This is a genomic window from Sphingomonas sp. GM_Shp_2 (assembly GCF_026540875.1).
GTDB classification, from domain to species: domain Bacteria; phylum Pseudomonadota; class Alphaproteobacteria; order Sphingomonadales; family Sphingomonadaceae; genus Sphingomonas; species Sphingomonas carotinifaciens.
Window position 1 is genome coordinate 1 of record NZ_JALNUQ010000011.1, and the last position, 94,777, is coordinate 94,777.

Genomic DNA, 94,777 nt, shown 5'->3' on the forward strand with positions numbered 1-94,777 from the left:
GCGGAGGAGGCGAAGATGTCGCCGGACTGGTCGGTGCGGTGGGCCCAGCCGGTGGCGTCGGCAGGGGCGTTGGGACCGGGTCCGGGGGCGGCGTCGGCGAGGGTGCGGTCGAGCGCGATCGTGACGCGGACGATGTTGGGGGCGTAGGGCTCGATCGCGACCTGTGCGCCGTTGCGGTCGACGGTGGAGAGGGGCGCGGCGAGGGCGGGAGTGGCGGCCAGCGCGGCGAGCGCGGTGCCGGTGGCGAGAAGGTGTCGGAGAAGAGACATCGGTGGGATTTCCTGATGGATGATGGGGTTCAGACGAGTCCGCGGCCGTCGATACGGATGGCGGGTACGAAGGCGGGGGCCTGAGCGCGGGGCCAGTCGAGATGAAGGCCGGCGGCGTCGCGGCGGTGACGCACGGGGCCGCCGCCGAGCAGGGTCACGCGCTCGATCGCGCCCTCGCGTGCGGTACCCAGCGACTTGATCGTGATCGGACCGGTCGGGGGCGCAAGGAACAGGGCGTAGAGAGCGCCCTTGTTGGTGGTGAAGCGGATGTCCTGCGGCGTAAACGGCTTGGCCGCGCCCTCATTCTGCATGCCGGTGGCGAGTTGCGTCGGGCCCTCGCCATAGATGCGCCAGGGACGCGAGCCGAAGATCGCTTGCCCATGCACCGCGATCCAGCCCGCCATGCCGTCGAGGATCTTTTCCTCCTCCGCATCGATCGAGCCGTCGCCGGGCTGCGGAATGGAGAGCAGCAGGTTGCCGTTCTTGGACACCACGTCCGCCAGCCGCTGCATCACCTGTTCGGCGGTCTTGTACGACCGGTCGTTGAGGCGCGCGACATTGTAGAACCAGTCGCCGATGCAGGTATCGGTCTGCCACGGCTCGTCCCACAGCCGGTCGGCAAAGCCGCGCTCGACATCCTGGACCAGACCGAAACGCTGGTGCGGCTGAAGCTGCTTGGCGGTCAGCACGACATCGATCTTGCCGTGCCATTCGATCGAGCGGTTGTAATAGTCCGCCGCGGACTCCAGCCCGACGGGACCGAAGGGCAGGCCGTAATCGTCGAAATAGCAGAGATCGGGCTTGTACTTCTCGATCAGGTCGGTCTGGCGGAGCAGCCAGCGGGTGACATAGGCGGGATCGTCTTTCGGCCCGGTTTCGATCCACTGGCCGTTATTCGCATCGTGCCACTTGTTCATCGCCTCGATGCTGTCGATGCCGTCGGGCAGCACGGCGTGGCCGCCGGTATAGAGTTCCTGCGGGTCGAGGCCCTCCCACCACTGGCCACGGCCATCGCCCTTGCGGAGGCGGAACGCGTCATAACGCTCGCCCTTTCTGGGGCCGACGGGATCATAGCCATAGGCGGTCTGGTACCAGTGCCAGGCATGCGCGGCGTGATTGGACACGCCGAAGCGCAGGCCCGCCTTGCGCGCCGCCTTCTCCCAGATGCCGACCACGTCCCGCTTGGGGCCGACGCGCGTCGAGTTCCAGGCGTGATAGCGGCTGTCGTAACAGTCGAGATTGTCGTGATGGCAGGCAAGCGCGACGAAATATTTGGCGCCGGCGCGCACATAGCGCTGGATCAGCGCATCCGGGTCCCAGCGCTCCCCCTTCCAGCGATGCTGCAGATCCTTCATGCCCGTGACCGAGGGGTGGCCATAGGTCTTCAGGTGATGCTCGTACATTGGGTGGCCCTGCATATACATGAAGCGGCCATACCAGTCGCCCTGCTCCGGCACCGACTGCGGCCCCCAATGCGACCAGAGGCCGAGCTTGGCGTCGCGGAACCAGTCCGGATAGCGATAATTCTGGACGAGCGAGGGCCAGGTCGCCTGTACCGGCCCCCTGGCGGTGCCCATCGGGCTGGCGGCGCGGGCGGCGGTCGCGAGCCCCAGGGCGGCGGAGCCGGCGAGAAAGCCGCGGCGGTGGAGATCGATCACTTGGAGGCTCCCAGGGTCTTGGTGATGGCAGCCAGCGCCAGCGGGCGCATGACCGCATAGCCCGCCGGCGTCGGGTGGACGCCATCGGTCGCGAGGCCGGGCTTCATCGCGCCGTCGGGCGTGGCGAGCGCGGTGTGGTAATCGACATAGGTGTGGCCGTTGGCACGGGCATAATCCCGCAGCCAGCGGTTCATCGCCGCGATCTGCGACACCGGCCGCTTGTCCTTTGCCCACGGAAAGGCGGCGGCGGGCGGGATCGAGGCCAGGATGACCTTGATGCCGTTGGCACGGGCGAGCTGCGCCATGCTGGCGATGTTGCCCTGCACCGTCTCCATCGTCGCGGCCCCCGTGTTGCCGGCGATGTCGTTGGTGCCGGCCATGATATGGACGGCGGCGGGGCGCAGGGCGAGGACGTCCTGGCGGAAGCGGACCAGCATCTGCGGCGTGGTCTGCCCGCTGATCCCGCGATCGACGCGGCCATCCTCGAACATCGAGGGATCGGCGTTGATCCAGTTGTCGGTAATGGAATCGCCCATGAAGACGACGCGCGGCCGGGTCTTCAGCGCGGCATTGGCGGCGGCGTAGCGACAGAGCTGGCCGAAATCGCGGGTGAGCATGTGGAGGTTCCACATCTGCCATCCATCCCCTTCGGGGTGCGGATGAACGGGGCAGGGATCGGCGACGATGCCAACGGGATCGCCGGCATGCGGATCGCCGGGCACGTTGGTCTGCGCCGACAGGGCGGCGCTGGACAGCAGGGCCAGGCCGGCCCCGATTAAGCGAGTGCGTCGCATCCTATCGTCTCCTGTGATGGGCAAGGCCCAGCGCCTGTTCGATCGCGGCCTCGGCGATCGGTGCCATGCGCGCATAGGCATTGTCGAGCGGGTGAACGCCGTCCCGGGTATAGGGGCGCGCCATCAGGCCGGCGCGGTCGACGAGCGCGGTGTGGTAGTCGGCATAGGCATAGCCGCGACGGGCGCAAAAGGCGCGCAGCCAGCGGTTCAGCGCGACGATGGTCGCGGGCTTGCGCTCCTTCACCACGTCGCGGGCGGCGGGCGTATAATCGTTGACCGGCAGCAGCGAGGCGAAGACGACGGCGATCCCGTGCGCGTCGGCGAGATCGGCCATCGCCTCCCAGTTCGCCTCGATCTGTTCGGGCGTTTCCTGTTGCAGAAATCCCTGAATGTCGTTGATGCCGGCGAGGATCACGACGGCCGCAGGCTTCAGCCCGACCACGTCCTGATGGAAACGCAGCAGCATCTGCGCGGTGACCTGGCTGCCGATGCCGCGATTGACATAGGACCGGCCCGGAAAGCTGGCGGCGAGGTTCCACTTGTCGGTGATCGAGTCGCCGAGGAAGACGACGCGGCGCTCCCCGCGTTTCGGGGCTGCCAGTGCCGCATTGGCGGGCGCGTAGAGATAGCGTTCGCCGAAATCCTGCATCAGGCTGGGGACCAGCCTGGCGCGAAACGGGCCGAGCCACTGGCCCCAGTCGCGTTCCGCCACGATGCGGCGTTCGGGCGAGCTTTGATAGCCTTGCGCGGCGGCAGGGGCCGCCGACAGGGCGGCCAGCAGGGCAATCGCGGCGCGTATCATGCCGGAAAAGTGCCCTGACCCGCGGCAAAGGTGGCAAAGAGCGACGGCCATGCGCTGGCCGAGCGCGTCGCGGGCAGGCGCACCCCGAAGCCGTGTCCGCCATCCTCGAAGATGTGCAGCGCAGCCGGACGGCCGGCGGCGCGCACCGCCTGATACAGGGCGATGCTGTTGTCGGGCGGCACCAGCCCGTCATCGCTGGCATGGACCAGCAGGATCGGCGGGGTGGCCGCATCGACGCGCGTTTCGATCGACCAGTCGCGGCGCTGGGCGGGCGTCTGTTCAGGGCCGAGCAGCATGTCGCGCGAGCCGGCATGGGTGAAGGGGGCGGAGAAGCTGACGACCGGATAGACGAGGCCGGCGAGATCGGGCCGCGCGCTGAGCCGGTCGGCGGCGTCGACCGGCGCATAGGTGGCAAGTGCGTGGCGGGTGGCGAGAGAGCCGGCCAGATGCCCGCCGGCGGAGAAGCCCAGCACCGCGACGCGGTTCGCCGCAATGCCGAAGCCCGCAGCGCGCGCGCGAATGACACGCATCGCCCGCTGCGCATCCTGAAGCGGGACAAGCGCGCGGCTTGCCCAGCCTTCGTTCGGCAGGCGGTAAAGCAGGATAAAGGCGGTCACCCCCCGCGCGTTCAGCCACGCCGCCTGCGACGTGCCTTCATTGTCGTAGGACAGGAAGCCATAGCCGCCGCCGGGACACAGCAGCACCGCCGCGCCATTGGGGCGCGCCGGGCGGCGGACGACGAGGACGGGGCGGGCGATACCCGTCACCCAGCGATCGGGCGTGGCGGCCCCGCGCGATTGATCCGCGACCTTGCGCACGATGCGCGCACCGGTGTCGCCGGGCGGCGGCCCGGGCCAGAGCTCGACGATCTCGTCTCCGGGGCCGGTCTGCGCCGCGGCGGGCATCGCGGACAGGGCGGCGGCGCCGCCGATCAGGGTGCGACGGGACAGGATGGGCAGGGTCATGCCGGTAACTCGCATGTCGGAAGGGCGTGGGCATCGGCGGAGTTCTGATTCGCCAGCCGCCGGAAAACTGCTTTGACCGACCGCTGCGCGACCGGCCGGATAATGTCGGACATAGGGGCCAATGGAAGGGTGACATTCGATGCACGCAGAGCCGGCTTCATCCTGCCCGGCGTCGGCACCTGATACCCTAGCGGCTGTGTCATCGCTCTCCCCGAACCGCGTGGTATCGTTCCCTTTGCGGTGACCGACAAAGTGACGCCGATCACCGACGAAATCAAATTTTATCTTCATAGTGGCTATTCCTCAACACCTTATCTGCCGCTATGCAGGCCTCGCGTTAGCGCTCTCACAGAGAAGTGCTGCAAGGTTTTAGGAGGGATACTCGATGGACGCCTGCGAACCCGCGCGCCGGAATGATCGGATGCGCTTGTACTCGACCGCTTCGATGGCCGCATTGTTGATGGCATGGACCGTACCGGCGGCGGCGCAATCATCCGACAATAGCCAGACCCCTGCCGAGCAGAGCGGTACCGTACCCCCCAGCGGCGATGCCGGAACGGCGAGCCCGCAGGGCAGCGGTGCGGCCACCGATACCGAGGCAGCGGACATCGTGGTGACCGGCGTGCGCGCCAGCCTGTCGACCGCGCAGGGCATCAAGCGCAACGCGTCGCAGATCGTCGATTCGATCGTGGCGGAGGACATCGGCAAGCTGCCCGACCGCAACGTGGCGGAGGCGCTGCAGCGCATCACCGGCGTGCAGATCCAGCGCAGCTTCGGCGAAGGCAGCTCGGTGGCGATCCGCGGCCTGAGCCAGGTGCGGACCGAGGTGAACGGGCGCGACGTGTTCACCGCCAGCGGCGGGCGCACGCTGAGCCTGGAGGATGTGCCCTCCGAACTGCTCGCCGGGATCGACGTCTACAAGAACCCTTCGGCCGACCTGATCGAGGGCGGCATCGGCGGCCTGATCAACCTCAGGACGCGCAAGCCCTTCGACTTCAACGGGCTGAAGATGTCGGCGAGCGCGACCGCCAACTATTACGACCTGCGCGACACCACGACGCCGCAGGCCAACCTGCTCATCTCCAACCGCTGGAACACGGGCATCGGCGAGATCGGCCTGCTGGTCGACCTGGCCTATCAGAAGACGGCGTTCCGGCAGGACCAGATTTCGAGCCAGCCCTTCTTCCGCCTGGACCCGGCGACCGACGTGGGTGCAGCGACGCTGGCCGGACTGGGGCGGACGGGGCAGGAGACGTTCCTGCCGCACGGCGTGGGCATCGGCCAGTATCTGGGCGACCGGCGGCGCATCGGCGTGGACGTGGCCCTGCAATGGAAGCCGACCGACACGCTGTTGCTGACCGGCGAATATGTGCGGTCGGACTACAAGTTCCAGTATGGCGACTACAGCTTCTTCGCCTTTACCGGCGATACGCCGATCACGCCGGATTTCACCGCGCCCTTCACCTATGATGCGGACGGCAATTTCCGCAGCGGCACCTTCGTCAACGTGCCGATCAATTCGAACACCAGCCTGGAGCGGCGCAAGTCGGTGACCAGCGACTATTCGCTGAACGCCCGCTGGACGCCGACCGACCGCCTGACGATCAACGGCGACTTCCAGTATATCCGGGGCACGACCGACGGACAGCGCTCGATCGTCATCCTCAATTCCAATGCGGAGCGGCTGTTCCAGCAGGTCGGCAGCGGCGTGCCGACGATGATCATCACCCCCGACAACGACCCCACCAATGGCGACGGCCTGTTGCTGAACCCGGCGAACTATGCGGTGCCGGGCGGCTATCTGGACAATGTCAGCCGGTCGGTCGGCAAGCAGTATACCGGGCGGCTCGACGTCAATTACGAGTTCGACACCGGCTTCCTCAAGTCGATCGCGGCGGGCGTGCGCTACACCGACCGGTCGGCGGTGAGCGACAACAGCATCTATGCCTATTACGGGCTGACCGAGACGCCCTATGCGCTGCTGGAGCCGCGCATCTTCGGCGGCGACCTGTATCGCGGCTATCGCGGCATTCCCGAGGGCGTGATCGCCTTCAACCGCAACATCGTTCTGGACTATGACGCGACCCGCAACGCGCTGGCGCCCTTCGTCGGGGCGGAGCAGCGGCAGGCTTTGCTCAACGGCGTCACCTATGCGCCCAACGACCGCAACACGCAGGGCGAGAACACCTACACTGCCTACGGCCTCGTCAAATTCGGTGCGGACGACCTGTCCATTCCGATCGACGGCAATGTCGGTGTGCGCGTCGTCAAGACCAAGGTGAGCACCGCAGGCTTCTCCGCACAAACGCCGCAGGCGCAGACCGGGGTCGATCCCGCGACCGGGCTGCCCATCTTCGGCAACGGCCCGATCAGCTTCGTGCCGCTCGGGGCGGATTCCGATTATACAAAGGCGCTGCCCAGCCTGAACCTGCGCTTCCGCTTCACGCCGCAGCTGCAACTGCGTCTGGCGGCGTCCAAGGCGCTGACGCGGCCGGACTTCACCGCGCTCAACCCGAACATCAACATCGTCGAGAACAATCCGGGCGGTGGCCTGCGTACGGCGACGACCGGCAATGCGAACCTGCGGCCGCTGACCGCGGACCAGCTCGACGCGTCGCTGGAATATTATTTCGCGCGTACGGGTTCGGTATATGGTGCGGTGTTCTACAAGAAGGTGGACGGCTTCATCGCCAACATTACCTCGACCGAGACCTTCAACTTCGGCAACGGTCCGTTCACCGTCGACGTCACGCGGCCGCTGAACGGCGACAACGGCAAGATCAAGGGCTTCGAAGTGGGCGGCAACACCTTCTTCGACTTCCTGCCGGGGGTGCTGTCGGGCTTCGGCGTGCAGGCCAACTTCACCTATGTCGACAGCAAGGCCCCGAGCCCGGATGCGCAGGACACGACCGGCGCGCAGTTGACGGTGCCGTTGGAGCAGTTGTCCAAGTACAGCTACAATCTGGTCGGCATCTACGACAAGGGACCGTTGTCGGCGCGCGTCGCCTATAACTGGCGCTCGAAATATGTGGTCACCACGCGCGGGAACGGCAGCGGCAACCTGCCGATCTTCAACGATGCGCGCGGCCAGGTGGACGCATCGATCACCTACACGGTCACGCCCAATTTCGGCTTGACGGTGGACGGGATCAACCTGACCAATACCGAGAACCGCACCTATTACGGCATCGCCAGCCGTCCGCAATCCGCGGTATTGAACGACCGGCGCGTCAGCATCACGGCGCGCTTCACCTATTGACGAACGCGCAGGGCCGGCGGTGCCGGCCCTGCCACCTATCATCCGGGGCCATCATGACCAGCCAGCCACTTTCCATGATCGGCCGAACCCTGGCCACCCTGTTGGCCACGATGACGATCGCGAGCGGAGCGGGCGACGCAGCCGAGGCACAGGCGCCGGTTCGCACCATCGACATCGATCTGGCACGGGCGGGCGAACCGCTGGACCGCTCGTTCGATCTGTCGGTCGGGTCCGATTATCCGGGCACGCTGATCCGGCCGGACAGCCTCGCGCAACTCGACACGGCGGTGAAGGAACTGGGGTTCCGCTACGTCCGGTTCCACGACATCTTCACCGATGCGCTGGGCACGGTGCAGAACCGCGACGGGAAAATCGTCTATGACTGGACGAAGATCGACCAGTTGTACGATGCGCTGCTGGCGCGGGGGATCAAGCCGTTCGTGGAACTGGGCTTCACCCCCGGCCTGTTGAAGACATCGCCGCAGACGATCTTCTACTGGAAGGGCAACACGTCGCATCCGCGGATCGACGAATGGGGCAGGCTGGTCGATGCCTTTGTGCGGCACCTGCGCGACCGCTACGGTGCGGAGGCGGTGCGCGGCTGGTTCTTCGAGGTGTGGAACGAGCCCAATCTCGCGGGCTTCTGGGAGAAGGCCGACAAGGCGGCCTATCTGGAGCTGTATGAAACCAGCGCGCGGACGATCAAGGCGATCGACCCTGCGCTCAGGGTCGGTGGACCGGCGACGGCGGGCGCCGCCTGGGTGCCGGACCTGCTGGACCATGCCGCGGCCAGGAACATCCCGATCGATTTCGTCACCACCCATACCTACGGCGTGGACGGCGGTTTTCTCGACGAGAAGGGCGAGGACGACAACAAGCTGTCGACCAACCCGGATGCGGTGGTGGGCGACGTACGGCGGGTACGCGAACAGATCGCGGCGTCCAGATTTCCGAAGCTCCCGCTCTATTTCACCGAGTGGAGCGCAAGCTACAATCCGCGCGACCCGGTGCACGACAGCTATATCAGCGCGCCCTATATCCTGACCAAGCTGCGCGCGACGCGCTCCTATGCGCAGGGCATGAGCTATTGGACCTATAGCGACCTGTTCGAGGAAGCGGGGCCGCCGCCGACCCCCTTCCACGGCGGCTTCGGCCTGATGAACCGCGAGGGCATCCGCAAGCCGGCATGGTTCGCGTACAAATATCTCCACATGCTGCACGGCCGCGAGGTGCCGAGCGCGGACGATCAGGTATTGGCGACGACCGACAAGGGACGGACGGGCGTGCTGCTGTGGAACTGGCAGCAACCGGCGCAGACGATCAGCAACCGACCGTTCTTCACCAAGCTGCTGCCCGCCACGCCCTCGGCCGATGCGGAGATCCGGTTGTCGCACCTGACGCCGGGACGCTACCGGCTGGCGGTACGGCGGACCGGCTATCAGGCGAATGACGCGCATTCCCGCTATCTGCAGATGGGGTCGCCCCGGTCGCTGACCGCCGCGCAGATCGCCGAGTTGCAGGCGCTGACCAGCGATACGCCGGAGTTGCAGCGGACGGTGCAGGTCGGGCGCGACGGTCGCCATGTGCTGCGGGTAAAGATGCGCAGCAACGATGTCGTGCTGGCGACGCTGGAGCCGGAAAACACGCCTCAGAGGTAAACGGGGATCACCATGCAGCTTCGATCACGCCTGTCGTGCCTGCTCGCGCTGGCGCTTGTCGGTACGGCGCCCGGCGTGCTGGCCGAACCGCCGGCGGCGACGCCATATCGGTGGAGCAACGTCACCGTGGGGGCGGGAGGCTACGCACCCAACATCGTCTTCAGCCCCGCCGAGCGCGGCCTGGCCTATCTGCGCACCGACATGGGCGGTGCGTATCGCTGGGACGCGAAGGACCGGCATTGGGTGCCGTTGCAGGACGACAATGCGGTGTCGAGCCATATGGGGATCGAGAGCATCGCCCCCGACCCGCGCGATCCGAACGTCGTCTATATGGCCGCTGGCATGAACGCGCGTGAGCCGGCCGCCATTCTGCGCTCCGCGGACCGCGGTGCGACCTGGCGGGTGGTGCCGGTGCCGTTCGCGATGGGCGGGAACGAGCCCGGCCGCGGCCTGGGCGAGCGGCTGGCGGTGGACCCGGGCGATCCGCGCACCTTGTTCTTCGGGTCGCGGCATGACGGCTTGTGGCGCAGCGACGATGCGGGCGCGCGCTGGCGCCGGGTGCCGGGCTTCCCGGTCAAGGGTCTTGGTCTGCCCAAAGGCCGCGAGGGGCATGGCGGCGTCTCCTTCGTGGCGATTGATCCGACGGGCGCGCAGCCCGGCGAGCGATCGCAGCGGATTTGGGCCGGCGTGGCACAGACGGGCGCCGGCGCCTTGTGGCGGTCCGACGACGGTGGGGAAAGCTGGACGGCGGCCGACGCACCGCCCTTGTTCGCGGCCAAGGGTGTGGTGGACAGCCGCGGCGTGCTGTGGGTCGGATATTCCGATGGCATCGGGCCGAGCGACGCCAAGACAGGCGCGGTATGGCGCTATGGCCGTGACGGTCGCGGACGTGACGTCACGCCGCCGGACTGGCGCGCTAGCGGCGCCGAGGGCGGCTTCCTGGGCGTCGCGGTGGCCCGGTCGGCGCCCGGCACTGCCGCGGTGTCGACGATCGACCGGCGCGGGGCGGGAGACTCGCTGTGGGTGACGCGCGACGATGGGGCGCATTGGGAGGATATGGGCGCGCGCAGCCGGCGTGACGTGTCTGCCTCGCCCTTCCTGTTGCATGAAGGGAAGGGGGCCGATTTCGGGCACTGGATCTCTGGCCTGGCGATCGATCCGTTCGATGCGGGGCATGTCGCCTATACGACCGGGGCGACGGTCTATGCGACGGCGGGGATGAGCGGGAAGGGGGCGATCGACTGGGCACCGTGGGTGCGCGGGATCGAGCAGACCGCGATCATCACGCTGATCTCGCCCAATGGCGGCGCACCGCTGGTGTCGGGGTTCGGCGACCTGGCCGGGTTCGTCCACCGCGACCTGGCCCGCTCGCCCGAACCCAGCTTCATCAACCCCTATCTGTCGAACACCAACACGCTGGATTATGCCGGGCGGGCGCCGAATGTGATCGTGCGGAGTGGCAGCCTGTATGTCGACCGGGCCCGCGATGCGTCGTTGGGGCGGTCGGAGGATGGCGGGGCGACCTGGGTGCCGGTCCGGGTGCCGCCGCAAGGGTCGCCGCCGGCGCGCGACGACCTGATGGGGGAGGCAGCGATCAGCGTGTCGGCGGACGGCGCCACCATGCTGGTTTCGACCCGGATCCCGCAGATGACGCGCGACGGCGGCCGGTCATGGCAGGCAGTGCGCGGCCTGCCCGGCCGGACGCGGACGGTGGCGGACAAGGTCGATCCGCGCGCCTTCTGGGCCGTGGATACGCACGGCGGGCGTTTGCTGGCATCGCGCGACGGCGGCGCCAGCTTCGCGCCGGTCGCGGGGCGGGGATTGCCCAAGGACCTGATGCCGGCAGGACGACAGGGGCGCGAGGCGCAGAGCGCGCTGCTCGCGACGCCGGGGCGTAGCGGCGACCTGTGGTTGCAGGCGGGAACGCGGCTGTTCCACAGCAGCGACGGCGGGGCCGGTTTCGTGCCCGCCAGCGGCGCGCTGTCGGTCGAACTGTTCGGGCTGGGGCGCGAGCATCTGTTCGCGATCGGCACGCTGGGCGGCGTGCGCGGCATCTGGCGCTCGGCCGATCGCGGCACGTCGTGGACACGCATCGATGACGATGCGCATCGCTGGGGCGGGCGATACAGGGTCATCTCGGGCGATCCGCGGCGCGCCGGCCGGGTCTATGTCGGCACCGACGGCCGGGGGCTGTTCTATGGCGATCCGGAGGCCGGGCGCTGAGGCGTCACGCCCCGTCCAGCGTGAAGATGCGGGTCATCGGGGCCCATTTGTCCGGCGATCCGGCTATGCGTTGCTGGAAGCGGTCCATCGCCGCCTGCCAGCGGTCGTCGGTGGCGCGCAGATGGTCGGGGATCGCGCGCGGCCAATCCGCCGACACCTCTGCGACCATGAACAGGCGGGGACCGAGGCGCCAGATCTCCATCGTCTCGTAGCCGGCGGCGCGGATGCCCTCCACCACCTCCGGCCAGACGGCGCCGGGGGCGTGCGCGGCCTCATAGGCGGCGATAAGCTCGGCATCGTCGACCAGATCGAGCGCGAAGCAGATGCGTTGGGCCATGTGCGATCCTCATCCCGTTGACCGGGCGGCACTATGGACATGGCCCGGCGCCGTCAAACCAGCGTCGTTGCGGGGCATCGGCGGAACGCCTACCCGAGGAAAGACACGGCAGGAGGATGCGCAACGATGGCGGAGCGAAAGGAACGCAAGGGCAGCTATGCCGCGCCGGCGCTGGACAAGGCGTTCCTCGTCATCGAATTGCTGGCGGACCATCCACAAGGATTGCTGGCCAGCGAGATGGCCAGCGCGCTCGGGCGCTCGCTGGGCGAATTGTTCCGCATCGTGGTGGTGATGGAGGAGGCCGGCTATCTCCAGAAGTCGCCGGTGACCGACCGCTATACCATCACCTACAAATTCCTCGACATCGCGTACCGTGCGACGCCGACCCGGCAACTGACCGCGGCGGCGGTGCCCGAGATGCAAGCGCTGGCACGCGCGACGGAGCAGTCCTGCCACCTGGTGGTCGCCAAGCATGCCGAGGGGCTGGTGATCGCGCGCGAGGAAAATCCCGGCGTGCGCGGCTTCGCATTGCGGCTGGGCGCATCGATCGACCTGCTGCGCAGTTGTTCGGGACAGGTGATCCTGGCATTTTCGGCACCGGCCGCAGCGGAGCGGTTGCTCGACCGGATCGAGGCGGCGCGGGGCACGGACATAGACCGGACGGCGCTGTCGAAGCGGCTGGAAGAGGTGCGGGCCAAGGGCGGCGACATGCGGGAAAGCCCGGTCGCGCGCGGGGTGACGGACGTCAGCTATCCGGTCTTCGGCTTTGGCGGCGAGGTGATGGCGGCGCTGACCATCCCCTTCCTGGAACTGATCGACGGATCGCAGGCGGTCGGCGTGGATATGGCCCGCGAAATGCTGGTGGCGGCGACGCTGCGCATCTCGCGACTGCTGGGACATGTGGCGGAAGAATGAATGCCGGCGGGTTGCGCCGGTGCGCACATCCCGCTAACTTTCACGCATAAAAGTGAAATATCATGGAGAGGCGCGATCATGGTTGGAGATAGTCGGCATCATCTATCCCGTGGCTCCTTCATGACATCTGCATCGTACCTGACGGGAGTGCGTAGCTGATGGCGATGCCGGTCATGGCGGCGTCCGATGCGCCGCAGGCGGGCGCCACGCCGTATCGCGGGCAGCGCTATCTGCCGGCGCTGATCATCACGGTCAGCCTGTTCTTCCTGTGGGGTGTCGCCAACAACCTGAACGACATCCTGATCGCGCAGTTTCGCAAGGCATTCACACTGTCCGACTTCGGCACCAGCTTCGTGCAGCAGGTGTTCTATTTTGGCTATTTCCTGCTGGCGGTGCCCGCATCGATGGTGATGCGCCGGTTCGGCTACAAGGCGGCGATCGTCACCGGCCTGATGCTCTATGCGGCGGGCGCGCTGCTCTTCTACCCGGCGGCGCAGGCCAGCCTGTACCAGTTGTTCCTGCTCGCGCTGTTCGTGATCGCCGCGGGCCTCGCCTTTCTGGAAACCTCGGCCAATCCGCTGATGACGGAACTCGGCGATCCGGCGACCGCGGCGCGGCGGCTGAACTGGGCACAGGCGGCCAATCCCCTGGGTGCGATCACCGGCATCCTGATCGGGCGCTTCTTCATCCTGTCGGGCATCGAGCATGACGAACAGGCGCTGGTAACGATGGACGCCGCGGCGCGCGAAGCCTTTTACCGCAGCGAGGTGCAGGCGGTGGTCGGCCCCTATATGTGGATTGCCGCCATCGTGCTGGCGTTCGCAGTCGCCGCGCTGTTCGTCGCCTTTCCGAAGAACCCGCCGCGCGAGGCCGGTGATACGACGCAGGGCGGGCGCTTTGCCGATGTGCTGCGCCATCCGCGGCTGATCGGCGCGGTGGTCGCGCAGTTCTTCTATGTCGGCGCGCAGGTCGGGCTGTGGAGCTACACGATCCGCTATGCCCAGGCGAATGCCGGGTTTGGCGAGCGGGCGGGCGCGGACGCGCTGTTCGTGTCGCTGGTGCTGTTCGCGGCCGGGCGATTTGCCGGTGCGGCGTTGATGGCGCGGATGGCGCCGGTTCGGCTGCTGGCGCTGTTCGCGGGCATTTCGCTGGCGCTGGCGGCGGTGGCCGGGCTGATCGGCGGCACGATCGGGCTGTATGCGCTGGTCGCCTCCAGCTTCTTCATGTCGATCCAGTTTCCGACGATCTTTGCGATCGGCATCGACGGCCTGGGGCCGCTGCGCCGGATCGGGGCCTCGCTGATCGTGATGGCGATCATCGGCGGCGCCGGGCTGACCGCGCTGATGGGGCTGGTATCCGATCTGGCGGGGATCACCCATGCGGTGCTGGTGTCGGCGGCGAGCTTCGCGGTGGTGCTGGCCTTCGCGATCATCGTCGGACGCGGGTCGGTCAAGGCCGGCTGAGAGACAAAGCAGGAGTAGCAGAGTGGACAGGTTGAAGGGCAAGCGTGCGATCGTCACCGGCGCCGGGCAGGGTATCGGCCGGGCGGCGGCGGAACGCTTCGCACAGGAAGGCGCCAGCGTCGTCGCGGTCGATCGCAATGCGGACGCGCTGGCGACCCTGACGGGATGCGAGACGCGGCTGCTGGACCTGACCGATGCGGCGGCCATCGCCGCGTTCGGTGCCGAGGCGGGCGAGGTCGATGTGCTGTTCAATTGCGCGGGCTATGTCGATGCCGGCACGCTGCTGAACAGCCAGGATGCCGGTTATCGCCTGTCGTTCGACCTGAACGTCCATGCGATCACCCATATGCTGACGGCGCTGCTGCCCGGCATGATCGCGAGGGGCGGGGGGTCGATCATCAACATGGCCTCGGTCGCGGGCCCGGTGATCGGCGTGGCGAACCGGTTCGCCTATTGCGCGTCCAAGGCGGCGGTGGCTGGGATCACCCGGTCCGTGGCGGTCGATTATGTAGGCGACAAGATCCGCTGCAACGCGATCTGCCCGGGCACCGTGCAGTCGCCGTCGCTGGACGAGCGATTGGCCGCGACCGGCGACGAGGCGGCGGCACGCGCGGCGTTCATCGCCCGCCAGCCGCTCGGCCGGCTGGGCACCGCGGACGAGGTGGCGGCGCTGGCGCTGTACCTGGCGTCCGACGAAAGCGCGTACACCACCGGCCAGCTGCACGTCATCGACGGCGGCTGGTGCATGGCCTGATCTTTTCTGCAGTTTTGCGAAGGTATTCGATATGAAGCTTTGTCGGTTCGGTGCTCCCGGTGCGGAGCGTCCCGGTGTGATCGATGCGGAGGGCCGCATCCGCGACCTGTCCGCGCATGTCGGCGACATCGGCCCCGACGCGCTGGGCGCGGACTCGCTCAAGCGGCTGGCCGCGATCGATCCGGCGAGCCTGCCGCTCGTCGAGGGCGAGCAGCGCTACGGCGCCTGCGTGACGGGGACCCGCCATTTCGTCGCGATCGGCCTGAACTATGCCGACCATGCCGCGGAATCGAACCTGCCGATCCCGGAGGAGCCGGTGGTGTTCCAGAAATGGGTAAGCTGCATCCAGGGGCCGAACGATCCGATCGTGATCCCGAAGGATTCCAAGAAGACCGACTGGGAGGTCGAGCTGGGCGTGGTGATCGGCAAGCGCGCCAACCATGTCGCGGAGGCCGATGCCCTTGATCACGTCGCGGGATATTGCGTCATCAACGACGTGTCGGAGCGCCACTGGCAGATCGAGCGCGGCGCGACCTGGGACAAGGGCAAGGGCTTTCCAACCTTTGGCCCGATCGGTCCCTGGCTCGTGACCGCGGACGAGGTGGGCGACCCGCAGAACCTGTCGATGTGGCTGTCGGTGAACGGCACGCGCGTACAGGACGGCCACAGCCGCACCATGATCTTCGGCGTGGCGCAGATCATCGCCTATCTATCGCAGTTCATGACGCTGGAGCCCGGTGACGTCATCACCACCGGCACGCCGCCCGGCGTCGGCCTGGGGCAGAAGCCGGAACCCTGGTATCTGAAGGCCGGCGACGTGGTGGAACTGGGTATCGAGAAGCTGGGCGAGCAGCGACAGGACGTGATCGCCTGGACGGCGGCGGCCTGACGCGCATGACGGCGCGGCCGCCCTTCGTGGATGCACACCTGCACATGTGGGATCGGGGGCGGTTGCGCTATCCGTGGCTGGACGAGGCGGACAAGGCGCCGATCGCGGACAGCTACCTGCCGGCCGACTATGTGCGCGAGGCGGCTGCGTGGAACGTCGTCGGGGCCGTGCATGTCGAGGCCGGGGCGCATCCGGGCGATGCGGCGGGCGAGACGCGGTGGCTGGACGAGCTTGCCGCCGACACCGGGCTGCCCACCGCCATGGTCGCCTATGTTGCGCTGGACGATCCGGAGGTGGAGGCGAAACTGGCCTTTCACGCCGGTCATGCGCGGGTCCGCGGCATCCGCCACATGGTGAACTGGCACCCGACCGATCCTCGGCGGGCGGCGCACCCTCGCGACCTGACGCGCGACGATGCGTGGCGGCGGGGTTACGCGCTGCTGGCGCGCCATGGCCTCAGCTTCGACTATCATGGCTTTCCGCCGCAGCTCGCCGGCATGGCGGAGGTGGCGGCGCTCCACCCCGCCACGCCGGTGATCGTCGACCACCTGGCCTTGCCGATCGTGGCGGACGGGCTGGAGGCGTGGCGCGACGGCATCACGCGGCTGGCGGCGATGCCGCATGTGTCGATCAAGCTGTCCGGTGCGGGGTTCGTCGGCGCGCCCTTTGCCGACATCGTGCGCGAGGTGATCGACCGTTTCGGCACGCGCCGGGTGATGGTGGCGAGCAATTTTCCCACCGATCGCCTGTTCGCGACGATAGACGAGACGCTGGGCGCCTATGAGGCGCTGCTCGCCGATTTTTCCGAGGATGAGCGGCGCGACCTGTGGGGTCGCAACGCCAACACCCTTTACCGATTGGGATTGACGCTGTGAACGATATCGCTCGCCGGACGGTGGGACGCACCGGACTGACCGTGACCGAACTGGGGTTCGGCGCGGCGTCGCTCGGCAATCTGTATCAGCCGGTCGCCGACGTCGATGCGCGGGCCGCGATTGACGCGGCGCTGGATGCCGGCATGACCTATGTCGATACCGCGCCGCATTACGGGCGGGGCCTGTCCGAACGACGGGTGGGCGACGCGGTGCGCACCCGCGCGGACGTGGTGGTATCGACCAAGGTCGGGCGGCTGATGGACCCGGATGCCAGCATCACCGACGACCGGGAGCGTGACGGCTTCCGCTCGGCGATGCCTTTCCGCATGCGCTACGATTACAGTCATGACGGCATCCTGCGCAGCCATGAGCACAGCCTGCAACGTCTCGGGCTGGGGCGGGTGGACCTGCTGTATGTCCACGATATCGGCGGCTACACGCATGGCGATGCCGCCGGGGAATATTGGGAGCAACTGACCCATGGCGGCGGCCTCAAGGCGCTGGCGCGGTTGCGGGACGAGGGGGCGATCGCGGGCTTCGGCATCGGCGTCAACGAGATTGCGGTGTGCCTGGACGTGATGCGCGAAATGCCGCTGGACGCGATCCTGCTGGCCGGGCGCTACACGCTGTTGGAACAGGATGCGCTGGACATGCTGCTACCCGCCTGTGCCACGGCCGGCACGTCGATCGTGATCGGCGGACCCTATAACAGCGGCATCCTGGCGACGGGGACCAAGGGGGGCGGGGTGCTGCACCATGATTATGGCCCGGCGTCGGACGCGGTGATCGCCCGGGTGCGCGGGATCGAGGCGGTGGCCGACCGCCACGGCGTGCGCCTGCCTGCCGCTGCGTTGCAGTTCGTGCTGGCGCATCCGAGCGTCGCCAGCGTCATTCCGGGGCTCGGCAGCGCGGCGCGCGTCGACCAGACGATGGACCTGTACCGCGCGGCGATCCCGGCCGATTTCTGGGCCGAATTGCGCCATGAGGGATTGTTGCGCGCCGACGCGCCGATCCCCGCCACCACCAAGGAGACCACCGCATGATCCCGCCGGCCGCCATCCGCCTGTCGCCCAGCGACAATGTCGTCGTCTGCTGCCGGTCGATCGAGGCGGGAGAGAGCTTCGTCGTGGAGGGCCAGACGCTGAGCGTGACGCAAGCCGTGCCGATCGGCCACAAGCTGGCGCTGTTTGCGCTCAATCCGGGTGACAAGGTCTTGAAATACGGGATGCCGATCGGATCTATGACGGCAGCGGCCGATCCCGGCGGGTGGGTCCATATGCACAACATGAAAAGCGATTACATGCCGGCACATCTGCGTGACGCGGCGGGAGACCAAGCATGATCGAGGCATGGCTGCGTGCCGACGGGCGCAAGGGCATTCGCGACGCCATCGTCGTCGTCTATCTGGTGGAATGCGCGCACCATGTCGCGCGCCGCATCGTGGACAAGGTGGATAATCCGCGGGTGCAGTTGATCGGCTTTCCCGGCTGCTACCCCAACGACTATGCGCTGGCGATGATGAAGGCGCTGATCGTCCATCCCAATGTCGGTGGCGTGGTGCTGATGTCGCTGGGTTGCGAGAGCTTCAACCGCGAGGCGCTGGCGCGCCACGCACAGGAGAATGGCCGCCCGGTCGAGACGGTGGTGATCCAGCAATCGGGCGGCACGCGCGGCGCGATCGATGCCGGGCTGGCGGCGGTGGCACGTGTCGGCGCGATCGCCGACGCGCAGGCGGTGCGGGTGCCGATGGCGATGTCCGAACTGGTCGTCGGCACGATCTGTGGCGGCTCCGACGGAACGAGCGGGATCACCGGCAATCCGGCAGTGGGACGGGCCTTCGACACGCTGGTCGATGCCGGTGCGACCTGCATCTTCGAGGAAACCGGCGAGATGATCGGTTGCGAAGGCCACATGGCCGAGCGCGCAGCCAGCCCGGCGGTGGCCGACGCGCTGATCGCGTCCGTCCAGCAGGCCGAGCGTTATTACCGCGCAATGGGCTATGGCAGCTTTGCGCCCGGCAATGCCGAGGGTGGCCTGTCCAGCCAGGAGGAGAAGTCCGCCGGCGCCTATGCCAAGTCGGGCAGCCGCGCCATCGACGGGGTGATCCTGCCCGCCGAACAGGCGCCGGGGCCGGGGCTGTACCTGCTCGACGTGGTGCCGCCGGGCGATCCCAAGTTCGGCTTCCCCAACATCGTCGACAATGCCGAGATCGGCGAGCTGATCGCATGCGGGGCGCATATCAACCTGTTCGTCACCGGACGCGGATCGGTGGTCGGGTCCGCGATCTCGCCGGTGATCAAGGTGTGCGCGAACCCGGAAACCTATCGCCGGATGGAAGGGGACATGGACGTCGATGCCGGCCGTATCCTGGAAGGCCGGGCGACGCTGGACGAGGTCGGGGCCGAGATCGTGTCGCTGATCGCGGCGGTGTCCGCCGGCGCACAGACCAAGTCCGAAGCGCTCGGGCATCAGGAGTTCGTGCTGACCTACAAGGCATCGGCGCCGGCCGGACCGGCCTGCATGCCGGTCGCGGCCTGAACGCCGCGCTCAGGAGGCGGGCACACCCTGTGCGGCGGGCAGGTCGACGATGTCGGACGACCCCGCCCACAGGTTGATGCCGCCATCCGCTGCGGCGTCGTCGATCGCCGACAGTTCCTCGGGTGTAAAATCGAGGCGGTCGACGGCTTTGAGTGAATCGTCGAGCTGATCGACGGTCCGCGCGCCGATCAGCGCGGAGGTGACCCGGGGATCGCGCAGCACCCAGGCGATCGCCATCTGCGCCAGCGTCTGGCCGCGGGCATGCGCGATGTCGTTCAGCTGGCGGATCGATGCCAGGTTCTGCTCGCTCAGCAACTGGGTGGACAGCGACCCACCACGGCTGGCGCGGGCGTCCTTGGGAACGCCACCGAGATATTTCGACGTGAGCATCCCCTGCGCCAGCGGCGAGAAGGCAATGCAGCCGGTGCCCAGATCGTCCAGCGTCGCCAGCAGGTCGCGCTCGATCCATCGATTGAGGATCGAATAGCTCGGCTGATGGATGAACAGCGGCACGCGCTCTTCCGCCAGGATCGCCGCGGCGCGCCGGGTCAGGCCGGGGTCGTAGGAGGATATCCCGACATACAGCGCCTTGCCCTGCCGGTGGAGCTGCGCCAGCGCGCCCATGGTTTCCTCCAGCGGCGTGTCCGGGTCGACCCGGTGCGAGTAGAAGATGTCGACGTAATCGAGGCCCATCCGCTTCAGGCTCTGGTCGCAGCTTGCGATCAGATATTTCCTGGACGAGCCGATATCGCCGTACGGGCCGGGCCACATGTCCCATCCCGCCTTGGACGAGATGACCAGTTCGTCGCGGTGGGTGCGGAAGTCGGAGGCGAATATGCGCCCGAAATTCTCTTCCGCCGAGCCATAGGGCGGACCGTAATTGTTCGCGAGATCGAAGTGGGTGACGCCGCGATCGAATGCACGCCGCAGGATGGCGCGGCCGACTTCGTACACGTCGTCACCGCCGAAATTCTGCCATAGGCCGAGACTGATCGCGGGCAGTTTCAGGCCGCTGCGCCCGGTCCGGCGATAGGGCATGCCCTGATCGTAGCGGGCGGCGTCGGCGGTGTAGGGAACGGAATAGGGCATCGGCACCTCCAGGGATAAGGCTGGACCATCGAACCCCATCTCGGGTTCCGACGGCAATGGTTGAAACGTCTCTACAAAGCCCGGAGCGATGCGGCAGGCCGGGCCCGCAGCACCGGCAGCGTTCCGGCAATGCCGATGCCGATCGTCACCACCGCGCCACCCGCCAGTGTCGCCAGGATCACGATCCAGTCAGGCATCCAGTCGAACCCGAACACCTGCGTCACCACGAACCAGCCGCCGCCGACGCCCAGCACGAGCGCCACCGCACCGACGATGCCGGCCAGCACCGCATATTCGATCGCCTGCGCCAGCAATATCTGGCGGCGCGTGGCCCCCAGCACCTTCAGCATGACCGCGTCATAGGTGCGTGCCGCGCGGGCGGCGGCGATTGCACCGAGCAGCACCGCGATGCCTGCCAGCACGGCGATGCCGGCCGCGACGGTGATCGCGGTCGCCATCTGGCCGACCACGTCCTGCACCTGTTGCAAGACGCCGCCCACCTCGACCACGGAGGTGGAGGGGAAACGGGGGAGCAGCGCCCTGGTCACCGCCGGCGCCTTGGCCGCAGGCATGTCGATCGTCGCGGCCAGGTTGTGCGGCACATCGGCCAGCGCGCCGGGCGAGAACACCATCACGAAGTTGAAGCCCAGCGTGTCCCATGCGATCCGCCGGAACGACGCGATCCGCGCCGTGCGCTCCAGTCCCAGAACCGAAATGGTCAGCGGATCGCCGATCTTCAGCTTCAATGCCTCCGCAAGACGCGTGTCGATCGAGACGAGGCTTTGTCGTGCCTCCGCCGCGTTCCACCATCGTCCCGCCGTCAGCGTGCTGCCTGCGGGCAGGGCGGTCGCAAAGGTCAAGCCGCGCTCGCCACGGAGCGCCCAAGCCCCCTCCGGAATCGTCGCCAGATCGGCGACGCGGGTCGTGCCATAGCCGGTGATCGTGCCGCGCATCAGCGGAACGGTGGCAATGACGGCTTTGGGGGCTACCGCGATGACGGTGCGTCGGAATTCGCCTTCGCGATTGGGTGGCACGTCGAGCGCGAACAGGGCAGGGGCGCGCTCCGGCACCGAGCGACGGATATTGCCGTCGATGCTGGTGCGGATGCTGGCGAGCAGCACGAACAAGGTCAGGCCAAGGCCGAGCGCGACGACCAGCGACACGGTTCGCGATCCCGGCCGGTGGAGCGCGGTAAGCGCAAGCCGGGCGAGCGGCCTGTGGGGGCGGGGCAGGCGGGCCGCCGCCATCCGGATCGCGGCGCCGATGCCGACCAGTGCAGCCAGTGTCGCCGCCGTAGCGCCGAGGAAGGCCGCGGCAAAGGCAGGGCGGTCGGTGGTCAGCAGGGCCAGCACCGCGACCGGGATGCCCGCCGCCACCGCCCAGAGGCGGCCACGCCATTCACCGCCGACCCTTGCATCCAGCGCGCCGCGCAGCAATGCCGCGGCCGGCACGCGACCGGCGGCGACCAGCGGCGCTGCGCAAAAGGCGAGTGCGATCAACAGGCCATAGGCCGCAGCCAGCGCGAGCGCGGCGGGGGCAAAGGTCAGCCCCGGCGCGACCGGCAGCACCGCGCCCACCGCCATGCCGACCAGGGGCACCGCGACCATGCCGGCGGTCAGGCCCAGAAAGATGCCGACCCCGGCAACGGCAAGAACCTGCAGCAGATATATGCGCGCCACCATCCCTGATGTCGCGCCCAGCACCTTCAGCATCGCGATATTCTGGCGCCGCGCATCGAGATAGGAGGTGACGCCGTTGCCGACGCCGATCCCGGCGATCACCAGCGCCGCCAGCCCGACAAGTGTCAGGAACTCGCCCATGCGCGCGATGAAGCGGCTGGCGCCGGGTGAGGCACGGTCGCGGGTGCGGGTTTCCCAGCCCGCGGTGGGGAAACGCCGCTCGAACCGGCGGACGGCGCTGGCCGGATCGCCGGCGGTGGCGATGCGGTATCGGGTGTCGTACAGGCTGCCCGGCTGGATCAGGCCGGTGCGATCCAGCCCTGCACGTGCGATGATCGCGACGGGGCCGAGCGTGAAGCCCTCGCCAAGCCGATCCGGCTCGTCGGCGATGATCCCCCCGACCCGAAAGCCCGCAGTGCCGAAACGCAGCGTATCGCCCGGCCGCACCAGCAGTCGCTCGGCCAGCGCCCGGCCGATCCAGACCTCGTCACCCGCCGGTGCCCGTGCCGTGCGCCCATCGCCCAGGGTGAGTTGGCCATAAAGCGGGTAGGTGGCATCGACGGCCTTCAACTGAACGGGGGCGGTGGCACCAGCAGCGGTGACCGCCATCGACTGCATCCGGATGGTCTCCGACACCCGTCCGATCGCCCGCATCGCCGCCTGCTCCGACGGCTCGGCCAGACGCTGCGACACCGACAATTCCAGATCGCCGCCGAGCAGCACTCGCCCACGCGCGGCAAGCTCGCCGCCGATCGCCTCGCCCAGACTGCCGATCGCGGCCAGCGCGCCCGCGCCCAGAAACAGGCACAGCAACAGCAGCCGCAGTCCCCGGAACCGCGCCGACACCTCACGCCGGGCGAGCCGCCAGGCCAGCGCCCAGCTGCTCACGCCGCGATCCGCCCATCAATCAGTTCGATCACCCGGTCGCAACGCCGGGCAAGGGCGGGGTCATGGGTGATGATGACCAGGGTCGCTGACGTGGCGGCCCGACGGTCGAACAGCAGGTCCATCACGCGGGCGCCGGTGGCGGCGTCGAGATTGCCGGTCGGCTCGTCGGCGAAGACGATGCGGGGGCGGGGGCCGAGTGCGCGGGCGATGGCGACGCGCTGTTGCTCGCCACCCGAAAGCTGTGCGGGATAATGGTCCAGCCGGTGGGACAATCCGACCGCGGCGAGTTCCGCCTCGGCACGGGCGAAGGCGTCGCGCTCGCCGGCCAGTTCCATCGGCACCGCGACATTCTCCAGCGCCGTCATCGTCGGCAAAAGATGGAAAGCCTGAAGCACGATGCCGATCCGGCCGCGCCGTGCGATCGCCAGACCATTCTCGTCCAGCGTGCCGAAGTCGGTGCCCGCCACCTCGACGCGGCCGGAGGTCGCGCGCTCCAGCCCTGCCAGAACCGCCATCAACGACGATTTGCCCGAACCCGATGCCCCGAGCAGCGCCAGGCTCTCGCCGTCCGCGACCGCAAGGTCGATACCCTTCAGGATCTCGACCGGCGCCGCGCCGCCGAGCGTCAGCCTTACATCCGCGGCCCGGATGACCATATCGCGTGCGACCATGTTTTCGGGGAATCCAGAATAAAGATGACGAAGACGCCATATGTGGCAGGCGCCGCGCTTATCCAAGCCGCGCTGCTGTCGGCCTGCGATGCGCAGCGCGACGAGGCGCTGCCGGTTACCAATGTCGCGACCCCGGCGCCGACGGCTGCGGCGGCCCTGCCGGTGTCCGGGCCGAAGCGGACGGTGCTGGCCTTTGGGGACAGCCTGTATGCAGGGTATGGCCTGAAGCGCGGCGAGAGCCTGCCTGATGCGGTCCAAGCGCGGCTGCGCGGGCAGGGGATCGATGCGACGGTGGTCAATGCCGGGGTGTCGGGCGACACCACTGCCGGCGGACGGCGTCGGCTGGCCTATACCCTCGATCGGCTGAAAACGCCGCCCGATCTGGTGCTGCTCGGTCTGGGCGGCAACGACGTGCTGCGTCAGGTCGACCCGGCCGAAACGCGCGCGAACATGGCGGCCATGCTGGAGGAACTGTCGCGGCGAGGCATTCCGGTCATCCTGACCGGCATGATGGCACCGCCCAACCTCGGACCGGATTTCGCCGGTCGCTTCAACCGCATCTGGCCCGACCTCGCGCGCGAACATGACGCCGTGCTGGACCCGTTCATCCTGCAAGGCGTGATCGGCAATCGCCAGCTGATGCTGCCCGACGGGGTGCATCCCAATGCGGTGGGCATCGGTCGCATGGCGGATCGCGTGGCGCCGCTGGTGACCAGGCAATTGGCGACCTTGCCGGCTGCGTGAGCCGCGGTGCTACGCGATTGCAATGCCGTCCGGAATGGTGCGGCGTTGGGGAATTAGGGGGGTACGTTCGCCCCCCCCACACCTTCAATCCAAGCGATCGATAATAGATATTATGTAAAACTAGGACGCTTTTTCTGGGGTCAGTATCAGCTCACCCTTTTCCACCGACCATGATCCCAGCCGCGACAGGAAGTTCATGCCAAGCACATCCTGATCGCCGAATGCCGGCGATACGACGACGCTCAGATCGTGCGTGGTGATGCTGCCCACCGTCATCGTTTTTACTGTCGCCGTTCGCGCCGCCACCGGGCCGTTCGCGGTCTGCAGCATGCGCGGAAACGGGCTTTCCTCCAGATCGAGCCCCGCGGCGCGCGCCGTAGCTTCTGACAAGGCGGTGATCGTAGCCCCGCTGTCGATCAGCATCGAGCGGGTCACGCCGTTGACCGACACATCGGCATGAAAATGACCATCGTCGCCCATGCGGATGCGGGTTTGCATGCCCTCGACACGCTGGTCGGTGAACAGGCCCGTCACATGGTGGCGCTGGCTGACCAGGATCAGGCTCAGCGCAAAGATACCGACCCACGCCGCCGCCATCTTCAGGGTCGGCCCCAGTTTCGGACGCCGCACGATCAGCGCGGACAGCGGCAGGATCAGCATGATCCCGTACAGGAGGATATTGGCGACCCGGTCGTCGCTCACGCGACCAGTTCCAGCCCGTCATAACCCGGCTGCACCCCCAGCGGCAGTTCGGCGCACAGCGTCGCATAATCCATCGTCTGGTCCATATGGATCAGCGCGGCCTCGCGCGGCCGCAATGTCTCGACCCAGCCCAGGACCGCGGACAGTTCGGGATGCGAGGGATGCGGCCAGCGGCGCAGCGCATCGACCACCCACACGTCCAGTCCGGTATACAGCGCCGCCATCGCCTCCGTCAGTTCATGGAAATCGGTGGCATAGCCGATGCTTCTTCCATCCGCTTCGAAGCGAAGCCCGGCCGAGCGCGTTCCGCCATGCGGTTGATCGACGATGCGCACGCTGATGTCGCCGATCGTGATCGCGTCCGGCAGTTCCTCGATCGTCGCGGTCGGCGGATAGCCGCGCTTGCCATGGAAGACATAGGCGAAGCGCGCCTCCAGCGTCTGCCGCGTATCGGCGCGCGCCAGCCCGCGCACGGGATGACCCAGCTGGTGGAATATCTGGCGCAGATCGTCGATGCCGTGGCAGTGATCGGCATGGTCGTGCGTCCAGATGACCGCATCGACCCGGCCGACATTCGCGGCCAGCAATTGGGCCCGCATGTCGGGGCTGGTGTCGATCAGGATCCGGGTGTCGCCATGTTCGACCAATGCGGAGGCCCGGGTCCGCCGATTGCGTGGTTCGGCCGGGTCGCAGTTGCCCCATTCGTTTCCGATCCGCGGCACGCCCGACGACGTGCCGGAGCCGAGGATGCGGATCTTCACGCGCGCGTCTTTGCGAACAGGCGGTGGAAATTCTCCGCCGTGGTCCGGGTCAGCGCCGCGACATCCTCGCCGCGCAGATCGGCCAGGAACGCCGCGGTATCGGCAACGAAGGCCGGCTCCCCCTGCTTGCCCCTATGCGGCACGGGCGCGAGGAACGGCGCATCCGTCTCGATCAGCAAGCGGTCCTGCGGCAGACGCTTCGCGGTGTCCTGCAGATCCCTTGCGTTCTTGAACGTCACGATGCCGGAGATCGAGATGTAGAAACCGAGCGCCATCGCCTTGTCGGCAAAGTCGCCGCTGGCGGTGAAGCAGTGGATGACGCACGGATAGGCCCCCTTCCCCATCTCCTCGCCCAGGATCGCGATCGTATCCTCCTCGGCATCGCGGGTGTGGACGATCAGCGGCAACTGCGTCTCGCGACAGGCCGCGATGTGCGCCCGGAAACTTGCCTGCTGGCGGGCCCGGTCGCTATGATCGTAGTAATAATCGAGCCCGCTTTCGCCGATCCCCACCACGCGGGGGTGCGCGGCGCGCGCGACCAGCCGGGCCGTATCGACATGGCCGTGCTGATCCGCCTCATGCGGGTGGATGCCCACCGACGCCCAGACATCCGGCTCGCGCTCGGCGGTCGCGATCACCGCATCCCACTCGCTTTCGCGGGTCGAGATGTTGAGCATCGCGGTGACGCCGCGCGCCCGGGCGCGGGCCAGCACCTCGCCCTGCTGCTCGGCGACGCCCTTGTAGTTCAGGTGGCAGTGGCTGTCGGCCAGCATCAGGCAGCCGCCTCCGCCGGCATCTCCAGCCGCGGAAAGGCCGGGGTCGGCGGCGCCAAGCGGAAGCCGCTGGCGGCATGCGCGTCGTACCAGCCGTCATCGTCGATCGCGGCGTGGTCGCGCGCCTCGGCACCCAACTGGTCCAGCACCTTGCCCGCCGCCACCGGCACCACCGGCAGGATCGCGATCGCCAGCATGCGGATTGCGCGGACCAGCGTGCGCAGCACCGCGTGCATCCGCTCCGGATCCGTCTTGCGCAGCGCCCATGGCGCGGCGGTGTCGATATACTGGTTGCAAGCATAAACGCCGCGCATCCACGCCTCGATCCCCTGGCTCAGCATCAGGTCGTCGAACGCGGTGCGCAGGCCCGCACAGGCGACCACCACCTCCTCGATCAACGCGCCGTCCATGTCTTCCGCGCGCCCGGCATCCGGCAGGGCACCGTCCAGGTTCTTGGCGATGAACGACAAGGTACGCTGCGCCAGATTGCCGAAGCTGTTGGCCAGTTCGGCGTTCACCCGCGTCACGATCGCCTCGGCCGAATAGGAGCCGTCCTGCCCGAAACTCACTTCGCGCAGGAAGAAGTAGCGCAGTGCATCGACCCCGAACGCGTCGGCCAGCTCGCCCGGATCGACGACGTTGCCGACCGACTTCGACATCTTCTCCCCGCGATGAAGCAGGAAGCCATGCCCGAACACCGACCGGGGCAGCGGAATGTCCGCCGACATCAGGAAGGCCGGCCAGTAGACGGTATGGAACCGCACGATATCCTTGCCGATCAGGTGCAGGTCCGCCGGCCAGAAACGCGAACGCTCGCCGTTCCTGTCCGGATAGCCGGTGCCGGTCAGATAGTTGGTGAGCGCATCGACCCACACATACATGATGTGGCCGGGGCTGCCGGGCACCGGCACGCCCCAGTCGAAGCTGGTCCGCGACACCGACAGGTCGGACAAGCCGCCTTCCACGAAGCGCATCACCTCGTTGCGCCGGCTTTCCGGCCGGATGAAGTCGGGATTGGCGGCATAGAGGTCGAGCAGCGGCTGCTGGTATTTGGACAGGCGGAAGAACCAGGTTTCCTCCGCGGTCCACTCCACCGGCGTGCCCTGCGGCGACAGCTTGGTGCCATCCTCGCCCACGCTCAGTTCCGTCTCGTCATAGAACGCCTCGTCGCGGACCGAATACCAGCCCTCGTAACGATCCAGATACAGGTCGCCCTTGTCCGCCATCGCCTGCCAGATCGCCTGGCTGGCGGCATAATGATCGGTGTCGACCGTGCGGATGAACCGGTCGTAGGAGATGTTCAAGCGGTCGGCCATGACATGGAAATGGCTCGACATTTCGTCAGCGAAGTCGCGCGTCGCCAGCCCGCGTGCGCGCGCGGCCTGCGCCATCTTCAGGCCATGCTCGTCGGTGCCGGTCTGGAACAGCACGTCGCGGCCCGCCTGCCGCTGGAAGCGCGCGATGGCGTCGGCGGCGATCATCTCATAGGCATGGCCGATATGCGGCTTCCCGTTGGGATAATGGATCGCGGTGGTGATATAGAATGGGTCGGCCATGGCACGGGTCCCTAGACCATCGCCGTGGGCCTCTCAACTACCGCGATCAGCCGCGCACGCTCCACGCCAGCCACAGCCATCCGACGATCAACGCCGCCCCGCCAATCGGAGTGACCGCACCCAGCCAGTGCGCGCCCCCGATCGCCATCAGGTAGAGCGTGCCGGCAAAGATCGCGCCGCCCACCACGAAGGTCACTGCCGGTCCCCGAGCATCCAGCCGGAGTGCGATCAGCGCCGCCACGGCATGGACGAGTTGATAATGCGATCCGGTTTTCAGCCACTCGACCGCCTTGCCCTCGGCACCATGCGCACCGAATGCTCCGGCGGCCACCGCAACGGCACCGGACAATGCCGCCAGTATCGCAATCCAGCCCATCACGCCCCTTCCCGTTCGCCTTGCACGATGATCCGGTCGCTCGCCGCGCGCAGGTCGCCGCTGGCATATTGCGCGGCCAGCCGCTCCTTGTCGCGGGCGCGGTACATCGCCTCGGTCCGGTCGATCTCGCCGATATCGACCTTCAGGCTGGTCAGCGCCAGCCGCGCCATCTTGACGGCCGATTCCAGCACTTCGCGAACGACATAGGCCGCCGGACTACCCTTCAGCTTCAGCAAGGCCCGGCGGTCATAGGCGCGAACAAGGATGGTCGCGTTCGGAAAGGCGGCATGGACGTTTTCCAATAGGTCGGCGGTGATCTGGTCGTCGTCCAGGCAGAACAGGATCAATTCCGCCTCCGCCGCACCCGCCTGTCGCAACAGGTCCAATCGCGTGCCGTCACCATAATAGACCTTGGCGCCGAAATCGGCGGCGATGTCGATCATCTGGGTATCGCGGTCGATCAGCGTGACGGGAATGTCCTGCGCGATCAGCATCTGCGCCACCGTCTGGCCGAAACGGCCATAGCCCACGACCAGCGCATTGGCGCCGTCGGTCACGGGGCCGTCGCGCTCGCCGCCGGCGATCACCGGCTCCTCGCGAATGCGCCGGGTGGCGGCCATCAGGAACGGCGTGGTCGCCATCGACAGCGTGATGATCGCGCCGAACAGACTGGCCGCCTCGGGTGCGATCAGGAACCCGTTCTGCGCCTGCGCGAACAGCACGAAGCCGAATTCGCCGCCCTGGCTCATCAATAGGCCCAGCGCGAACGCCTGCCGCCACTTCATACGGAACGCCAGCCCGATCAGGAAGATGACGCCCGCCTTGGTCACGATCAGCGCCGCCGCCATCGCCGCCACGAACAGGGGACGTTCGGCGATTGCGGGCAGGTCCAGCATCATCCCCACCGCCAAGAAGAACAGGCCGAGCAGGATCGAGCGGAACGGCTCGACATCGGCCTCCAGCTCGTGCCGATACGGGCTGTCGGCGAGCATCACCCCGGCGATAAAGGCGCCGAGCGCGGTGGAAAGGCCGAGCAGTTCCATCACCGCGGCACTGGCGATCACGGTGAACAGCCCGGCGAACACGAACATCTCGCGTTCGTTCCAGTTGCCGATCAGGCGGAACAGCGGCCGCAGCAGGAAGCGCCCGGCCAGGATCAGCCCGACGATCGCCGCCACCGTCTGCAGCGCCAATATCCATCCCGGCGGCCCGGCATGATCCGCCGGGTTGCGCGACATCGCCGCCACGATGGTGATGAGCGGCACGATCGACAGGTCCTGGAACAACAGGATCGAGAAGGCCCGTTCGCCAAAGGGGGTGCGCAGTCGCCCCGACGATTGCAGCATCGGCAGCACCTGCGCGGTGGAGGACAGAGCCAGCGGCAGGCCGAGGGCCAGCGCCGCCTCCGGCGAGAATTTGGCGAGCAGCACGATGCCGGTGATCGCCAGTCCGCAGGCGACGACCTGGATCAGCCCCAGGCCGAAAATCTCCTCCTTCATCCGCCACAAGCGGCTCGGCTTCAACTCCAGCCCGACGATGAACAGCAGCAGGACGATGCCGATCTCAGCAATGCCCATCTTGGTCTCGGCATCGCCGACCAGCCCCAGCAGGTGCGGCCCGACCACGGCACCCGCCACCAGATAGCCCAGCGTCGCACCCAGCCCCAGTCGCCGGAACAGCAGCACGAAGCCCAGGCCGAACCCGAGCAGGATCGCGCCGTCGCGCAGCAGCGAAACCTCTGCGTGCATCAGCGCACGGGCAGCCGGGCGGCGGCATCGGCCGCGGCATCCGCCGCCGCCTCGAAGGCCAGCCGGATCGAGGCATGCCGCGCGGTATAGCCGAGCGCCGGCTCGAACACCGCGAGCCCCGGCCATTCCGGCGGCGTACCCTCTCCCGCTGCCAGCCATGCGCCCAGCGCATCGCGCGCCGTCGCCAGTTCGGCAGGCGTCCGGCCCAGTATCTGCGCAGCGAGCAGCGACGAGGACGCCTGGCCCAGCGCGCAGGCGCGGACCAGCATCCCCAGTTCGGTCACCCGGCCATCGTCGTCGACATTCACGTCCACCGTCACCCGGCTGCCACAGATGGGCGAGCGCTTCTCGGCCGTGCCCATCGGGTCGGTCAGGCGCTCGTGATGGGGAATGCTGGTCGCCAGCCGCAGGATCTCGGCATTGTAGAGGGGCGCGTTCATGGGGCAGGATCGCCTATGTTGGACGGGGCCGGCGCGGTCGCCGCCCCAAAGACCGGCAGCCCGCGGCGGCGCCGGTCGACGAAATCCGCGATCCCCGCACTGGTGGCGTTGAGCAGCGGATAGGTGCGGCTCGTCACCATCCATTCGGGCCGGCGCGCCGGGCCGCCGCCGACGGTATCGACCAGCAGGGCGACGACCAGGAACAGCAGGCTCGCCAGGATCAGGCCCTTGAGCGCGCCGAAACCGAAGCCCAACGCCCGGTCCACCGGCCCCAGTACCGAGGTTCGCGTCCGCTCGCCGATCATCCGCGCGACGAGCTTGCCCCCGAAATAGGTGGTGCCCGCCAGGATCGCAAAGGCCAGCACCGCCGCGCCCGATACGGTGCCGACCATGCCGGTTAGCGCCTGGGCCAGCGGGATATGGAACAGCTTGAGCGCGGCCACGATCGCCACCCAGGCGAACAGCGACAGCACCTCGGTCACGAACCCGCGGGAAAAGCCCAGCACCGCCGATCCGATCACGGCGAGCAGGACGATGATATCGAGCGCGGTCAAGGTCGTGGCCGTCCGTTCCTGTGGTCAGGCCCTCTCGCTACCCGCGCCCCAGCATATGGTCAACGAAGCCGGCCAGCGTCTTGAAACCGGACAGCGTCAGTCCGCCCTTCTCCCCGGTCATCGCCGCGGGCACCAGCGCCCGTTCGAACCCCAGCTTGCCCGCCTCCTTCAACCGCAACGGACCGTGCGCGACCGAGCGGATCTCGCCCGACAGCGCGATCTCGCCAAAGGCCACCGCATCGGCCGCCACGGGGCGCTCGGACAGTGCCGAAACCAGTGCCGCGGCCACGGCCAGGTCCGCCGCCGGGTCCTGCACCCGGTACCCGCCGGCGATGTTCAGATACACCTCCGCCGACGAGAAGCTGAGCCCGCACCGCGCCTCCAGCACCGCCAGGATCATCGCCAGTCGCCCGGAATCCCAGCCGACCACCGCGCGCCGCGGGGTCGCGCCCGATGCCAGCCGCACGGTCAGCGCCTGGATCTCGACCAGCACCGGCCGTGTACCCTCAAGTGCCGGAAACACCGTCGCCCCCGTCACCCCCTCGTCCCGATTGGTCAGGAACAGCGACGAGGGGTTGGCGACTTCGCTCAGGCCCTCGGTCTGCATCGAGAAGACGCCAATCTCGTCGGTGCCGCCGAACCGGTTCTTGATCGCGCGAAGGATGCGATACTGATGGCTGCGCTCGCCCTCGAACGCCAGCACGGTGTCGACCATATGCTCCAGCACGCGCGGGCCGGCGATCGATCCGTCCTTGGTGACGTGGCCGACCAGCACGAGCGCGGTGCCGCGGTCCTTGGCGAAACGGATCAACTCCTGCGACGAGGCGCGCACCTGGCTGACCGTGCCCGGCGCCCCTTCGATCAGGTCGGAATGCATCGTCTGGATCGAATCGATCACCAGCAGCGCGGGCGGCGGTCCGCTCGACAGCGTGGTCAGGATGTCGCGGACCGAGGTTGCGGCCGCCAACTGCACCGGCGCCTGCCCCAAGCCCAGCCGCCTTGCCCGCAGCCGCACCTGGTCCGCCGCCTCCTCCCCCGACACATAGGCGACACTGCGCCCCGCCATCGCCAGCTTCGCCGCCGCCTGCAACAGCAGCGTCGACTTCCCGATCCCCGGATCGCCCCCGATCAGCGTCGCCGACGCCTCGACGAACCCGCCCCCCAGCGCCCGGTCCAACTCGGCGATTCCCGTCGTCATCCGCTCGGGCAGCGCGATATCGGTATCCAGCCCGACCAGCTGGAAGGCCCGCCCCCCGCCTTGCAGATTGTGCTTGGCCGCGAACGGGGTCACGACCTTGGGTGCTTCCTCGACCAGCGTGTTCCATTCGGAACAGTCGACGCATTGCCCCTGCCACCGGGACGCGACCGATCCGCAAGCCTGACAGACGTAGCGCTTCTGAACCTTTGCCATGCCGCCGATATAGCAGGGCAAGAACGATTGGGGAACATCTACACGGCGGTGGTCTTGTCCGCCGTGTCAAGCTATGGCGCGCGCTCCATGGCCCCGAATGCACTCCGCGTCGCCTTGTTCAGCGGCAACTACAACTATACCCGCGACGGCGCGAACCAGTCGCTGAACCTGCTCGTCGGCTATCTGCTTGCCCGCGGCGTCAACGTCCGCGTCTATTCGCCCACCCTGCCCCGCCCGGCCTTCGCGCCCACCGGCGATCTGGTCGATGTGCCTGCTTTGCCAGTGCCTTTCGGCCGCGCGGAATATCGCATCGCCCGCGGCCTGCCCGCCGCCGTCCGCCGCGATCTGGAGGCGTTCGCCCCCAACATCGTCCATGTCTCCGCCCCCGAGCTGCTCGGCCACGCCGCACTGCGCTGGGCGCGGCGCGCCGGTGTGCGAACCGTTGCCTCGTTCCACACGCGATTCGAGACCTATCCGCGCTATTACGGCCTCGGCATGCTGGAGCCGGTCTTTATACGCATCATGAAGCGCTTCTACGACCGCTTCGACCGGGTACTGGTGCCCAGTCCCAGCATGGTCACCCTGCTGCGCGAATGGGGGGTGTCCGCGCCGATCTCCATCTGGTCGCGCGGCATCGACCATGACCGCTTCACGCCGGCACGGCGCGACCTCCAGTGGCGCCGCAGCCTCGGCATCGCCGATGACGACGTGGCGATCGGCTTTCTCGGCCGGCTGGTGAAGGAAAAAGGTCTGGACGTCTTTGCCGCCGTGCTGAAGCAGCTTCGCGCTCGCGGCGTGCCGCACAAGGTGCTGGTCGTCGGCAAGGGGCCTGCGCAGGGCTGGTTCGCCGAACAGGCGCCGGGCGCGATCTTTGCCGGCTATCAGACGGGCGACGACCTTGGCCGCGCCGTCGCCTCGATGGACATATTCTTCAACCCCAGCGTCACCGAGACCTTTGGCAACGTCACGACCGAGGCGATGGCGGCCGGCGTGCCCGTCGTCGCCGCGCGTGCCACGGGGGCGGTCGATCTGGTGGCGGACGGGGCGACCGGCTATCTGGTCGACCCTTGCGACATCGCCGGCTATGCGGACGCCATCGCCCGCATCGTCGCCGACCCTGATCTGCGCCGCCGTTTCAGCGAGGCGAGCCGCGCGCGCGTCGACGACTATCGATGGGACACCGCCAATCAGGCGGTGCTGGACGCTTATCAGGAATTGATGGCCTGACAGTGGCTACCCGCTTGGCAGCGCCATGATGTCGTCATGCAGCGCGCGCGGGATGACCACGCCGTCGCGCAGGCTCTCCGCCCGCGCGGCATAGCGCCTCGCGGAGGGCAGACGCGCCCCCTGCCCCTCGATCGCCGCGAACATGGCCTCGGCGCGCGCCAGATGGTCCGCCACCGCATCGCCCAGGAAACCCGCCGGGTCGATCGCGATCACCAGCTCGCCGCCGATCGGCGAGCCGCCGCGGCCGCCATCGGCCCTGATCGACTCCGCGCTGGTCATGTCGCCGATCAGCGGTCCGGCGATCAACTCCACCATCGCCGCCAGCGCCGATCCCTTGTGCCCGCCAAAGGTGCGCATCGCGCCGTTCAACACCGCCGCCGCATCGGTGGTCGACCGGCCCTGCGCGTCATATCCCCAGTCCTCCGGCACCGGGCGGTCCGCACGCCGGTGGAGTTCGATCTCGCCGCGTGCGACCGCACTTGTCGCAAAATCGAACACGAACGGATCGCGCCCCGGCCGCGGCCAGCCAAAGGCGATCGGGTTCGTGCCGAACACCGGCTTGGTGCCGCCGGCGGGGGCGACCCAGGCATGGCTGGGGGTAAAGGCCAGCGCAACCAGCCCCTCCTGCGCCAGCGCCTCCACCTCCGGCCACAGCGCGGCGAAGTGCACGACATGGTTGATCGCCATCGCGGCGATGCCGCAGGCGCGCGCCCGCTCGATCAACAGCGGCTTGCCCCGCTCGAAGGCCAGTTGCGCAAACCCGCCGCCGCCATCCACCTTGACCAGCGCCGACGCAGGCGATCGAACGACCGGCACCGCATCCGGCACTACGACCCCGCGCGCAACCGAATTGGCCGCGATCAGCAGGCGGTAGATGCCGTGACTGGCGCACCCGTCGCGCTCGCCCGCCACCATCGTCTCGGCCACCGCATCGGCGTGGTCGGGCGCCAACCCCGCGCCACGCAGCTTTTCGCGTGCCAGATCGCGCAGCGCGTCCAGCGTCATCGCCACGCCGTCCGCCACTGGCGTCATGCCACCGCGCCAGGCTTTGCCGTGTACATGCGCACGCCGAACACCGGGCCCGCCGAATTGCGGTCATGCGGCACGAAGCGGACGCGGACCGACTTCTTCCCTTTGGTCAGCGCCTCCGGCAGCGGATAGTCCACATCGAAGAATTTGCCCGGCCGGTCATTGTCCAGCCGCTGCGTCGCGACCTTCACATTGTCGATCAGGATGTCGAAATCGCGCGAACGCTCGCTGCCCCAATAGGTCGCCTGCAGGACCAGCGGACCCGGTCGCACCGCCATCGAAAACTCGATAAACCCGCCCGAGCGCGCATCGCGGCCCTGCCGCCCGCGATAGGTGACCGGATAGGATATCTCGGAGACGAGATTGTGGTCGCGCTCCGGCTGCATCTCACCCAGGTGCATGACGTCGACCGAGCGCGCGGTGATGTCGCGCAGCCGCGCCTGCTCGGCGGTGAAGGCGGCTTCCTCCGCCGTCCAGGCGGCATCGCTGAACGTCTTGAAATATACCGCACTGCGCCGCTGATATTGGCGGTAGAAGGGCACAAAGCTCATGTCCGCCGGCCGGACGATGCCGCGCGTGGCATAATGCGCCGCCGCCGCATCGGTCGGGGTGAAGGCGGCCAGCAGGTCGCTGCCGACCAGCGCCGGGTCCGCCTGAACCCACTTCTGATCAACCGGCCCGAGATCGGCCGCCAGCACCAGCGGACCGCGTACCACCGCCACCGTCTGCGCGTCGCCGGGCGTCGCCTCGATCCGCAGGTCGAGCGGCAAGGTAATCGCCACCGCATCACCGCTCTTCCACCGCCGGTCGACGATCGCATAGCCACGCTCGATCCGCGGCGTCGTCGCCTCGCCATTGACCGTAACGGTCGCCTTGCCGTTCGCCCATCCGGGGATGCGCAGCGCCACCGGGAAGCGGCCACCCTTCACCCGGTTGAAGGTCAGGGTCGATACCGGCTCGAACGGATAGCGGGTGTCCAGAGTCACCGCCGCCTTGCGGGCATCCCACCGCGCATCGGCGGGGATATACAGATTGACGAAGAAGGTGCCGTCATCCCCCTCCCAGAAAATCGACTCGCCGTGCTTGGCATGGCTTTCCATCCCCGACCCGACGCAGCACCAGAAGGCATCGTCATCGACCGTGGAAAACCCGCGCTCCACCCCGGTCATCAGCGGCGTCATATAGGTGAAGCCACCCGTTGCCGGGTCCTGCGCCGACATCACATGGTTCAGGTGCGCGCGCTCGTAAAAGTCGAACAGCGCGCCCTCGGGCTGCCAGGACCAAAGCTGCCGTGTCAGCTTGAGCATATTGTAGGTGTTGCAATGCTCGCACGTCTGTTCGGTGATGTGCTGTGCGATCGTGTCGGGTTCGGAGAAATATTCCCGGTCCGCGTTTCCGCCGATCACATAGCTGTGATGCTGCGTCACCCGGTCCCAGAAGAAGCGCGCCGCCTGCGCCCGCGGCTGATCGCCGCCCGTCACCTCGTGGATGCGCGCCAGGCCGATCAGCTTGGGCACCTGCGTGTTGGCGTGGAAATTGGCCAGCCGGTCCTCGCCCTTCATCAGCGGATCGAGCACGCGATTGTCGTAGATCAGCCGCGCCATCTTCAGCCAGCGCGGATTGCCCGTCCGCGCGTACATTTCGGCATAGCTTTCGTTCAGTCCGCCATATTCGCAGTTCAGCACATCCTGCACCTGCTCGGGCGTCAGCGCGGCGAACATGCGCTCGAAATAGCCGCCCAGCCCCTCGACCACGGCCAGCGCCCTGGCATTGCCCCAGCCATCATGCACGTCCAGCAGCCCGGCGAACAGCTTGTGGACGGTATAGAGCGGCGACCATGATCCGTTCAGATCGAACCCGCCCGACTTGATCTCCCCCTTCATCACCTCACGGAAGATTTCCTCGCCATCGACGACGGTGCCATCCTTCCGCTTGCGTTGCAGCGCCCCGACATAACCGGTGCCGCGCTTGGCCTGCGCTTCCGCCAGTTCGTCGACGATGTAATCGGCGCGGCGCTTCATTTCCGGATCGCCGGTCTGCTGCCAGGTCAGCACCAGTGCGGTCAGGTAATGGCCCAGCGTATGGCCCGCGATCGTGTCGCTTTCCCACCCGCCGTAAATCTCCGCCTTGGGCTCCAGCCCGGCATATTTGCGGAAGTTGTGCAACAGCCGGTCGGGTTGCAGGCGATGAAGATAGGCCCGGTTCCGCTCCACGGCGGTCGCATAATCCGACGGACGCAGTCGGGTCGCCACCAGCGGAAGCGGCCTGGCACGCTTCGTCTTCATTTCCGGCGTGGCGGCAAGGGCGCGGGCTGCCGGCAGGAGGGCGCACGACGCCGCCCCGATCATCAGCATACGGCGGTTCGGGGCCAGAGTCGTCATCTGCGGCATCTCCTAAATACCGTATACGGTTATGCCGCGTCGTTGGTCACGTCAATGGTGTGCGAGGTTGCATAAGGATCCCCCGTTAACTGAAATTCGTCCCGACCCGGCCACGTTTCATCGACTGGCCTTTGACCCGCCGCCGCGTTTCCAGAATGAAAGCCTCGGTCCAGCCGAAGCGACCATCCTCCGCCGCAGGGACGCAGGATGCCGCGAATGGCGAGACGTAGGGGGACCTCGACCGCTATTTGTTCCGGATTGCCTCGGCGGGCGACGAACACCCTTGCGCATGTGCAGTGAGCGGGAATGACCAAGCGGCGTTCGATCGTGATGCGCGTCCTTATCGTCGCATCCGGTGTCTTCGGAGCCCAGGCCGCGACCGCCGCCGTACCGGCAGCCGACACGCCGCCCATCACCGCCGCCGCCGCGACCGATCCGCAGGAAGTGGAATGCATGGCCAAGGCCATCGTGCGCGAGGCGGGCAACCAGCCCGAACGCGGTCAGGTCGCCATCGCCCAAGTCATCCGCACCCGCATGAAGAGTGGCCGCTTCGCCCCCAGCGCCTGCGGCGTCGTCAAGCAGCGCGGCCAATTCTTCGATCCGGATGCGTATAACCCTTCCCGCACCACCAGCCGCTGGACCAATGCGATCCGCATCGCCACCGAAACGCTGAACGGCCTCGGCGAAGAGGTGGCGCCCGGCGCCCTCTTCTTCCGTTCGGCCCGCGCCACGTTGAAGCAGCGCATCCGCATCGTGCAGATCGCCGATCACATCTTCTACCGTTAGGGCCGGCTCAGCCCTCGCGCCAGTCGAAGGTCAGCGGCGCCTCGCGAAAGGCGAACCGGTCCAGATGGCTGGACACCACCTCTCGCATCCGGTCACGATCCTCACCCTCCGGCACGCTCAGCACCACGTCCAGCGTCTCGCTGTCGGCGCGCATCTCCAGCCGCGATCCGTTGGGGAAGTCGATCGTTCCTTCCTCCGCGGTGAACGCCACCGTCATCTTGTGCGCCCAGTGCTTGGCCAGTTGCTGCAGATAGCGGCTGGCGGAGTGAGTGGGTACGCGGGCAACGGATATGCTCATCACTTCATCCTCTCGATCTTGCGGGCCGCCTCGTCGATCAGCGCCGCCACCTCGTGCAACGTGTCCTCGCTGACGTCGTCGCGCATCAGGCGATGCTGCAACACCTGACGCAGATTGCCCATCGCGCGGCGGATCGGCGCACCATCGGTCCTCTCGCGGTGATCCGCCAGTTTGCGCAGCCGGGCGAACAGTTCATCGACCTGTGCCGCCCCCTCGGCCAGGTGGCCACGCCCCGCCTCGGTCGCCGCAAAGCGCTTCTTCGTTCCCTCGGATCGATGTTCCTCGATCAGGCCCATCTCGTCGAGCAGGGTCAGCGTCGGATAGACCACGCCGGGGCTGGGGGCATAGCCGCCGCCCGACAATCCTTCGATCTCCCGGATCAGGTCGTAGCCGTGCCGCGGTGCATCCGCGATCAGCTTCAACAGCACCAGCTTCAGTTCGCCGCCGTCGAACACGCGCCGCCGCCCGCGTCCGCCCTCATGCTCGCCGCGCCCCGGCCTGCCATGCCGGCCGCCGCCGCCGAACGGGCCGTCCGTCCATGCACCATATCCCATTCCAAATCGCATCTCGACCTACTCCGATATATCTTGATGCGTCAGATATATCTTGAGCCAATCTGAATTCAAGAGGCATGACGTGCCCCGCGGTCACGCCTATCTTTGCCGCATGGCCGATCTGTTCGCGGGGCTGGACCCCGCTCCCCCTCCCGCACCCGATGCGCCGCTCGCCGATCGTCTTCGTCCCCGGGACCTCGGCGCGGTCGTCGGTCAGGAACATCTGACCGGCCCGGACGGCGCGATCGGGCGGATGGTCGCGGCCGGCCGCCTGTCCTCGATGATCCTGTGGGGCCCGCCCGGCACCGGCAAGACCACGATCGCCCGCCTGCTCGCCGACGCGGTCGACCTGCGCTTCCTGGCCATCTCCGCCGTCTTTTCCGGAGTGGCCGATCTGAAAAAGGCATTCGCGGAAGCACGCGACCATGCCCGCACCGGCCGCCGAACCCTGTTGTTCGTGGACGAGATCCATCGCTTCAACCGCGCGCAGCAGGATGGCTTCCTGCCCTATGTCGAAAACGGCACGGTCACGCTGGTCGGTGCCACCACCGAGAACCCGTCCTTCGAACTGAACGCCGCACTGCTCAGCCGTGCGCAGGTGCTGATCCTTCACCGTCTGGACCGGGAGGCGCTCGGTCGACTGCTCGACCGTGCCGAGGTGGAGATGGGCCGCCCCCTGCCCCTGCAATCCCAGGCGCGCGAGGCACTGGTGGCAAGCGCGGATGGCGACGGCCGCTTCCTGCTCAATCAGGCGGAGACTTTGTTTTCGGTCGGCCTTGCCGAACCGCTGGACGCCGCCGGCCTGTCCGCTTTTCTGCAGCGTCGCGTCGCGGTGTACGACAAGGATCGCGAGGGACATTACAACCTCATCTCCGCGCTCCACAAATCGATCCGTGGCTCCGATCCGCAGGCCGCGCTTTATTATCTCGCCCGCATGCTCACCGCCGGCGAGGAACCGCTGTTCCTGCTCCGCCGCCTGACCCGTGCCGCGGTCGAGGATATCGGTCTCGCCGACCCGCAGGCGCTGCAACAATGCCTTGCCGCCAAGGAAGCCTATGATTTTCTCGGCAGCCCCGAGGGCGAACTGGCGATCGTGCAGGCATGCCTTTATCTGGCCACCGCACCCAAATCGAACGCTGCATATATGGCGCAAAAGGCCGCCTGGCGCTCGGCCAAGGAAACCGGATCGCTGATGCCGCCGGATAATATCCTGAACGCCCCCACCAAGCTGATGAAGCAGATCGGCTACGGCGCCGGCTACCAATATGACCATGATGCGGAGGACGGCTTTTCGGGCGCGAACTACTGGCCGGACGCGATGACGCCGCAACGCTTCTACGAGCCGACGGGGCGCGGGCTGGAAAAGCGCATCGCCGAGCGCATGGCGTGGTGGGACGCACGGCGCCATGAACGCGAGGGCTGACCCGCCCGTCCATTTGCGCCGCTTTGCCGCGATCGACTGGTCCGGCGCTCGCGGTCACCGCCACCGCGGCATCGCGGTCGCCGTGGCGGAGGCGGGCGTGGCCGCGCCGACCCTCGTGCCGCCGCCCGGTGGCTGCTGGTCGCGTCAGGCGGTTCTCGACTGGGTTGCCGCCCATGCCAATACGGCGACGCTGATCGGCTTCGACTTCAGCTTCTCCGCGCCATTCCTCGACCGCGGCGCCCATCTGCCCGGCGAGCCGGCAACCGAAGACGCGCCCGCGCTATGGCAACGGGTCGATGCGAGCAGCACCGACGCCGATCTCGGGGCCACCACCTTTGTCGATGCCCGACGCGGCATCCATGTCTATGGCGGCGCCGCCGACGGTGCGAAGGCCGGGTATCTCCGCTACCGCCGCTGCGAAACCGCCATCGCCGCCATCGGCGGGCGCCCATCGAGCATCTTCGACGCCGTGGGGGCCGCACAGGTGTCGAAGGCCAGCTTCGCCGGCATGCGCCTCCTCCACCGGTTGCACGGCACAGTGCCCGTCTGGCCGATTGATGCCCTTCCCGCCACTGGCGCACTGGTCGTTGAAATCTACCCGGCCCTGGCCGCCCGCGCCGCCGGACGGGGTCGCGGCAAGCTGCGGAGCGCCGCCATGCTTGATCAGGCCCTTGCGGCCATGGGAAGCGCGCCCCACGCCGCCCTTGCCCGCTATGACGACCACAGCACCGATGCCCTGCTGACCGCGGCATGGCTGCGCGCCAACGCGGCCAAGCCATCGCTCTGGAACCCGGCCGGGCTCACCCGCGAGATTGCCCGAACCGAAGGCTGGATTTTCGGCGTGGAGTAAGGCAAGAGCCCGCGCGACCAGGACGTGCCGGTTTAGCTCAGATGGTAGAGCAGCGGTTTTGTAAACCGAAGGTCGCGGGTTCGATCCCTGCAACCGGCACCACAATTTCCACGGTTTTCTCGGTGTTATCGCCAACGTGGAACGCGCGGAACGCGCAGAGCGCTGCGGTTCGCGGCGACACAGCAAGCGGCACAATCTGATCGCGGTCCGTCCCGGGCACGGGCGCCGCCTCACCTCTCGTTGACCTAACATCCGCGGCCCCCGCCGCTTCCACTTCCGCGATCCCGACTTCGCTCAGCCTGCTGAGCGAGGCATTCGCGTGCCCATCGACTTCCCAATGCCGGGAGCCGAGACGATGCCGTCTACCCAAAATCCTGACGCCCCAATTGGCGCCCGTCAGGCCCGCAAGATCACCAAGGAATTCGCCGCGCGCCTCGCCCGCAAGGAGCGCGGCCCTGATCCGCATGTGCGGCGGGAGAGCTTCGACGTCGAAGATCGGCGCGCGCGGGTGTTCCGGCCGATCGGCGACGGGACCAAGGCGGGTGCCATGTCGTGGATCGACTGCATCCTGAAGGTCGCGCGGGACTATGACGATCTGGAGCGCATGAAGGGCGGCGCGCGGCCGCTCGGCCACACCGCGATCGCTGTACTGGAAGTGCTGCGGGGACGGCGGGGGCGAAAGCGCATCCCGATCGATTTCAGGACCGGCCGGCTCGACCCGATGATCGACACGATCGCCGAGGCTGTCGCGCTCGCCCGCATCACGGTGGTGCGCGCGCTGGCGAAACTGAAGGCAAAGGGCTTCCTGTCATGGGTTCGCCGGACCATGAAGACGGGTCAGGACGGCCAGTTCGCGCCCCAACGCCGGCAGACGAGCAACGCCTATTTCTTCGATCTCGCAGCGATGCCGACGCACGTCCGGCAGCGACTGCGCGACCTGGTGGAGGCGGGGCGCCGATCGCGGGTCGCACGTGCCGCCGCCGTGCCGGCCGAGCCACCGCCCCCCGCCCCGCCGCAGAATGCCGGTCTGCGCGCGGCCCTGAAGGCCCTCGGTGACAGGCTGCCAGGCGCGAATACCACAAGTTCACCCGCTATCCCCCATCAGGGGTAAGATGCAGAGGAATTGAGGCGCTTCGCGCGCCTCAATGCTCCAGTACGCTGGTCCCCCCGGTCGAAACGGCCCACCCCCTCCATCCGATCGCCAAGACCCGGCGGTGGGGCGTGGCGGCTTGCGCCGCCCCGATGCTGCCGAGGGGGGACGGGGGCGATCTCGCGTCCGGCTTCCGACGTAGCGCGTGCGGCGGCGTTCAGTCCTCGGTCAGCAGCACTGCCCAGGCGTGGAACAGCGCGCGGCGGCGGTCTAGGTGATCGTCGCGGTCGTATGCCGCCCTGATCCTGTCCTTCGGTGCGTGCGCGAGCGCACGCTCGATCAGCTCGGCGTCGAAATTGCCGGTACGGTTCATCGCCGTCGAAAAGGTCGCGCGCCAGCCATGCGGAACGTGCCGCCCGGCATAGCCTGCACGGTCGTACAACTCGCCCAGCGCCCCCTCGCCAAGTGGCCGGGTCGCGCCGCGGCCGGGGAAGATCAGGCCCGCGCCGGTGGACAGCGGCCACGCGGCGCGCAGCACCGCCACCGCCGCCGGCGCAAGCGGCACGATGTGGTCATTGGCACGGTCAGCCTTGCGGGCGCGCCGCATCTTCATGCGCGTCGCCGGCACGCGCCACCGCGGCGCGGCGCCGTCAAGATCCTCAATCTCGTCCCAGCGGGCGCCGCGCACCGCCGCCAGACGGACGGCGGTCAGCGCCAGGAAGCGCGACGCCAGCTTGGCGGCGGGCGCGGCCCCCACCTGCTCGACGGCGGCGAGCAATGCGCGCGCGTCCGCAATGTCGAGGAGCGCGGGATGGTGCCGCTGCGCCGGCGTCGGTGCCAGCGCACGCGCGACGATCGCGGCGGGGTCGGCATCGACGATGCCCTCGGCGCGGGCATGCGCGAAGACGGCCGAGATCCGCTGCCGTACTCGGCGCGCGGTTTCCAGCCGCCCCCGCGCCTCCACCTCGTGGAGCGCTGCCAGCACGACGGGGGTAGTGATCGCACCAATCGGCATGGCGCCAATCGCCGGGAAGACGTCGCGCGTCAGGCTGGCGAGGACGTCTCCCGCATGCACGGGCGTCCAGCGCGGCAGTGTGCGAGCATGCCAGCGCCGAGCGATCTGCTCGAACGTCTCGGCCGCCGGTGGCGCGCTGTGCGGCTGTGCGCGGGGGTCTTCGCCGGCGCGCAGCGCGTCCCGCGCCGCCTCGCATCGCTCGCGTGCCTCGGCCAGCGATACGTCCGGCCATGTGCCGAAGGTCAGGAGCTGCTCGCGCCCTGCCAATCGGTAGCGCATGCGGAAGCTGCGACGCCCGTTGGGCGCGACGTAAAGGTGCAGACCGCCTTCGTCGTATATCTTGAACGCGGCCGCACGCGGCCGCGCGGCTTTCACCGCGGCGTTGGTCAGCATATGAACCCTCGGTAGGATTAGGGAGCGAGACAAATGGCGAGCGTCACGATTTACGCCGGCGAGGATGATCAACTCATCGGCGAGTTCGAATTCCAGCATCTGCCGCGGCAGGGTGAGGAAATCTCGATTGCGGGGACCGATGCCACCTATAACCTGCGCATATTCGCCGTGGGCGAGGTGGTGCATATCGCGGCGGGCGCGAAGCACGCGTTTGGGCAGGGACCGCTTACAGTACTTCGATACTGCCAGGAGATTGACTGAGGTCCAGCCTTACCTGCGGGGTGTGTCTTAAACCGCGCGGCGCAATTGTCGGCAGGAGCGCGTCTAATACGCCCCAAATGCCTAACCGACCCCCTCGACGCGTTCTGATTCGTGCGCAGGACGGACCTGACTCAAGCGCCACTGTATGTAATTCATGTGTCTACAGGTGTGGCAGTGGAACGAACCTACCTCATCCCGTTTCATCTCACGGACAAGGCGCCAAGGCAGGAGATTATCCGCCTTGCACTGCTCGCAAAATATCGAGACGGTAACCGACTCGAACGAGAATTCGTCACCCTCCTTCGTTGCCTTCCATAGGATCTTGCACTGAGGGTTGATGCAGGAAAACTGCTGTCCATCGCGCAGCAGCCCCGCGCGCCGCTTGTTTTTCTCCCCGCAGGAGCAAACGAAGGACACTTCGTTACCCAGGCCCGAAAAGGCCATCGTTCCCGTCGCAAGCCGCTCCAGCTCGGCGACGACCTCCTCCACCTTCGCGCGGACCTGAGCCTTGTCGCCATAGTCGGCGATATGATCGTCTTTATGTTCTGGCAGGCGGACGTGGAGGGCCAGCTTCGCCAGCGCGTTCCACATTTTCACGATGCGCTTTGTGTCGAACCCCACCTGGGTACCAAGTGGAACGTATTCCTCGTCTTGCGGGTCAACACCTGCTTCAACCGGGTTCTTTGCGATGCTGATGGTCAGCGTCTGTCCGACATGCTCGTCGACGTCCGCCATCAGCGTGTTGATGATGGCGCCGGGTTGCCACCTGCCCAACTGATCGTGCGAGATGTACGCATGCCGCTGCCGGAGCCGGTCATAACAGACCTTCTCGAGCGCGAGGCGAGCTTCCAGCGCGGCATACGTGATGCTTGCTTCGCTATCCTCCTGCAACAGGGCGCGAATGCGTTCGATTATCGGAGATAGCTGGATCACGGACTGGTTGTAACTTCAGCCGCCGGGACTGTCACCGCTCCGGGGCGCGTCCCGAACCGCTAACAAATGGAGCTATCGAGAAGTTGTTCGAGTTTTCCGGGTCAAAGCACGAACCGTCGGAGCAGGTCCGAAGGTACAGGCTCGAACCATCGAAGAAGTCCAATGGTAACGGCTTCTTCACGCACCCACGTCACCCTGCCTTGCGAGCACCGGCAACGACCACGGCGGACAATCCCTCCGCCGCGATCGGCGTATTTGCCGTCTGGTTCAACGCATTGCCGGCAACCGGCTCGACCGTCATACCCCAGCCGATACCCCACCAATCCGGCACCGGCGGCGGCCTTGCGGGTTGTAGCCCGACCTGGAACCGACGTGAGACTATCCTGATGTGCAATCGCGCCCGCATGGCCGGCGAGCCGGAGACGCTGGTCGAGCACTTTTCGGCCGACTGGCTGGTCGAAAAGCCGCGCGACAACCGCTTCAATCCTCGGGAGCTGTTTCCGAAATCCCGGGCCTATGTGGTGCGGGCCGCTGGCGGGCAGCGGGGTCTGGACGTGATGGAATGGGACGTCACCGCCGGCCAGGCCCCTTGGCCGATGACCAACGTCCGCAACCTCAAACTGCCGCAATGGAAAGCGCTGGCCGAACAGCCCGAGCATCGCTGCCTCATTCCCCTCACGGAATTCTGCGAGTGGACGCCCGAAAAGCATGCGGTCGATAGCGAAAAGCCCATCAAGGGCGAGATGTGGTTCAAGGTCACCGATCAGCCGGTAACGGCCATTGCGGGCTTCTGGCGCGAGATCGCCGGTACCCGCTATTTCGCGATGGTCACCTGCGATCCCAACCCGCTCGTCGCCCCCATCCACCCGAAAGCGATGATCACGATCCTCGCGCCCGAGGACCACGATCGCTGGATGACGGGGAGCTACCAGGACGTGCTGGATCTGCAGCGCCCTTACCCAGCCGATCAGATGGAAGTGCGCGGCCCGGTCTTCCCGACCCGCAAGCCACAGGTGTCCACGCCGATCGGCCAGGATTGAGCGCCCGGTCAGCGCGGCCGGTTGCGGATGATCAGCTCCGTCACCTTCTGACTCCGGCCGGTCGCGCTGGCACAGACGGTCCAGCTCGTCTGCACCTCCTCGATCACAAAACCGGCGAAGGTCTGCCGGATGAAGGGCGTGTCGTTGATCGACATCACGAACTGCCCGCGGATGGCGGCGAGCTGCTCAGCCATCGCGACATAATCCGCGCGCCCGAACGGCACGCCATACCCTTCGGTCTCATCGTACGGCGGGTCGAGGTAGAAGAGCGCGCCGGGGCCGTCATAGCGGCGGATGCAGTCGCTCCACGGCAGGCGCTCGATCGTCACCGGTTCCAGACGGCGGCCGAGCGCACGCAGCTCGGCGCGCAAACGGGCGAGCTGGATCCGCGACGACTGGTCGCGCCGGACGCCGAAGCTCCAACTGGCAACCCGCCCCCCAAACGCAAGCCGCTGGATGTACAGAAATCGCACCGCGCGCTCGATGTCGGTCAATGCATCCGGATCCAGTCGGCGCTGGCGTTCGAATTCGGCCCGACCGGCTGGAAGCCAGCGGAATTCCTCGATGAGCGGTTCATAGTGGCGTCTGACGACCCGGAACAGATTGGCGACGTCGGCCGATAGGTCATTGATTACCTCGACCGGTGCCGGGGTCGCACGGCGCAGGAAAACGCCGCCCATGCCGACGAACGGCTCGATGTATGCCCGGTGCGGAATCGTCTCGATCAGCGCGCAGAGGCGTTTCGCCAGGTTGCGCTTGCCGCCGAGATACGCGGCGGGGGGATTTGCGGCGGGGATCGCCATTACTGCTCATTCTCCGTGGAAGAAGAGCACGTCGGCTAAGCCGCGCTCGGGTGGGCGCCGCCGGGTTGCGACGACGAAGGCCAGCGCCGATCGGCGCGGGATCTCGGATGCTGTCTAGTGGCTTCGGGGAACACGCTGGCGGTGCGGCTCAGCCCACCTGGTACCGGGTGGTTAGCCGCGCAGATCAGGCGACTGCGCCCCGCGTATTCCCCGAAGGTCTTCTATTTCGCAGGCCACCCGGAAAACCGGTCAGCCTGATGCCGCGCGCGCGGACCGTCCTCTGCGGCTAAGCTCGGGAAGGCGTCGGGGACATGCCACACCCGACTATCGCGGCCAAGCCTCGATCAGCAGCCGCCGGCGATCGTCGCAGGCGGCCAGATCGAAGCGGCCGTCGCGGATCGTCGCGTCGTCGTCGGCCGCGGTGGCGGAACCGTCAGCCTGCCGGTGCTGTTGCGTCGGACTGCACGCCACCAGCGCCGCCGCCGGCGGTCCGGGCAGCCGCGGCGATATCGGCGTCGAGCGCATCGATGGCGCGCACCCGGTCAGCAGCGCGGCACTGCACGCGGCCAGCATCACTCTTTGCATATTCGCGCACCGTGTTCGTGGAATGGATGATGAGTGGTTCGCGGGCAATGATCCGCACGGCATGAGCATCGCCTGCCGCGATCTGGCGCTCCGCATTGCGTGCCTCGATTCGGGCGACGTCGCGCTCGCTGTGCGCCCGGTCCACCTTGCGGCCGGCCTCCGCGGTGATGGCGCGCACGAGATAGGCTCCGCGCAGGTGATCCAGCCGCGCGACCCAGACCCCGAACGCCGAGACGATCAGCGCCGGCCAGCCGCGGTGCAGCAGCGTCGCCCAGGTCACAGGCCGGCATATTCCGCGCGGGCATCGAAGCAAGGGCAAGCCTTCAGCCATTCATGCGGCTCAACGACGCCGTCGCCGTCCAGGTCGGGCGAATATTCGCGATGCCCCTGCACGATCGTGCGCGGGTGTGCCGTCTTCAGCGCGCGAAGCAGATCGCGCAGCGCAGCGCGTTGTGCCGGCGTCCGCGTGTCCCTCGGGCGGCCTGCGTTGTCCAGGCCACCGACATAGACCACGCCGATCGAGCGGGCATTGTGCCCCTGGACGTGCGCGCCAGCCGTCGCCTTGTCGCGACCGACCTCGATCGCGCCGTCCAGATGGACGACGAAGTGATAACCAATGCCGGCGAAGCCGCGCGCACGGTGCCAGGCCGTCAGCTCGGCAAGCGTCACCGGGCGTCCTTGCCGCGTGGCGGTGCAGTGGATCGCGACCGAGGACACGGCGCGCGCGATCGGCGCCAGCGCGGCGGCGCGCCACGCAAGGGATGTGGTCATGGCAGGATCTCCGTGGTCAGGAAGGCGTGTCGGTTCGCCCGGCGGCGGCGGCCAGGTTCGCTCCCACCCGGTCGACGAAGCGATCGCGGGCAAGGCGGACCAGCCGGTCGGACGACACCGCAGCCAACGAGCCGATCAACACGCGAAAGTCAGTGCCGATCGGCGTTCGGGTGACCTGTGCCACCAGCTCGCTGATCGCGATGGCGAGCAGTCCCAGGATGCCGAGCAGCAGCAGGTCGGCCAGCACCCCGCGCCAGGTCAGCGGGCGCCCTTCGTTAAGCGCGAGGCCGTACTTCGCCGCGGTGCCGATCGCGAGGCCGGCGATCGTCGGCCCGTATTTGGCACTGACGACGCCGGCCCAGCTAAATGGATCAGGCATGACGTTGCTCCTGCAGCAGGTGAGAACAGGCGTGCACGGTCTGGCTTCGGTACGCCCCTTGCCCACCTCTCCGCGATCTACTCGCAATCCGGTGCGTGCGTGTGGCAAGCTATTCCCTCCACAGGACACTTCGCGGTAGCACCGAGCGGCAACGCAGGGAGATTTGACCGTGGCACTATCCGACGTGACCAAAGAAGCCGTGCTGGAAACGTTGGAAGAATATCGGGCACTTGGCCCGGACGGCTTTCATGCAAAATGGGGCGGGTCCGACAAAAACGTTGATTACCACGTCATCTGGGAGGGTGAATTCTACCCATCCAAGGCGATCGTGAATGCGGCCCACTACAAGGTGATGGGCGACCCAGAAATGCTGGAAATCCGAGGTTACAGCGGCGGTCTCAAAACGATGATCCCAGTGCTTCAACGTCTTGGGTTCGACTATACAGAAGGTAAGGTCAACTGGGATCGAGAGGAAATGATGCTCGCGCTCGATCTATACCTTCGTGATCCGCAGCCGGGGAAAACGAGCAAAGCCATTTCTGAGGTATCAAGCCTACTCCGACGACGAGCCGAGCAGCTTGGTCGAGTCCTCCCACCGCGCTTCCGCAACGTGGAGGGCGTCTACCTCAAAATGATGAACTTCCGTCGGTACGATCCGTCGCAGAAAGCATCGGGCAACGTAGGGATGCAGCGAGGCGCAAAGCTCGAAGGTTTCGTGTGGTCGGAATGGGCTCACCAACGAAAGAAGCTGCGTGATGCTGCATCGGCGATACGTTTAGGTATCGAGACGGGCACGCAGGTTGGAGAAGCCTTCTCAGATGATCTCGACTCGGATCTCGCCGCCGAGGGTGGCTTCGAATATCGGCTCCACCGTCGTTATGAGCGCAACCCGCTCAATGTTCGCAGGAAAAAGGCTGCCGTACTGAATGCCAATCTCCCGCTCGCGTGCGAAGCTTGTGGGTTTGACTTCGAGAAGGTGTACGGTGCCCGAGGCGCAGAATACATTGAGGTGCACCACAAAAAGCCCATCCACACAGTGAAGCCCGGCAGCGTTCCGAAACTGTCAGACCTGGCATTGCTGTGTTCGAACTGCCATCGAATGGCACACCGGTGGGGCAAGCTGTTGTCGGTCGAGGAAATCTCACGGCTCGTGCACAGCTAAGTAACAAGCCGAACTATCCCCCCGCCAGAAATCCGATCCCCCCCAGTGACGTGAATGCGGTATTGCCGCCCCGCATAATCACCGCGCCGTCGGCCAACACGTCGATCCGGGTTGGCCCCCCGCCGCTCCAAGTGACGAAGATCAGCGTTGCCCCCGGCCGATAGCCGGGCAGCAGCGTGAACAGCGTGACGTCCGCGGTGGCCGCGCCGGCGGGCGCCTGGACCAGCCCATCGATCATCACTTGTCCGGCGGCGTCGCGGTGGTACCGGGCACCCCCGAAGCCGCCGCCGTAATTGATCCACGGCTCGACGAGCGATGGGATCTGCACCTCGGGCCGGGTGGCCTGCGCACGCGGCCGCCAGTTCTGCGTACGCGCGTCCCAGGCCAGAACCTGCCCTTCCGTCGCCGGCTGTCGGGCCAGTGCCACGTCGCGGACATCCGACATCGCCACCCCCGGCGGTGCCGAGATCCGCGGCACATACCCGTCGCGCATCACCTGCGTGTACGCCCAGATGTAGAGCGGCCAGACGCCGCATTCCCGCGCTGCCGCCAGCGCGCTGGTCGAGGCGCGCCAGATGGGCCCCGCATCCGGCGCCAGCGCGAAGCCGGCGAAATATTCCTGCCGCGACCGGGGATAGCCGAGCTTCGTTTCCGCCCTGGCTCGCGCGGAGGCCGACAGGTCCGGCCGATCGTCGATCACGAAGTCGTAGTCCTCGAGCTGGAGGACATCGAGCCGCGGATAGGCCAGCCCCGCCGGCATGTTCACCCGGTGCGCCTCGGGCGTGCGGGCGTCGAGCAGCTGCGGCAGGTAGAGCAGCGCGTAGCCAATGGTCGCGGGATGCTTCGCCCGCACCGCCGCGATCAGGTCCAGCACGGAAGCGGCCAGCCGCTCGCCCAGCCAGTCGCAATAGCCCTTCTGCGCCGCGGTCATCGGCGCGGTCATGTTGGTGATGACGGGCGGCTCGCTGCCCTTCTCTGCCCGCCACGCCGCAACCGTCGAGGGATCGTAGAAATAGGGCACGTGCGAGCGGAAATCGATCCACCACCATGGCTCGCCCACCTGAAAGCGCACGCGCAGATCCGCCGCCGCGGCGATGTCGCAAAAGGCCAGCGCCACCGACGTCAGATAGGCGAAGGCCGGCGCGTGGCACGGCGAGAACAGCGCGCTCGGCGGCTCCCACCCGGTCAGCGCCGGCAGGCCCGCATGGTCGAGCTGGCGCCAGTCTCGCGGGGCGAAGGAATTCAGCATCTCGTAGGACAGCGACACGATCAGCTCGCGTCCGGACGCTTTCAGCCGCGCCGCCAGATCCTCATGCCAGACACGGCACGGAACATTCAGCGGATCGGCCGCCGTCGTGTCCGCGACATACCGCCCCTCGCCCGGTGACCAGCGCCACCGGAAATAGTGGCTCATCCCGACATAATGGTTGAACTCGCCCCGGTAGCCGAGAAGGTCCAATTTGCGGATGATCCGTTCGGGCGTGACGTTGTACGTGTCGTCATAGCCATTGGTCATCCGCACATCGTGGACGCCGCCGGGACCGATCCCACAGGTGAGCGTGCTGGCCCGCCCGGTCGCGGTCATGCCCGTCAGCTCCAGCGCCGCCTCGATCGGCGCGTCCAGCCGCTCTGCCGAACCCTTATCGTACCCGGTCGGCACGAAGCTGATCAGCATCCGGTCGATATCGCCCGCGAAGATGTCGTCGCCACCATAATATCCGCCGGGCAATCGGTCGAAGTCGAGCCGGATCAAGGCGTCACGCGCGGTCGATCCGGCCTGGTTGGCGTTACCCAGATGGACGTAGCGGACCATTTTGGCGCCCTTCGCATCCCGCCCCTCGATGGTCAGCGTCGGGCCGTCCGGATCGGTCAGATCGCGAATGTCGCCGTGCAGCCGCAGCCGGAATTGCAGCACACAGCCGCGATAATCGCGCGCGGTGTCGTAGGCGGTGGTTGGATGATCCAGCGTGTCCTCACTCGACCAGATCAGCCCGGCCAGATGCCCCCGCTCATGGAAGGTCGCATCGATGCGCAGCGCATCGGCGGCGGTCGCGCGCACCGCGGCGATCATCGTCATGGGAAAGTTGGTCGACCAGAAGATGGGATCGAAGCGCGGCCGCGTCTCAATGCCGATCCGGGGCGGGCGCAGCGCGAAGCGGCTCGCCTCGATCCATTTCTTGGTCGAGTCCGCATTGTCCTCGGGCTTGCCCGGCCCGGTGATCGTCGGCCAGTCCGCGGTGGCCGCGGCATCGTTGATCGCGCGGATCAGCGGGTTGTTGCCGCGGTCGTAGACGATCGGGGCGGCCGGCTGCACCGGCGCCGCATCGTCGCGATCCCAGGCATAGATCGCCGGGGTCTCCTCCTCCAGCACCATCTGGCACGGATTGGCACCAGGATCGGTCTCGACCACCCGGAACAGCCGCCGGCGGAAGCCGAGCGGCGCAAAGGTCAGCGGCACGACATCGCCGACATTGTACCGCCAGGCGACGATATCGAACGGCGCCGCGAACCGCCGCTGGTACTGCTTGCGCTGGAGTGTCTGTTTGGCGACCCGCTGCACCTGGCTGGCGCTTTCCACGACGGCGAAGTCGATCGGCAGCACGCGGTCGATTCCGTCCAGGCTGGCCAGCGTCACGTCGGGATAGGGCACGAGCTGGTACAGCGCGGCGCTGGAGGCATCGACATACTGGCCGCGCACCACATTGGGCGTCGCCTCCAGCGAGGGGTCCGGGTCCCAGGTGAAGCCGCCGATCACGTCGTCGTCGCCCAGCCCCGGATCGGTCGCCGCCGCGGCCAGATCGTTGTGCATGATGACCAGCGACAGCTTGCCGCCGGCATCCCGGAAACGACCGCAGCAGGCGGCACAGAACTGGTTGAGCGCGACACGGGGATCGTCGCCTTCCGATACGACGCCGGCGGCGCGATATCGCGGCTCGGTCCCGCCGGCACTGCGGTTGACGCGCTCGTCGCACAGGTTCGCCGCCAGCGCGAAGCTCGCCAGATCCAGCCGCCGCGGCGGCACCCCCGACCCGGCCGCCAGCTTGCCGCCGATCCGCCAGCCGAGCAGGACGCGCAGGATTTGGAGCGCCACATTCCCGCCGATCTCGGCACCGTCCGGGGTAGTGTACGCCCAGGTCGACTGATCGTCCGCCCGCATCGGGCCGGAGCCACCCGGGACCGTGCTGTCGCGGCGCGGATCGTACAACGGCGTGCCGCGGCCGATCACGGTGACGCGGCTGGGGATGCCGCCGGCGAACGGCGACTCGGTCTTCTTGCCGTTGCCCGTGACCTTGAAGTCGAACAGCGAATAGGCGCAGCCGGTCAGCCGTGCGTTGCCGTTCCACTTGCCCGCGCCGAAGCTGAACGCGTTGGCCGCGCTGCCCTCGTTGACGGTGCGGACCCAGAAGTAATTGCGGAACCGCCCCTGCGTGCCGCCCGCCGCCGTCCAGGCCAGCTCGTCGTCGAGCCAGATCTCGTCGACGCCGGCAATGGCGTGACTGGCATGTGCGACGATCCAGCCGCACCGCTCCTGCGACGGCCCGAACCATTCGACATACCGGATGTCGGTGGCGAGCGCCGTCCGGCCCAGCGCGGTCTTGCGATACGCCCGCGGATCGACCGATGCGGTCAGCCGGTCCACCTGCGCGCGCGGTATTTCCGGCGCCTTCTGGAGCAGGCTGGAGCCGAGCGCCAGGCCACTGGCGGTCAGCAGCAGCGTGCTGGTCGAGATGCCGGCAACGCTGAGCGTGCCCGCCAGCCCGCCAAGCGCGACGGCGCCGACGCCGGTCGCCAGCAGCGCGACGCCGCCGACAATAGCCGCACCGATTTTGAGAGCCTTCGCCACCGCTCAGTACGGCACGCGCCAGGCGCGCGGCGCTTCCCAGCGGGCGCGGTCGATGCGGATCAGCCCCTCGCGGCCGGCCTCGCTCCCCACCGCGATCAGGTAGCCGCCCCAGCAGATGCCGAGCAGCCCGGCCGACATGATCACGTCGCCCCGCTGCGCCAGCGCCGGCGCAACCGCGTCGAACTTCCGGGCAAGCGTGTCCTCCAGCGTGCCGGCGCCGAACCGCTTCAGCGCGCGCGCCGCGCCGATCGCCGTAGTGTAGCGCCCGCGAAATTCGGGCATCGGGTCGACCCCGGTCATCGCCGCGACCGCGCCGGCCGAAAAGATGCAGCAGTCGTGACTGCCCCAGGCAAACGGGCGCGCGTGCAGGGGTTCGAGATACGCGGCGAGCCGCGCCTCCCAATCGGGATGGCGATGCATGGCAGCTCCGATCAGGCCGGCTTGCCGGCGGAATTGGCGATGGCGATGGCAAGCTCGGCCGACAGGTCCCCGGGGTCGAAGCGCTGCTGGTCGAGATAGGTCCGGCCGGACGCCTGCGTGAAGAAGCCCAGATACGTCTCGACATCGAGCGTCACCGTCTGCTCGCGGCTGTCGCCGGTGACCTTCGGTACCGACATGTAGCCGGTGTGGTAGCTCCAGATCGCCCCGATCCGCTGCAGGCTGGCCGGATCGAGCATCGCCTTCCACAACCGCGCGTCGCGTCCGGCCCAGCGCGCCTTGTCACCGATCTGGGTCATCAGGTCATCGTCCAGCCCCGCCAGGCCCGACAGGGTCAGGGTCAGCGTGTCCGACCCGCCTTCCTTTGCGCGCACGTCGCCGATCGCCACGACACTCGGGTCGACCGCGCTGAAGGTGAAGCCGTCGAGATCGGCGTCGCCCGTTCCCGCAAAAGTGAAGCTGTACGGTGCGTCGGTGACCCGGATCGGATCGCCGGCGATGTCGAGAAAGCAGAAGTTGACCGGCTTGCGGACGCGCGCCGCCAGTGCTGCGGCGGCCTCCGCATCGGGGCGCGCCGCGATCATGCGGACTCCTCGCAATCGAAGCCGACCGCGTAGGTCTTGCCGATCCCGACCGCCCACCCGTTCTTCGGATCGCTCATCGACATCACCGCATAGGGGAGCCGCACCTCGACCGCGGCACCATCCGCGGGCGCGGCGCGCAGATAGGGCTTGATGGAAATCGTGGCCTGCCCGTCAGCGTCGACGATGGCCGGTGCGGTGAGCATCAGGAGCTGCTCGCCCACGGTCACGAATTGCCCGCGCTTCAGGCGCAGCCCCGCCGCGCCCCAGCCGCTGGTGCGCAGCCGGAAGCCCTGCTGACCCGCGCCCGCAACCCGCACCTCGGGATCGCCGGCAAGCTGCGGCCCCTCGCACGCGACCAGTCGGAAACTGTTCGCCACCCCGTCGCAATCCACGACGAACGCCCGCCAGTCCAGCACCGCCGCCTCGCCGCGGATCTCGGGCAGTGTCACCTTGGCCTGCCAGCGCGGCGCCGCCGCCAGCAGCACGACCCGGCGGGCGCGCGTCACCTCGCTGCGATTGACCTGCGCGGGCTGGTCGATCGCCCATTCGATCTTTGCCGGCACCGGCGCTGGCGGGAACGGGATCAGCATCAACCCGTCACTCCGCCGGGCAGGCCGGGCCGCTGCATCCGCCGCATCGTCCGCGCCTGCGCGCCCGCCATGATCGGTTCGGCGGCGGCGCCCACCGTGCGGACGGCCGTCTTCTGCATTTCCACCTGCAGCATCGGGCCGGCCTCCACGCGGGCATTCACATCCACCTCGACCCGGTCGCGTCGCCCGCCGGCGCCCGCATAATCTGGCAGCCGAGGCGTGCGCAGCACCGGCAGGCGCGGCGCCCCCAGCGACCCGCCATCGGCGAATTTCGGCAGGCGCCGGGCGTTCAGCGCGGCAAAGGTGTCGGCCCCGTAGAAGTCGACCGCACGCTCGCTGATGATGAATTCCCGGTTCGACAGCCGCACCGCGCCGCCGCCGGGTCCGCGGAGCAGCGCCAGCACGCTGTCCGATCGCCCGGTGCCGGGTCCGCGGATCTGGCCGCCGGGGGAGCCAGCATCGGCAAAGCCGGGAACACGGCCCAATGATCCGCCATCGGCAAAGCCGGGGATGATCCCGCCCACCGCCGCGACGATCGCCTTCTGGACCGCGAGACGCGCCAGGTCGCGGATGATGCTGCCGACCACCTCACCCGCGACGCCCTTGATCCGCAGGAGGTTGGTCACCGCGCTGGCCGCCGCGCGCGATCCGGCGTCCTCCATCTGGCCGAAGCCGCGGACCGCCACCTCCTCCAGCGAGGCACGCATATCCGTCGTGGCCGCTTTCAGCCGCTCGCGATACGCCTCCAGCGGCCCGGCCGACCGGCGATCCTGCTGCTGCTGTTCGAGCCGCTCGACCGCCGGCAGGTCGCCGAGTTGGTCCCGTGCGCGCTGCACCGCGTGGGGATCGTCGCTGGTATCGCGTACCCGCTCCAGCGCCTGACGCCGCAACGTCTGCTCGATCTCCAGCATCTGCTGCGCGATGCGCCGGCGATCGGCGTCGGTGGTTGCCAGATCTTCCTGCAGGCGCAACCGCGCCAGCTCGGCCGACAACGACTGTTCCTGTGCGTCGAAGCGACGCTCGACGATCACCCGCGCGCGATCCGCGTCGATATTTTCCAGCCGCTGCTGCCGCGTCGCCTCGTTGATCGCGCCGAGGCGCAGCGCCTGCGCCACGGTGATCTCGCCAGCCGCCAGCCGATTGCCCAGGCGGGTGCGCTCGGTGTCCGCCTCGGCATTGACCTCGTCGCGGATCAGGCTCGCCCGCTCCTCCTCGCCGATGGCCGACCGGGCGGACGCATCGAGCAGCTTGCGGCGCGCGCGCAGCACATCCTCGTTGTAGGCGGAGTCGTCGCGCAGCGCCTGGCGGCGGGCGGTTTCCTCCTGCCGCGCCTGCGCCGCCGGCGACGGACCCGCCTTCCCAAATTCGACGTGGTAGATGCGCTGTGCCGGCTCGTTGAGCAGCTTGCGCAACGAGACACCCGCCTCGGCAAAGGCTTTGCGAATGGTGCCGGCGCTGATCCCCGGGCCGTAGGCGACATCGATCGCCTGGCCGCGTTCGTGCGCGGAATGACCTGGCCGGGCGACCGGGCCGGCATGACGTCCGGCCTGCGCGTCGGCATAAAGCTGCGCCTGGCGCTCAGCGCTGCGCAGCCCGCTCGTCACACGGCCGCCGATCCCCTCGACGATCGCCGTGGCGCCAGCGATATCGACCTCGCGGCCGGTCTGGCGGTTCGCGGTGGATGACCGGGTCGAGGCGTTCTCTCGCGCCTGGGCCGCAGCGACGGCCGCCTTCTTCTGTTGCTCCAGCTCGACGAGCCGGCGTTTGGACTCGGCCCCGATCTGGCGGCCGAGCCTGGCCTCCTCGCGCTGCTGGTCCTTCAGCGCCTTGATCCGGTCGTCGTACAGCTTGGTGACCCGCCGGACGGGATCGATCGCGATTCCCGCCTGCTCGGCCGCGAGATCGACCCTCGTGCGGTTCAGGTTGGCCTGCGCCTTCTCGACCGCCGCATCCGCCTGGCCAAGCTGCTTCTGCAAGTCGACGACGCGCGCCGCCTCCGCCGCCTGCTGCACCGACACGGTCGAGGTGCCGCCCGCGGTCAGGCTGAAGCCGTCGCGCGCGGCGATGGCGTCGGCCAGGCGCGCGGCAGTCTTGCGCCGGATATCGAGCGCTTCCTGCGCGTGCTGCTTCGCGGCGACATTGGCGCGCTCGGCCGAGCTGCGCTCCGCTGCCGCCGCCTCGTCCAACGCCGCGGCCTGTTCACGGATCGCGGCCGTCACGCCGGCCAGCGTGTGAGTGAATCGCTCCTTCGCCGCGGCAGTGATCTCGGTCTGGCGGGCTTCCTTAGCCAGCTTCCTGACCGCTTCCTCGGTCTCGTCGCCAAAGAAGTGCATACCTTTTGTGAGCGAACCGACGACGAGCAGCGCGGCGGTGATCGCCAGCCCCCAGGGGCCCAGCATGAAATTGGCGAAGGAGCGCACCCGCGCCTGCAGCGATCCGGCCGCGCCCTGCAGATAGGCGAGCTGTCCGGCGGCCTGCGCGCCCTGGATCGCGATCACCTGGAAAACGTTCGCGCCCATCGACATCTGGGTGAAGACGTCCTGCGCCTGGTAGGACAGGCCCTGCATCGCCATCCGGTTGCCGACCATCGCGGCCATCGCGCGCCGCTGTTCCTCGGTCATGCGCTGGGTGGCGGCGGCGGCGGTCGGGAGGCCGCGCGCGTGTTCGTAGAGGTTGTTGCGGGCGAGCTGGATCGCGCCGGCATATTCGCGTGCGGTGACCGCACCGGCGCGCAGCAGACGCTCCGCCCGGTCCAGCTCCTGGTCGAAGCGCTGCTGCGCCGCGTACATCGGGTCGAGGGCGCCGCGGAGCTGGTGCACCTCGGCGGTCAGCGTCTGCTCGGCCGCCAGCATCCGCGCGGCCGCCGCCGCCGATCCGGAAAGCTGCACCGCCTGCGCATTCAGCGCACCCCGCGCCATCTCGGTCGCGGTCGCATATTCCCGCTGGCTGATCGCGCCGGCGCGGAGCAGCGTCTCCGCCCGCGTCATCTCCTGATCGAACCGCTGCTGGGCCAGGTACATCGGGTCGATCGAGGCACGCAGGAGATCCGCCTGCGCGGCCAGCTCGCGCTCGGCACGCGCCGCCGCCGCTGCGGAGGCGGCCAGCCGCTGCTGCTCGGCCGCGGCTTCCGCGACCCGCTGGTGGCGGGTGACGAAATGCTCGGTCGCCTCCGCGCTCTGCATCAGCTCGATCTGCACGCGCTCCAGCGCGCCCGCTTCGGCCGCCAGCGCCGCCGCCTTCTGCTCCGCCTCGATGCGCGAGGCGCGCGTCGCCTGGATGAATAGGCGCGTGGCCTCGCTTTCGTCGCGGGTGGCGTGCGCGGCGCGCTCGGCTGCCTGCTCGATCAGCAGGAAGCCGCGCGCCTGCTCCTGAGCTGCGGCGGCACCGGCGCGGATGTCCTCGGCGCCGAGATTGGCGCGGCCGTCGATCGTCGGCCCCTTGATCGCCTGCGAGGCGATGCGCTGCACCTGGCTGAAGCTGGCCTCGAAAGACCGCTGCGCCCGCTTGGCCGCATCGTTTGCGAGATCGGCGAATGCGCCGAAGCGGCTGCCCATGCCGCCGATCTTGCGATCGACATTGTCCGCCATCGACGCCGCGCGCCGCTCGAAGCGGTCGAGCGGCTGCTCGCCCTCGGCCAGATGCCGGCGCAGCAGCTCGGTCGCCGCGTCGACCTGCAGCAGCAGGCGTTCCGTCGTTTCCGCCATGCCCGCCTCCCTCAGAAACAGGAAGGGCGACCCGATCGGGCCGCCCTATTGATTGCCATCAGGCCTGGGCTGCATCCGCTCCCAGGCACGGACCGCATCCCAGAATTCGACCGGAGTCGATCGCCAGAAGTGATGCGACCGCCAGCCCAGCACCGCGGTCGCGAAGCCGCTCAGCCGGCGACGGGGGCTTCGGTCGTCGTCTTCGTCGTCGTCGCCGGCTTCGGATTTCCCTGGCTGTCGAAGCCCCCGGTCACTGCCAGCGACAGCAGGCCCGACACCACCTGGAGCGCACCATGAAAGCCGCCGGGACTGTCGAGGATCAGGCACGCGATACGCGCCGCGGTGGCCCCGGCGGAGTCGCGGTCCTGCTCGGAGCGGCCAAAGGCCCGGATGCACTCGCAAGCCACATGGGCGGTATCGGCGAGCGTCAGCTTGCCGGCGATCGCGTCGCGCGCCAGGTCGATCAGGCCACGCCCCGCCGCCGCCTCGATCGCACCGATCGCCTCGTAGCTGGGCCGCATCACGTAATCGCGGCCGACGAGCGTCAGCGCATATTCGCCGCGGTCCTCCACCGCGGGTCGGGCCGTATTGTCGTCCATATCAGGCTTCCTTGGTGAGGGCCGGCACCGCCGGCGCAGTGGCATAGAGAGCGCGAACCTGCGTGACCGCGTCGGGGTCGGCCGCGATGGCGTTCGCCAGATCGAGCAGCGAGGGCACATCCCCGGTGATGAAGGGCAGCACCGCCGCCGCGATCCGGTCTGCGCCGGACACCAGCAGATGCTCGATCTCGGCCGAGGCGCAGCCGGTGGCGGCGACCAGCCGCGCGTCCAGATCGCCCGGCCGCCTCGTCGCGTACCGGACACCTGCGATCTCGATCGGCATCAGGACAGCGTATCGACGGTCGGGTTTTCCGCCGGCTGGAGCTGCACGCCGGCGGTGACCGTCGATCCCTGTTCGAAGCCGGTGTTATCCAGCGCGGTATACATCAGGCAGGCGAACACCACGTCCCCGTTGGCGAACGGCTTCTTGCGGATCTGATACACCTCCGCGGCATTCGATTTATCGAGCGTCTCCATCCGGGTGTAGCCGTCCGGATCGGGCAGCGAGGGCACGATCGCCTGATTGATCGACAGCGTCCGCAGGCCGGGGGTCTGCGTGTCGACGCCCTCGGTATCCTTGGTGGCGCTGGTGCTGAAATTCTTGGACCGGTTGATGGTCAGGTTGCCCTGCCCAGCCGGCTGCACGAAAGTGCCGGCGACTGCGGACTGTACGAACAGCCGGTAATCGCTGCCGAGCTTCTTACCCATGGGTCATTCTCCACGACGAAAGGCCGCGCGGAATGCCGCGCGGCGGGTTGGTTGATGGTGGCGGGGGCGCTCAGTCGGGGGCGAGCGCGAGGATGGTGAAGGTGGTGATGCCGGCGTAGGTCACGCCGTCTTCCTGGAGGGTGGCGTCGTCGTCCTCGAATGCGAAGGCGAGCGTCCAGCCCTCGAAGGTCAGCGTCTGGTCGTCCAGCGCGTCGATCTCGTCCATCACCGCCAGCAGCGGCGCGCGCTCCTCCGCCTCGTACAGCGTGACGATCGTCAGCGTCACGATGCGGTCGCGGCTCCGCGGCTTCTCGGGAATGCGCCGGCTGGCGACGTCGCCGATGATGACCAGGCCGTTCAGCGCCGAAGCGTTGTCCGGCACGTCCTGGTACACCGCGGCCCGGGCGATATGCCCGGACAGGAATTGATAGGAGGCGGCCTCCACCGCCGATTTCGCGCTAGTCAAAGCTGCCCCCCGCGGTCTTCGCCAGGGCGCGGGTAAAGATCCCGCGCAGATTGGTGTTGAGGGTGCGCCGCAGGTCGGTGAGCCGGCCGGTGACGAAGCGCTTCCCCTTCATCGCCGGCACCTTCATCCGATAGGTCGCGACGATATCCTCCTTCTTCTTCCGCCCGCGCTCCGTGCGCAGCATCGATGCCGACCGCCCGCCGATCGCCGCCTTCACCCGGCGCCGGCGCTGGACCAGCACCACCTGCGCCTTCCGGCCCAATTCCTGGATGCGGCCATAGAACAGCTTGGCGCGCCCCTTCGGCGTGCCGAGCAGGCCGACTTGCAGGCGCAGCGACTTCGGCAGGACCTTGTGCGACTCACCGCCCTGAAGCGCGCCGGTCTTGCGCGGCGTGCGAGCCTTCACCGCCGCGAGGATGTCGCGACCGGTGACATTCAACTCCACGACGATTTCGCTCGCCAGCGCGTCTGGCAAGCGCCGGAACAGCCGCTTTATGCGGCTCATGCCGCGGATCGAACGCCGGCGTGCCATCAGGCGGGCCGCGCCTCGCTCTCCACGGTCATCACGACACCGTCCCGGGTGTCATTCAAAGCCGCGGCGCGGATATTGCCGATCACCTCTCCAAGCACGGCATCGGTCCACACCAGCCGCATGCCGGTGTTGATGCCCGGACGCACGCGGATCGTGACCCGCCAGAGCTGCGTAGCGCGCGTGACGGCCGAGGTGGTGGCCTCAGTGCCACGTAGCGCGATGATTTCCGCGAAGACGCCTAGATCGACATCCCGCCAGCCGTCGCTGCCCTCAGGCTTCCGGCGCCCGCCGCGGCCGTTGCTGACGAGGCTCTGCTCCTGGATCACGACACGGTGGATCAGGCGGGCCGACGATAAGCGCGTCACGGATTGATACGCAGGCCGGGGACGAGCGTGCCCATATCGATCGGGCGATCGTCGAAACGGCCGCGGATCATCGACAAAAGGGCGATCCGCAACGCGGCCGGCACCTTGCTCGCATCCGGGCCGTATCCTACCGCGATATCGGCGACGATCGTGCTGCGGTGAAACTCCGCCGGCCAGCGGCTGACCGGCGCGATACCGCGCTGAAGCTCGCGGCCAGTCAGGCGAAAGCCGGCCGGATCGACCGGCACAACGGTGCCGTCCGCCGCCATGGTGCCGATCGACACCAATCGGCGGGCGGGCCCGACCGTCAGATGATCGAGGAAGATTGGCGCATCCGCGTGGACCCGCACCACCTGATCCATGAATCGCAAGCCGGTGAACAGCTCCAGATCCTCGCGCGCCGCGACCATCAGCAGGAACAGCTCCTTGTCGAAGAGCGAGCCGTCGACGCGAAGGTACGTCTTGACCTGGTCGAGCGAGATCGGCTCTGCGGCCGGTGCCACGATGGTCTCAGCGGCGCTCAGCACGTCAGGCGGGCTCGGCGAAGAGCGCGTCGATCAGGCGCAGCGCCTCATCGGCGCCGATTTCGGTACCTACCTCCAACTCCTGACCGGCAACGCGCGACAAGGTCGGACCTTCCTGCCCGACAAGCATACGGATTGCTGCCGGCACAGCGCCGGGCGCTCCTGCCTCGCTGGTCGAACTGGTGGGTTTGGTGGTGCGCCGGGGGGCGCTCGGGGCCTTCGCCATACGGGATCTCCTCTGCGAGAGGCAGGCTCACCTGCCCCTGGCGGAAGAGGCGGGCTCAGTCAGCCCGCCCCCACGTTGTCAGGCCGCGGCCATCCGCAGATGCTTGACCGCGTTCTGATCGGCCAGCTCGCCGTCGTAGCGGAGCAGACCGGCCAGACCGATTTTCGGCCAGAAGCGCTCGCGGACGGTGCCGATCAGCGGCGAACCGACCTTGCGCACCCAGTACCGGCCGAGATCGCCGAAGATGACCGGACGCGCGCCGGCGGCAATCGCGGGCACGTCGTCGTTGATCGAATACGGCTTCTCCAGCAGCGTATTCGGCGCGCCGGCGCGGATGTCGCCGAGCTGCCAGAGGTAATTGCCCTGGCCGTCCTTCAGCTTGCGGAGCGCCAGCAGCGTGGTGTCCGCGAACATCCAGCGGCACTTCGGGCTGCGGCGATACGGCGCGCGCACCGAATGCAGCAGCTCCAGCATCTCGTCGGACGCCAGAACGAGCGCGCTGGCGGTCGTCTTGCCCAGGCCGCTGGCGGTGACGATGCCGTTCGGCTCGTTGTTGCCGGTACCCACGGTCAGACGGCGGTTCGCCTTCCGGCCCATCCGCTCGCCGATCGCTTCACCGACGAAGCCTTCGATGTCGAACACCGAGTCCTGCATCAGCTCATAGCTGATCTTGATCCAGGGCGTGGCGTCGACGAACGCGTCGAGGCGCTTCTGGCCGAACTCCAAGTCACCGGAGTTATCGTCCTTCAGATCGTCATTCTCGGCCTTGGCCGCGGTCGAATCATCGTCGGTGTCGTCGTTCGTCGGGATATCGAACTCGTTGCCCGATCCGGTGGAAATTTCGCGCACGACGTCGCCGTCGTACATCGGGCCCCAATCCTTCATGACCTTGACGATCTCGCGCGCCAGCTCGACCGGCACGGTGTAACCGCCGGCCTGCGCGGTACCGGCGACCTGCGTGCGAGCCTCGGCATAGCCACGGCGCAGTAGCTCGCGCTCCTCACGGCTGCACGCGCTGATATCGCAGCCGCTACGCATGTAGCTGTCGAATGCCGAGCGATATTCGGCCTGGCGCTGGGCACGCTCGCCCTCGCCCCGGGCGCCGCCTTCGCCGCCGTCCTGGCCGCGGGTCTCGATGTCGTCGCCGCGGTTGCGGTTGCGCTCGCGGCGCTCTTCGTCCTGACGCTCGATCTGCGACTGACGCTCCTCGCGCGTGATGTCGGCCTCGATCTTGTCGAAGTCCTTCATGATCGCATCGTGGCGCTGCTCCAGCTCGGCGGAGCGCGCGTCGTCGGTGTTGGTGGTAATGGCGTTCAACGCCTCGCGGGCCTGCGTGACCAGGCGGCCGCGCTTCTCCTGAAGCTCGGTCAGAGTGGGCATAATTGCTCCTGGCAAAATGGGGGGCGTCGGAAGGAAGCGCCGACGCGCGCCTCGGGCTGGCGCCCGGTGATCAGCCGATGCCGCGCTCGATCTGTGCCTGACGCGCACGACGGGCGGCGATCCGGGTGCTGCCGCCCTGGCGGTCATGCTGGCGGCGCTCGTCCCGGAAATGCTCGAGCGACCGCAAGCCGATCTCGGTTTCGGGATATTGCGGGAACGCGGTAATGGTCACCTCGTACAACTCGACCTCTTCGATCGTGCGCTTCGGCGGTGTCACCGTCTCGTCCCAGGTCTGCTTGCGGGTGCAGAAGCCGAAAGACATGCCCTTCACGTCGCCGCGCTCGATCAGCACCGCTAGATCCCGGCCGTCGGTGGTGTCCGGTAGGTCGATCTCGACCGCCAGGCCCTTCTCGTCCTCGGACAGCCGCAGCGTGCCCGAGCTGGTGCGACCCAGCACGCGGTCGGTGCGGTGAGCATAGAGCGCGAGGACGTCGGCCGACCGCAGCGTGGCGGTGAATGCGCCGGGTGCGATCTTCTCCAGCCAATACCCGCAGATGTCCGTCTCGGTATCGAACACCGCCGCATAGCCGCGCACGGTATGACCGCCATTCTCGGCGGTGATCTCGCGGACCTCGAGCTTTCGATCGAGGACGCGGATCTCGCGACCGTCAGGCTGCTTGCTTGTCGGCATCGACTTCCTCGTCGTCGTTGAGGGCGGGGCCACCATTGTGGCCGATCGGCGCCGGCTGCTCGCCGAGCGGGACCGTGGCGCCCTGGATGTAAAGCACGTCGCCGTTCGGCAGCGGCGGACGGTTTTCCAGCGCCCGCGCTTCGTTCGGCGTGATCTGGCCGGTCTGGATTGCACGGGCGAGACCCTCGGTACGGCTCTTGAAGTCGCCCCGCTGGATGCCGTCCAGGTTGTGCTTCACCTTGCGCGACCGCCGGCGCTGGCCGAACAGCTTCAGGTTCAGCTCGTCCTCGAGCGCCTTGGCCCACTGGCCCACCAGGTGCTTTACGAGCTGGAGATCCTGCTGCTCGGTATTGGAGAAGGTGCCCTTCGACAGATCCTGAAGGAAGACGGGAGGCAGACCAAAAAGCCGCGCGATCTCCTGGATCTGGAACAGCCTCGCCTCGGTCATCTGACCCTTGGCGGGATCGGCGCCGACCGGCGTCAGCTTATGCCCGGGCGGGAGACCGAAGAAGGACTCACCGGCGCGCTTCGCCAGGTCGATCGCGCGCCGGATATCGGCGAGCGCCCGCTTGAACGCATCGACGCCTGACGGCAGCGGCCCCTCCAGCGCCAGCGGTGGGATGCCGCCACCGACGAAGAAGCCCGCCGCAAAATCGTTCATCGCGATAGCGAGGCCGATTGCCTTCCGGCCCATGTGGATCGGGCCGTAGGCGTCGAGCTGATTGGCCTTCAGCGCAAACGGCACGTCAATCACGTCCGTCGCCGGGTATTCTACATTACCGCAGCGATAGATCTTCCGGCCGCCCTGCCGCCGTACCGAGGTGCGCGTCGGATCGAGCGGCCAGATCGCCACCGGCTTGACCCCGCGCCGCTCGATCCATGCCAACCCTCGGCCGCCGGTGAACACTTGCTGCCAGAAATACTGGCGTAGCGCGAAGCTGCTCCACTCCTCGTTCGGGGCCTCGTTGAGCAGCATCTGCAGATCGCCGTCGACCTTCTCGGTCGTATCCTCGGTATCCCGAAACGCGTGCAGCGGAAGCGCTGCCAGCGTCCGGGACAGGAACGTCACGGCGTCAAGTACCGCCGGCACCTCCAGCGCGTTGGCGATCGTGACGTGTGGAAGCTGCGCGCGATCGGCGCCCTGCCCGAAGAACGATGACCATTCCTCCCAGGAGGCGTCCGTCGAGATGGTGTTCGGACGCTCCATCGAGCGCTTCTCGGCGTGGCCGCCGAAAGGCCATAGCCTCACGCCGCGTTCGCCATGCTGAAGTTGGGATCGTCCCAGGGGGAAGTCGGCACCTGTTCTTCCTCCCGTGTCAGAGCAACAGCCAGCGCGGCGATCAACGCCACCGGATTATCGATCTTGGCTTCGATCCGCGGCTTGCGCGGGTAGACATTGTCCTTGGCGTCCGCTTGCGCGACGACATTGGCGATCTGCCATTCCATCACCGGGCAGCCGGCATGCCGGATCAACTCCGCCTTCATGAAGGCATCGAGCTGCTTCATCGGGTCGGAGAAGTTGAGGACGTTGGGCACGACCTCCAGCACCGGTGCCCCCGCCTTGACCAAGCGGTTCACCAGCATGGTCGCCTGGGCGGGATCGTACGCGATCGTCTCGACCTCGAAGAGCTTGCGCGCCTCATCGATCGCGATCTCGATCTCCTCGAAATCGGTGATGTTACCTTCGTTGACGTCCAGCAACGCCTGCGCGTCCCACGCCTGATAGGCGCTGGTATCCTCGACCGCCTTGCTAGGCAGGAAGTAGCGGCCAAGCCGGATGAACGGGTCCGCCTTCGTCGGTCGATCGCCGATCGGCAGGAAAAGATACTCGATCGCGGCGATATCGACTTTCGACGCCAGATCGAGGCTCAGGATACAGCGCCGGCCGGCGAGCCGATCCAGCGCCGCCGCATCGGCGAACAGCACCGGGATGTCCGGATCGGTGCAGCGCCGCCACGCCTCGATGTCGAAATATGCCGCCTTGGCCGCCACCCACAGATTGAGGTGTTTGGTCTTGAAGATGCCCCGTTTCCGGGGGGTGGCGATGGCGTCCCGCAGTCGGGCGAGTAGATATTCCAGGCCGACCGATACGCCGATGTTCGGATTGGCTTTGCGGAGCGCCGCCTCCGACTTCCAATCGTCATCCTCGTCGATCGAATATTCGGCGAAGAAGGTATCGTCGTCGATCGGCGGGCCGCCATTGTGCCCGATGCCTGCCAGACGCTCGCGCTGCTCCAGGATCATGGCGTAGCAGGGGCCCGCCAAATTCTCCCCGGCGGTGGTGATCAGCAACTGGAGCGGCTGATCGCGCGCGCCCATGCCGGTGATCATCGTATCGACCTGCGCGTCGTCCGCGTGTTCGTGATATTCGTCGTGGATCGAGCAGCTCGGCGATTGCCCGTCGCCGGGATCGCCGATGATGGTCTCCATCCGCGATCCGTCTTCCTGGCGCAGCAGCTGCTTCGCTAGGATGTCGATCCCGAATTTGTCCTTCAGCGCCTTCAGCTTCTGGACCATCAGGCGTGCGGGCCGGAACACCTCCCACGCCTGCTTTTCGTTCGTCGCTCCCGAATACACCTCGGCGCCGTACTCACCGTCCGCGCATAGCATGAACAACGCCACACCCGAGGCGATGGCCGACTTGCCGTTCTTGCGGGGCACGACGAGCAGCCAGCGCCGGAACCGGCGGGTGCCCGCCTGCGTGCCCGACTTGTGCAGCCAGCCAAATACGCAGCAGAGATTCCAGATCTGCCACGGCTCAAGTGTCAGCCGCTTCTTCTGTTTGGCCCAGGGGCCCTTCGTGTGCGGTAGCCGCTCCATGAAGCGACACGGCCGGGCCGCCTTGTCGTCGTCGAAGCGGTAGGGGAAATCGTCCGACGCGCTGCGGACCAGGTCGCTGATGAAGCGCTCGCACTGGAGGCGGATCTGCTTGCCGGCAGGGATCTTCCCCGACACGACGTCCGCCGCATATTGCCGCGCGATGCCGGGATAATCCCGCACTGGCAGTCCTGGTGCCGTCGCCACCGTCTTAGAAGTCGTCGAAGTCGCCCGGCGCGTCCTTCTTGCCGCTGCCGATCTTCATCGCGGCCGAGGGGCTGAGCATCAGCTCGCCTAGAAGCGACTGCGCCTGCCGCATCGCATCCGACAGCATGCCCACCTCGGGCCGCGCGCGGATCATCTCGGTCATGACCTGCTGGCCGTCGACCTTGCGGATCGTCGTGCTGGTGCAGGTGTCTCCCGCCATCTCCAGCACCGACTGCCACCGCTGGATCTGCTCCAGCCGCTGCGCCAGCAAGGCGACGACCTGAGCGAATTGCGGCTCCGCCCGGCCCTGGGCCTCCAGCATGCCAGCGATGTCTGCAAACAGAAGCTGCGCCAGGCTGGACAGGTGGATCGGCGCGATCATCGCAGGCGTGGCGCCGGGTACCGGGACCGACCGGGCACGCTCAGCCGCAGTCATCGCCAGCGCCGGCGCCTTCCTCTTACGTCCCGCGCCCGGGCGCGCACCACCGCTCGCCATCGGGCACCTCCCAGGGGATCATTTTAGGTTTGAATTCGCCCGCGCGAAAATCTTGCTAGCCGTCGGTGTCCGCCGGGGGATGCCCGGAGATCTTGACCCTCCCCCGCCCGTCACAGCAAATCGGGGCGCGATCGGCGTGCTGCTGCACGCTCGGCCGCGGACTTCGCATCGTGGCAGGGCTTGCAAAGACCCTGCTTGTTGTCGCGGGTGTCGGTGCCGCCTTCTGAGAGCGGCACGATGTGGTCCACTTCATCAGTGGCAACCTCGAGCCCTCGCTCGAGGCATTTCCGACAGAGCGGCTCTTCGGCGAGAACCTGAGCACGCTCGCGTTGGCCAGCCCGACCGCGCTTGCGCCGATCAGGCTGACGAGGCGGCCGCTCCCACGGCTTCCGCGGCTTGGCCTGTCGGCCGAACCGCGGAGGCTGCATCGGCACGTCTTACGCGACCAGATCGCTCAGCTTCGACCGCACGCGCGCAGCCCTCGTCCCCTCGTCATCGGCCGCCACAGCCGCAGCCTCGAGCAAAGCCGCCCGCGACCGGAGATCCGCCGCCCGCGCATTCTGCGCCGCCTCGGTCGCGGCCAGGCGCTCGGCCACCTTCGACAGAAACGACACGATACCATCCACCGTGTGGGTCGGCAGCAGACAGGCGAGCAGCGCAAGGATGAGATTCATGGGACCTCCTCAGGCGTGAGAGACGTCACCGCCGGCCGCCAGCGCGATCGGCTGCGGAGCAATGACATCGATAAAGAACTCCTCGACCTGCCGCGCCGCAAACCCCAGCGAAGCAATCGAGACATCCGGAACGGCATCACCCTCCAGCAGGGCCTGCTCGTCCAGCAGCTTCAGCACGCCGGGCTTGTCCAGCGCATAGCTGACCCGCACCGCACGATCCGCATAACCGGTCCCCAGCAGCACCAGCGCCGCATCCCCGTCCCTGCCATGCTCATGCACCACTTTGGGCGGACTGATCCGGTACCCGATGGTGCACCCACCCAGCTCGATCGACTTGCGCCGGCCCGCAGTCAGTTCCTCGATCGAGGCCGCCCACCACGGCTTGAGCTGCTTGGCGATGTCCTTCAGCTCGGCCGCCAGCGGCACGATGCACGCATCCGCCGCCCCGTTGATCTCCGCCAGCGAGGCGGCCCGCTGCGCCTCCAGCGCATCGATCTGCGCCGAGGCATCGGCAAAGCGCGCCAGCAGCGCGGTCGCCTGTTCCACCGTTTGCGGCGCCCGCTGCGCCGCCGATCGCACCCGCGCCATCAGCCGCCGATCCCCTCGTCCACCATCATCCGGCGCACGCCATGCGCCCGGCAATAGCGATCGTGATCCAGCGCCGGCGCTTGCCCGCGACCCGCCATCAACTCCTCGCAAGCCTGCCCCAGCCAGCGCCGGGTCACCACCACCGCATCCTGCGGCTTGCCCGCCTCGGCCACCTGCCGAAGCCGATCGAGATCGAGCAGGCTCATGCGGCGAGCCCCGCCGGGCACCGAGGACGCACAAGGGTCATAAGGCTCACCATGCGGCTGAAAGGCCGTTCGCGCTGACATACAGCGGAGCGGCGGAGGGACGGGCGCCAGGCCCGCGAAAGGTGACCGAGACGGCGCGGCCGATCCGCTGCGCCTCCTCGTCGAAATCGTGAATGTCCGCCTGGATGCGGGCCCCTGCCCGCACGCGCCGGATCAGCGCCTCCAGATCATCGCGCGCACGCTCCAGATCGTCCGCCGGCAAGCGCCGCTGCGCTTCCCGGGGGCGGGTGGCAGCGGCGCGGCCGTGCGCGCCGGCGGTTGTGCTTCGGCGCGGCTCGGCCATAGGGCGGTCTCCAGATACGACAAAGCCCGCCGGGGGACGGGCTTCGCACGCAGCTATCGCAGGGCCGATTTGCCCGTCCGCCTGGATGAAATTCAGTCCCTATTCTGTCAACGGCCCGCAGCGATCACCCGCGCAGCTTGCGATGCAGCCGCTTCCATCCCTCCTCCGCCTCGCCCCAGCGCGGAAAGGTCGGGCCCTTCGGCGTCGGCGAGATCATCGACGGCCGCCCCCCGCACCGCGAGCAGCGGAGCCACCGCGGCAAGACTTCCAGCGCCGTCGGCTTGCGATGGAGGAAACACCAGCGCGCAAAGCGATCGCGATGGACCACACCAACGCGCCCGCAGCCGCGGCAGTGACAGGCGAGATTGGCGTCATGCCGACAGAAGTCGGCCAGTTTGGTAAAGGTCGCCCGTCCCACATCAGAGCGGGAGAGGAAGCTGATTGCGATCGAGCGGCTCAGCGGCATTCAGCCGCTCGCAGATCGTCAGCGCCAGCTCCTTGGCCGCCTGCTCCCGCAGCCGCGCACTCGGCGCCGTCAGCCCCACACGCGCCCACCCCGCAGAGGTGAGCAGCGCGTCCTGAATGTGAGTCGGATCAAGGTGTTCCATGAGCGTCAGTGGAACATAACAGGAACGATTCGGCAAGATACCTTCGGCTCAGCCGAGGCGGATCGTCAGTCGAAAATAAGGGCATGCCCAAAGCCCCGACGCTGGTTTCACTGGGATCAAAGACAGGCAACTTGGACCTGGACCATTCGCAACCGAAAAATCCTACAGTCATTGATTTGAATTAAGACAGCTTTCCGTGTCGTCGTCGATCACCTGGGAGTGTTTGTTCCTTCGTGATCGAATTGGCTAGACAGCCATCATCATCGAGCTAGGCTGTCTGGTATGCTCAGATGGTGATATAATATGAAAATATCAAAAATTAGAGTTCAAAACTACAAGTCGTTTCGAGACACCGGTTGGATTATTCTTAGTAAGAAGCGGACAGTGGTTGTTGGGCAAAACAATAGTGGAAAGACTGCACTTTTACAATCGTTTCGCTTTGGCTCGAATCCAAATATGCCTTATCGCGGCCCTCTAAATAAGGACTGGTTAGCGAACTTTCCATCAACTTTTCATGCTGAATTCACGTTGGCAGGAAGCCAATTAGAGTCATTTGTTAAAAATCATAATGAAGGTGTCTATATTACCGTCCCGACGGAAGATAGTGACACCTTCATCTTGTCGTTGTTCAGCAGCAACGAGATAAGTATAAATGTTAAAACAAACTCGGGATCAGGGTTCTCTCCATCGCAAAGTCCATCGCATGGAATGTTTGGCGCTCACGAAAGCAGCGCGACAAGGTTGGTTCAGTATAGTCCTGCTAACGACGCTTTTTCCGTATATGGAAACACGGGCCACGACACGCTGCCTGCGCTGATCGACACCCTTCGAACGACAGAAATATACGTTTTCGATCCTGAACGCCTAAAGGTTGGAGCATGCGCTGTTTCTGAAACAACCCAACTAGATCCCGCTGCACGCAACCTACCCGCGGTACTTTCTACCATGAGCCGCAATCCAGCCACCTGGAGCAAATTCAAGGAGCACGTTCGCGAGGTGTTTCCTTCGATTCGAGAGATTGCAGTGAGCCCTCTCTCAGTTGAAATTGCTGTTTATGTGTGGCAGAATGACCCAGAAGAAGCGGAATCTGATTATGCAATCTTATTGCAAGAATCGGGTACCGGCCTTGCCCAAGTGCTAAGCATTTTATACGTCGCTATGACAAAGCGTCACAGCATAATTGTTATTGATGAACCAAACAGCTTCTTACATCCTGGCGCAGCTAAGAAGCTTATGAACATTCTAAAGATATACGATCACAACCAATACATAATTTCAACACACTCGCCGGAGCTAATTGAAGTTATTGATCCAGATGTTCTCTTGTCGGTGTCTTGGAGTGAGGGTGAATCTCACATCGAGAGGCTTGATCGGCGTTCCTTAGCTGACCTTCAAAGAATTCTAGTTGATCTTGGATGCGAATTATCTGATGTTTTCGCAGCAGACCGCGTAGTCTGGTGTGAAGGTCCAACTGAAGTACGTGCATTTCCGATGATTGCCCGATGGGCAGGTTTAAACGTTGCAACGACCGCCTTCCTCCCATTGCGCGCAACTGGCGATCTTGAACGAAACAATGTTGATGTGAAGTCTGTCTTGGACATATATGCTATTTTGGGCAAAGGCTCTTCACTTTTACCTCGTGATTCGACCTTCAATCTTGATCGGGAGGGACGATCAACTAGGGACATTGAGGATATTAGCCGGCGCTCTGAAGGACGTATCAAATTTCTACCCGCTCGGAGCATTGAGAATTATGTGATCAATCCGAACGCCATAGCTGACATATTGGCAGAGGATTTTCGCCGATGTAACGACGCCGGGCTTCCGCCGAATGTCAGCGATATCGAAGGTTGGCTGAACGAACATTCTTGCAAATATATCGTATCTGGCATCACGGGTAGCGAAGTCGATGCCCCAAAGCTTCTAAATGACATGTTCGCAGGGCTGACGGATCAACGTCACATTTATCGGAAGACGCATCATACTGTTGAGTTGATCCGATGGTTGCTGGAAAATGACTCGAGATCTATCGATGATTTGATTACCTATGTCAGATCGCTAGTCTCGCCTAACATTTGACACCGAATTTTAGGTTTTTCTATCCCGATGAAATGATCGTACCGCCGTTTCGTTTTTCCTGGGCGCTTACGCATTCTGGGATCGTGGCACACTTATTCGTAAGAAACGCGCCTCCCAGCGTAAGCGCCGCCATCGAAATATTATGGCTTTCCACTGCTGTTTACGCTGGAGTGGCGATCTATATGTGGCCAGCTCGCGCCGCTTCGATCGCTGGAGCATCAAGTTCCCGCCCCGCCGAGCAGCAGACCGCCCACCACGCATTTAACGCATCGAGCAGGCACTGCTTCGCCCGCTTCGCACTCATCCGGTACCGCGGCGCCGCCGCGCTATACCCTACCCCGTCGACGATCATCTCCAGCAGCATCGCGATCGGTCCGGTCACTGTGCGGCGCCACCGCGAATAGGCCATCTCCCACCGCACCGCCCGGTAGGCGATGAGCCCCCCCTCGCCGCCGCCGCAGCGGCCGCCGTCGACCCGCGCTTCCCAGGAGGTGGTAGGATAGCCGACCTCGGCCCGCAGCGCTTCGACACACTCGCGGATCTGCTCGGCCGCGGCGAGCTGATTGGCGGTGATCGTCCCCTTCCGGCACAGCCGCGCCAGCATGCCCTCGCTTGACCGCGCCTCGCGCTCCAGCGTCTCGGGCGTGCCCTGGACACCCCGCCACTGTTCGCGCAGCGCCACCGCCTCCTCGATGCCGGGGGCAAGCCGCGCGCCGGCTTCGCGCAAGCGGGCCTTCTCGATCTTCCAGGAGCGACGATCCATACCCTCCGGCCGTTTCAGCTCGGGCACAGGCCGGGGCATGCCCAGCACCAGATGCTCGACCCGCTGCCGTTCGCGCATGCTCAGAAATGCCGGCCTGTCAGCCGCGCCCGCTTGGATCGTCATGAAAGCCCCCCGGTTCAACGGCGGGAATGTGATCCAGCTCAGCAATCAAAGGCAGTCCGCTTTCCGTCAACGGCCAGACGTCGCACGCCGGTATGCCGACATTCGCACCATCGACCGTCACCTTCCACCCGCCCGCCTGGAGGAGCAGCAGCGCGTCCGATCGTGACATCATCAGCGCCGGATCGGGGAGCAGGATGCCCCGGTTGCCCGGTCGCCGCACGATCAGCCGATCGGCCGCCAGCTTACACACCAGCGCATGCGCCCGCTGCCGCGAAACGCCCAGCCCAGCGCCGATCTCCTCAAGGCTCGGGCTGCTACCCCACTCAGCGTAAAATTGTTTAATAAAGCGAAGTGCTTGAAGCTTCCGGCTGACGATAGTAGGTTTGGGACGAAATCGACGGCTCACACCTGCCTGGCCTTCCCCGGTCAAGGATAGTTCTCGCCTCCAACGCGGCGCCTGAAGCCTTGATCATCGGGCACGCCGAACCCCTGTTGTCGATGAGGCCTCATCAGAAGCCGAGATATACCATTGATCATTGACGAGCATCTCATCTGCTAGATCCGCCGTCTCCGCAATAACCGCGGGGTAGTATGGCGCGCGAGATTCCTTGAGCCACGTTCGTGCAGCGTGACGCAACGCCGGCGTCACCGGCGAGCCATACTCAGTGACCAACAAGCGGAACACGTCCGGCCAACTTTTTAGATCCTTCCGCGCGCGAGCGAGCCAAAGGTGAGCGAAACCTAACCAAGTGGCTTGATCCATGCTGCTCCGCATAAATTCCCAGAGCTTGATCCACTGATTGCTTCCTGACCCCATCTGTTCCAGCCATTGTAATCCGGCTTCGTACTGTTCTGATATGCCCGCGGGGTCAGCAAATTCAATGAAGCAATGAACCCAAGCGCTTTGCACATTTGGAAAACACAGCCAATGCTGCATCCGCTCGTAGGCCCAGCCTTGACTCGCCTCTCTTATCAAGGGGGCGCAAACAAGTGGCAGAAAATCGTTGTCAGGCACTCCACGTTGAACGCTTACGGCCAACTCGATAAGAGTTTGGCGTTCGAAACCTCTCTCCCAAAGCCCCGACCAAATCTCGCACCATGCAATGATGGACCTGTGATCGTGTTCTTCTTTAGACGAATATTCAAGATAATTCAGTCCAAGCGGATAATCATCCGCTGATAAGCGATGGAAAAACAATCTATATATCTGACCCCATTGCTCGGTATCGAAGTCATGTCGATGTAGCCAACCCGCTGCCACTTCGGTTAATTTGTTTACAGCCCAACGTGAACTGATGTGGTTGAATACGAGATAAGCATAGTCACGCAAGCCATCTGTGGAAAGTTTCCACATCGCGACGTCATACAAGCGCGTGCTATTATGCAACCGAATTGCTTGACGCCATACGTTCATCCAATCCCCGGCAGAAACATCCGATTGCAGTGCAGACAGATAGTCCTCAACCGAAGATTTTTGCGCTTCTGCCACCTCCTCACGCGCGCGTTCTCGAAGATGCTGCATCAACGCCCGCCGTCCCGCGGCCCGCGACACGAACGTAGCTCTACCAGACGTCGATCGGATGCGTTTCGCCACCCGCTCTGCAGCCGAAACGAGAAGTTGCTCATCCTCGAGCAAAGTCGCCGCCTCAAGCGCAACGAAATCCGGCAAGAGCGAAGGACTTATAGGCGCTATCAAGGCCCGCAACTCGATTGATGTGCCAACCAGAACCTCAAACGGGCTGGACCAGAAGGCCAGGACGCCCGCTTCCCCCTCATCTTTCTGCAATGCTGGCGCCATTACGGGAACCGAGTGAAAATGTTCAGGATCGAAGGCGAGAAATTGACGTATCTCTCCTAACGCATCCAAATCCTGAACACATACCTGATTGGTGCCTGGAACAGAGAAGACAGGTATCACGAACGCAGGAGATGAGGGGACAATGGAAACGAACTCTAATATATTTCTCGCCATTAGATAAATCCTCGGCGAGTGTAAAAATCAAAGACTTCTTTGTATATCAGACCATAGTAATTGTCTAAGCTGAGCGAGTGCATTGGATACCCCAAAGCTTCAGCCTGCCAATCAACCTGGATCTTGTCCATCACCCCATCGACACCGAGGTATATCTCAGGGATAACTACAGCAATTGGTTTTGTGCTCGCAAGGTGAACCTCCTGCTCGCTCTGTATCTCGATGGAGAAGCGCCGATCATCGAATGTTCTGATGGTCCCCTCCCCGGCTAATCGGCTTGCCGCGCTCAATTCAGCGTCAAGTGGGGAAATGGAATATTCGGCCTCAAACTCCTCACGACCCTTTGGTTGCATATCAAGATAGCGACGTGCGGAGCCGAAAAATGCCCCAATGAGTTTGCCGGGAGCATCCGCTCCACTGACTTCAAAATTTTCAATGGGCATACCAGCGATATAGCTTGGATAGCGCTTGCCAGCAAAAGCACCCGAGTCAAATGGGAAGATACGCTTTATGCCGCCAATTTCCTGAGACTCAAATATGAAAACACAAGGCAACTCCCAATGATCTGCTTGTCCCGAGTCACTATTGTACTTGTAAGCAGGACGGCCAACAAAAAAATAGTTTAACTTGTCCTGCAAGAATACGTCACATTGCTGTGGCTTTATGACGCCTTCTTCCATCAGCATCCGGACATTATATGATCGCGTAGTGTGAACTAAGGGAAGTCCGTTAGCCGCAGCAACAGAGTTTCGCGCAAGAAACGCCCCTAAAGGAGATGCCATATTGTAACCTCGTCGTCGGCCATGCGCTCCGAAGCGCCGCGAAAGAAATAACGCCCATTGAAATTACGGGCTGGGTTGCATCTTCAGCCGTCGAACACTGCATCGATGACATTGCGGACGATGAAACATGCAGCAGCGATCACCGCTGAGCCAAGGATCATGATTTCGATCTCAGCCAGCCAGCGCCGCCAACCGATCAGTTGAGTTCGCCGCTTCATCTCAGGGTTAGCCAGACGGCAGGTAGAGCGGGGAACGCTATTTCGATCGCGTCCGAAGCGGTGGCATCTGCATTCATGTTCACTATCGGCCTACAATCCATCGATGATTGCTATCCATCTCGCCTGCACCCTGATCGCCGTCGATGGCGACACCCTCCGCTGTGGACGCGAGCGCATCCGCCTCGTCGCGATCGACGCGCCCGAGCTGCCCGGCCATTGCCGCCGGGGGCGCCGCTGCGCGCCGGGCGATCCGGTCGCCGCGCAACGCCACCTGGCTGCCGGCCTGGCCGGCCGCGCGACGATCGAGCGGGTGGGCCGCGACCGGTACGGTCGGACGCTGGCGCTGGTGCGCGTGGCCGGCGTCGATCTGAGCTGCCGCCAGCTCACTGCGCGCCAGGCGATCTACAAGGTCCGCTGGGACAATGGCGGTCGCGTGGCGGCGATCTGCCCGGCCGCTCACCGCGACAGACGCCAGCGCGCCCAGCGCGCCGCCGGGGCGACCACCAGCACATAGCTGATCCGCCGCAGCACGACATGGCGCGCGATCACCGCCGCCACCGCAGGCCCTACCCGGTAATAGCCGTGGACGAGCCGCGTGCCCTTCGGCCCGCGCAGCATCCGTTCGTCGCGATACCGACGCATCAGCCGAACGACGGGATGCTCGAAATCACCCATCGTCGCGGTCACGACGAAACAGGCGGCTTCCTCAAGCTTCTGCTTCTTCAGCTCCGGTGCGCTGTAGTTCGGGATGATCGCGGCGATCCGGCCGATCACCTCCTGCCGCTTTGCGGTTAGGTCGGCCTCGTAGCCGGGCGTGACGCCGTGCAGCTTGGCCGTGTTGTTGTCGAACGGATCCTTGTAGCTGCGTCCCTCCAGCGTATCGCGACACAGCGCCTCGATCGTGGAATTCGTCAGCAGCCCTTCGTCCCCGCTCCAGTCCCGCACCGACTCCAGCGCGGCGATCATCCCGGCGTTACGTCCGATATGCTGCGCCCAGACATCCGACACGTTCACGAATTCCGCGAGATGCGACTGCGCCAGACCGTGCAGCGCAGTCACCACGGTGTTCATCGTGCGCGCGGCCTGCCCGGCGATGTCCTTGGCCTCCGCCGGGTCGGCCGAGCCGATCGCATGGGTGAAGGCGACCAGCGCCTCGTCCAGCCGCAGATGCGCCAGCGTCGATTGCCACGCGACCGCCTCGCCCTTGCCCAGCCAGGCGGCGGGCATGCGCGGGTCGATCTCCAGCACCCGGTTGTAGTAGCTTACGGCCTCTTCAAGATTGCCGCCGGCCTGCGCGCTCTGCGCCAGGCCAAGCAGGTTGCCGATATTCCCCCCAGACATGCACCCCCCATTGCAAAAATCTTAACCCCGCCGACCTCAATCCCCCGAGCCGTACTCCCTCGGCTCATTCTGGGGGAAAGCGTGCCGGCGAAAACCGAATTCGAAAGCGCGTGGGTGACCGAGCCCGGCTGCGCGCATGGCTGCACCCCTTGCGCGGTCACGTGCGCGACGCTCGCCGCGGTGCGCGATGATCGCCATCGCCATCTACAAGCGGCTCTGGCTGCGATGCGGTCCGACCCGCAGGCGGCGGAGACGGAGACCGTAGTGCGACTGCGAGCGCGCTGGGCAGCCGCTCTGCAAGTTCACGAGCGAGTTCGGCGCCTCGCATATCCTCCGACGCCAGAAGGATGCCCTCAAACATCGACGTCAGCGCCGCAACGCCGGGCAAGGTGACCGGCATCATTATCTGCTGAACGGCCGCCGCGGAGGTCGCCGCCGTCCCAGTTTCGGACGGGTCATTCGATTCGCCGAGCAGATATTCGACCGAGGTCGAAAGCTCGCGCGCGATTCGCGCCAAGTGCGGTGACCAACGATAGGGCTTCTTGATAAGCCCGTTCATCGTCGACTGTGAAATACCGACACGGCGCGCGAGTTCGGCCTGGCTGCTGACGCCAAGTGCCTTTCTTCGTTCCTCAATTCGCTCGCCGATGGTCATGGCCGCAATCTACCGACACGCCGGTAGAAGCCTATTCCGGCATGCCGGTTGACAACTAACGGCATGCCGTTAGTTTTGAGTCATGGGCATCGAGCACCACAAGGACACGCCGCTGGCGCGGGCAGTGCGGGCAGAACGCTCGCAAAGCGCGTTCGGCCGGCTGGTCGGCCGGCGTCAGTCGACGATCAACGACTGGCTGAAGAACGACGTACCCCTGCCGGCCGAGCTTTGCCCGATCGTCGAGGAGGCCACCGGCATCCCGCGCGAGGATCTGCGTCCGGATCTGTTCCAGCGCGACGCCGCCGCCGAGGGTTCCAGTCAGGTGCCCGCCCGATGATCGCTTCACACCATACCCCTTCCCGGCCGCTGGCAGGCCGGCCGGGGACCGTGCGCAGCCCCACTCCCTGCTGTCGCGCGCTCCCTCAGCCTGCCACCCATTCTATCCGCTCGCCCGCCGCCGGTCCGTTGCCATCGACCGCGTGTCTGGCAATCGGGCTCGGCGGCCGCTCCGGCGCCGGGCGTCGGCGCCGTCTCTGCGGGGGGACGGCGCCGGCGTGTCAATTGGTGCGGCCCGCCGCCGGCTGGGCGGCATGACCAAGCGCCGCGATCCGCTGTCGTTCGAGGACGATCTGGGCATGATGGTGAAGCGCCTGGGCGCCGCCGCGGTGCGCGCGGTCGCCGGTAACCCCGCCGAGCGCACAATCCGCGACTGGACCGACCCGGACACCGCGCGCACGCCGCCGATCGCGACGTGCTTCGCGCTGGACTGCGCCTGGCGCGCCGCCGGCGGCGCGGGCGCGCCATTCTTCGACACCTATCGCCGGCTTCTCGATGCGCAGGACGCCGCGGTGGCCGGCGTCGATCTTGCGCTCCTCCCCGACATGACCGGCACGGTCATCCGCGAAGGGGCCGAAGCCAAAGTGGCGCTGATGACCGCGATGCTGCCCGGCGCCACCGCCGCCGATTTCCGGCACGCGGTCCGCGAGGTGGAAGAAAGCATCGCCGCCTATGAAGCGACGATCCCGCTGCTCGCCACCCCGATCCGACCGCCCTAGCCGGCCCCGCCGTCCGTACTCCCCACATCGTCACGCCAGCCGCCCGCCGTTCACCGTGATCGGCGGAGCGGCTTCGTGCTGCCCAAGGCCCACCCGCCGTGAACCTCCTCGATCTCGATGAAATGTCCCTGCTGCTCGCCGAGCTGCGCCGCGTGCGCCAGCGGGTCGAGGGGTTGCTGCCGCTGCACCACGTCATGGATCTGCCCGAACACACCATCGCGGCGCGACAACTGAACCAGGTCGCGGCCAGCCTCGCGCATGCGGTCCTTGACCTGCGCACCGCGATCGAGATCGCCGCGCCGGGCGTGGTGATCGACATGACGGCCGCCCGCCGGTGACGCCGGGCATCTATCTGCGCCTGCGCCGCGAGGCTGCCGGACTGACGCTCGACGAGGTCAGCCTCGTCACCCAGACGGTGCCGAGCGTCTGCGCCCGCATCCGCGGCGAATGGATCGCCGCGATCGAGCAGGGCATCGTACCCGTGTCGATCGACGTCGCGCTGGCGCTCCAGATCGCGTTTCCATTCGACTGGGACGTGCTGGTCAAGCTTTGCGCGCTACAGGCCCGCCTGATCGACCAGGCGCCGCCCCTGTGTGCGATCTGCGCCTGCTCGGAGCAGGACGCCTGCGTCGAGCAGCATGGCGGACCGTGCGAGTGGGCGGCCCCCGCGCTCTGCTCCGCCTGCGCGGCAAAGGCATCGCCACCGATCGTGCCGCCGCCGCCGGTCACCGGGCTCGCCGCCGCGTGAGCCTGATCAGCCGCGCCCACCTTGCCGCGACGATCCTGATCGGCATCGCGCTGGCCTGCCTGCTCTTCGGGCATGCGCAGGCCGCGACCGGCGCGGTCGCCCTCGCCTGCTGGCTCCAGACCTGGAGCCTGGAAGTCATCCGCACCGCTCTTCGGGAGACAAAGCCGTGAAAATCCACGACGCCTCCGACTGGCCCGCCCCGGCCGGCATCCACAGCATGGACTGTACCTGCTGGCGCTGCCGCCCCTACCCGGCCCAAATCGATCCGCGCCTGGACAGCACCACCCTCGGCAAGCTGACCGTTGCCGGCTTCCTGTGCGCCACCGTCATCGCCTGCATCATCGATCCCCCGGGCATGGCCGGCCTGCTGCGCGACATGGTGGGGCTGTGAGCGCGGACCCGCGCTTTCCCGCGCCGCCGGTGCTGCTGACCAAGGCGGAGGCGCTTGATCATGCCGCCCGCAAGCTGGAGGAAATGGCCGTGCACTTGCGCATGGTCTCGTCGATCGTCGACGTGACGAGGGGCGATCCCGCCGCCGCCGGCAGCGACGTGCTGAAGCGCGTGCGCGCATTCCTGCCGGACCCGGCGCTCCAGATCGCGGCCGCCGCCGATGCCGCCGCCGCGATCCGCGGCCTGGCGCTGGAGGAGCGCCTGGTCGCGGCGAGGGTGGCGAACGGTGCGGGTCTCCACGCATGATCGGGCAGGCCGAGCGCGTCGGCATCGCGGACGCGGTGTTGATCACCGGCATGAGCCGCCGCACCCTCCAGAGCCTCGCGCCATCGATTCCCGGCGCGTCCAAGCCGGCCGGCCGGTGGCTCTTCGCCGTTGCCGAGCTGCGCGCTTGGGTCACCCGCACCACGAGGTCTTCATGCCGAAAAATCTCTACCTCCGCGCCGGCATCTTTTGGGCGCGTTTCAAGGTCAACGGGGAGGAATACCGCGAAAGCCTACGAACGCGTTCTGAGCGGATCGCGGTGAAGCGACTGGCAGCGCTGAAAGAGGAGATCGAGGACAAGGCTCGGTTCGGCATCGTCGGGCCGGTCGCCTGGCCGGCGGCGGTCGTGTCCTGGTCCGAGGCGGTACAGGGCAATCTCGCCGAGCGCACCTTTGCCCGCTACGCGTGCAGCCTGCGCCAGTTGCGCAGCTTCTTCGATCCGCTGGCTATCCAGGCGGTCACCGTCGACGTGCTGAAGGAGGTGGTGAAGTCGCGCCGCCGCGCCGGGGTGAAGAACGCGACAATTCGGCGCGACCTGACCGCGCTCGGCAGCGTGCTGAACCACGCGGCCGACGAGGGCTGGATACCCGAAAACCCGGTCGCCGCGCTCAACCTGCGCCGGATTGCGCCCGAGCGGACGGTGCGGATCGTGCTGCCGGACGATGCCTCGGTCGCGATGGTGTTCGCCGCGCTTCCCGATCGCATCCGCGACCTGTGCGAGTTGACGCGGGAGGCGGGCCTGCGCCTCGACGAGGCGATCCAGCTCCGCCACACCGCGGTCGACCGAGCCGGCCGCACGCTGACGGTCGCATGCGGCAAGGGCAGCAAGACCCGCGTCGTCCCGCTGACGGCAAAGACGGAGGCGATCCTCGACCGCCAGCCGCGCTACATCGGCAAGCCCTGGGTGTTCTGGCAGGGCAAGGGCGAGCAGATCGCCGGCGTCTCGTCCCGGATCGGCGGATACATGCGCCGGGTGGCACGCAAGGCGGCACAGGAAGGGGTCGAGTTCCACCGCTTCAGCCACCACGATTTCCGCCACCTGTTTGCCGTGGAATATCTCCGCCATGGTCGCGGCTCGGTCTACGACCTGCAAGGCGAGCTGGGCCACGGCACGATCACCGTTACTGAGCGATATCTGGCGTTCCTGACCCCCGAACAGGCACGCACCGCCAAGTCGATGGTGGCACAGCGCGGGGCACACGAACCGCGGTCCGAAGCAGAGCGCGGATGACGCACCGCCGCCTTCCCGAGACGTTACAACTGCCCCGTGCGAAAACGGTCCGAGACTTTGTAAACCGAAGGTCGCGGGTTCGATCCCTGCAACCGGCACCATATTCCGGCGTTACCCACCCGGAATGATAAAAGTCGCCAGCTACAATATGCGCAAGGGGATCGGCACCGACCGGCGGCGCAATCCGGAGCGGATCCTGGAGGTCCTGCGCGAGGTGGACGCCGATGTGATCGCGCTGCAGGAGGCCGATCGCCGCTTCGGCACGCGCGAAGGCGTCCTCCCGCTCCATCTTCTGGCCGAACATAGCGACTGGAAGCCGGTCCAGTTCGGCATGCGTGCCCTGTCGATGGGCTGGCATGGCAACGCCATCCTTGTGCGCAAGCAGGCCGAGATCCGTCATCACGAGGCGATCCACCTGCCCGCGCTCGAACCGCGCGGCGCGGTGGTGGCGGAGATCCGGTGTCGGGACACGCATCTGCGCGTCATCGGCATGCATCTCGACCTGTCCGGTCTGTGGCGCCGTCGTCAGGCCGCGGCGATCCTGAACCATGTCGATGCCTATCCGGACCGGTTGCCGACCGTCATGATGGGCGACTTGAACGAATGGACCGCCGCGGCAGGTTGCCTGCGCGATTTCGGACGCGACTTCGCCTTTGCCGGCACGGGTCCCAGCTTCCACGCGCGGCGGCCGATCGGGCGGCTCGACCGGATCATGGTGTCGGCCGATCTGCGCATCGCCGAATGCGGCGTGCATCTCAGCCCGGCCTCGCGCAAGGCATCCGATCACCTGCCCATCTGGGCCAATCTGGTGCCCGCATGATGCGTCGCGGGTGATGCGCGAAAAGGAGCTTCGCCTCGCACTCGTCTGCTATGGCGGCATCAGTCTTGCCGTTTACATGCACGGCATCACCAAGGAGATCTGGCACCTCGCCCGCGCCAGCCGCGGCTTCCATGAACGGGATCCGCCCCCCACCGGCAGCGCCGCCGTTTATCGCACGCTGCTGGAGGAAATCGCCGAACAGGGCGGCTGGCGTATCCGCGTCCTGCCCGACATCATCGCCGGCGCCAGTGCGGGCGGCATCAACGGCATTTTCCTGGGCCAGGCCATCGCTACCGGCCAGTCGCTCGATCCGCTCACCGATCTCTGGCTGACGGCCGCCGATGTGGAGGCGTTGATCGATCCCGCCGCCGCACCCGCGTCACGCTTCTCCAAGGTCTGGGCGCTTCCCCTTGCCTGGATGGCCGCCGGCCGCAGCGCGGATTCGGTGGAGGCACTGGACGACACCACGCGCGAGGAGGTTCGCGCCAAGCTGTCGCATTTCGTTCGCTCGCGCTGGTTTGAGCCCCCCTTTGGCGGGACCATCTTCACCGGCCTGCTGCTCGATGCCTTCGACGCCATGGCGGCGGCACCGCGCGGTCCCCGACTGCTGCCCGATGGGCAACCGCTCGATCTCTACGTCACCGTCACCGACTTCACCGGCCACCCCGAACGTCTGCAACTCCATTCGCCGGCCGAAGTCGTCGAAACCGAACACCGCATCGTCATCGACTTCAGCGACGGAGGCGAACAGGTCCACACGCTCGCCCCCGCCGCCGAACTCGCCTTCGCGGCGCGGGCCACCTCCAGCTTTCCCGGCGCCTTCCCGCCATTCAGCGCAGGCGAGATGGACCGGGTGCTGGAGACGCGCGGAAGCCGCTGGCCGACCCGCCGCGCCTTTCTGCGCCGCGTGCTGCCCCGCCATCACGCCGCCAACGCCGCCGACCGCGCGGTGCTGATCGACGGATCGGTGCTCGCCAACGCACCCTTCCGCCCCGCGATCGATGCCTTGAAGCAGCGTCCGGCCCGGCGCGAGGTCGACCGGCGCTTCGTCTATATCGATCCTTCGCCTGGCACGAAGTTTCGCCTGGGCGGCAGCGGCGCCGAGCCCGGTTTCCTCCAGACCATTCTCGGTGCGATCAGCGAGCTTCCTCGCCAGCAGCCGATCCGCGACAATCTGGAGGCCATCGCCGCCCGGTCGGAGCGGATCGACCGCATGCAGGGCATCGTCGCTGCGATCCGCGGCGAGGTGGAGGCGGAGGTGGAGCAACTGTTCGGCCGCACCTTCTTTCTCGATCGCCCCACGCCGGCCCGCCTCGCCGCCTGGCGCCAGCGTGCCCATGCCGGCGCCGTCGCCAAGTCGGGCTTCGGTTTCGCCGCCTATGCCCATCTCAAGCGTGCGGGCGTTCTGGATCACCTTGCCGCCATGGCGGCGGAGGCGGCGGGCGATACCGGCACGCCACGCCGCGCACGCATGCGCGGGGCGCTTGCCGCCGCGCTGGACGAGCGGCTGGCGAACGACGACACCGCGATCATCGATTTCCTGCGCAGCTTCGACCTCGGCTTTCGTATCCGCCGCCTGCGCCTGCTCGCCCGGCGGCTGGCGGAGGTCGAGGCGGATCCCCCCGATCCCGCGATCACCGCAATGCGGCGCGCCATCTATGAAACGCTGGCGGCGCATCTCGATCGGCAGCGCGGCACCGCCCATCCGGCGCTGCGCCCCGCGGTGCGCTCGTGGCGTGGCGAGGCCGAACCGCTGCTGGATGCGCTCGCCACCGCGCTCGACTGCCGCCGCCTCGATGATGAAACCGACGCCCGGCTGGCCGAGGCGCTGGCCGCCCTCCCGCGCGAGCCGCGTCGCACGCTGCTGCTCAGCTATCTCGGCTTTCCCTATTTCGACGTCGCCACGCTCCCCTTGTTGCAGGGCGAGGGACTGGACGAGTTCGATCCGGTCAAGGTCGATCGCATCTCGCCCGATGATGCCGTCGCGATCCGCGCCGGTGGTGCCGAGGCAACGTTGAAGGGCATCCAGTTCAACAGCTTCGGCGCCTTCTTCAGCCGGGCCTACCGCGAGAACGATTACCTGTGGGGGCGCCTCCACGGCGCGGAGCGGATGATCGACATCACCGTGTCCACCCTGCCCCCCACCATCCGCATGCGCCCGGGCCGCGTCGCCGCGATCAAGCGCGCCGCCTTTCTCGCCATCCTCGACGAGGAAGAGCCGCGGCTGACCGCAATCCCGGCGCTTATCGCCTCGCTTCGCCGCGAGATCGGCTGAAGGCTGGCCTTGCCCCCCGATCGCGGCTAGACCTCGGCATGAGTATCGTTACCCGAGGACCCGCATGCAGTTCCTGAAGATCCTGTTCTGGTGTCTGCTGGCGTTTCTCGCCGCGGCGTTCACCATGGGCAACTGGACCACCGTGCCGATCCGGCTGGTCGGCGGGCTGATCGCCGACGTGAACCTGCCGGTCCTCCTCTTCGTCACCTTTCTCCTCGGCCTCGTGCCCACCCTCATCTGGCAACACGCCGTCCGCTGGCGCCTGCGCCAGCGCCTCGCGACGGCCGAGCGCAACCTGACCGACTTGCGCAGCAGCGTCGTCGCCGCGACCGAACCGGTGGCCGAACCCGCCACCCCGCTGGCGATGTCGATCGATAAGCCCGGCACGGCGATCTGACCGCGATGAGCAACCGCATCTATGTCGCGATCGACACCCCCGATCTGTCCCGCGCCCTCGCCCTAGCCAAGCGGGTCCGCCATCATGTCGGCGGGATCAAGCTGGGCCTGGAATTCTTCTGCGCGCATGGTGCTGCCGGCGTGCGCGAAATGGCGCATCTCGACCTGCCCGTCTTCCTCGACCTCAAACTCCACGACATCCCCAACACCGTCGCCAAGGCGGTACAGGCCCTCGGCCCCATCGCACCCGCAATCCTGACCGTCCACGCCAGCGGCGGCCGCGCCATGCTGGAGGACGCCAAGGCCGCCGCACCTACCGGCACGAAGGTCGTCGCCGTCACCATGCTGACCAGCCTCGACGCCACCGACCTGTCCGATACCGGCGTTACCGGCGCCCCGCACGACCATGTTCTGCGCCTTGCCGAACTCGCCCATGATGCCGGCGTCGACGGCATCGTCTGTTCGGGTGCGGAGGTTGCCGCGGCAAAGGCTGCCTGGCCGAAAGGCTTCTTCGTCGTCCCCGGCGTTCGCCCCGCCGACGGACCGGTCGGCGACCAGAAGCGCGTCGTCACGCCGCGACAGGCGATCGACGCCGGCGCCTCCATCCTGGTCATCGGACGCCCGATCACCCAGGCCGACGATCCCGACGCCGCCGCCCGCGCCATCGCGGCCACCCTCTGACGTGCCCGTCACCGCCAAGATCTGCGGCCTGACCACGCCGGACACACTGGATGCTGCCCTGTCGGGCGGTGCGTCGCATGTCGGCTTCGTCTTCTTTCCCGCCTCGCCCCGCCATCTGACGCTGGAGGCTGCGACCGGGCTCGCCGGCCGGGTGCCCACGCATGTCCAGCGGGTCGGTGTCTTCGTCGATCCGGAGGACGCGCTGGTCGAGGCCGCGGTAAAGGCCGGACGCCTCGACGCCATCCAGCTTCACAAGACCTCGCCTGCCCGTGTCGCCGCGATCCGCGCCACCTTCGGCCGCGACGTGTGGGCCGCGGTCGCGGTCAAGACCGGCGCCGATCTGGCGCAGGCCGCACATTATGCCGGTGCCGCCACGCGCCTGCTCTACGACGCGAAGACGCCGGAGACCGCGGAGCTTCCCGGCGGCATGGGCCTGCGCTTCGACTGGCGGCTGCTGGAAGGCTTCCGCCATCCACTACCCTGGGCGCTGTCCGGCGGTCTGGATGCCGGCAACGTGACGGAGGCCGTTCGCCGTACGTCGGCGACGCTGGTCGACGTGTCGTCCGGCGTCGAAAGTGCCCCCGGTGTCAAGGACAAGGGCCGTGTGCTCGCCTTCCTGAAGGCGGTGCAATCGCTCTGATCCTGCCGGCCCGGCGCAGGATGCAATCTCGACACCGGCCGCCATGGTGCTAAAGCGCGGCCCCATGACCGCGCCAAACTCCTTCCGCGCCCAGCCCGACGATCGCGGGCATTTCGGCGACTATGGTGGCCGCTACGTCGCCGAGACGTTGATGCCGCTGATCCTGGATCTCGACCGCGAATATCGCGCAGCCAAGGCTGATCCGGCGTTTCAGGCGCAGTTCGACGACCTGCTCGAACATTATGTCGGCCGCCCCAGCCCGCTCTACTATGCCGAGCGCCTGACCGAGGCGCTGCGCACCGGCGCGGCCGAGGGCCTGGGCGCACAGGTCTGGTTCAAGCGCGACGAGCTGAACCATACCGGCGCGCACAAGATCAACAACTGCATCGGCCAGATCCTGCTCGCGATCCGCATGGGCAAGACCCGGATCATAGCCGAGACGGGCGCCGGCCAGCACGGCGTCGCCACCGCCACCGTCTGCGCGCGCTTCGGCCTCCCTTGCGTCATCTACATGGGCGCCAAGGACGTCGAGCGGCAGCAGCCCAACGTCTTCCGCATGAAGCTGCTCGGCGCCGAGGTGAAGCCCGTCCAGTCCGGCGCGCACACGCTGAAGGACGCGATGAACGAGGCGATGCGCGACTGGGTCGCCAACGTCCACGACACCTTCTACATCATCGGCACCGCCGCCGGTCCGCATCCCTATCCCGAACTCGTTCGCGATTTTCAAAGCGTGATCGGGCGCGAGGCGCGCGAACAGATGCTGGCGCGCACCGGCCGCCTGCCCGACCTGCTGGTCGCCGCGATCGGCGGCGGGTCGAACGCGATCGGCCTGTTCCACCCCTTCCTCGACGACAGCGATGTGAAGATGCTCGGCGTCGAGGCGGCGGGCGAGGGGCTGGAGGCCAAGCACGCCGCGAGCCTTGCCGGCGGCTTCCCCGGCGTTCTCCACGGCAACAAGACCTATCTGCTACAGGACGAGGACGGCCAGATTGCCGAGGCGCATTCGATCTCGGCCGGGCTCGACTATCCCGGCATCGGTCCGGAACATGCCTGGCTGAAGGATATTGGCCGCGTCGACTATACCGCGATCACCGACAAGGAGGCGCTGGACGCCTTCCAGCTTCTCTGCCGGACCGAGGGCATCATCCCCGCGCTGGAGCCGTCCCACGCCATCGCCGCCGTGGCCAAGGCGGCGCGCAGCATGCCGCGCGACAAGGTGATCCTCGCCAATCTGTGCGGTCGCGGCGACAAGGATATCTTCACCGTCGCCGACGCGCTCGGGGTGGCGATATGACCCGGCTGGCCGACACCTTCGCCAGGGCCGCTGCGGAGAACCGCGCCGCGCTCGTCGCCTTCGTCACCGCGGGCGATCCGACGCCCGCCGCCACGCCCGCGATCCTCGACGCGCTGGTGGCCGGCGGTGCCGACGTCATCGAACTCGGCATGCCCTTTACCGATCCGATGGCCGACGGCCCGGCGATCCAGGCCGCCAACATCCGCAGCCTCGCCGCGGGCACGCGCACCGCGCATATCCTCGCCATCGCGACCGAGTTTCGCGCGCGTCACCCGCATGTGCCGCTCGTGTTGATGGGCTATGCCAATCCCATGCTGCGCCGCGGGTCCGACTGGTTTGGCCAGGCCTGCGCCGCGGCGGGCGTCGACGGGGTGATCTGCGTCGACATTCCGGCCGAGGAGGACGAGGCGCTCGGCTCCTCGCTGCGTGCGCACGGCGTCGCCCCCATCCGCCTCGCCACGCCGACCACCGACGCACGGCGCCTGCCTGCGGTGCTGGAGGGGGCCGGCGGGTTCCTCTATTATGTCTCGGTCGCCGGGATCACCGGGTTGCAACAGGCGGCGCAAGCCTCGATCGAGGACGCGGTCGCGCGGTTGAAGGGGCAGACCGACCTGCCCGTCGCGGTCGGCTTCGGCATCCGCACCCCCGATCAGGCCGCGGCGGTCGCGCGCGTCGCCGACGGCGTCGTCGTCGGCTCCGCGATCGTCGATCTGGTGGCACGGCACGGCGCGGATGCGCCCGCGCCCGTCACCGCCTATATCACGTCTCTGGCCGACGCCCTGGCGTCCGCTCGAAAGGTTTCCGCATGAGCTGGCTCAACAGCGTCCGCAACGTCATCCCCTTCGTCGCCAAGCGGGAAACGCCCGACAATCTCTGGCACAAGTGCAAGGGGTGCGGGCAGATGATCTTCACCAAGGAGCTTGAGGACAATCTCCACGTCTGCCCCAAATGCGATCACCACGAACGCATCGGTCCCAAGGCGCGCTTCCAACACATTTTCGACGAGGGAAGCTGCAACGAGCTTCCCGCGCCCAAGGTGCCCGAGGATCCGCTCAAGTTCCGCGACACCAAGCGCTATACCGATCGCCTGAAGACCGCGCGTACCGGCGCGCAGGAGGCCGATGCGCTGGTCAATGCCCGGGGTACCATCGAAGGCCACAAGGCCGTGGTCGGCGTGCAGGACTTCGCCTTCATGGGCGGATCGATGGGCCTGGCCGTGGGCGAGGCATTCGTCCGCGGGGTCGAGGCGGCGATCGCCGATGCCTGCCCCTATGTCATCTTCACCGCCTCGGGCGGCGCGCGCATGCAGGAGGGCATTCTCAGCCTGATGCAGATGCCGCGCACCACCGTCGCCATCCAGATGCTGCATGATGCCGGCCTGCCCTATATCGTCGTGCTGACCGATCCCACCTCGGGCGGCGTGATGGCGGCCTATGCAATGCTGGGCGACATCCAGATCGCCGAGCCCAAGGCGACGCTGGCCTTTACCGGCCGCCGCGTCATCGAGAACACGATCCGCGAGAAGCTGCCCGATGATTTCCAGACCTCGGAATATTATCTCGACCACGGCCTGATCGACATGGTCGTCCACCGCCGCGACCTGCGCCAGCAGCTCGCAACCGTGATCGGCTATCTCGCGCCCGCCGCCCGGGCCGCCTGAACCCAGGGGGCCCCATGGCCGACCATGCCCGCTCCACCGATCCCGCCGTGCAGGAACAGCTCGACCGCCTCTGGTCGCTGTCGCCCGGCGCGGACATATTGGGGCTGGACCGGGTCACCCGGCTGCTCTCGCGGCTGGGCGATCCGCACCACCACATGCCGCCCGTCTTCCATGTGGCGGGCACCAACGGCAAGGGGTCGACCTGCGCCTTCCTGCGCTCCGCGATCGAGGCGGCGGGGTATAGCGTCCATGTCTATGCCAGCCCGCACCTCGTCCGCTTCAACGAACGCATCCGCCTCGCCGGCCGCCTGATCGAGGACGAGGCGCTCGCGGCCCTGCTTGCCGAGGTTCTGGATCACGCCGACGGGATCGGCGCCAGCTTCTTCGAGGTGACGACGGCCGCCGCCTTCCTCGCCTTTGCGCGCACCCCGGCCGCCGCGACGATCGTCGAGGTCGGGCTCGGCGGCCGGCTCGACGCGACCAACGTCATTCCCGCACCCGCGGTTTGCGGCATCGCCGCACTCGGCCTCGACCACCAGGCGTTTCTGGGCGACCGCCTCGAACAGATCGCTGCCGAAAAGGCCGGCATTGCCAAGGCGGGCGTTCCCCTCGTCACCATGGACTATCCCGCCCCCATCCGCCGCATCGTCGCCGATGTCGCCACGTCCGTCGGCGCCCCCGTTGCCGCCCGGCGGCGCGCCTGGACCAGCCAGTCCGCCCGCACCACCGTGCGCTACACCGAACCCGGCTTCTCGCTCGTCGCCAACAGACCGCGCCTCGCCGGCCCCCACCAATCCCGCAACTATGCCCTTGCCCTCGCCATGCTGCGCCACCAGGGCGCCCTCAACATCCCAGAGGCCGCCATGCGCGCCGCCGCCGACTGGGCGCATTGGCCGGCCCGCATGCAGCGGCTGGAGCATGGGCCGCTGACCGCCCGCCTGCCGCTCGGCTCCGCCTGCTGGCTGGACGGCGCGCATAACCCTTCCGCCGCGCTTCCCGTCGCCCGGGCGCTGTGCCAGCGTCGGGAAGGTCGCCCGACCGCGCTCGTCATCGGCATGCTCGCCAACAAGGATGCAGGCCCCGTTCTCGCCACCCTGGGTGCCGAGGTGCAGCATGTCGTGGCCATCCCGGTGCCCGATCATGACCATCATGCGCCGGCCGATCTGGTCGCGCAGGCCCAGATGTTGGGGCTGAGCGCGGAGGCAGCCCCCAATCCGGCGATAGCCCTCGACCGGATTGCCGTTCATTTCGGAACGCCGGTGACCACGCTTATCGCCGGCTCCCTCTATCTGGCCGGTGAAGTGCTCGCCGCGAACGATCAACCGCCCGACTGACGATCAGTTGCTATTGACTTGCAATAACGCACGCGCGACGGTGTCCTCCACACCACGGAGTCGTGCCATGACTGAAGCCACCGCCACCGTCGCCACCGTTCTGCCGCACGCCTTACCCGGCTGCCCCAACGCGCGGATCGCGCTGTTCGCCATGCGGCGAATGGGCGCACATGGCCTGGCCGACGCCCGTGCCGCCCACACGCTGTTCACCGCCTTCGGACAGGGCTTTCGCCGCCCGCTCGTCCTGACCCGCACGCTGATGGCCGATCTGGCCGGCAGCGCCACCGGCCAGATCGCCATCGCACCATGCTGCTGCGCCCGCATGACGCCGGCCGAATCCGCCCTCCTGACCGTTCTCGCCCGTGTCGAGGTCGAGCCGGAAAAGGCGCATTATCTGATGAGCGACCTGCTCGGCATCCGGCGGGTCGATGCCGTCCTCGCCAGCGCCGCCGCGGTCGCCGCCGCCTTTGCCGACGACGGCCGACCGATCGTCATGTAAGCGGCGCGGCACCCTCGCGGGCATCGCCCTCGCCGGCGGTGCCCGCACTGCCGATCGACCGGTCCACCAGCCCCGACCGGCTCATCCACCAGAACAGCGCCACGCCCGGCAGCGCCAGCACGGTGGTCAGCAGGTAGAAGTCGACATAGCCGAACCGCTCGACCAGCGCGCCGGCGGTCGTGCCGGTCGCCACCCGCCCGACGACGCTCGCCGCCGCCGAGATCAACGCGAACTGCGCCGCGGTGAAACGCAGATCGCACAATGCGGAGAAATAGGCGATCACGACGACGCCGCCATAGCCGCTCGCGATGTTCTCGAACCCGATTGCCGATGCCATGCCAAGGTTGAAATGCCCCGCCGCAGCCAGTGCCGCAAAGCTCAGGTTCGAAACCGCCATCAGCACCAGCGCCAGCAGGACGGACCGCTTCAGGCCCAGTCGCGCATACAGAATGCCGCCGATGAAGATGCCGATCAGATAGGCCCAGAAGCCGACGAACACGTCGTAGAACGCGATCTCGTCACCGGTGAACCCCAGATCGTCGAACAACAGCCTCAGCGTCAGATTGGCCAGCGTGTCGCCGACCTTGTGCACCAGGATGAACACCAGCACGACGATCGCGCCGGGCCGCGCGAAGAACTGCACGAACGGTCCCCAGACGGCCCGGATCGCCTCCCCCATGCCGCGCCGCTCGACGGGCGCGCGATAGCGTTGCGGTTCGCGCAGCCATAGGCCGGTGACCATCGCCGGCAGGGCAAAGATGGCACAGGCCAGATAGGCCGACGACCATCCGGCCCGCTCCGCCACCACCAGGGCCAGCGCGCCGGCGCCTGCGGAGCCGATCCGCCAGCCATATTGGCTCATTCCCGATCCGACGCCCAGTTGCCGGGGTTCCAGTATCTCGATCCGATAGGCGTCGATCACGATGTCGAACGTCGCCCCGGCCAGCCCCACGAAGATCGCCGCGATCGCCGTTGCCTGGATATCGGCCCGGGGATCGACCAGGGCGAGATTGATCACCGCGGCGATCACCAGCACCCCCGCGACGATCAGCCAGGATACACGCTGCCCCAACCGGCTCAGGAACGGCAGGCGCACGCCGTCAACGATCCACGCCCACAGGAACTTCAGGTTATAGACGAGAAACGCCAGGCTGAACGCGGTGACCGTCTTCTTGTCGATCCCGTCCTGTGCCAGCCGCGTGGTCAACGTCGCGCCGATCATCGCATAGGGAAAGCCGGAGGACATACCCAACAGGAACGCCGCGATCGGCTGCCGCTCCGTATAGGGGCGCACGCCGTCCCACCAGGTCCTGCTTTCCATCCGTCCACATACTCCGCCGCTGATCCGGGCGGACCCTAGCGGGATTTGCGCGAATTCAAAGCGACGTGTTGGTGGGTGCCGGCACCGCCACGGCGAACAACTGGAAACCCGCCGGCAGGCGCCCCGGCCTTTCACCGCTCAGCGACGAGTCGATCGCCGCAATCGCGTTGAGCAGATCGCGCTGCGCATAGGGCTTCGCCAGATAGCCGGCTGCAAAGGCGATCGCCTCCTCCGGAAAACTGCCCGTCACGAACAACACCGGCACACCCCGCGCATGGGCGGCGCGTGCCACGTCCAGCCCGGACCCATCGGCCAGCCTGACGTCGGCCAAAACGAGGTCGATCGCCTCTTCGGCGTGCAGCACGTCCACCGCACCCGCGACCGTATCCACCGTTTTCACGATTTCATAGGCGGCATCCGACAGCAGATGCTCGGTGTCGAACGCCACGAGGGGCTCGTCCTCCACCACGAGAAGCCGCACGATCTTTCGCTTTTTCCGCCCGAACACCATATCCTGCCCGACGACTCGCTTCTCGTTTCGTTCCTGTTTCTAACGCGTGGCTCTGGCGAAACGACGCAAATATTTTCCATGCAGGCGCGGACTTCTGTATCAGCCGCCGCATGAGTGCCACCGAACATCGTATCGCCAAGCTGCTGGCCCGCGCCGGCGTCGCCTCCCGCCGAGAGGTGGAGCGCATGATCGCGGAAGGACGCGTCGCGTTGAACGGCACCGTGATCGACACGCCGGCCACGCTGCTGCGCAATCTGTCCGGCGTCACGGTGGACGGCAATCCCGTCGATGCGCCCACGGCGACCCGCCTGTTCCTGTTCCACAAGCCGACTGGCCTGCTGGTCACCGAACGCGATCCCGCCGGGCGCCCGACCATCTATGACGCGCTGGCCCCCGACCTGCCCCGCCTCGTCCCCGTCGGTCGCCTCGACCTCAATACCGAAGGGCTCCTCCTCCTCACCACCGACGGCAGCTTCAAACGCCAGCTCGAACTGCCCGCAACCGGCGTCGAGCGCACGTACCGCGCACGCGCCTATGGCGACATCACCCAGGCCCAGCTTGAGGAATTGAGCGAGGGGATCGAGATCGACGGCATTCGCTACGGGTCGATCGACGCCAATCTCGAACGTCGCACCGGAGCCAATGTCTGGATCGAGATGACCCTGACCGAAGGCAAGAACCGCGAGGTCCGCCGCGTTCTCGAGCATCTGGGGCTTCAGGTCAGCCGCCTTATCCGCACCCGCTATGGCCCGTTCCTGCTCGGCGACCTGCCGATCAAGGGTATCGGCGAGGTTTTGCAGCATGATCTGGTCGCCTTCCGCAAGACCCTGAAGGGCGGCGTTCCCGAGGACGAGGAAGCGCGCGCGCCCGCGCCCGGCCGCCGCGAGGATGCGCGCCCCGCCCGGACCCGCGAAACGCCGCGACAGGATCGCCCCTCCCGTCCCACCGCCCGCCCCGCGCCTCGCGACGACGCACGACCGCCGCGCCGCCCGGAGGCTGCGCGCGCCGAGCGTTCCGCACGCCCCGGACGCGGGCAGGACGCCCGTCCCCCACGCCGCTCAGAAAGCCCGCGAACCGAATATGGCGCGCGCGACGGTGCCCGCCCCTCCTACCGTCCAGAGGGTCCGCGAACCGAGCGATCGACGCGCCCCGATCGGCGTGACGAAGCTCGCCCGTCGCGCCGGCCGGAAGGTCAGCGCTCGGACCGATCAGCGCGTCCCGAACGCCGCGAGGACGCACGTCCTTTCCGCCAGCCGGGTGGAAGCCGACAGGATCGCCCGCAACGCGCACCCCGCGATGATGCC

General features: G+C 67.0%; 102 protein-coding genes, 1 tRNA gene and 1 pseudogene. 43 read left to right on the plus strand and 61 right to left on the minus strand.

The features are described 5' to 3' along the window. The 5 genes and pseudogenes from OXR08_RS05980 to OXR08_RS06000 all read right to left on the minus strand — a co-directional run. A pseudogene (locus OXR08_RS05980) lies at positions 1-269 on the minus strand (alpha-glucosidase); the annotation flags it as partial. Positions 270-298: 29 nt separating this feature from the next. Continuing rightward, positions 299-1,927 (minus strand): alpha-L-fucosidase, encoded by a 1,629-nt coding sequence (locus tag OXR08_RS05985; RefSeq protein WP_267348577.1) that lies wholly within the window; start codon positions 1,925-1,927, stop codon positions 299-301. Beyond that, positions 1,924-2,721: an SGNH/GDSL hydrolase family protein gene (locus OXR08_RS05990; protein WP_267348579.1), complete on the minus strand. Its 798-nt coding sequence runs from the start codon at positions 2,719-2,721 to the stop codon at positions 1,924-1,926. Before OXR08_RS05990 ends, OXR08_RS05985 begins: the two co-directional genes overlap by 4 nt. Position 2,722: 1 nt before the next feature. After that, positions 2,723-3,523 (minus strand): GDSL-type esterase/lipase family protein, encoded by an 801-nt coding sequence (locus OXR08_RS05995; protein ID WP_267348581.1) that lies wholly within the window; start codon positions 3,521-3,523, stop codon positions 2,723-2,725. Further along, positions 3,520-4,488, minus strand: a complete 969-nt coding sequence (locus tag OXR08_RS06000) for an alpha/beta hydrolase (RefSeq protein ID WP_267348583.1) — start codon at positions 4,486-4,488, stop codon at positions 3,520-3,522. Before OXR08_RS06000 ends, OXR08_RS05995 begins: the two co-directional genes overlap by 4 nt. A 460-nt stretch (positions 4,489-4,948) precedes the next feature. Between OXR08_RS06000 and OXR08_RS06005 the strand changes: the two genes are divergently transcribed. The 3 genes from OXR08_RS06005 (at position 4,949) to OXR08_RS06015 (ending at position 11,628) form a co-directional block, all read left to right on the plus strand. Continuing rightward, entirely contained in the window at positions 4,949-7,747 is a 2,799-nt protein-coding gene (locus OXR08_RS06005) for a TonB-dependent receptor (protein ID WP_240313566.1), read from the plus strand. A gap of 74 nt (positions 7,748-7,821) precedes the next feature. Beyond that, complete coding sequence (locus OXR08_RS06010) at positions 7,822-9,405, plus strand: beta-xylosidase (protein ID WP_346731891.1); 1,584 nt, start codon at positions 7,822-7,824, stop codon at positions 9,403-9,405. Between the two features lie 12 nt (positions 9,406-9,417). After that, positions 9,418-11,628, plus strand: coding sequence for a hypothetical protein (locus OXR08_RS06015; RefSeq protein ID WP_267348586.1), 2,211 nt, complete (start codon positions 9,418-9,420; stop codon positions 11,626-11,628). A gap of 4 nt (positions 11,629-11,632) precedes the next feature. On the opposite strand, the gene OXR08_RS06020 is transcribed toward OXR08_RS06015, so the two are convergent. Further along, a complete protein-coding gene (locus OXR08_RS06020; RefSeq protein ID WP_267348588.1) occupies positions 11,633-11,965 on the minus strand; it encodes an L-rhamnose mutarotase in 333 nt (110 codons plus the stop codon). A 126-nt stretch (positions 11,966-12,091) separates the two neighbouring features. Here OXR08_RS06020 and OXR08_RS06025 point away from each other — a divergent pair, with 126 nt between their 5' ends. From OXR08_RS06025 to OXR08_RS06060, 8 genes are all read left to right on the plus strand, one after another. Next, positions 12,092-12,880, plus strand: coding sequence for an IclR family transcriptional regulator (locus tag OXR08_RS06025; RefSeq protein ID WP_267348590.1), 789 nt, complete (start codon positions 12,092-12,094; stop codon positions 12,878-12,880). A 164-nt stretch (positions 12,881-13,044) separates the two neighbouring features. Continuing rightward, on the plus strand, positions 13,045-14,343 hold the full coding sequence (gene fucP / locus OXR08_RS06030) for an L-fucose:H+ symporter permease (protein WP_267348764.1): 1,299 nt from the start codon (positions 13,045-13,047) through the stop codon (positions 14,341-14,343). 22 nt (positions 14,344-14,365) lie between these two features. After that, on the plus strand, positions 14,366-15,097 hold the full coding sequence (locus OXR08_RS06035; RefSeq protein WP_267348592.1) for an SDR family oxidoreductase: 732 nt from the start codon (positions 14,366-14,368) through the stop codon (positions 15,095-15,097). 31 nt (positions 15,098-15,128) lie between these two features. Further along, on the plus strand, positions 15,129-15,986 hold the full coding sequence (locus OXR08_RS06040; RefSeq protein WP_267348594.1) for a fumarylacetoacetate hydrolase family protein: 858 nt from the start codon (positions 15,129-15,131) through the stop codon (positions 15,984-15,986). Positions 15,987-15,991: 5 nt separating this feature from the next. Continuing rightward, on the plus strand, positions 15,992-16,861 hold the full coding sequence (locus tag OXR08_RS06045; RefSeq protein WP_267348596.1) for an amidohydrolase family protein: 870 nt from the start codon (positions 15,992-15,994) through the stop codon (positions 16,859-16,861). Next, a complete protein-coding gene (locus tag OXR08_RS06050) occupies positions 16,858-17,904 on the plus strand; it encodes an aldo/keto reductase (protein ID WP_267348598.1) in 1,047 nt (348 codons plus the stop codon). Before OXR08_RS06045 ends, OXR08_RS06050 begins: the two co-directional genes overlap by 4 nt. Further along, entirely contained in the window at positions 17,901-18,203 is a 303-nt protein-coding gene (locus OXR08_RS06055) for a UxaA family hydrolase (protein WP_267348600.1), read from the plus strand. Before OXR08_RS06050 ends, OXR08_RS06055 begins: the two co-directional genes overlap by 4 nt. Then, entirely contained in the window at positions 18,200-19,399 is a 1,200-nt protein-coding gene (locus tag OXR08_RS06060) for a UxaA family hydrolase (protein ID WP_267348602.1), read from the plus strand. The genes OXR08_RS06055 and OXR08_RS06060 overlap by 4 nt, the downstream gene beginning before the upstream one ends. A gap of 9 nt (positions 19,400-19,408) precedes the next feature. Here OXR08_RS06060 and mgrA read toward each other — a convergent pair whose 3' ends face one another. The 3 genes from mgrA to OXR08_RS06075 all read right to left on the minus strand — a co-directional run bounded on the left by mgrA (position 19,409) and on the right by OXR08_RS06075 (position 23,726). After that, on the minus strand, positions 19,409-20,488 hold the full coding sequence (gene mgrA / locus OXR08_RS06065; RefSeq protein WP_267348604.1) for an L-glyceraldehyde 3-phosphate reductase: 1,080 nt from the start codon (positions 20,486-20,488) through the stop codon (positions 19,409-19,411). Positions 20,489-20,559: 71 nt separating this feature from the next. Next, complete coding sequence (locus tag OXR08_RS06070; RefSeq protein ID WP_267348606.1) at positions 20,560-23,055, minus strand: FtsX-like permease family protein; 2,496 nt, start codon at positions 23,053-23,055, stop codon at positions 20,560-20,562. Then, entirely contained in the window at positions 23,052-23,726 is a 675-nt protein-coding gene (locus OXR08_RS06075; RefSeq protein ID WP_267348608.1) for an ATP-binding cassette domain-containing protein, read from the minus strand. Before OXR08_RS06075 ends, OXR08_RS06070 begins: the two co-directional genes overlap by 4 nt. 24 nt (positions 23,727-23,750) lie before the next feature. Here OXR08_RS06075 and OXR08_RS06080 point away from each other — a divergent pair, with 24 nt between their 5' ends. Next, a complete protein-coding gene (locus OXR08_RS06080) occupies positions 23,751-24,470 on the plus strand; it encodes an arylesterase (RefSeq protein ID WP_267348610.1) in 720 nt (239 codons plus the stop codon). 120 nt (positions 24,471-24,590) lie between these two features. On the opposite strand, the gene OXR08_RS06085 is transcribed toward OXR08_RS06080, so the two are convergent. The 9 genes from OXR08_RS06085 to radA are packed head-to-tail and all read right to left on the minus strand — an operon-like array spanning position 24,591 to position 32,791. Beyond that, positions 24,591-25,172 carry a TIGR02281 family clan AA aspartic protease gene (locus OXR08_RS06085; RefSeq protein ID WP_267348612.1) on the minus strand — a complete coding sequence of 194 codons (582 nt, stop codon included), beginning with the start codon at positions 25,170-25,172 and terminating at the stop codon, positions 24,591-24,593. Continuing rightward, positions 25,169-25,933, minus strand: a complete 765-nt coding sequence (locus OXR08_RS06090; RefSeq protein WP_267348614.1) for an MBL fold metallo-hydrolase — start codon at positions 25,931-25,933, stop codon at positions 25,169-25,171. The genes OXR08_RS06085 and OXR08_RS06090 overlap by 4 nt, the downstream gene beginning before the upstream one ends. Further along, on the minus strand, positions 25,930-26,706 hold the full coding sequence (locus tag OXR08_RS06095; protein ID WP_267348616.1) for a TatD family hydrolase: 777 nt from the start codon (positions 26,704-26,706) through the stop codon (positions 25,930-25,932). Before OXR08_RS06095 ends, OXR08_RS06090 begins: the two co-directional genes overlap by 4 nt. Next, positions 26,706-28,262, minus strand: a complete 1,557-nt coding sequence (gene metG / locus OXR08_RS06100; protein ID WP_267348618.1) for a methionine--tRNA ligase — start codon at positions 28,260-28,262, stop codon at positions 26,706-26,708. The genes OXR08_RS06095 and metG overlap by 1 nt, the downstream gene beginning before the upstream one ends. Before the next feature lie 46 nt (positions 28,263-28,308). Continuing rightward, positions 28,309-28,638 (minus strand): DUF423 domain-containing protein, encoded by a 330-nt coding sequence (locus OXR08_RS06105; RefSeq protein WP_267348766.1) that lies wholly within the window; start codon positions 28,636-28,638, stop codon positions 28,309-28,311. Continuing rightward, positions 28,638-30,386 (minus strand): cation:proton antiporter, encoded by a 1,749-nt coding sequence (locus tag OXR08_RS06110; protein ID WP_267348620.1) that lies wholly within the window; start codon positions 30,384-30,386, stop codon positions 28,638-28,640. Before OXR08_RS06110 ends, OXR08_RS06105 begins: the two co-directional genes overlap by 1 nt. Then, positions 30,386-30,826, minus strand: coding sequence for an iron-sulfur cluster assembly scaffold protein (locus OXR08_RS06115; RefSeq protein WP_112383241.1), 441 nt, complete (start codon positions 30,824-30,826; stop codon positions 30,386-30,388). Before OXR08_RS06115 ends, OXR08_RS06110 begins: the two co-directional genes overlap by 1 nt. Continuing rightward, positions 30,823-31,380, minus strand: a complete 558-nt coding sequence (locus OXR08_RS06120; protein WP_112383240.1) for a CvpA family protein — start codon at positions 31,378-31,380, stop codon at positions 30,823-30,825. Before OXR08_RS06120 ends, OXR08_RS06115 begins: the two co-directional genes overlap by 4 nt. Before the next feature lie 37 nt (positions 31,381-31,417). Next, a complete protein-coding gene (gene radA / locus OXR08_RS06125) occupies positions 31,418-32,791 on the minus strand; it encodes a DNA repair protein RadA (protein WP_112383239.1) in 1,374 nt (457 codons plus the stop codon). 87 nt (positions 32,792-32,878) lie between these two features. Between radA and OXR08_RS06130 the strand changes: the two genes are divergently transcribed. Further along, positions 32,879-34,018 carry a glycosyltransferase family 1 protein gene (locus tag OXR08_RS06130; RefSeq protein WP_267348625.1) on the plus strand — a complete coding sequence of 380 codons (1,140 nt, stop codon included), beginning with the start codon at positions 32,879-32,881 and terminating at the stop codon, positions 34,016-34,018. A gap of 6 nt (positions 34,019-34,024) precedes the next feature. On the opposite strand, the gene OXR08_RS06135 is transcribed toward OXR08_RS06130, so the two are convergent. Both OXR08_RS06135 and OXR08_RS06140 read right to left on the minus strand, forming a co-directional pair. Next, entirely contained in the window at positions 34,025-35,050 is a 1,026-nt protein-coding gene (locus OXR08_RS06135; RefSeq protein WP_267348627.1) for an Ldh family oxidoreductase, read from the minus strand. Next, positions 35,047-37,428 (minus strand): glycoside hydrolase family 127 protein, encoded by a 2,382-nt coding sequence (locus tag OXR08_RS06140; RefSeq protein WP_267348629.1) that lies wholly within the window; start codon positions 37,426-37,428, stop codon positions 35,047-35,049. Before OXR08_RS06140 ends, OXR08_RS06135 begins: the two co-directional genes overlap by 4 nt. A gap of 306 nt (positions 37,429-37,734) precedes the next feature. Here OXR08_RS06140 and OXR08_RS06145 point away from each other — a divergent pair, with 306 nt between their 5' ends. Next, on the plus strand, positions 37,735-38,214 hold the full coding sequence (locus OXR08_RS06145; protein ID WP_267348631.1) for a cell wall hydrolase: 480 nt from the start codon (positions 37,735-37,737) through the stop codon (positions 38,212-38,214). A 7-nt stretch (positions 38,215-38,221) separates the two neighbouring features. Here the strand turns inward: OXR08_RS06145 and OXR08_RS06150 are convergent, their stop codons facing one another. Together OXR08_RS06150 and OXR08_RS06155 are read right to left on the minus strand one after the other, a co-directional pair. After that, entirely contained in the window at positions 38,222-38,512 is a 291-nt protein-coding gene (locus OXR08_RS06150) for a DUF2218 domain-containing protein (RefSeq protein WP_112383236.1), read from the minus strand. After that, positions 38,512-39,078 (minus strand): PadR family transcriptional regulator, encoded by a 567-nt coding sequence (locus OXR08_RS06155; RefSeq protein ID WP_267348634.1) that lies wholly within the window; start codon positions 39,076-39,078, stop codon positions 38,512-38,514. The genes OXR08_RS06150 and OXR08_RS06155 overlap by 1 nt, the downstream gene beginning before the upstream one ends. Positions 39,079-39,178: 100 nt before the next feature. On the opposite strand from OXR08_RS06155, the gene OXR08_RS06160 reads away from it, so the two are divergent. The 4 genes from OXR08_RS06160 (at position 39,179) to OXR08_RS06175 (ending at position 42,450) form a co-directional block, all read left to right on the plus strand. Further along, positions 39,179-40,489 carry a replication-associated recombination protein A gene (locus OXR08_RS06160; protein ID WP_267348636.1) on the plus strand — a complete coding sequence of 437 codons (1,311 nt, stop codon included), beginning with the start codon at positions 39,179-39,181 and terminating at the stop codon, positions 40,487-40,489. Beyond that, entirely contained in the window at positions 40,473-41,339 is an 867-nt protein-coding gene (locus tag OXR08_RS06165) for a DUF429 domain-containing protein (protein ID WP_267348638.1), read from the plus strand. Before OXR08_RS06160 ends, OXR08_RS06165 begins: the two co-directional genes overlap by 17 nt. Before the next feature lie 26 nt (positions 41,340-41,365). Further along, a tRNA-Thr gene (locus OXR08_RS06170) sits at positions 41,366-41,441 on the plus strand. Between the two features lie 217 nt (positions 41,442-41,658). Continuing rightward, on the plus strand, positions 41,659-42,450 hold the full coding sequence (locus tag OXR08_RS06175) for a hypothetical protein (protein ID WP_267348640.1): 792 nt from the start codon (positions 41,659-41,661) through the stop codon (positions 42,448-42,450). A gap of 196 nt (positions 42,451-42,646) precedes the next feature. Here OXR08_RS06175 and OXR08_RS06180 read toward each other — a convergent pair whose 3' ends face one another. Next, complete coding sequence (locus tag OXR08_RS06180; RefSeq protein ID WP_267348642.1) at positions 42,647-43,837, minus strand: integrase arm-type DNA-binding domain-containing protein; 1,191 nt, start codon at positions 43,835-43,837, stop codon at positions 42,647-42,649. A gap of 33 nt (positions 43,838-43,870) precedes the next feature. On the opposite strand from OXR08_RS06180, the gene OXR08_RS06185 reads away from it, so the two are divergent. Then, positions 43,871-44,098: a hypothetical protein gene (locus tag OXR08_RS06185; RefSeq protein WP_267348644.1), complete on the plus strand. Its 228-nt coding sequence runs from the start codon at positions 43,871-43,873 to the stop codon at positions 44,096-44,098. An 81-nt stretch (positions 44,099-44,179) separates the two neighbouring features. Here the strand turns inward: OXR08_RS06185 and OXR08_RS06190 are convergent, their stop codons facing one another. Next, positions 44,180-45,031, minus strand: a complete 852-nt coding sequence (locus OXR08_RS06190) for a hypothetical protein (RefSeq protein ID WP_267348646.1) — start codon at positions 45,029-45,031, stop codon at positions 44,180-44,182. Between the two features lie 83 nt (positions 45,032-45,114). Here OXR08_RS06190 and OXR08_RS06195 point away from each other — a divergent pair, with 83 nt between their 5' ends. Further along, positions 45,115-46,071, plus strand: coding sequence for an SOS response-associated peptidase family protein (locus OXR08_RS06195; RefSeq protein ID WP_346731892.1), 957 nt, complete (start codon positions 45,115-45,117; stop codon positions 46,069-46,071). Positions 46,072-46,079: 8 nt separating this feature from the next. On the opposite strand, the gene OXR08_RS06200 is transcribed toward OXR08_RS06195, so the two are convergent. From OXR08_RS06200 to OXR08_RS06215, 4 genes are all read right to left on the minus strand, one after another. Beyond that, positions 46,080-46,874, minus strand: a complete 795-nt coding sequence (locus OXR08_RS06200; protein WP_267348648.1) for a DNA adenine methylase — start codon at positions 46,872-46,874, stop codon at positions 46,080-46,082. Between the two features lie 433 nt (positions 46,875-47,307). Next, the gene (locus tag OXR08_RS06205) at positions 47,308-47,739 is read right to left on the minus strand and encodes a hypothetical protein (protein WP_267348650.1); all 432 of its coding nucleotides are present in this window, start codon (positions 47,737-47,739) and stop codon (positions 47,308-47,310) included. Then, positions 47,736-48,230 (minus strand): N-acetylmuramoyl-L-alanine amidase, encoded by a 495-nt coding sequence (locus OXR08_RS06210; protein WP_267348652.1) that lies wholly within the window; start codon positions 48,228-48,230, stop codon positions 47,736-47,738. Before OXR08_RS06210 ends, OXR08_RS06205 begins: the two co-directional genes overlap by 4 nt. A gap of 16 nt (positions 48,231-48,246) precedes the next feature. Continuing rightward, entirely contained in the window at positions 48,247-48,609 is a 363-nt protein-coding gene (locus tag OXR08_RS06215) for a hypothetical protein (protein ID WP_267348654.1), read from the minus strand. Positions 48,610-48,778: 169 nt separating this feature from the next. Between OXR08_RS06215 and OXR08_RS18680 the strand changes: the two genes are divergently transcribed. Further along, positions 48,779-49,771 carry an HNH endonuclease gene (locus OXR08_RS18680; RefSeq protein ID WP_267348656.1) on the plus strand — a complete coding sequence of 331 codons (993 nt, stop codon included), beginning with the start codon at positions 48,779-48,781 and terminating at the stop codon, positions 49,769-49,771. Between the two features lie 13 nt (positions 49,772-49,784). On the opposite strand, the gene OXR08_RS06225 is transcribed toward OXR08_RS18680, so the two are convergent. The 24 genes from OXR08_RS06225 to OXR08_RS06340 all read right to left on the minus strand — a co-directional run bounded on the left by OXR08_RS06225 (position 49,785) and on the right by OXR08_RS06340 (position 70,361). Continuing rightward, entirely contained in the window at positions 49,785-53,615 is a 3,831-nt protein-coding gene (locus OXR08_RS06225; protein ID WP_267348658.1) for a phage tail protein, read from the minus strand. Between the two features lie 3 nt (positions 53,616-53,618). Beyond that, positions 53,619-54,035, minus strand: coding sequence for a hypothetical protein (locus OXR08_RS06230; RefSeq protein ID WP_267348660.1), 417 nt, complete (start codon positions 54,033-54,035; stop codon positions 53,619-53,621). Between the two features lie 11 nt (positions 54,036-54,046). Further along, a complete protein-coding gene (locus OXR08_RS06235; protein ID WP_267348662.1) occupies positions 54,047-54,637 on the minus strand; it encodes a hypothetical protein in 591 nt (196 codons plus the stop codon). After that, entirely contained in the window at positions 54,634-55,227 is a 594-nt protein-coding gene (locus OXR08_RS06240) for a hypothetical protein (RefSeq protein WP_267348664.1), read from the minus strand. The genes OXR08_RS06235 and OXR08_RS06240 overlap by 4 nt, the downstream gene beginning before the upstream one ends. Then, positions 55,227-58,931, minus strand: a complete 3,705-nt coding sequence (locus tag OXR08_RS06245; RefSeq protein ID WP_267348666.1) for a phage tail length tape measure family protein — start codon at positions 58,929-58,931, stop codon at positions 55,227-55,229. Before OXR08_RS06245 ends, OXR08_RS06240 begins: the two co-directional genes overlap by 1 nt. A 170-nt stretch (positions 58,932-59,101) precedes the next feature. Next, positions 59,102-59,530 carry a GTA-gp10 family protein gene (locus tag OXR08_RS06250; RefSeq protein WP_267348668.1) on the minus strand — a complete coding sequence of 143 codons (429 nt, stop codon included), beginning with the start codon at positions 59,528-59,530 and terminating at the stop codon, positions 59,102-59,104. A gap of 1 nt (position 59,531) precedes the next feature. Then, complete coding sequence (locus tag OXR08_RS06255; RefSeq protein ID WP_267348670.1) at positions 59,532-59,813, minus strand: hypothetical protein; 282 nt, start codon at positions 59,811-59,813, stop codon at positions 59,532-59,534. After that, a complete protein-coding gene (locus OXR08_RS06260; protein WP_267348672.1) occupies positions 59,813-60,238 on the minus strand; it encodes a phage tail tube protein in 426 nt (141 codons plus the stop codon). Before OXR08_RS06260 ends, OXR08_RS06255 begins: the two co-directional genes overlap by 1 nt. A 70-nt stretch (positions 60,239-60,308) precedes the next feature. After that, entirely contained in the window at positions 60,309-60,704 is a 396-nt protein-coding gene (locus OXR08_RS06265) for a hypothetical protein (protein WP_267348674.1), read from the minus strand. After that, positions 60,697-61,236 (minus strand): hypothetical protein, encoded by a 540-nt coding sequence (locus tag OXR08_RS06270; RefSeq protein WP_267348676.1) that lies wholly within the window; start codon positions 61,234-61,236, stop codon positions 60,697-60,699. The genes OXR08_RS06265 and OXR08_RS06270 overlap by 8 nt, the downstream gene beginning before the upstream one ends. Further along, positions 61,236-61,562: a head-tail adaptor protein gene (locus tag OXR08_RS06275; RefSeq protein WP_267348678.1), complete on the minus strand. Its 327-nt coding sequence runs from the start codon at positions 61,560-61,562 to the stop codon at positions 61,236-61,238. Before OXR08_RS06275 ends, OXR08_RS06270 begins: the two co-directional genes overlap by 1 nt. A 35-nt stretch (positions 61,563-61,597) precedes the next feature. Next, entirely contained in the window at positions 61,598-62,128 is a 531-nt protein-coding gene (locus OXR08_RS06280; RefSeq protein WP_267348680.1) for a hypothetical protein, read from the minus strand. 1 nt (position 62,129) lies between these two features. Next, on the minus strand, positions 62,130-62,351 hold the full coding sequence (locus OXR08_RS06285; RefSeq protein WP_267348682.1) for a hypothetical protein: 222 nt from the start codon (positions 62,349-62,351) through the stop codon (positions 62,130-62,132). 78 nt (positions 62,352-62,429) lie between these two features. Further along, entirely contained in the window at positions 62,430-63,731 is a 1,302-nt protein-coding gene (locus OXR08_RS06290) for a phage major capsid protein (protein ID WP_267348684.1), read from the minus strand. A 70-nt stretch (positions 63,732-63,801) separates the two neighbouring features. Beyond that, positions 63,802-64,422, minus strand: coding sequence for an HK97 family phage prohead protease (locus OXR08_RS06295; protein ID WP_267348686.1), 621 nt, complete (start codon positions 64,420-64,422; stop codon positions 63,802-63,804). After that, positions 64,400-65,629 carry a phage portal protein gene (locus tag OXR08_RS06300; protein WP_267348688.1) on the minus strand — a complete coding sequence of 410 codons (1,230 nt, stop codon included), beginning with the start codon at positions 65,627-65,629 and terminating at the stop codon, positions 64,400-64,402. The genes OXR08_RS06295 and OXR08_RS06300 overlap by 23 nt, the downstream gene beginning before the upstream one ends. Positions 65,630-65,667: 38 nt before the next feature. Then, the gene (locus tag OXR08_RS06305; RefSeq protein WP_267348690.1) at positions 65,668-67,422 is read right to left on the minus strand and encodes a terminase TerL endonuclease subunit; all 1,755 of its coding nucleotides are present in this window, start codon (positions 67,420-67,422) and stop codon (positions 65,668-65,670) included. A 28-nt stretch (positions 67,423-67,450) separates the two neighbouring features. After that, positions 67,451-67,882 carry a P27 family phage terminase small subunit gene (locus OXR08_RS06310; protein ID WP_267348692.1) on the minus strand — a complete coding sequence of 144 codons (432 nt, stop codon included), beginning with the start codon at positions 67,880-67,882 and terminating at the stop codon, positions 67,451-67,453. Between the two features lie 170 nt (positions 67,883-68,052). Beyond that, on the minus strand, positions 68,053-68,370 hold the full coding sequence (locus OXR08_RS06315; protein WP_267348693.1) for an HNH endonuclease signature motif containing protein: 318 nt from the start codon (positions 68,368-68,370) through the stop codon (positions 68,053-68,055). A gap of 9 nt (positions 68,371-68,379) precedes the next feature. After that, a complete protein-coding gene (locus OXR08_RS06320) occupies positions 68,380-68,616 on the minus strand; it encodes a hypothetical protein (RefSeq protein ID WP_267348695.1) in 237 nt (78 codons plus the stop codon). A gap of 9 nt (positions 68,617-68,625) precedes the next feature. Further along, positions 68,626-69,204, minus strand: coding sequence for a host-nuclease inhibitor Gam family protein (locus OXR08_RS06325; protein ID WP_267348697.1), 579 nt, complete (start codon positions 69,202-69,204; stop codon positions 68,626-68,628). Beyond that, on the minus strand, positions 69,204-69,410 hold the full coding sequence (locus tag OXR08_RS06330) for a hypothetical protein (RefSeq protein ID WP_267348699.1): 207 nt from the start codon (positions 69,408-69,410) through the stop codon (positions 69,204-69,206). Before OXR08_RS06330 ends, OXR08_RS06325 begins: the two co-directional genes overlap by 1 nt. 46 nt (positions 69,411-69,456) lie before the next feature. Next, positions 69,457-69,753, minus strand: a complete 297-nt coding sequence (locus OXR08_RS06335; protein ID WP_267348701.1) for a hypothetical protein — start codon at positions 69,751-69,753, stop codon at positions 69,457-69,459. A 419-nt stretch (positions 69,754-70,172) separates the two neighbouring features. Beyond that, positions 70,173-70,361 (minus strand): DUF6771 family protein, encoded by a 189-nt coding sequence (locus OXR08_RS06340; RefSeq protein ID WP_267348703.1) that lies wholly within the window; start codon positions 70,359-70,361, stop codon positions 70,173-70,175. A 303-nt stretch (positions 70,362-70,664) separates the two neighbouring features. On the opposite strand from OXR08_RS06340, the gene OXR08_RS06345 reads away from it, so the two are divergent. Further along, the gene (locus OXR08_RS06345) at positions 70,665-72,440 is read left to right on the plus strand and encodes an AAA family ATPase (protein ID WP_267348705.1); all 1,776 of its coding nucleotides are present in this window, start codon (positions 70,665-70,667) and stop codon (positions 72,438-72,440) included. A gap of 178 nt (positions 72,441-72,618) precedes the next feature. Here OXR08_RS06345 and OXR08_RS06350 read toward each other — a convergent pair whose 3' ends face one another. From OXR08_RS06350 to OXR08_RS06370, 5 genes are all read right to left on the minus strand, one after another. Next, positions 72,619-73,281, minus strand: a complete 663-nt coding sequence (locus OXR08_RS06350; RefSeq protein WP_267348707.1) for a hypothetical protein — start codon at positions 73,279-73,281, stop codon at positions 72,619-72,621. 19 nt (positions 73,282-73,300) lie between these two features. After that, a complete protein-coding gene (locus OXR08_RS06355) occupies positions 73,301-73,756 on the minus strand; it encodes a hypothetical protein (RefSeq protein WP_267348709.1) in 456 nt (151 codons plus the stop codon). A gap of 39 nt (positions 73,757-73,795) precedes the next feature. Next, positions 73,796-75,244, minus strand: coding sequence for a hypothetical protein (locus OXR08_RS06360; RefSeq protein ID WP_267348711.1), 1,449 nt, complete (start codon positions 75,242-75,244; stop codon positions 73,796-73,798). Positions 75,245-75,297: 53 nt separating this feature from the next. Then, positions 75,298-75,984, minus strand: coding sequence for a hypothetical protein (locus OXR08_RS06365; RefSeq protein ID WP_267348713.1), 687 nt, complete (start codon positions 75,982-75,984; stop codon positions 75,298-75,300). Positions 75,985-76,163: 179 nt separating this feature from the next. Beyond that, positions 76,164-76,298, minus strand: a complete 135-nt coding sequence (locus OXR08_RS06370; RefSeq protein WP_267348715.1) for a hypothetical protein — start codon at positions 76,296-76,298, stop codon at positions 76,164-76,166. A gap of 103 nt (positions 76,299-76,401) precedes the next feature. On the opposite strand from OXR08_RS06370, the gene OXR08_RS06375 reads away from it, so the two are divergent. After that, positions 76,402-76,812 (plus strand): thermonuclease family protein, encoded by a 411-nt coding sequence (locus OXR08_RS06375; RefSeq protein WP_267348717.1) that lies wholly within the window; start codon positions 76,402-76,404, stop codon positions 76,810-76,812. On the opposite strand, the gene OXR08_RS06380 is transcribed toward OXR08_RS06375, so the two are convergent. Both OXR08_RS06380 and OXR08_RS06385 read right to left on the minus strand, forming a co-directional pair. Beyond that, the gene (locus OXR08_RS06380; RefSeq protein WP_267348719.1) at positions 76,755-77,639 is read right to left on the minus strand and encodes a tetratricopeptide repeat protein; all 885 of its coding nucleotides are present in this window, start codon (positions 77,637-77,639) and stop codon (positions 76,755-76,757) included. The two genes, OXR08_RS06375 and OXR08_RS06380, sit on opposite strands and share 58 nt — an antisense overlap. A gap of 157 nt (positions 77,640-77,796) precedes the next feature. Then, complete coding sequence (locus tag OXR08_RS06385) at positions 77,797-78,294, minus strand: helix-turn-helix transcriptional regulator (protein ID WP_267348721.1); 498 nt, start codon at positions 78,292-78,294, stop codon at positions 77,797-77,799. Positions 78,295-78,376: 82 nt separating this feature from the next. On the opposite strand from OXR08_RS06385, the gene OXR08_RS06390 reads away from it, so the two are divergent. From OXR08_RS06390 to OXR08_RS06480, 19 genes are all read left to right on the plus strand, one after another. Continuing rightward, a complete protein-coding gene (locus OXR08_RS06390; RefSeq protein ID WP_267348723.1) occupies positions 78,377-78,631 on the plus strand; it encodes a YdaS family helix-turn-helix protein in 255 nt (84 codons plus the stop codon). Between the two features lie 253 nt (positions 78,632-78,884). Next, positions 78,885-79,349: a hypothetical protein gene (locus OXR08_RS06395; RefSeq protein WP_267348725.1), complete on the plus strand. Its 465-nt coding sequence runs from the start codon at positions 78,885-78,887 to the stop codon at positions 79,347-79,349. Positions 79,350-79,447: 98 nt separating this feature from the next. Then, positions 79,448-79,687 carry a hypothetical protein gene (locus OXR08_RS06400; protein WP_267348727.1) on the plus strand — a complete coding sequence of 80 codons (240 nt, stop codon included), beginning with the start codon at positions 79,448-79,450 and terminating at the stop codon, positions 79,685-79,687. Further along, positions 79,684-80,097: an XRE family transcriptional regulator gene (locus tag OXR08_RS06405; RefSeq protein ID WP_267348729.1), complete on the plus strand. Its 414-nt coding sequence runs from the start codon at positions 79,684-79,686 to the stop codon at positions 80,095-80,097. The genes OXR08_RS06400 and OXR08_RS06405 overlap by 4 nt, the downstream gene beginning before the upstream one ends. Continuing rightward, positions 80,094-80,267, plus strand: coding sequence for a hypothetical protein (locus tag OXR08_RS06410; RefSeq protein ID WP_267348731.1), 174 nt, complete (start codon positions 80,094-80,096; stop codon positions 80,265-80,267). The genes OXR08_RS06405 and OXR08_RS06410 overlap by 4 nt, the downstream gene beginning before the upstream one ends. Beyond that, positions 80,264-80,488, plus strand: a complete 225-nt coding sequence (locus OXR08_RS06415; protein ID WP_267348733.1) for a hypothetical protein — start codon at positions 80,264-80,266, stop codon at positions 80,486-80,488. The genes OXR08_RS06410 and OXR08_RS06415 overlap by 4 nt, the downstream gene beginning before the upstream one ends. Next, positions 80,485-80,793: a hypothetical protein gene (locus OXR08_RS06420; RefSeq protein ID WP_267348735.1), complete on the plus strand. Its 309-nt coding sequence runs from the start codon at positions 80,485-80,487 to the stop codon at positions 80,791-80,793. The genes OXR08_RS06415 and OXR08_RS06420 overlap by 4 nt, the downstream gene beginning before the upstream one ends. Then, positions 80,790-81,074 (plus strand): hypothetical protein, encoded by a 285-nt coding sequence (locus OXR08_RS06425; protein ID WP_267348737.1) that lies wholly within the window; start codon positions 80,790-80,792, stop codon positions 81,072-81,074. The genes OXR08_RS06420 and OXR08_RS06425 overlap by 4 nt, the downstream gene beginning before the upstream one ends. Next, complete coding sequence (locus OXR08_RS06430; RefSeq protein WP_267348739.1) at positions 81,071-82,042, plus strand: tyrosine-type recombinase/integrase; 972 nt, start codon at positions 81,071-81,073, stop codon at positions 82,040-82,042. The genes OXR08_RS06425 and OXR08_RS06430 overlap by 4 nt, the downstream gene beginning before the upstream one ends. A gap of 124 nt (positions 82,043-82,166) precedes the next feature. Then, positions 82,167-82,862, plus strand: coding sequence for an endonuclease/exonuclease/phosphatase family protein (locus OXR08_RS06435; RefSeq protein ID WP_112383232.1), 696 nt, complete (start codon positions 82,167-82,169; stop codon positions 82,860-82,862). Between the two features lie 13 nt (positions 82,863-82,875). Further along, positions 82,876-85,137 carry a patatin-like protein gene (locus tag OXR08_RS06440; protein WP_267348742.1) on the plus strand — a complete coding sequence of 754 codons (2,262 nt, stop codon included), beginning with the start codon at positions 82,876-82,878 and terminating at the stop codon, positions 85,135-85,137. A gap of 64 nt (positions 85,138-85,201) precedes the next feature. Further along, positions 85,202-85,534: a hypothetical protein gene (locus OXR08_RS06445; protein WP_112383231.1), complete on the plus strand. Its 333-nt coding sequence runs from the start codon at positions 85,202-85,204 to the stop codon at positions 85,532-85,534. Positions 85,535-85,539: 5 nt separating this feature from the next. Then, positions 85,540-86,214: an orotidine-5'-phosphate decarboxylase gene (pyrF, locus tag OXR08_RS06450; protein WP_112383230.1), complete on the plus strand. Its 675-nt coding sequence runs from the start codon at positions 85,540-85,542 to the stop codon at positions 86,212-86,214. 1 nt (position 86,215) lies between these two features. Next, positions 86,216-86,854: a phosphoribosylanthranilate isomerase gene (locus OXR08_RS06455; protein WP_267348744.1), complete on the plus strand. Its 639-nt coding sequence runs from the start codon at positions 86,216-86,218 to the stop codon at positions 86,852-86,854. 64 nt (positions 86,855-86,918) lie between these two features. Further along, on the plus strand, positions 86,919-88,148 hold the full coding sequence (trpB, locus tag OXR08_RS06460) for a tryptophan synthase subunit beta (protein ID WP_267348746.1): 1,230 nt from the start codon (positions 86,919-86,921) through the stop codon (positions 88,146-88,148). Then, positions 88,145-88,957: a tryptophan synthase subunit alpha gene (gene trpA, locus OXR08_RS06465; RefSeq protein ID WP_267348748.1), complete on the plus strand. Its 813-nt coding sequence runs from the start codon at positions 88,145-88,147 to the stop codon at positions 88,955-88,957. The genes trpB and trpA overlap by 4 nt, the downstream gene beginning before the upstream one ends. Then, positions 88,954-89,808: an acetyl-CoA carboxylase, carboxyltransferase subunit beta gene (gene accD, locus OXR08_RS06470; RefSeq protein ID WP_267348750.1), complete on the plus strand. Its 855-nt coding sequence runs from the start codon at positions 88,954-88,956 to the stop codon at positions 89,806-89,808. The genes trpA and accD overlap by 4 nt, the downstream gene beginning before the upstream one ends. A gap of 14 nt (positions 89,809-89,822) precedes the next feature. Next, entirely contained in the window at positions 89,823-91,142 is a 1,320-nt protein-coding gene (locus OXR08_RS06475) for a bifunctional folylpolyglutamate synthase/dihydrofolate synthase (RefSeq protein WP_267348752.1), read from the plus strand. A 67-nt stretch (positions 91,143-91,209) separates the two neighbouring features. Continuing rightward, complete coding sequence (locus tag OXR08_RS06480) at positions 91,210-91,641, plus strand: DUF6628 family protein (protein WP_149682948.1); 432 nt, start codon at positions 91,210-91,212, stop codon at positions 91,639-91,641. On the opposite strand, the gene OXR08_RS06485 is transcribed toward OXR08_RS06480, so the two are convergent. After that, complete coding sequence (locus OXR08_RS06485; protein ID WP_267348756.1) at positions 91,634-92,962, minus strand: MFS transporter; 1,329 nt, start codon at positions 92,960-92,962, stop codon at positions 91,634-91,636. The two genes, OXR08_RS06480 and OXR08_RS06485, sit on opposite strands and share 8 nt — an antisense overlap. Positions 92,963-93,017: 55 nt before the next feature. Further along, positions 93,018-93,473 (minus strand): response regulator, encoded by a 456-nt coding sequence (locus tag OXR08_RS06490; RefSeq protein WP_267348758.1) that lies wholly within the window; start codon positions 93,471-93,473, stop codon positions 93,018-93,020. A 110-nt stretch (positions 93,474-93,583) separates the two neighbouring features. Here OXR08_RS06490 and OXR08_RS06495 point away from each other — a divergent pair. Continuing rightward, a partial coding sequence (locus tag OXR08_RS06495) for a pseudouridine synthase (protein WP_267348760.1) occupies positions 93,584-94,777 on the plus strand: 1,194 nt, incomplete at its 3' end.

Excerpts from the sequence above, each read along its gene's own strand:
- OXR08_RS06315 (WP_267348693.1), bottom strand. The coding sequence starts at position 68,370 with ATGCAGCCTCCGCGGTTCGGCCGACAGGCCAAGCCGCGGAAGCCGTGG.
- OXR08_RS06025 (WP_267348590.1), top strand. The coding sequence starts at position 12,092 with ATGGCGGAGCGAAAGGAACGCAAGGGCAGCTATGCCGCGCCGGCGCTG.
- OXR08_RS06445 (WP_112383231.1), top strand. The coding sequence starts at position 85,202 with ATGCAGTTCCTGAAGATCCTGTTCTGGTGTCTGCTGGCGTTTCTCGCC.
- fucP (WP_267348764.1), top strand. The coding sequence starts at position 13,045 with ATGCCGGTCATGGCGGCGTCCGATGCGCCGCAGGCGGGCGCCACGCCG.
- OXR08_RS06020 (WP_267348588.1), bottom strand. The coding sequence starts at position 11,965 with ATGGCCCAACGCATCTGCTTCGCGCTCGATCTGGTCGACGATGCCGAG.
- OXR08_RS06015 (WP_267348586.1), top strand. The coding sequence starts at position 9,418 with ATGCAGCTTCGATCACGCCTGTCGTGCCTGCTCGCGCTGGCGCTTGTC.
- OXR08_RS06290 (WP_267348684.1), bottom strand. The coding sequence starts at position 63,731 with ATGCCCACTCTGACCGAGCTTCAGGAGAAGCGCGGCCGCCTGGTCACG.
- OXR08_RS06330 (WP_267348699.1), bottom strand. The coding sequence starts at position 69,410 with ATGAGCCTGCTCGATCTCGATCGGCTTCGGCAGGTGGCCGAGGCGGGC.
- OXR08_RS06390 (WP_267348723.1), top strand. The coding sequence starts at position 78,377 with ATGGGCATCGAGCACCACAAGGACACGCCGCTGGCGCGGGCAGTGCGG.
- OXR08_RS06385 (WP_267348721.1), bottom strand. The coding sequence starts at position 78,294 with ATGACCATCGGCGAGCGAATTGAGGAACGAAGAAAGGCACTTGGCGTC.
- OXR08_RS06210 (WP_267348652.1), bottom strand. The coding sequence starts at position 48,230 with ATGACCACATCCCTTGCGTGGCGCGCCGCCGCGCTGGCGCCGATCGCG.
- OXR08_RS06145 (WP_267348631.1), top strand. The coding sequence starts at position 37,735 with ATGACCAAGCGGCGTTCGATCGTGATGCGCGTCCTTATCGTCGCATCC.
- OXR08_RS06040 (WP_267348594.1), top strand. The coding sequence starts at position 15,129 with ATGAAGCTTTGTCGGTTCGGTGCTCCCGGTGCGGAGCGTCCCGGTGTG.
- OXR08_RS06365 (WP_267348713.1), bottom strand. The coding sequence starts at position 75,984 with ATGCTGATGGAAGAAGGCGTCATAAAGCCACAGCAATGTGACGTATTC.
- OXR08_RS06230 (WP_267348660.1), bottom strand. The coding sequence starts at position 54,035 with ATGCATCGCCATCCCGATTGGGAGGCGCGGCTCGCCGCGTATCTCGAA.
- OXR08_RS06075 (WP_267348608.1), bottom strand. The coding sequence starts at position 23,726 with ATGGTCGCACGCGATATGGTCATCCGGGCCGCGGATGTAAGGCTGACG.
- OXR08_RS06300 (WP_267348688.1), bottom strand. The coding sequence starts at position 65,629 with ATGGAGCGTCCGAACACCATCTCGACGGACGCCTCCTGGGAGGAATGG.
- pyrF (WP_112383230.1), top strand. The coding sequence starts at position 85,540 with ATGAGCAACCGCATCTATGTCGCGATCGACACCCCCGATCTGTCCCGC.
- OXR08_RS06395 (WP_267348725.1), top strand. The coding sequence starts at position 78,885 with ATGACCAAGCGCCGCGATCCGCTGTCGTTCGAGGACGATCTGGGCATG.
- OXR08_RS06245 (WP_267348666.1), bottom strand. The coding sequence starts at position 58,931 with ATGGCGGAAACGACGGAACGCCTGCTGCTGCAGGTCGACGCGGCGACC.
- metG (WP_267348618.1), bottom strand. The coding sequence starts at position 28,262 with ATGGCCGACCCATTCTATATCACCACCGCGATCCATTATCCCAACGGG.
- OXR08_RS05990 (WP_267348579.1), bottom strand. The coding sequence starts at position 2,721 with ATGCGACGCACTCGCTTAATCGGGGCCGGCCTGGCCCTGCTGTCCAGC.
- OXR08_RS06160 (WP_267348636.1), top strand. The coding sequence starts at position 39,179 with ATGGCCGATCTGTTCGCGGGGCTGGACCCCGCTCCCCCTCCCGCACCC.
- OXR08_RS06285 (WP_267348682.1), bottom strand. The coding sequence starts at position 62,351 with ATGGCGAAGGCCCCGAGCGCCCCCCGGCGCACCACCAAACCCACCAGT.
- OXR08_RS06260 (WP_267348672.1), bottom strand. The coding sequence starts at position 60,238 with ATGGGTAAGAAGCTCGGCAGCGATTACCGGCTGTTCGTACAGTCCGCA.
- OXR08_RS06010 (WP_346731891.1), top strand. The coding sequence starts at position 7,822 with ATGATCGGCCGAACCCTGGCCACCCTGTTGGCCACGATGACGATCGCG.
- OXR08_RS06480 (WP_149682948.1), top strand. The coding sequence starts at position 91,210 with ATGACTGAAGCCACCGCCACCGTCGCCACCGTTCTGCCGCACGCCTTA.
- OXR08_RS06200 (WP_267348648.1), bottom strand. The coding sequence starts at position 46,874 with ATGGCGATCCCCGCCGCAAATCCCCCCGCCGCGTATCTCGGCGGCAAG.
- OXR08_RS06320 (WP_267348695.1), bottom strand. The coding sequence starts at position 68,616 with ATGAATCTCATCCTTGCGCTGCTCGCCTGTCTGCTGCCGACCCACACG.
- OXR08_RS06105 (WP_267348766.1), bottom strand. The coding sequence starts at position 28,638 with ATGGGCTGGATTGCGATACTGGCGGCATTGTCCGGTGCCGTTGCGGTG.
- OXR08_RS06140 (WP_267348629.1), bottom strand. The coding sequence starts at position 37,428 with ATGACGACTCTGGCCCCGAACCGCCGTATGCTGATGATCGGGGCGGCG.
- OXR08_RS06295 (WP_267348686.1), bottom strand. The coding sequence starts at position 64,422 with ATGCCGACAAGCAAGCAGCCTGACGGTCGCGAGATCCGCGTCCTCGAT.
- accD (WP_267348750.1), top strand. The coding sequence starts at position 88,954 with ATGAGCTGGCTCAACAGCGTCCGCAACGTCATCCCCTTCGTCGCCAAG.
- OXR08_RS06240 (WP_267348664.1), bottom strand. The coding sequence starts at position 55,227 with ATGCTGATCCCGTTCCCGCCAGCGCCGGTGCCGGCAAAGATCGAATGG.
- radA (WP_112383239.1), bottom strand. The coding sequence starts at position 32,791 with ATGGCAAAGGTTCAGAAGCGCTACGTCTGTCAGGCTTGCGGATCGGTC.
- OXR08_RS06135 (WP_267348627.1), bottom strand. The coding sequence starts at position 35,050 with ATGACGCCAGTGGCGGACGGCGTGGCGATGACGCTGGACGCGCTGCGC.
- OXR08_RS06250 (WP_267348668.1), bottom strand. The coding sequence starts at position 59,530 with ATGGACGACAATACGGCCCGACCCGCGGTGGAGGACCGCGGCGAATAT.
- OXR08_RS06060 (WP_267348602.1), top strand. The coding sequence starts at position 18,200 with ATGATCGAGGCATGGCTGCGTGCCGACGGGCGCAAGGGCATTCGCGAC.
- OXR08_RS06370 (WP_267348715.1), bottom strand. The coding sequence starts at position 76,298 with ATGAAGCGGCGAACTCAACTGATCGGTTGGCGGCGCTGGCTGGCTGAG.
- OXR08_RS06380 (WP_267348719.1), bottom strand. The coding sequence starts at position 77,639 with ATGTCTGGGGGGAATATCGGCAACCTGCTTGGCCTGGCGCAGAGCGCG.
- OXR08_RS06335 (WP_267348701.1), bottom strand. The coding sequence starts at position 69,753 with ATGGCCGAGCCGCGCCGAAGCACAACCGCCGGCGCGCACGGCCGCGCC.
- OXR08_RS06115 (WP_112383241.1), bottom strand. The coding sequence starts at position 30,826 with ATGAACGCGCCCCTCTACAATGCCGAGATCCTGCGGCTGGCGACCAGC.
- OXR08_RS06350 (WP_267348707.1), bottom strand. The coding sequence starts at position 73,281 with ATGCGCGAACGGCAGCGGGTCGAGCATCTGGTGCTGGGCATGCCCCGG.
- OXR08_RS06080 (WP_267348610.1), top strand. The coding sequence starts at position 23,751 with ATGACGAAGACGCCATATGTGGCAGGCGCCGCGCTTATCCAAGCCGCG.
- OXR08_RS06130 (WP_267348625.1), top strand. The coding sequence starts at position 32,879 with ATGGCCCCGAATGCACTCCGCGTCGCCTTGTTCAGCGGCAACTACAAC.
- OXR08_RS06005 (WP_240313566.1), top strand. The coding sequence starts at position 4,949 with ATGGCATGGACCGTACCGGCGGCGGCGCAATCATCCGACAATAGCCAG.
- OXR08_RS06475 (WP_267348752.1), top strand. The coding sequence starts at position 89,823 with ATGGCCGACCATGCCCGCTCCACCGATCCCGCCGTGCAGGAACAGCTC.
- trpA (WP_267348748.1), top strand. The coding sequence starts at position 88,145 with ATGACCCGGCTGGCCGACACCTTCGCCAGGGCCGCTGCGGAGAACCGC.
- OXR08_RS06180 (WP_267348642.1), bottom strand. The coding sequence starts at position 43,837 with ATGCTGACCAACGCCGCGGTGAAAGCCGCGCGGCCGCGTGCGGCCGCG.
- OXR08_RS06425 (WP_267348737.1), top strand. The coding sequence starts at position 80,790 with ATGATCGGGCAGGCCGAGCGCGTCGGCATCGCGGACGCGGTGTTGATC.
- OXR08_RS06045 (WP_267348596.1), top strand. The coding sequence starts at position 15,992 with ATGACGGCGCGGCCGCCCTTCGTGGATGCACACCTGCACATGTGGGAT.
- OXR08_RS06375 (WP_267348717.1), top strand. The coding sequence starts at position 76,402 with ATGATTGCTATCCATCTCGCCTGCACCCTGATCGCCGTCGATGGCGAC.
- OXR08_RS06340 (WP_267348703.1), bottom strand. The coding sequence starts at position 70,361 with ATGGAACACCTTGATCCGACTCACATTCAGGACGCGCTGCTCACCTCT.
- OXR08_RS06270 (WP_267348676.1), bottom strand. The coding sequence starts at position 61,236 with ATGGCACGCCGGCGTTCGATCCGCGGCATGAGCCGCATAAAGCGGCTG.
- OXR08_RS06485 (WP_267348756.1), bottom strand. The coding sequence starts at position 92,962 with ATGGAAAGCAGGACCTGGTGGGACGGCGTGCGCCCCTATACGGAGCGG.
- OXR08_RS06110 (WP_267348620.1), bottom strand. The coding sequence starts at position 30,386 with ATGCACGCAGAGGTTTCGCTGCTGCGCGACGGCGCGATCCTGCTCGGG.
- mgrA (WP_267348604.1), bottom strand. The coding sequence starts at position 20,488 with ATGCCCTATTCCGTTCCCTACACCGCCGACGCCGCCCGCTACGATCAG.
- OXR08_RS06440 (WP_267348742.1), top strand. The coding sequence starts at position 82,876 with ATGCGCGAAAAGGAGCTTCGCCTCGCACTCGTCTGCTATGGCGGCATC.
- OXR08_RS06155 (WP_267348634.1), bottom strand. The coding sequence starts at position 39,078 with ATGCGATTTGGAATGGGATATGGTGCATGGACGGACGGCCCGTTCGGC.
- OXR08_RS06345 (WP_267348705.1), top strand. The coding sequence starts at position 70,665 with ATGAAAATATCAAAAATTAGAGTTCAAAACTACAAGTCGTTTCGAGAC.
- OXR08_RS06055 (WP_267348600.1), top strand. The coding sequence starts at position 17,901 with ATGATCCCGCCGGCCGCCATCCGCCTGTCGCCCAGCGACAATGTCGTC.
- OXR08_RS06215 (WP_267348654.1), bottom strand. The coding sequence starts at position 48,609 with ATGCCTGATCCATTTAGCTGGGCCGGCGTCGTCAGTGCCAAATACGGG.
- OXR08_RS06490 (WP_267348758.1), bottom strand. The coding sequence starts at position 93,473 with ATGGTGTTCGGGCGGAAAAAGCGAAAGATCGTGCGGCTTCTCGTGGTG.
- OXR08_RS06325 (WP_267348697.1), bottom strand. The coding sequence starts at position 69,204 with ATGGCGCGGGTGCGATCGGCGGCGCAGCGGGCGCCGCAAACGGTGGAA.
- OXR08_RS06185 (WP_267348644.1), top strand. The coding sequence starts at position 43,871 with ATGGCGAGCGTCACGATTTACGCCGGCGAGGATGATCAACTCATCGGC.
- OXR08_RS06235 (WP_267348662.1), bottom strand. The coding sequence starts at position 54,637 with ATGATCGCGGCGCGCCCCGATGCGGAGGCCGCCGCAGCACTGGCGGCG.
- OXR08_RS06150 (WP_112383236.1), bottom strand. The coding sequence starts at position 38,512 with ATGAGCATATCCGTTGCCCGCGTACCCACTCACTCCGCCAGCCGCTAT.
- OXR08_RS05995 (WP_267348581.1), bottom strand. The coding sequence starts at position 3,523 with ATGATACGCGCCGCGATTGCCCTGCTGGCCGCCCTGTCGGCGGCCCCT.
- trpB (WP_267348746.1), top strand. The coding sequence starts at position 86,919 with ATGACCGCGCCAAACTCCTTCCGCGCCCAGCCCGACGATCGCGGGCAT.
- OXR08_RS06000 (WP_267348583.1), bottom strand. The coding sequence starts at position 4,488 with ATGACCCTGCCCATCCTGTCCCGTCGCACCCTGATCGGCGGCGCCGCC.
- OXR08_RS06165 (WP_267348638.1), top strand. The coding sequence starts at position 40,473 with ATGAACGCGAGGGCTGACCCGCCCGTCCATTTGCGCCGCTTTGCCGCG.
- OXR08_RS06435 (WP_112383232.1), top strand. The coding sequence starts at position 82,167 with ATGATAAAAGTCGCCAGCTACAATATGCGCAAGGGGATCGGCACCGAC.
- OXR08_RS06095 (WP_267348616.1), bottom strand. The coding sequence starts at position 26,706 with ATGCTGGCCGACAGCCACTGCCACCTGAACTACAAGGGCGTCGCCGAG.
- OXR08_RS06310 (WP_267348692.1), bottom strand. The coding sequence starts at position 67,882 with ATGACTGCGGCTGAGCGTGCCCGGTCGGTCCCGGTACCCGGCGCCACG.
- OXR08_RS06255 (WP_267348670.1), bottom strand. The coding sequence starts at position 59,813 with ATGCCGATCGAGATCGCAGGTGTCCGGTACGCGACGAGGCGGCCGGGC.